Origin of the sequence: Comamonas sp. Z3, assembly GCF_008121565.1 — a bacterium.
GTDB classification, from domain to species: domain Bacteria; phylum Pseudomonadota; class Gammaproteobacteria; order Burkholderiales; family Burkholderiaceae_C; genus Comamonas; species Comamonas brasiliensis.
In genome coordinates, this window is record NZ_VOQU01000003.1 from 567,298 (window position 1) to 678,840 (window position 111,543).

Annotated in this window: 106 protein-coding genes and 7 tRNA genes (2 of these 113 cut by a window edge); 81 read left to right on the forward strand and 32 right to left on the reverse strand. The window is 62.1% G+C overall.

All coding sequences use genetic code 11. The annotated features are described in order from the left end of the window. The 3 genes from FSY59_RS11080 to FSY59_RS11090 all read right to left on the reverse strand — a co-directional run. A protein-coding gene (locus FSY59_RS11080) for a TSUP family transporter (RefSeq protein WP_003059469.1) crosses the window boundary here: on the reverse strand, window positions 1-540 show its 5' portion. 219 nt of this gene lie to the left of the window's left edge; only the first 540 of its 759 coding nucleotides appear in the window; the start codon lies at window positions 538-540; the stop codon falls past the left edge of the window. Window positions 541-1,115: 575 nt separating this feature from the next. Beyond that, a complete protein-coding gene (locus FSY59_RS11085; RefSeq protein ID WP_148728971.1) occupies window positions 1,116-2,783 on the reverse strand; it encodes a GMC family oxidoreductase in 1,668 nt (555 codons plus the stop codon). A 7-nt stretch (window positions 2,784-2,790) separates the two neighbouring features. Continuing rightward, the gene (locus FSY59_RS11090; RefSeq protein WP_003059467.1) at window positions 2,791-2,994 is read right to left on the reverse strand and encodes a hypothetical protein; all 204 of its coding nucleotides are present in this window, start codon (window positions 2,992-2,994) and stop codon (window positions 2,791-2,793) included. A 102-nt stretch (window positions 2,995-3,096) separates the two neighbouring features. On the opposite strand from FSY59_RS11090, the gene FSY59_RS11095 reads away from it, so the two are divergent. The 5 genes from FSY59_RS11095 (at window position 3,097) to FSY59_RS11115 (ending at window position 7,620) form a co-directional block, all read left to right on the forward strand. Beyond that, window positions 3,097-4,224 carry an ABC transporter permease gene (locus tag FSY59_RS11095; RefSeq protein ID WP_003059466.1) on the forward strand — a complete coding sequence of 376 codons (1,128 nt, stop codon included), beginning with the start codon at window positions 3,097-3,099 and terminating at the stop codon, window positions 4,222-4,224. A gap of 126 nt (window positions 4,225-4,350) precedes the next feature. Beyond that, on the forward strand, window positions 4,351-5,211 hold the full coding sequence (locus FSY59_RS11100) for an ABC transporter ATP-binding protein (RefSeq protein WP_370458231.1): 861 nt from the start codon (window positions 4,351-4,353) through the stop codon (window positions 5,209-5,211). Continuing rightward, window positions 5,211-6,158 (forward strand): MlaD family protein, encoded by a 948-nt coding sequence (locus FSY59_RS11105; protein ID WP_003059461.1) that lies wholly within the window; start codon window positions 5,211-5,213, stop codon window positions 6,156-6,158. Before FSY59_RS11100 ends, FSY59_RS11105 begins: the two co-directional genes overlap by 1 nt. Before the next feature lie 110 nt (window positions 6,159-6,268). After that, entirely contained in the window at window positions 6,269-6,952 is a 684-nt protein-coding gene (locus FSY59_RS11110) for an ABC-type transport auxiliary lipoprotein family protein (protein WP_003059459.1), read from the forward strand. 170 nt (window positions 6,953-7,122) lie between these two features. Continuing rightward, entirely contained in the window at window positions 7,123-7,620 is a 498-nt protein-coding gene (locus FSY59_RS11115; RefSeq protein ID WP_003059457.1) for a hemerythrin domain-containing protein, read from the forward strand. Between the two features lie 96 nt (window positions 7,621-7,716). Here the strand turns inward: FSY59_RS11115 and FSY59_RS11120 are convergent, their stop codons facing one another. Next, complete coding sequence (locus FSY59_RS11120) at window positions 7,717-8,364, reverse strand: MarC family protein (protein ID WP_003059455.1); 648 nt, start codon at window positions 8,362-8,364, stop codon at window positions 7,717-7,719. A gap of 182 nt (window positions 8,365-8,546) precedes the next feature. Here FSY59_RS11120 and FSY59_RS11125 point away from each other — a divergent pair, with 182 nt between their 5' ends. Beyond that, entirely contained in the window at window positions 8,547-9,239 is a 693-nt protein-coding gene (locus FSY59_RS11125) for a dienelactone hydrolase family protein (RefSeq protein WP_148728972.1), read from the forward strand. 199 nt (window positions 9,240-9,438) lie between these two features. On the opposite strand, the gene FSY59_RS11130 is transcribed toward FSY59_RS11125, so the two are convergent. Further along, entirely contained in the window at window positions 9,439-10,638 is a 1,200-nt protein-coding gene (locus tag FSY59_RS11130) for a magnesium transporter CorA family protein (RefSeq protein ID WP_148728973.1), read from the reverse strand. 132 nt (window positions 10,639-10,770) lie between these two features. Further along, a complete protein-coding gene (hemB, locus tag FSY59_RS11135; RefSeq protein WP_003059450.1) occupies window positions 10,771-11,781 on the reverse strand; it encodes a porphobilinogen synthase in 1,011 nt (336 codons plus the stop codon). Between the two features lie 132 nt (window positions 11,782-11,913). Here hemB and FSY59_RS11140 point away from each other — a divergent pair, with 132 nt between their 5' ends. From FSY59_RS11140 to FSY59_RS11240, 21 genes are all read left to right on the forward strand, one after another. Continuing rightward, the gene (locus FSY59_RS11140; protein ID WP_148728974.1) at window positions 11,914-12,330 is read left to right on the forward strand and encodes a CopD family protein; all 417 of its coding nucleotides are present in this window, start codon (window positions 11,914-11,916) and stop codon (window positions 12,328-12,330) included. A gap of 57 nt (window positions 12,331-12,387) precedes the next feature. Beyond that, window positions 12,388-13,485: a VanZ family protein gene (locus tag FSY59_RS11145; RefSeq protein ID WP_034400093.1), complete on the forward strand. Its 1,098-nt coding sequence runs from the start codon at window positions 12,388-12,390 to the stop codon at window positions 13,483-13,485. 11 nt (window positions 13,486-13,496) lie between these two features. Next, window positions 13,497-13,853 carry a ferredoxin gene (locus FSY59_RS11150; protein ID WP_003059444.1) on the forward strand — a complete coding sequence of 119 codons (357 nt, stop codon included), beginning with the start codon at window positions 13,497-13,499 and terminating at the stop codon, window positions 13,851-13,853. A gap of 150 nt (window positions 13,854-14,003) precedes the next feature. Further along, a complete protein-coding gene (locus FSY59_RS11155; RefSeq protein ID WP_043370607.1) occupies window positions 14,004-14,642 on the forward strand; it encodes an alpha/beta hydrolase in 639 nt (212 codons plus the stop codon). Window positions 14,643-14,793: 151 nt separating this feature from the next. Then, window positions 14,794-15,966 carry a D-alanyl-D-alanine carboxypeptidase family protein gene (locus FSY59_RS11160; RefSeq protein ID WP_003059442.1) on the forward strand — a complete coding sequence of 391 codons (1,173 nt, stop codon included), beginning with the start codon at window positions 14,794-14,796 and terminating at the stop codon, window positions 15,964-15,966. A 236-nt stretch (window positions 15,967-16,202) separates the two neighbouring features. Then, complete coding sequence (gene rpsL / locus FSY59_RS11165) at window positions 16,203-16,580, forward strand: 30S ribosomal protein S12 (protein WP_003059441.1); 378 nt, start codon at window positions 16,203-16,205, stop codon at window positions 16,578-16,580. A 168-nt stretch (window positions 16,581-16,748) separates the two neighbouring features. Continuing rightward, window positions 16,749-17,222 (forward strand): 30S ribosomal protein S7, encoded by a 474-nt coding sequence (rpsG, locus tag FSY59_RS11170; RefSeq protein ID WP_003059438.1) that lies wholly within the window; start codon window positions 16,749-16,751, stop codon window positions 17,220-17,222. Window positions 17,223-17,367: 145 nt separating this feature from the next. Beyond that, entirely contained in the window at window positions 17,368-19,476 is a 2,109-nt protein-coding gene (fusA, locus tag FSY59_RS11175; protein WP_003059436.1) for an elongation factor G, read from the forward strand. 180 nt (window positions 19,477-19,656) lie between these two features. Then, window positions 19,657-20,847: an elongation factor Tu gene (gene tuf, locus FSY59_RS11180; RefSeq protein WP_003059342.1), complete on the forward strand. Its 1,191-nt coding sequence runs from the start codon at window positions 19,657-19,659 to the stop codon at window positions 20,845-20,847. 25 nt (window positions 20,848-20,872) lie between these two features. Then, window positions 20,873-21,184 (forward strand): 30S ribosomal protein S10, encoded by a 312-nt coding sequence (rpsJ, locus tag FSY59_RS11185; RefSeq protein WP_003059431.1) that lies wholly within the window; start codon window positions 20,873-20,875, stop codon window positions 21,182-21,184. Window positions 21,185-21,384: 200 nt separating this feature from the next. Further along, complete coding sequence (rplC, locus tag FSY59_RS11190) at window positions 21,385-22,059, forward strand: 50S ribosomal protein L3 (RefSeq protein WP_003059417.1); 675 nt, start codon at window positions 21,385-21,387, stop codon at window positions 22,057-22,059. Continuing rightward, window positions 22,059-22,682 carry a 50S ribosomal protein L4 gene (gene rplD / locus FSY59_RS11195; RefSeq protein WP_003059416.1) on the forward strand — a complete coding sequence of 208 codons (624 nt, stop codon included), beginning with the start codon at window positions 22,059-22,061 and terminating at the stop codon, window positions 22,680-22,682. Before rplC ends, rplD begins: the two co-directional genes overlap by 1 nt. Beyond that, complete coding sequence (rplW, locus tag FSY59_RS11200; RefSeq protein ID WP_003059415.1) at window positions 22,679-22,993, forward strand: 50S ribosomal protein L23; 315 nt, start codon at window positions 22,679-22,681, stop codon at window positions 22,991-22,993. Before rplD ends, rplW begins: the two co-directional genes overlap by 4 nt. 2 nt (window positions 22,994-22,995) lie before the next feature. Next, window positions 22,996-23,820, forward strand: a complete 825-nt coding sequence (rplB, locus tag FSY59_RS11205) for a 50S ribosomal protein L2 (protein WP_003059414.1) — start codon at window positions 22,996-22,998, stop codon at window positions 23,818-23,820. Window positions 23,821-23,830: 10 nt separating this feature from the next. Then, window positions 23,831-24,106: a 30S ribosomal protein S19 gene (gene rpsS, locus FSY59_RS11210; RefSeq protein ID WP_003059413.1), complete on the forward strand. Its 276-nt coding sequence runs from the start codon at window positions 23,831-23,833 to the stop codon at window positions 24,104-24,106. Between the two features lie 10 nt (window positions 24,107-24,116). Then, window positions 24,117-24,449 carry a 50S ribosomal protein L22 gene (rplV, locus tag FSY59_RS11215; protein WP_003059408.1) on the forward strand — a complete coding sequence of 111 codons (333 nt, stop codon included), beginning with the start codon at window positions 24,117-24,119 and terminating at the stop codon, window positions 24,447-24,449. Between the two features lie 16 nt (window positions 24,450-24,465). After that, entirely contained in the window at window positions 24,466-25,335 is an 870-nt protein-coding gene (gene rpsC / locus FSY59_RS11220; protein ID WP_003059406.1) for a 30S ribosomal protein S3, read from the forward strand. A gap of 2 nt (window positions 25,336-25,337) precedes the next feature. Then, window positions 25,338-25,754 (forward strand): 50S ribosomal protein L16, encoded by a 417-nt coding sequence (gene rplP / locus FSY59_RS11225; RefSeq protein WP_003059405.1) that lies wholly within the window; start codon window positions 25,338-25,340, stop codon window positions 25,752-25,754. Between the two features lie 10 nt (window positions 25,755-25,764). Further along, on the forward strand, window positions 25,765-25,962 hold the full coding sequence (rpmC, locus tag FSY59_RS11230; RefSeq protein ID WP_003059403.1) for a 50S ribosomal protein L29: 198 nt from the start codon (window positions 25,765-25,767) through the stop codon (window positions 25,960-25,962). Between the two features lie 9 nt (window positions 25,963-25,971). Further along, a complete protein-coding gene (rpsQ, locus tag FSY59_RS11235) occupies window positions 25,972-26,241 on the forward strand; it encodes a 30S ribosomal protein S17 (protein WP_003059401.1) in 270 nt (89 codons plus the stop codon). A 116-nt stretch (window positions 26,242-26,357) separates the two neighbouring features. Beyond that, window positions 26,358-26,864 carry a peroxiredoxin gene (locus FSY59_RS11240; RefSeq protein WP_003059399.1) on the forward strand — a complete coding sequence of 169 codons (507 nt, stop codon included), beginning with the start codon at window positions 26,358-26,360 and terminating at the stop codon, window positions 26,862-26,864. Between the two features lie 116 nt (window positions 26,865-26,980). Here the strand turns inward: FSY59_RS11240 and FSY59_RS11245 are convergent, their stop codons facing one another. Continuing rightward, window positions 26,981-27,469 carry a GNAT family N-acetyltransferase gene (locus FSY59_RS11245; RefSeq protein ID WP_019042017.1) on the reverse strand — a complete coding sequence of 163 codons (489 nt, stop codon included), beginning with the start codon at window positions 27,467-27,469 and terminating at the stop codon, window positions 26,981-26,983. An 82-nt stretch (window positions 27,470-27,551) separates the two neighbouring features. Beyond that, entirely contained in the window at window positions 27,552-28,256 is a 705-nt protein-coding gene (locus tag FSY59_RS11250; RefSeq protein WP_050785884.1) for a cytochrome b/b6 domain-containing protein, read from the reverse strand. 137 nt (window positions 28,257-28,393) lie between these two features. Here FSY59_RS11250 and FSY59_RS11255 point away from each other — a divergent pair, with 137 nt between their 5' ends. Further along, window positions 28,394-28,840 (forward strand): cytochrome c, encoded by a 447-nt coding sequence (locus FSY59_RS11255; RefSeq protein ID WP_003081732.1) that lies wholly within the window; start codon window positions 28,394-28,396, stop codon window positions 28,838-28,840. Between the two features lie 151 nt (window positions 28,841-28,991). Here the strand turns inward: FSY59_RS11255 and FSY59_RS11260 are convergent, their stop codons facing one another. Next, a complete protein-coding gene (locus tag FSY59_RS11260; RefSeq protein WP_003059393.1) occupies window positions 28,992-29,504 on the reverse strand; it encodes a TlpA disulfide reductase family protein in 513 nt (170 codons plus the stop codon). Window positions 29,505-29,655: 151 nt separating this feature from the next. Here FSY59_RS11260 and FSY59_RS11265 point away from each other — a divergent pair, with 151 nt between their 5' ends. The 5 genes from FSY59_RS11265 to FSY59_RS11285 all read left to right on the forward strand — a co-directional run bounded on the left by FSY59_RS11265 (window position 29,656) and on the right by FSY59_RS11285 (window position 34,083). Beyond that, the gene (locus FSY59_RS11265; RefSeq protein WP_148728975.1) at window positions 29,656-30,219 is read left to right on the forward strand and encodes a hypothetical protein; all 564 of its coding nucleotides are present in this window, start codon (window positions 29,656-29,658) and stop codon (window positions 30,217-30,219) included. 97 nt (window positions 30,220-30,316) lie between these two features. Then, complete coding sequence (locus FSY59_RS11270) at window positions 30,317-30,772, forward strand: PTS sugar transporter subunit IIA (protein WP_003059391.1); 456 nt, start codon at window positions 30,317-30,319, stop codon at window positions 30,770-30,772. After that, the gene (locus FSY59_RS11275) at window positions 30,741-31,010 is read left to right on the forward strand and encodes an HPr family phosphocarrier protein (RefSeq protein ID WP_003059390.1); all 270 of its coding nucleotides are present in this window, start codon (window positions 30,741-30,743) and stop codon (window positions 31,008-31,010) included. The genes FSY59_RS11270 and FSY59_RS11275 overlap by 32 nt, the downstream gene beginning before the upstream one ends. Before the next feature lie 205 nt (window positions 31,011-31,215). After that, the gene (gene ptsP, locus FSY59_RS11280; protein ID WP_003059389.1) at window positions 31,216-32,991 is read left to right on the forward strand and encodes a phosphoenolpyruvate--protein phosphotransferase; all 1,776 of its coding nucleotides are present in this window, start codon (window positions 31,216-31,218) and stop codon (window positions 32,989-32,991) included. Between the two features lie 42 nt (window positions 32,992-33,033). Then, window positions 33,034-34,083, forward strand: coding sequence for a YwqG family protein (locus FSY59_RS11285; RefSeq protein WP_003059387.1), 1,050 nt, complete (start codon window positions 33,034-33,036; stop codon window positions 34,081-34,083). Between the two features lie 489 nt (window positions 34,084-34,572). Here the strand turns inward: FSY59_RS11285 and lipA are convergent, their stop codons facing one another. From lipA to FSY59_RS11300, 3 genes are read right to left on the reverse strand one after another with little or no spacing between them, the layout of a single operon-like run. Continuing rightward, entirely contained in the window at window positions 34,573-35,553 is a 981-nt protein-coding gene (gene lipA / locus FSY59_RS11290; RefSeq protein ID WP_003059385.1) for a lipoyl synthase, read from the reverse strand. 10 nt (window positions 35,554-35,563) lie between these two features. Continuing rightward, a complete protein-coding gene (gene lipB, locus FSY59_RS11295) occupies window positions 35,564-36,256 on the reverse strand; it encodes a lipoyl(octanoyl) transferase LipB (protein ID WP_003059382.1) in 693 nt (230 codons plus the stop codon). Between the two features lie 41 nt (window positions 36,257-36,297). After that, complete coding sequence (locus FSY59_RS11300) at window positions 36,298-36,615, reverse strand: YbeD family protein (protein WP_003059380.1); 318 nt, start codon at window positions 36,613-36,615, stop codon at window positions 36,298-36,300. A gap of 378 nt (window positions 36,616-36,993) precedes the next feature. Between FSY59_RS11300 and FSY59_RS11305 the strand changes: the two genes are divergently transcribed. The 9 genes from FSY59_RS11305 to FSY59_RS11345 all read left to right on the forward strand — a co-directional run bounded on the left by FSY59_RS11305 (window position 36,994) and on the right by FSY59_RS11345 (window position 44,196). Then, a complete protein-coding gene (locus tag FSY59_RS11305) occupies window positions 36,994-37,461 on the forward strand; it encodes an ATP synthase subunit I (protein ID WP_019042020.1) in 468 nt (155 codons plus the stop codon). 13 nt (window positions 37,462-37,474) lie between these two features. Further along, window positions 37,475-38,338, forward strand: coding sequence for a F0F1 ATP synthase subunit A (atpB, locus tag FSY59_RS11310; protein ID WP_003059377.1), 864 nt, complete (start codon window positions 37,475-37,477; stop codon window positions 38,336-38,338). 45 nt (window positions 38,339-38,383) lie between these two features. Next, the gene (atpE, locus tag FSY59_RS11315) at window positions 38,384-38,635 is read left to right on the forward strand and encodes a F0F1 ATP synthase subunit C (protein WP_003059376.1); all 252 of its coding nucleotides are present in this window, start codon (window positions 38,384-38,386) and stop codon (window positions 38,633-38,635) included. Window positions 38,636-38,670: 35 nt separating this feature from the next. Continuing rightward, complete coding sequence (locus FSY59_RS11320) at window positions 38,671-39,141, forward strand: F0F1 ATP synthase subunit B (RefSeq protein WP_003059375.1); 471 nt, start codon at window positions 38,671-38,673, stop codon at window positions 39,139-39,141. Window positions 39,142-39,153: 12 nt separating this feature from the next. Then, complete coding sequence (locus FSY59_RS11325) at window positions 39,154-39,693, forward strand: F0F1 ATP synthase subunit delta (RefSeq protein ID WP_043370617.1); 540 nt, start codon at window positions 39,154-39,156, stop codon at window positions 39,691-39,693. 45 nt (window positions 39,694-39,738) lie between these two features. Continuing rightward, window positions 39,739-41,298 (forward strand): F0F1 ATP synthase subunit alpha, encoded by a 1,560-nt coding sequence (gene atpA, locus FSY59_RS11330; protein ID WP_003059371.1) that lies wholly within the window; start codon window positions 39,739-39,741, stop codon window positions 41,296-41,298. A gap of 18 nt (window positions 41,299-41,316) precedes the next feature. After that, complete coding sequence (gene atpG, locus FSY59_RS11335) at window positions 41,317-42,183, forward strand: F0F1 ATP synthase subunit gamma (protein WP_003059369.1); 867 nt, start codon at window positions 41,317-41,319, stop codon at window positions 42,181-42,183. A 34-nt stretch (window positions 42,184-42,217) separates the two neighbouring features. After that, window positions 42,218-43,627, forward strand: coding sequence for a F0F1 ATP synthase subunit beta (gene atpD / locus FSY59_RS11340; protein ID WP_043370619.1), 1,410 nt, complete (start codon window positions 42,218-42,220; stop codon window positions 43,625-43,627). 152 nt (window positions 43,628-43,779) lie between these two features. Further along, window positions 43,780-44,196: a F0F1 ATP synthase subunit epsilon gene (locus FSY59_RS11345; protein WP_003059364.1), complete on the forward strand. Its 417-nt coding sequence runs from the start codon at window positions 43,780-43,782 to the stop codon at window positions 44,194-44,196. Window positions 44,197-44,350: 154 nt separating this feature from the next. Here FSY59_RS11345 and FSY59_RS11350 read toward each other — a convergent pair whose 3' ends face one another. After that, window positions 44,351-44,620: a hypothetical protein gene (locus tag FSY59_RS11350; RefSeq protein WP_148728976.1), complete on the reverse strand. Its 270-nt coding sequence runs from the start codon at window positions 44,618-44,620 to the stop codon at window positions 44,351-44,353. Between the two features lie 141 nt (window positions 44,621-44,761). Between FSY59_RS11350 and FSY59_RS11355 the strand changes: the two genes are divergently transcribed. Next, complete coding sequence (locus FSY59_RS11355; protein WP_148728977.1) at window positions 44,762-45,436, forward strand: cold shock and DUF1294 domain-containing protein; 675 nt, start codon at window positions 44,762-44,764, stop codon at window positions 45,434-45,436. A gap of 44 nt (window positions 45,437-45,480) precedes the next feature. Here the strand turns inward: FSY59_RS11355 and FSY59_RS11360 are convergent, their stop codons facing one another. From FSY59_RS11360 to FSY59_RS11370, 3 genes are all read right to left on the reverse strand, one after another. Further along, window positions 45,481-46,020 (reverse strand): TPM domain-containing protein, encoded by a 540-nt coding sequence (locus FSY59_RS11360; protein ID WP_003059358.1) that lies wholly within the window; start codon window positions 46,018-46,020, stop codon window positions 45,481-45,483. Between the two features lies 1 nt (window position 46,021). Then, entirely contained in the window at window positions 46,022-46,891 is an 870-nt protein-coding gene (locus FSY59_RS11365) for a YgcG family protein (protein ID WP_003059356.1), read from the reverse strand. 84 nt (window positions 46,892-46,975) lie between these two features. Then, window positions 46,976-47,593, reverse strand: coding sequence for a LemA family protein (locus FSY59_RS11370; RefSeq protein WP_003059354.1), 618 nt, complete (start codon window positions 47,591-47,593; stop codon window positions 46,976-46,978). Between the two features lie 115 nt (window positions 47,594-47,708). Between FSY59_RS11370 and FSY59_RS11375 the strand changes: the two genes are divergently transcribed. From FSY59_RS11375 to FSY59_RS11385, 3 genes are read left to right on the forward strand one after another with little or no spacing between them, the layout of a single operon-like run. Next, the gene (locus FSY59_RS11375; RefSeq protein ID WP_003059353.1) at window positions 47,709-48,464 is read left to right on the forward strand and encodes a hypothetical protein; all 756 of its coding nucleotides are present in this window, start codon (window positions 47,709-47,711) and stop codon (window positions 48,462-48,464) included. Then, window positions 48,461-49,432 (forward strand): YheT family hydrolase, encoded by a 972-nt coding sequence (locus tag FSY59_RS11380; RefSeq protein ID WP_003059351.1) that lies wholly within the window; start codon window positions 48,461-48,463, stop codon window positions 49,430-49,432. The genes FSY59_RS11375 and FSY59_RS11380 overlap by 4 nt, the downstream gene beginning before the upstream one ends. Before the next feature lie 29 nt (window positions 49,433-49,461). Continuing rightward, window positions 49,462-50,019 carry a DUF2946 family protein gene (locus tag FSY59_RS11385; RefSeq protein ID WP_003059349.1) on the forward strand — a complete coding sequence of 186 codons (558 nt, stop codon included), beginning with the start codon at window positions 49,462-49,464 and terminating at the stop codon, window positions 50,017-50,019. A gap of 87 nt (window positions 50,020-50,106) precedes the next feature. Here FSY59_RS11385 and FSY59_RS11390 read toward each other — a convergent pair whose 3' ends face one another. The 4 genes from FSY59_RS11390 to FSY59_RS11405 form a co-directional block, all read right to left on the reverse strand. Next, entirely contained in the window at window positions 50,107-50,973 is an 867-nt protein-coding gene (locus tag FSY59_RS11390; RefSeq protein WP_003059347.1) for a cytochrome c5 family protein, read from the reverse strand. Between the two features lie 199 nt (window positions 50,974-51,172). Continuing rightward, entirely contained in the window at window positions 51,173-52,606 is a 1,434-nt protein-coding gene (locus tag FSY59_RS11395; protein WP_003059346.1) for an efflux transporter outer membrane subunit, read from the reverse strand. After that, window positions 52,599-55,778 carry an efflux RND transporter permease subunit gene (locus tag FSY59_RS11400; protein WP_003059345.1) on the reverse strand — a complete coding sequence of 1,060 codons (3,180 nt, stop codon included), beginning with the start codon at window positions 55,776-55,778 and terminating at the stop codon, window positions 52,599-52,601. Before FSY59_RS11400 ends, FSY59_RS11395 begins: the two co-directional genes overlap by 8 nt. A 12-nt stretch (window positions 55,779-55,790) precedes the next feature. Next, on the reverse strand, window positions 55,791-57,098 hold the full coding sequence (locus FSY59_RS11405) for an efflux RND transporter periplasmic adaptor subunit (protein WP_050785798.1): 1,308 nt from the start codon (window positions 57,096-57,098) through the stop codon (window positions 55,791-55,793). A gap of 226 nt (window positions 57,099-57,324) precedes the next feature. Between FSY59_RS11405 and FSY59_RS11410 the strand changes: the two genes are divergently transcribed. From FSY59_RS11410 to recD, 24 genes are all read left to right on the forward strand, one after another. After that, complete coding sequence (locus tag FSY59_RS11410) at window positions 57,325-57,945, forward strand: TetR family transcriptional regulator (protein ID WP_003059343.1); 621 nt, start codon at window positions 57,325-57,327, stop codon at window positions 57,943-57,945. Between the two features lie 74 nt (window positions 57,946-58,019). Continuing rightward, window positions 58,020-58,095: transfer RNA gene (locus tag FSY59_RS11415), tRNA-Arg, on the forward strand. A gap of 80 nt (window positions 58,096-58,175) precedes the next feature. Continuing rightward, window positions 58,176-58,261, forward strand: a tRNA-Tyr gene (locus FSY59_RS11420). Between the two features lie 58 nt (window positions 58,262-58,319). Further along, window positions 58,320-58,393, forward strand: a tRNA-Gly gene (locus tag FSY59_RS11425). 43 nt (window positions 58,394-58,436) lie between these two features. Next, window positions 58,437-58,511 (forward strand) — tRNA-Thr (locus FSY59_RS11430). 75 nt (window positions 58,512-58,586) lie between these two features. Continuing rightward, on the forward strand, window positions 58,587-59,777 hold the full coding sequence (gene tuf, locus FSY59_RS11435; protein ID WP_003059342.1) for an elongation factor Tu: 1,191 nt from the start codon (window positions 58,587-58,589) through the stop codon (window positions 59,775-59,777). Between the two features lie 10 nt (window positions 59,778-59,787). Next, window positions 59,788-59,863 (forward strand) — tRNA-Trp (locus FSY59_RS11440). 87 nt (window positions 59,864-59,950) lie between these two features. After that, on the forward strand, window positions 59,951-60,334 hold the full coding sequence (gene secE / locus FSY59_RS11445) for a preprotein translocase subunit SecE (protein WP_003059341.1): 384 nt from the start codon (window positions 59,951-59,953) through the stop codon (window positions 60,332-60,334). Further along, a complete protein-coding gene (nusG, locus tag FSY59_RS11450; RefSeq protein WP_003059340.1) occupies window positions 60,334-60,921 on the forward strand; it encodes a transcription termination/antitermination protein NusG in 588 nt (195 codons plus the stop codon). Before secE ends, nusG begins: the two co-directional genes overlap by 1 nt. A gap of 125 nt (window positions 60,922-61,046) precedes the next feature. Then, the gene (gene rplK / locus FSY59_RS11455) at window positions 61,047-61,478 is read left to right on the forward strand and encodes a 50S ribosomal protein L11 (RefSeq protein WP_003059339.1); all 432 of its coding nucleotides are present in this window, start codon (window positions 61,047-61,049) and stop codon (window positions 61,476-61,478) included. Continuing rightward, window positions 61,479-62,174: a 50S ribosomal protein L1 gene (rplA, locus tag FSY59_RS11460; protein WP_003059337.1), complete on the forward strand. Its 696-nt coding sequence runs from the start codon at window positions 61,479-61,481 to the stop codon at window positions 62,172-62,174. 226 nt (window positions 62,175-62,400) lie between these two features. Continuing rightward, a complete protein-coding gene (gene rplJ, locus FSY59_RS11465) occupies window positions 62,401-62,925 on the forward strand; it encodes a 50S ribosomal protein L10 (protein WP_003059334.1) in 525 nt (174 codons plus the stop codon). A gap of 36 nt (window positions 62,926-62,961) precedes the next feature. After that, window positions 62,962-63,339 carry a 50S ribosomal protein L7/L12 gene (rplL, locus tag FSY59_RS11470; RefSeq protein ID WP_003059332.1) on the forward strand — a complete coding sequence of 126 codons (378 nt, stop codon included), beginning with the start codon at window positions 62,962-62,964 and terminating at the stop codon, window positions 63,337-63,339. A 274-nt stretch (window positions 63,340-63,613) separates the two neighbouring features. Beyond that, the gene (rpoB, locus tag FSY59_RS11475) at window positions 63,614-67,726 is read left to right on the forward strand and encodes a DNA-directed RNA polymerase subunit beta (RefSeq protein WP_003059330.1); all 4,113 of its coding nucleotides are present in this window, start codon (window positions 63,614-63,616) and stop codon (window positions 67,724-67,726) included. Window positions 67,727-67,847: 121 nt separating this feature from the next. Then, the gene (gene rpoC / locus FSY59_RS11480) at window positions 67,848-72,071 is read left to right on the forward strand and encodes a DNA-directed RNA polymerase subunit beta' (RefSeq protein ID WP_003065685.1); all 4,224 of its coding nucleotides are present in this window, start codon (window positions 67,848-67,850) and stop codon (window positions 72,069-72,071) included. A gap of 207 nt (window positions 72,072-72,278) precedes the next feature. After that, a complete protein-coding gene (rsmB, locus tag FSY59_RS11485) occupies window positions 72,279-73,664 on the forward strand; it encodes a 16S rRNA (cytosine(967)-C(5))-methyltransferase RsmB (RefSeq protein WP_003059326.1) in 1,386 nt (461 codons plus the stop codon). Window positions 73,665-73,707: 43 nt separating this feature from the next. Next, the gene (locus FSY59_RS11490; protein WP_003059325.1) at window positions 73,708-74,277 is read left to right on the forward strand and encodes a DUF4390 domain-containing protein; all 570 of its coding nucleotides are present in this window, start codon (window positions 73,708-73,710) and stop codon (window positions 74,275-74,277) included. Further along, entirely contained in the window at window positions 74,277-76,598 is a 2,322-nt protein-coding gene (locus FSY59_RS11495; protein ID WP_019043329.1) for an ATP-binding protein, read from the forward strand. The genes FSY59_RS11490 and FSY59_RS11495 overlap by 1 nt, the downstream gene beginning before the upstream one ends. A gap of 39 nt (window positions 76,599-76,637) precedes the next feature. Then, window positions 76,638-77,303, forward strand: coding sequence for a response regulator (locus tag FSY59_RS11500; protein ID WP_003059323.1), 666 nt, complete (start codon window positions 76,638-76,640; stop codon window positions 77,301-77,303). An 83-nt stretch (window positions 77,304-77,386) separates the two neighbouring features. Continuing rightward, window positions 77,387-77,462: transfer RNA gene (locus FSY59_RS11505), tRNA-Phe, on the forward strand. A 177-nt stretch (window positions 77,463-77,639) separates the two neighbouring features. Further along, a tRNA-Phe gene (locus FSY59_RS11510) sits at window positions 77,640-77,715 on the forward strand. Window positions 77,716-77,955: 240 nt separating this feature from the next. Beyond that, window positions 77,956-81,543 carry an exodeoxyribonuclease V subunit gamma gene (recC, locus tag FSY59_RS11515; RefSeq protein ID WP_148728978.1) on the forward strand — a complete coding sequence of 1,196 codons (3,588 nt, stop codon included), beginning with the start codon at window positions 77,956-77,958 and terminating at the stop codon, window positions 81,541-81,543. Continuing rightward, window positions 81,540-85,352, forward strand: coding sequence for an exodeoxyribonuclease V subunit beta (recB, locus tag FSY59_RS11520; RefSeq protein WP_148728979.1), 3,813 nt, complete (start codon window positions 81,540-81,542; stop codon window positions 85,350-85,352). Before recC ends, recB begins: the two co-directional genes overlap by 4 nt. Then, window positions 85,349-87,439 (forward strand): exodeoxyribonuclease V subunit alpha, encoded by a 2,091-nt coding sequence (gene recD / locus FSY59_RS11525; RefSeq protein ID WP_148728980.1) that lies wholly within the window; start codon window positions 85,349-85,351, stop codon window positions 87,437-87,439. Before recB ends, recD begins: the two co-directional genes overlap by 4 nt. A gap of 295 nt (window positions 87,440-87,734) precedes the next feature. Here recD and FSY59_RS11530 read toward each other — a convergent pair whose 3' ends face one another. Together FSY59_RS11530 and FSY59_RS11535 are read right to left on the reverse strand one after the other, a co-directional pair. Then, window positions 87,735-88,148, reverse strand: a complete 414-nt coding sequence (locus FSY59_RS11530; protein WP_034352961.1) for a VOC family protein — start codon at window positions 88,146-88,148, stop codon at window positions 87,735-87,737. 57 nt (window positions 88,149-88,205) lie between these two features. Further along, window positions 88,206-88,865, reverse strand: a complete 660-nt coding sequence (locus tag FSY59_RS11535; protein ID WP_043007889.1) for a glutathione S-transferase — start codon at window positions 88,863-88,865, stop codon at window positions 88,206-88,208. Between the two features lie 115 nt (window positions 88,866-88,980). On the opposite strand from FSY59_RS11535, the gene FSY59_RS11540 reads away from it, so the two are divergent. The 4 genes from FSY59_RS11540 to FSY59_RS11555 all read left to right on the forward strand — a co-directional run bounded on the left by FSY59_RS11540 (window position 88,981) and on the right by FSY59_RS11555 (window position 92,358). Next, the gene (locus FSY59_RS11540) at window positions 88,981-89,382 is read left to right on the forward strand and encodes a hypothetical protein (protein WP_255439341.1); all 402 of its coding nucleotides are present in this window, start codon (window positions 88,981-88,983) and stop codon (window positions 89,380-89,382) included. Between the two features lie 140 nt (window positions 89,383-89,522). Next, a complete protein-coding gene (locus FSY59_RS11545; RefSeq protein WP_148728981.1) occupies window positions 89,523-90,038 on the forward strand; it encodes a copper chaperone PCu(A)C in 516 nt (171 codons plus the stop codon). Window positions 90,039-90,165: 127 nt separating this feature from the next. Beyond that, window positions 90,166-91,035 carry a PhaM family polyhydroxyalkanoate granule multifunctional regulatory protein gene (locus FSY59_RS11550; RefSeq protein WP_148728982.1) on the forward strand — a complete coding sequence of 290 codons (870 nt, stop codon included), beginning with the start codon at window positions 90,166-90,168 and terminating at the stop codon, window positions 91,033-91,035. A 72-nt stretch (window positions 91,036-91,107) separates the two neighbouring features. Continuing rightward, window positions 91,108-92,358: an FIST N-terminal domain-containing protein gene (locus tag FSY59_RS11555; RefSeq protein ID WP_148728983.1), complete on the forward strand. Its 1,251-nt coding sequence runs from the start codon at window positions 91,108-91,110 to the stop codon at window positions 92,356-92,358. Window positions 92,359-92,597: 239 nt separating this feature from the next. Here FSY59_RS11555 and FSY59_RS11560 read toward each other — a convergent pair whose 3' ends face one another. The 5 genes from FSY59_RS11560 to FSY59_RS11580 all read right to left on the reverse strand — a co-directional run bounded on the left by FSY59_RS11560 (window position 92,598) and on the right by FSY59_RS11580 (window position 98,071). Then, window positions 92,598-93,752: a peroxidase-related enzyme gene (locus tag FSY59_RS11560; protein WP_148728984.1), complete on the reverse strand. Its 1,155-nt coding sequence runs from the start codon at window positions 93,750-93,752 to the stop codon at window positions 92,598-92,600. 117 nt (window positions 93,753-93,869) lie between these two features. After that, window positions 93,870-95,333, reverse strand: a complete 1,464-nt coding sequence (locus FSY59_RS11565; RefSeq protein ID WP_003059308.1) for an NAD(P)-binding domain-containing protein — start codon at window positions 95,331-95,333, stop codon at window positions 93,870-93,872. Window positions 95,334-95,514: 181 nt separating this feature from the next. Then, a complete protein-coding gene (locus FSY59_RS11570; protein WP_148728985.1) occupies window positions 95,515-96,525 on the reverse strand; it encodes a tripartite tricarboxylate transporter substrate binding protein in 1,011 nt (336 codons plus the stop codon). Window positions 96,526-96,735: 210 nt separating this feature from the next. Next, window positions 96,736-97,140, reverse strand: a complete 405-nt coding sequence (locus tag FSY59_RS11575; protein ID WP_003059306.1) for a YXWGXW repeat-containing protein — start codon at window positions 97,138-97,140, stop codon at window positions 96,736-96,738. A 199-nt stretch (window positions 97,141-97,339) separates the two neighbouring features. Then, a complete protein-coding gene (locus FSY59_RS11580; RefSeq protein WP_003059305.1) occupies window positions 97,340-98,071 on the reverse strand; it encodes a helix-turn-helix transcriptional regulator in 732 nt (243 codons plus the stop codon). Window positions 98,072-98,181: 110 nt separating this feature from the next. Here FSY59_RS11580 and FSY59_RS11585 point away from each other — a divergent pair, with 110 nt between their 5' ends. Beyond that, entirely contained in the window at window positions 98,182-98,982 is an 801-nt protein-coding gene (locus tag FSY59_RS11585; protein WP_148728986.1) for a hypothetical protein, read from the forward strand. A gap of 105 nt (window positions 98,983-99,087) precedes the next feature. Then, entirely contained in the window at window positions 99,088-101,040 is a 1,953-nt protein-coding gene (locus tag FSY59_RS11590) for an MFS transporter (protein ID WP_148728987.1), read from the forward strand. Window positions 101,041-101,050: 10 nt separating this feature from the next. Here the strand turns inward: FSY59_RS11590 and FSY59_RS11595 are convergent, their stop codons facing one another. Next, the gene (locus FSY59_RS11595; RefSeq protein WP_003059302.1) at window positions 101,051-101,824 is read right to left on the reverse strand and encodes a DUF3047 domain-containing protein; all 774 of its coding nucleotides are present in this window, start codon (window positions 101,822-101,824) and stop codon (window positions 101,051-101,053) included. A gap of 187 nt (window positions 101,825-102,011) precedes the next feature. On the opposite strand from FSY59_RS11595, the gene FSY59_RS11600 reads away from it, so the two are divergent. The 3 genes from FSY59_RS11600 (at window position 102,012) to FSY59_RS11610 (ending at window position 104,568) form a co-directional block, all read left to right on the forward strand. After that, entirely contained in the window at window positions 102,012-102,518 is a 507-nt protein-coding gene (locus FSY59_RS11600) for a hypothetical protein (RefSeq protein WP_003059300.1), read from the forward strand. Window positions 102,519-102,539: 21 nt separating this feature from the next. Continuing rightward, window positions 102,540-103,397, forward strand: coding sequence for a DUF2145 domain-containing protein (locus FSY59_RS11605; protein ID WP_003059298.1), 858 nt, complete (start codon window positions 102,540-102,542; stop codon window positions 103,395-103,397). Between the two features lie 70 nt (window positions 103,398-103,467). After that, window positions 103,468-104,568, forward strand: a complete 1,101-nt coding sequence (locus tag FSY59_RS11610) for a hypothetical protein (RefSeq protein WP_003059297.1) — start codon at window positions 103,468-103,470, stop codon at window positions 104,566-104,568. A gap of 48 nt (window positions 104,569-104,616) precedes the next feature. Here FSY59_RS11610 and FSY59_RS11615 read toward each other — a convergent pair whose 3' ends face one another. After that, on the reverse strand, window positions 104,617-106,038 hold the full coding sequence (locus FSY59_RS11615; RefSeq protein WP_003059296.1) for a GGDEF domain-containing protein: 1,422 nt from the start codon (window positions 106,036-106,038) through the stop codon (window positions 104,617-104,619). 268 nt (window positions 106,039-106,306) lie between these two features. Continuing rightward, on the reverse strand, window positions 106,307-107,479 hold the full coding sequence (gene tgt, locus FSY59_RS11620; RefSeq protein ID WP_003059294.1) for a tRNA guanosine(34) transglycosylase Tgt: 1,173 nt from the start codon (window positions 107,477-107,479) through the stop codon (window positions 106,307-106,309). A gap of 121 nt (window positions 107,480-107,600) precedes the next feature. On the opposite strand from tgt, the gene FSY59_RS11625 reads away from it, so the two are divergent. Next, window positions 107,601-108,074, forward strand: a complete 474-nt coding sequence (locus FSY59_RS11625; RefSeq protein WP_003059291.1) for a universal stress protein — start codon at window positions 107,601-107,603, stop codon at window positions 108,072-108,074. 47 nt (window positions 108,075-108,121) lie between these two features. Here the strand turns inward: FSY59_RS11625 and FSY59_RS11630 are convergent, their stop codons facing one another. Continuing rightward, window positions 108,122-108,544: a hypothetical protein gene (locus FSY59_RS11630; RefSeq protein WP_050785796.1), complete on the reverse strand. Its 423-nt coding sequence runs from the start codon at window positions 108,542-108,544 to the stop codon at window positions 108,122-108,124. Between the two features lie 95 nt (window positions 108,545-108,639). After that, the gene (locus FSY59_RS11635) at window positions 108,640-109,155 is read right to left on the reverse strand and encodes a MarR family winged helix-turn-helix transcriptional regulator (RefSeq protein ID WP_003059287.1); all 516 of its coding nucleotides are present in this window, start codon (window positions 109,153-109,155) and stop codon (window positions 108,640-108,642) included. A 140-nt stretch (window positions 109,156-109,295) separates the two neighbouring features. On the opposite strand from FSY59_RS11635, the gene FSY59_RS11640 reads away from it, so the two are divergent. Further along, window positions 109,296-111,543, forward strand: the 5' portion of a protein-coding gene (locus FSY59_RS11640) for a bifunctional salicylyl-CoA 5-hydroxylase/oxidoreductase (RefSeq protein ID WP_003059284.1). 77 nt of this gene lie beyond the right edge of the window; 2,248 of the gene's 2,325 nt are visible here — the first part of the coding sequence; it begins with the start codon at window positions 109,296-109,298; the stop codon falls past the right edge of the window.

Consider the following 111,543-nt stretch of genomic DNA (forward strand, 5'->3'; position numbering starts at 1 on the left):
CAGCTTGGCGTTGGCCGAAGCGTTGAGGAAGTCATAGCCCAGCAGGCGCACGAACAGGAACACGAAAAAGCTGCCCGTGCCCGGGCCGAAGAAGCCGTCGTAGAAACCGATCAGCAGGCCGATGGCGCAGGCGGTCAGCATCTCGGTACGGCCCGCCAGGCGCGGCTCGTGGTCACGGCCCAGCTCTTTTTTGGCCAGGGTGTAGCCCAGCACGCCCAGCAGGATGAAGGGCAGCAGCTTGCGCAGAAAATCGGGAGAGATCAGCGTGACGGCCCAGGCGCCGAGAAAAGCGCCCACCAGCGTCGTGCCGATGGCGGGCAGCAGCGTGGCCCAGGTGATATGCACGCGCTTGCTGAACTGCCAGGCGGAAATGGCCGTGCCCCAGACGGCGGCACTCTTGTTGGTGCCAAACAGCGTGGCGGGCGTGGTGGTGGGGAAGGCCGCAAACATGGCTGGCACCAGGATCAGTCCGCCGCCTCCCACGATGGCGTCAACAAACCCGGCCAGGGCCGAGGCGAGGGAAACAAGAATCCATTCCATGGAGCAAATGCCTGCAATTGGTGCATGCCGTGAACAGCGCGCGTTGCCGCTGGGGCGGCGCTGCAGAAGGCGGGATGAAGAAGCCAGGGGAGAGCGGGCGTGAATGCCCGAAGATGGCGCCGGCATTGTCGCACCGCCGCCTCAAGCTTGTGCGCAGGCATAAAAAAAGCGCCCACTGAGGGGCGCTTTTGAACGCATCTTTGATGCTTTTTATGTGTATTGGTCTGGTTGTGTCGAGTTGTCTCCTCGGCCCTCCATGCTGCTTCGTGGAGCAGCGAGAGTGACGAGAATGTAAGGGCTGCACCTGTGTGGTGCATTGGGGAATTCCCTTGGGTTATATCAAAAACGTCTGACAAATGAATCAGAAAGTTTTGTGACATCCTTATGAGTTTTGAGATTTTTCAAAAACAATAGCGTCATTTGCTTATAAGCAAAAGATCTCAGCAGACTTCGGTGCTTGGGGCAGGAGGCCGGACGGAAACTTCCCGCGCGGATGGACTTTGGGCCGCCGCGACTGCTTTCAGGCCCGGACAGGCTTTTCGGAGTGAATCGCTAGGTTTCTGAGCGGCCGCTTGTCAGGCGGCTGCGCGAATCCACTCCGCAGCCTTCTCGGCCATCATCAGTGTCGGGCTGTTGGTGTTGCCGCTGGTGATGGTGGGCATGGCGCCAGCATCGACCACGCGCAGGCCCTGCACGCCGCGCACCCTGAAGCGGCTATCCAGCACCGCCATCGGGTCGTCGGCACGCCCCATCTTGGTCGTGCCCACGGGATGGAAGATGGTGGTGGCGATATCGCCGGCCAGGCGTGCCAGATCCTCGTCGCTCTGGTATTGCAGTCCGGGCTTGAACTCCTCGGGCTGGAAGGGCGCAAGCGCAGGCTGGCTGACGATGCGGCGCGTGACGCGCAGACTGTCGGCTGCCACCCGCCGGTCTTCGGCCGTGGAGAGGTAGTTGGGCGCGATGGCCGGAGCCTGGCGGAAGTCAGCGCCCTGCAACTGCACCGTGCCGCGGCTGCTGGGGTTGAGATTGCAGACGCTGGCGGTGAAGGCGGCGAAGTCATGCAGCGGCTCGCCGAAGGCGTCCAGCGACAGCGGCTGCACGTGATATTCGAGATTGGGGTGGGCCTGTGCCGGGTCGCTGCGCGTGAAGGCTCCGAGCTGCGAGGGCGCCATGCTCATGGGGCCGCTGCGCCGCAGCGCGTATTCCAGGGCGATGGCCGCCTTGCCCCAGAGACTGCCGGCCATGGTGTTGAGCGTCTTGGCGTTGTGCACCTTGTAGACCGAGCGAATTTGCAGATGGTCCTGCAGATTGGCGCCCACGCCGGGGAGGTTGCGGCGCACGGCCACGCCATGGCGCTGCAGCAGGTCGCCAGGGCCAATGCCCGACAGCTGCAGGATATGCGGGGAGTTCACCGCGCCCGCGCAAAGCAGCACCTCGCACCCGGCCTGCACGGTCACCATCCCATCGCCGGTCCAGACTTCGGCGCCGGTGCAGCGCTGGCTGCCGTCCGGCAGATCTTCCAGAATCAGGCGCCGCACCTGGGCGCGGGTCCACATCTCGAAGTTGGGGCGGCCATAGCAGGTAGGGCGCAGAAAGGCCTTGGCCGTATTCCAGCGCAGGCCTGATTTCTGGTTGACCTCGAAGTAGCCCACGCCTTCGTTGCAGCCGCGGTTGAAATCGTCGGTGGCCGGGATGCCGGCCTGCTGCGCAGCCTGGGCGAAGGCGTCGAGTATGTCCCAGCGCAAGCGCTGCTTCTCCACCCGCCATTCGCCGCTGCCGCCGGTGCTCCTGCTGCCGTGCAGGCGTTTGAACTCCTCGCTGGAGCTGCCTCCGGCGTCGAGACGCCAATGGTCTTCGTGCTGCCGGAAGGCCGGCAGCACCTGTTCCCAGCGCCAGGTGTCGTCGCCGGTCAGCTCGGCCCATTGCTCGTAGTCGCGGGCCTGGCCGCGCATATAGATCATGCCGTTGATGCTGGAGCAGCCGCCCAGGGTCTTGCCGCGCGGGTAGCGCAGGCTGCGGCCGTTGAGGCCGGGGTCGGGTTCGGTCTGATAGAGCCAGTCGGTGCGCGGGTTGCCTATGCAATAGAGATAGCCGACAGGGATATGGATCCAGTGGTAATCATCCTTGCCGCCGGCTTCGATCAGCAGAACCCGGTGATTCTTGTTGCGGGTGAGACGGTTGCACAGCAGCGAACCTGCTGTGCCGCCGCCGATGACGATGTAGTCGAACTGGGTGTCACTCATGGGCAGATCAAAAGGCCGGGTACGGCTTGGCGGGCAGGCCAAACCTTGAGGCAGTCATGGGCAAAAAGGCCAACTCATTAGGTGCGATGACCTTGTCGGTGTCGATAGGGAAAGCGCTCGCATACTCCTGTTTTGGAAGCTGCCGATGCAATGCTGGTTTTGGCTTTGGCGGGTTTTTGATAAAAATTGCAACGCTATCATTGCGTGGCATGCGGCAGTGACCTACGTGCTGCGTTTGGCATGCTCCTCGCTTGGCGCGTTATGCTGGCCCCTGCGGCTAGCCCGTCTCCCTCATGTCCTAGGAAGCTTTTCTTTGCCCAGCTCAGACCAACTACCTCAATGCCCGCTGCAGTCCCGCGATGGTCAGCAATGGGCCGTGCCTGTGGGCCGCTGGAGTGCTGCCGAGCTGGGCGATCGCCATATCTGGCGTCGGCTGGCGCCACAGATCAGGGCGGTTCCCAAGGGCGTGGCCTGGGATTTGCAGCAAATGGTCTGGTTGGACCATATCGGCGCGCAGCTGCTGTGGGAGCAATGGGGCAGGACCTGGCCGGCCCGGCTGCTGACGACCAAGAATCAGCGTTCCATGCTGGAGCGTGTGGCCAGGTTCAGCGAAGTGCCCGAGGCCAAGCCCGAGCCCTCGGGATGGATGTGCGAGGTCAATCGACTGGGTCAGATGGTGATCGACGCCTGCGGGCACTTTTCCAACTTGATTCAACTGGTCGGTCAGTTGCTGCTGGACTGTCTGCGCCTGCTGCGCAATCCGTTTCGTGGCCCCTGGCGCGATATTTCGGGCCACCTCTATGCGACGGGGGCGACAGCCTTGCCGATCACGGCACTGGTCGGCTTTCTGATCGGCGTGGTGCTGGCCTATCTGATGGCGCTGCAGCTGCGCCAGTTCGGGGCCGAGTCCTTTATCGTCAATATTCTGGGCATTTCGCTGATCCGCGAGTTGGGGCCGCTGCTGGCGGCGATTCTGGTGGCAGGACGCAGCGGCTCGGCCATTACGGCACAGATCGGCGTGATGCGCGTGACCGAAGAGCTCGATGCCATGCAGGTCATGGGCATCTCCCAGGGCTACCGGCTGGTGCTGCCGCGTGCGCTGGCGCTGGCCGTGTCCATGCCGCTGGTGGCTTTGTGGACCATTTTGGCGGCACTCGCCGGCGGCATGGTCGCGGCGGACCTGACCATGGACATCACGCCGTCTTACTTCATTCAAAGCCTGCCTGCGGCCGTGAAGATCGGCAATCTGGTGCTGGCCATGGGCAAGTCCGTGGTGTTTGGCGTGCTGATTGCCCTGATCGGCTGCCACTGGGGCCTGAAGGTAGAGCCCAATACCCAGAGCCTGGGGCGCGGCACCACGGCGGCGGTGGTGTCCTCCATCACCATGGTCATCATCGTGGATGCCATCTTTGCCATCCTCTTCAGAAACGTGGGCTTTTAGGATGAACTACCCCCTGTGCGGCTTCGCCGCCTCCCCCCAAGGGAACGACACCTTCGCAGCGGGGCGGCCCTTGCTCGGCGTCTCTGGCTTGGGTTGCGCCAGCCTCGTGGAGCGGGGGGCGCGCAAATGACAGAGGTGATGCACAACCGCCGTATCGAGGGGGCTGTGGGCGACTACGCGCCGCCGCAGGATGTGAAGCCCCTGGTGCAGGCGGTGGACCTGTGGACCGAGTTTGGCGAGGGTGCATCGCGCTTTGCCGTGCACCAGGACTTGAATTTCGATGTCTACCCGGGCGAGATTCTGGCCCTGGTGGGCGGCTCCGGCACGGGCAAGACCGTGCTGCTGCGCCAGATCCTGGGCCTGCTTTCGCCTTCGCGCGGCACGGTGACCGTAGATGGCCGGCCCTCGCGCGAGGTCATCAGCGGTGAGCTGGCGGCGAGTCAGGTGGGCATGCTGTTCCAGCAGGGGGCGCTGTATTCGGCCTTCAATGTGCTGGACAACATCGCGTTTGCATTGCGCGAGCAGGGCACCTTGCCCGATGCCGTGGTGCGCGATGCGGCCATGGTCAAGCTGCAGATGGTGGGTCTCAAGCCGGAACATGCCTCGCGCATGCCCGCAGACCTGTCGGGCGGCATGATCAAGCGTGTGGCGCTGGCGCGTGCGCTGATGATGGATCCGCCGCTGCTGCTGCTGGACGAACCCACCGCCGGACTCGATCCCAAGGGCTCTGACGAGTTCTGCGAACTGCTGCGCGATATCCATGCCGAGCTGGGCCTGACCGTGATCATGGTCACTCACGACCTGGATACGCTGTTTGCGCTGTCCACGCGTGTGGCCGTGCTGGCCGAGAAAAAAGTGCTGTTCACCGGAGCCCCACGCGACGTGGCCCAGATCAAGCACCCGTTTATCGAACATTTCTTCCAGGGAGAGCGTGGCCGCCGTGCCATGGCCCCGGTGCAAGGCGGCGCGGCCGCAGAGGAAAGCTGATGGAAAACAAGTCCCATGCCATGGCTGCCGGCATTTTCGTGCTGGTGGTTGCGGCCCTGCTGGCAGGGCTGGCCGTCTGGCTGACGCGCGACAACCGCGAATACCAGCTCTACGAAATGTCCACCAAGGATGGTGTCAGCGGTCTGCAGCCCCAGGCCACGGTGCGCTACAAGGGCGTACCCGTGGGTAAGGTGGTGCGCATCGGTTTTGACCCGCAGATTCCCGGCAATGTGCTGATTCGCATTGCCGTGGGTGAGGACACGCCGGTCACGCCGGCCACTTATGCACAGCTCGGCTATCAGGGGGTGACGGGGCTGGCCCATATCCAGCTCGACGATGACAGCCGGGCTTCGCAGCCGCTCAAGCCCGGGCCCAGCGGCCTGCCGCGCCTGCCCATGAAGTCCTCGCCGCTGAACATGCTGGCCGACCAGGGCCCGGTGCTGCTGGAGCGGGTTGACGAAATTTCACGCCGTCTCAATGCCATGCTGGGCGAGGACAACCAGAAGCGCGTGAGCGCGGCGCTGGACAATATCGCGGCCGCATCCGGGGGGATCAAGGATCTGGCCGAGACCATGAACAAGACGGCCAAGGACTTTCCTCAGCTCACGGCAGATGCGCACCAGACCCTGCAGTCCCTGACCAAGGCCGGCAATGCCGCCACGGGCGTGGCGACCGATCTGCAGCAGACCGTGCGCAAGGTGAATGCGCCCGACGGCCCGCTGCAGCAGATTGCCGAGGGCACGCAGGCCCTGTCGCAGGCGGCCGAATCGCTGGGGCGCAGCACCTTGCCGCGCATGAACGGCGCGGCCGACGATGTCTCGCGCGCTGCGCGCACCATGGGCGCGGCGGCAGGCCGCTTCAATGACAACCCGCAATCCGTCATCTACGGCCAGGGCCTGGGCCAGCCGGGCCCCGGCGAGCCCGGTTTCGTGGCTCCGGCCAAGTGAAGCGGCAACAAGGACACGACTTGCGAAAATTCGGACCAGGTAGGCGGTTTCTCAATGGAAATGCCTGCTGCTCATCCATCCTGGCTGGCCTAAGTCCCTAAGGAATCAATATGGCAGACACAAAGATTTCATTCACCGGCCGTGGAGCATGGCGATTGCTGGGCACTTCTTCGCTGGTGCTGGCGCTTGCCGCCTGCTCGGGCCTGCCCACGGCACCCACGCAGCCGGTGCGCTATGACCTGGGCGTGGCCGACCTGGCCGCGCCGGCCGCGAATGCAGCCGCGGCTTCGGTGGCGCCGGTGCCGCTGGTGCTGGCCGAAGTCCAGGCTCCGGGTCTGCCCGAGGGCCTGACGGCCATGTTCTACCGCCTGAACTACAGCGACAGCCAGCAGCTGCGTGCCTACCAGAACGCGCGCTGGAGCCTGCCTCCGTCCCAGATGGTGGAGCAGCGCCTGCGCATGCGTCTGGGGCTGGAGCGCCCCGTGCTCTCGGGCAAGGACAATGTCCGCCCCCTGCTGGCCGACAAGCGCTCGATTGCGCAGCTGCGCGTGACGGTGGACGAGTTCAACCAGGTCTTTGACAGTGCCAGCAGCAGCCGTGCGCTGCTGCGTCTGAGCGCCAGCCTGATCGGTGCCGGCGAGAGTGCAGGCAACCAGTTGCTGGGCCAGAAGGTGTTCACGGTCGAAGTGCCATCCAGCTCAGCCGATGCGGCCGGAGGTGCCCAGGCCATGGCGCGCGCCGTGGACGAGGCGGCGGCCCAGCTCAGCCGCTGGCTGCAGGGCTACGGGCGCTAGGTTCTGTCCGGCCCCAAGTAGCGCCGTTCGGAAAGCCCTGCCATGCAAGGCTTTGTTGATTCCGGGCAAGTTCTGGGTCTGGCGGCAGCCGCTTTGCTGATATGGGTCAATGGACGGACCTGGTCTTGTTCTTAAGCTGCCAGTTCCTCAATCTCGCACAAGGAACTGCCATGGCCAGCCTCGAATGGAATGCCGCTCTCATCCTGGATTTTCCCGTCATGGACGCGGTGCATGAGGAGTTCGTCGCCCTGCTGGCCCAGGTGGAGGCAGCCGCCGACGAGCAGCTGTGTGCGCTCTGGGACGAGCTGATTGCCCACACCCAGCAGCACTTCGATCAGGAGGACCGCTGGATGCAGACCACGGGATTTGCCACGGGCAACTGCCACAGCCAGCAGCACAAGGTGGTGCTGGCCGTCCTGCGCGAGGGGGCGGTCAAGGGAGAGCAAGGTGATCTGGCCACCATCCGCCATATGGCGGCCGAGCTGGGTCCTTGGTTCAGCCACCATGCGCAGAACATGGATGCCGCCCTGGCCCTGCATATGCGCCGCGCGGGCTTTGACCCGGTGACCGGCGCGGTGCTGGTGCCCGAGGCTTTGCCTGCAGAGCCGATCACCGGCTGTGGTGGTGCCTGTGGTGAAGCTGAAAAAAGGGAAGTGGTAACTGCCTGAAACTGGCACGCGCTAAGGCGAGAGACAGCGAGCAAGCGCTGCCGGGCAGCGGAGCTGCCGTCCCCCTTGGGGGAAGCGGCGTAGCCGCTCAGGGGGTCAAGGGTATATGGCCGGAGAGGCCAGGATGGGGAAGATCTTGATCAGCCCTCCCGCCATCACCTCGATGGCCAGCGCGGCCAGAATCAGGCCCATGAGCCGGGTCATCACATTGATGCCGGTCTTGCCCAGCACGCGGGCAATCGGGTGGGCCAGCGAAAAGCACACCATGATGGCGGCCGCCACCACCACGCCATAGCCGACCAGCGCCACATGCTGCCAGATGGTGCGCGCCTGATCGGCATAGATCACCACGGTGGACATGGCGGCAGGCCCGGTCAGCAGCGGAATGGTCAGCGGCACGACGGCGATGCTGTTGCCCTCGGCGGCTTTTTCGACGCCGGCTGCCAGCGTGGCATTGTTGGGCCGGTCTTCGGCAGGGCGGGCGTTGAGCATGTTCATTGCACTGATCAGCAGCAGCAGACCGCCGCCGACCTGAAAGCTCTGCAGCGAGATGTTGAAGAACTGCAGAATCTGCAACCCCAGCAGCGCACAGACTGCGATCACGCAGAAGGCAGCAAAGGCGGCGGTGCGAATGGTCTGCCAGCGCTGCTCTGCATCGAAGCCGGCCGTGTAGTGGATGAAGAACGGAACAATGGCCAGCGGGTTGATGATGGCGACCAGGGTGATCAGCGGCTTGATATCCATTACAGCTCGCCTCCGGGCATGGGGGGCTTGTTGCGACTGTCTGCCTTTTGTGGGGCCGGGATAGCTGGCATGAACACTCCTGTGAAAAAATGAGCGAATCGTCGACGCGGCACCAGCCATTACAGCATTGCTGGCGACCGCGTCGCGGATTTCCCTTTTGAACCATGTTAAGGAGCTTCGCAATGGGCAGCTTTGTTGAACTGACAGCCGTGGATGGCGTAAAAACCCCCGCTTATGTGGCCATGCCCGAGGGCCAGGCACGCGGTGCCATCGTGGTGCTGCAGGAGATCTTCGGCGTGAACTCGCATATCCGCTCCGTGGCAGACCGCTATGCTGCCCAGGGCTATGTGGCCGTGGCCCCCGCCATGTTTGACCGCGTCAAGCCCGATGTGGAGCTGGGCTACACCGAAGACGATATGAAGGCCGGCTTTGCTCTCAAGACTGCGGTGGAAGCCCTGCCCGAGCCTGGCGCGCTGCGCGATGTGGAGGCGGCCGTGGCCCATGCCGCGACGCTGGTGCCCGGCGGCAAGATCGGTGTGGTGGGCTTTTGCTGGGGCGGCCTGCTGACCTGGCGCTCGGCCTGCAACCTGGCCAGTGTTTCTGCTGCAGTCTGCTATTACGGCGGCGGCATGACGGGCGAGCTGGAAGCCAGCCGTCAGGCGCTGTGCCCGGTGCTGGCCCACTTCGGCAGCAAGGATCACTACATCTCGCTGGAGTCCGTCGAAGCCTTCAAGAAGGCACAGCCCCAGGCACAAGTGCATGTCTACGACGCCGACCACGGCTTCAACTGCGACCAGCGCGGCTCCTACAACGAAGCCGCTGCAGCGCTGGCAGGTGAGCGCACTCTGGCCTTCTTCAAACAGCACCTAGGCTGATCGAAGTATCAAAACAATAGCTTCTGGCCCTTTATGCACAAGTGCTAGAAGCTAGTTTTATTCAAATTATGGGGTCAAGCCATAAGGCGCGTACTGCCTCAGTGCAGAGACAGTGAGGAAGGGCCTACGCCGGCCGCGCCGCCCCGCACCGAGGCGGTCATCCCCCTCCCGAAGAGACAAGGTGAGGCGGCAGAGCCGCTCAGGGGGAGTCCTTTTCTTCGCTTTCCAGGTAGCGGCGGCGCCAGAAATAGGCCACCAGTACCACGGTGATGATCACCATGGCCGCCAGGGCCCAGATGAAGCCGTCCTTTTTGTGCACGAAGGGGATGAACTCGAAGTTCATGCCGAAGATGCCGGCAATCAGGTTCAGCGGCAGAAAGATGGCCGTCACGGTGGTCAGCGTGCGCATGATGTCGTTGGCTCGGTTGCTCTGTGCCGAAAAGTGCATCTGCACGGCGGTCTCGGCGCTTTGCTCCATGCGGTGAATATGGTGGGTCACGCGCTCTATATGTTCGAGCACGTCGCGTGAGCGCACGCGCAGCAACTCACGCTCATGCTGGCGCGCGGGGGTGTGCTCGGGCGGCCAGCCCTCCAGTGCCTCGGTCCAGTCCTGCACGGCGGCGCGCTGGTCTTCGCAGATTTCATCCAGCTGGTGCAGCGCCAGGCGCACATCGAGCACGCTGGCCCAGTTGCTGAAGCGCTTGTTGGGCTTGAGCAGCGCCATCTGCCAGTGGTCGATCTGGCGCGTCAGCGTGCGGCGCAGGTCCAGATAGCCGTCCACCATGCCGTTGACCATGCGCAGCATCAGGTCCGCAGGCTCCACGGGCATCTTGCTGCTGACCTGGCGACCGTCAGTCTTGGCGGGGCCGGAGATCAGGCGCTGCCAGAAGTTTTCCAGTACAAAGCAGCCGTCGGGATGCACGGACAGCAGGATCTGGTCATACAGCGCAAAGCCCACGGGCTGCGTTTCCACGCGTTGCAGCACCGGCGCTTCGCGCTGGCCGCTGTGGGCCAGGCTGTGGGATGGCGGCGGGGCGCTGGATGCCGCACTGCCGGTGCCGGCCACCAGGGCAGGCGGTGCGGCCACGGCTGGCGCGGGCGAGGCGTGGCTGCCGTTGAGCGGCGGCAGATGGGCGTTGGCCAGACGGCGGAACACCAGCACGTCGTATACCGAGGTGTAGTCGTAGTTGGAAGGGATGGCCGGATTCAGCAGGTCGGAGACATGCAGGTCCACGAGAGCGGAGCCGCCCAGCCTGGTCAGCATGGTCTGAATGGCCGGCAGCTGAGTCTCCAGCTCCGAGCGTGCGCAGGAGACCCAGTAAAACCCCGTCGTCGCAGCCTGCGTTGGCAGTCCGTCAACAGGCTGGGCATAGAGGGGAGAGATATGCAGCACGCGCATGGGAATAGGCAGTCTCGATGTCAGTGCAAAAGCAGATGCAAAAACGGCCCGTGCAAGCTGCCTGGGCCGTCAGATCATGCCTGAAATGCTCTCAGGCGCAAGCATGACCTGCGCTGATAGCTATCAATTTTGTTACAGGCCGCGCAGCTTCTTGGCGGCGTCGATGGCAAAGTAGGTCAGGATACCGTCGGCGCCGGCGCGCTTGAAGGCCAGCAGTGCTTCCATCATCACTGCGTCATGATCGAGCCAGCCGTTGGCGGCCGCGGCCTTGAGCATGGCGTATTCGCCGGACACCTGATAAGCGAATGTCGGCACCTTGAACTCGTCCTTGACGCGGCGCACCACGTCCAGATACGGCATGCCGGGCTTGACCATGACCATGTCCGCGCCCTCGGCGATGTCCTGCGCCACTTCGCGCAGGGCTTCGTCGGTGTTGGCCGGGTCCATCTGGTAGACATTCTTGTCGGCCTTGCCCAGGGCGCCGCGCGTGCCCACGGCATCGCGGAAGGGACCGTAGAAGGCGCTGGCGTACTTGGCGCTGTAGGCCATGATGCGGGTGTGAATGTGGCCTTGCAGCTCAAGCGCCTCGCGGATGGCGCCGATGCGACCGTCCATCATGTCGCTGGGAGCCACCATGTCCACGCCGGCTTCGGCATGGGCCAGGGCCTGGCCGACCAGCACTTCCACGGTGTCATCGTTGATGATGTAGCCGCTCTCGTCCAGGATGCCGTCCTGGCCGTGGCTGGTATAGGGGTCCAGGGCCACATCGGTCATCACGCCCAGCTGGGGAAATTCCTTCTTCAGTGCGCGCACCACGCGCGGAATCAGACCGTCGGGGTTCAGGGCTTCCTTGCCGTCGGGCGTCTTGAGGCTGGATTCAATGGCGGGGAACAGTGCCAGATAGGGAATCTCAAGCTTCACGCACTCCTCGGCCACGGGCAGCAGCAGATCGAGGCTCAGGCGGTCCACGCCGGGCATGGAGGGAACGGCCTCGCGCTTGTTCTGGCCTTCGTGCACGAACACGGGGTAGATGAAGTCGTGCGGCGTCAGCACGCTCTCGCGCACCAGATTGCGGGTGAAAGCATCGCGGCGCAGACGGCGCGGACGATTCTGGGGAAAAGGAGTGGGGCTGGACAGATGCATGGGGAAAATTGTGCCCCATCCGCCGTGGCTTGGCTTGCAGCTGAGTGACTATTCCATGACGGCTGTCTCATTGCGGGGTAAAGACGCGGTGCGCAGCGGCTGTGGCGCGGCGCAGGCCTTTACACTGGCCCCATGCTATGGGTTAAAGCCTTTCACATCATTTTTGTCGCCAGCTGGTTTGCTGGTCTGTTCTATCTGCCGCGTATCTTTGTCAATGTCGCCATGGTCACTCCGGGCTCGGTGGCAGAGCGCGAGCGCCTGCTGCTGATGGCGCGCAAGCTGCTGCGCTTCACCACCATGCTGGCCGTGCCTGCGCTGGGCCTGGGCCTGTGGCTGTGGCTGGGCTGGGGCTTTGCGGGCGGCTGGCTGCATGCCAAGCTGGCCGTGGTGCTGCTGGTCATCGGGTATCACCACAGCTGTGCCGTGCTGCTGCGCAAGCTGGCGGACAACACCTGTCACAAAAGCCATCGCTGGTTCCGTTTCTATAACGAAGTGCCGGTGCTGCTGCTGATCGCTGCCGTGGTTCTGGTGGTGGTCAAGCCCTTCTGAGTCTTGTGCCGAGAGTAGGAGGCGACTGTGTCCGATTCCGCGGTGCCGGTGATTTCCATGCGCCATACCTCGGCCTGGCCGCTGGCGCTGGTCTATGGCCTGCTCATCGTGTTTGCCAGCCTGTTCCCGTTCGACGGCTGGCGCGCACAGGGGATTGATCCCAGCGTGTTTCTGTTTGCCAGGATTCCGCCGCCGTACTGGACCTGGTTCGACGTCAACACCAATATCGTCGGCTATGCGCCGCTGGGCTTTTTCCTGGCACTGGCCCTGATGCGCTCGGGCCAGCCCAGGCTGGCCGTGCCGCTGGCTTTCCTTGCTGGCACGCTGCTGTCCCTGTGCATGGAGTTTCTGCAGATTTATCTGCCGCGCCGCGTGCCGTCCAATCTGGATCTGGTGCTCAATGCCGGCGGTACCCTGATCGGTGCCCTGCTGGCTGCGCTGCTGGAGAGGCTGGGGGCACTGTCGCGCTGGAGCGCTTTTCGCAACCAGTGGCTGGGTGAGGGCGGTGCGGGCGTGCTGGTGCTGCTGGCACTGTGGCCGTTTGCGCTGCTGTTTCCGGCGGCCGTGCCCTTCGGCCTGGGACAGGTGCTGGAACGCATTGACGACACCTTGCAGGACTGGTTGCTGAATACGCCGTTCGAAGACTGGCTGCCGCTGGGCGATTTCGCCCTGACGCCGCTGTCGCTGGTGACGGAGATGCTCTGTGTAATGCTGGGGCTGTGGATACCCTGTCTGCTGGCCTACTGTGCCGTGCGACACATGGGCCGCCGCGCGCTGGCGGGGCTGCTGCTGATTGCGGCAGGTGTGGGCGTGACGGCGCTGTCGGCCGCGCTGAGCTGGGGGCCGGCCCATGCCTGGGAGTGGGTGGATCTGCCGGTGCGTCTGGGCGTCTGGGGAGGGCTGGGTCTGGCCGTGATTGCGCTGCCGGCCTCGCGCCGGGTGTGCACCGTGCTGTTGCTTCTGGTGCTGGTGCTGCATCTGAGCATCCTCAACCAGGCTCCCACCAATGTCTACTTCGCTCAGACCCTGCAGGCCTGGGAGCAGGGGCGCTTCATCCGCTTCTACGGACTGGGTCAGTGGCTCGGCTGGCTCTGGCCTTACGTCACACTGGCGTATGTAGTGATTCGCCTCTCGCGTCGCCAGCAGCCTGCCTAGAATGAGCCACTATGAGCGACACCCAGAATCAAGACCAAGCCGGTGGCTACTACCAGCGCCATATCTTCTTTTGCCTGAACGAGCGCCCCAATGGCGAGGACTGCTGCGCTCTGCACGGTGCCAAGGCGGGCTTTGACCACTGCAAGCGCAAAGTCAAGGAAGAGGGGCTGGCTGGCAAGGGTCAGGTGCGAGTGAACAAGGCCGGTTGCCTGGATCGCTGCGCGGGCGGCCCCGTGGCCGTGGTCTACCCAGAGGCCGTCTGGTACACCTTTATCGACGACAGCGATATCGATGAAATCGTCGAATCCCATCTGAAGAACGGCAAGGTGGTCGAGCGCCTGGTGCTGCCTGACAGCGTAGGCCGATAACCGGGGCTTTCCCCGGGGGCCTTGCCTGGGTGGCGCCGCAGGGATGACACCTTCGGTGCGCGGTGCAGCATGCTCGTTCAGGAACTTTAAGCATTTTTAAGCGTCAGCCTAATAACAGCAAGCGCTGATAGCTATAACTAGGATAGCGTAGTGAATTCTCAGACTGAACGACTGATGCTGACCGGCGCTGCCGGTGTGATCGAAACCCTGCGCGATGCGCCGCAACTGGCCGAAGGGCAGAGCCCCAGGGGGGTGGTCATCATCGCCCATCCTCATCCGCTGTTTGGCGGCACCATGGACAACAAGGTGGTCCAGACGCTGGCGCGTGCCTTTGTGCAGTGCGGCTATACGGCCGTACGCTTCAATTTTCGCGGCGTGGGTGCCAGTGCCGGCGAATATGACGCCGGCAAGGCCGAGCTGCAGGATTTGCTGGCCGTGGTGCAGCAGGTGGCTCCCGAAGGCCCGATCGCCCTGGCCGGCTTTTCCTTTGGCGCCTTTGTCACCAGCCATGCGCTGGCCCAGCTCTGGGATGAGGGGCGGGTGCAGAAGGCCGTGCTGGTCGGTACAGCCGCCAGCCGCTTCGAGGTGGCTCCCGTGCCTGCCGGCGCCCATGACCAGACGCTGGTGGTTCACGGCGAGGCGGACGACACGGTGGCACTGTCCGCCGTGATGGACTGGGCCCGCCCGCAGATACTGCCTGTTACCGTGATTCCGCAGGTCGGTCATTTCTTTCACGGACAATTGCCTCTGCTCAAGAACTTGGTGGTGCGCCACCTGAAGTCCCAATAAGAGCCAGTCCCCACACCCTGACGCACGTGAATTGCTGCCCCGTCTCGGTAACCCCTCTTTTCATAGCGCCAAGCCGAGGTATATCCTTGGTTTTGGCCGTTTTCGACGGTAAATCACCGCGCTTACCTTTGCTTTAGCGAGAACCCTCTTCATGAAGCCCATCTATTCCACACTGCGTGTTCTGGCCGTTGCGGCCGCAGTGGCGCCCGTGTTTGCCATGGCACAGGTGGCGGCCCCTGTCCCTCCCGAAATCGCTGCCCGCAACTATCTGCTGGTGGACGTCACTGCCGGCCAGGTGCTGGGAGCCAAGGATATCGACGCTCCCGTCGAGCAGGCATCGCTGACCAAGCTGATGTCGGCCTATGTCGTGTTCGACGCCCTGCGTGCCAAGAAAATCACGCTGGAGCAACGCATGCCCGTGAGCGAGCGCGCCTGGAAGATGCCCGGCTCGCGCATGTTCATCGACCCCAAGATGCAGGTTCCGGTCAATGACCTGCTCAGCGGCATGATCATCCAGTCCGGCAACGATGCCACCATGGCACTGGCCGAGGCCGTGGGGGGTACGGCCGAGAACTTCGTCAAGATGATGAATGACCAGGCCAAGGCCCTGGGCATGAAGAACACCAGCTACAAGAACCCCGAAGGTCTGACCGAGCCCGGCCACCTGACGACGGCGCGTGATCTGTCCATACTGGCCCAGCGCCTGATGCATGACTTCCCCGAGTACATGCACTACTACTCCACCAAGCAATACAGCTATCCCGGCACCCCCGCGTCCAACGGCAGCAACCGCAATGCTTTGCTGTTCCGTGATCCCACCGTGGACGGCCTGAAGACCGGCCATACCAATGCCGCCGGCTACTGCCTGGTGGCCACGGCCAAGCGCGATCTGCCCAATGTGGGCCAGCGCCGTCTGCTGTCCATCGTGCTGGGGACGGCCAGCGAAAAAGCGCGTGCCAACGAAAGCCAGAAGCTGCTGAACTGGGGTTACACCGCTTTCGATGCCGTCAAGCTGTTCGATGCCGATCAGCCCGTCGCCACTCCTGCTGTCTGGAAGGGTGCTGCCAATGCCGTCAAGATCGGCAAGGCCGACGGCGCTGTGGTGGTGACGGTGCCCTCGGGTACCGGTGGCAAGCTGACCACCGAAGTGGTGCGCCAGGATCCGCTGATCGCTCCTATCGCCAAGGGCCAGTCCATGGGTGTGCTCAAGGTCAAGTCGGGCGCGGATGTGGTGGCCGAGGTGCCGCTGGTGGCGCTTGAGGCCGTCGAGCAGGCCGGCTTCTTCGGCCGTCTGTGGGACACCATCCGCCTCTGGATCAAGTAAGTTCCCGGGCCGGCAGGAGGCTGCTCCTGCCGGTGACAGCCCTTGATCGGTCATGCAAAGCATCTTGCTGCCTGGGGGCTATTGCCCGCTGGTGCTTGTGCTGATTTGCGCAAGCTGGTACATTCGAGGGCTTTTCGGAATTTCCGAAGGGATTCACGTTTCCGCATCAGCATCTGTTTTTGCGGATAAACCTTTTGCTTTCACGAAGCAAATTCACGTTTAGGGACGTTTAATTAATGCCAACCATTAACCAACTCGTGCGTCAGGGCCGCACGGTAGAAGTTGTTAAATCCAAGAGCCCTGCTATGGAAAACTGCCCCCAACGCCGTGGCGTGTGCACCCGTGTGTACACCACCACTCCCAAGAAGCCTAACTCGGCTCTGCGTAAGGTGGCCAAGGTTCGTCTGACCAACGGTTTCGAAGTGATTTCGTACATCGGCGGTGAAGGCCACAACCTGCAAGAGCACAGCGTTGTGCTGGTGCGTGGCGGCCGTGTGAAGGACTTGCCCGGTGTGCGTTACCACATCGTGCGCGGTTCCCTGGACCTGCAAGGCGTCAAGGACCGTAAGCAAGCTCGCTCCAAGTACGGTGCCAAGAAGCCTAAGGCTAAGTAATCAGCCCTGGTTTTTTGAAAACAAACGGTGTTTGATTCGCCTGACTGGCGCGGTCAAACGTAGTGGCCCTGAGCACGAATGTTTTGTGCGGGTCGAGTAAGTGAGAGTTTTGAATAGCTCTCGCGGTATCTGAAAAGATGCCAACTGAAGCAAAGATAGAGGTAAAAAATGCCACGTCGTCGCGAAGTCCCCAAACGTGAAATCCTGCCGGATCCCAAGTTCGGCAATGTAGAGCTGTCCAAATTCATGAACGTGATCATGGAAGGCGGCAAGAAGGCGGTTGCTGAGCGCATCATTTATGGCGCTCTGGACCTGATCGAGAAGAAGCATCCTGGCAAGGACCCTCTGGAAGCTTTCGTTGTTGCCATCAACAACGTCAAGCCCATGGTCGAAGTGAAGTCCCGCCGTGTTGGCGGTGCCAACTACCAGGTGCCCGTGGAAGTGCGCCCCGTCCGTCGTCTGGCTCTGGCCATGCGCTGGATCAAGGAAGCCTCCCGCAAGCGTGGCGAGAAGTCCATGGCTCAACGCCTGGCCAACGAGCTGCTGGAAGCTACGGAAGGCCGTGGCGGCGCTATGAAGCGTCGTGACGAAGTGCACCGTATGGCCGAAGCCAACAAGGCCTTCAGCCACTTCCGCTTCTAATCGGAATCTCGCTCGAGATACAGGGCCGCATGCAAAAACTTGCTGCGGCCTTGTGTCGATTCTGAGCGCCCCCATATAGAGCTGCTGCCTCCTGCGCACAATGCGGGGCCGGCAGTACTCCCATACGATCAAGCAAGGATCCATCATGGCTCGCAAGACCCCCATTGAGCGCTATCGCAACATCGGTATTTCCGCTCACATTGACGCAGGTAAGACAACTACTACAGAACGTATCCTGTTCTATACCGGTGTGACCCACAAGCTGGGCGAAGTGCACGACGGCGCTGCTACCACCGACTGGATGGAGCAAGAGCAAGAGCGTGGTATCACCATCACTTCCGCTGCAGTGACCTGCTTCTGGAAGGGTATGGACCTGTCCTATCCCGAGCACCGCTTCAACATCATCGACACCCCCGGCCACGTGGACTTCACGATTGAAGTCGAGCGTTCCATGCGCGTGCTGGACGGTGCTTGCATGGTCTATTGCGCTGTGGGTGGCGTGCAGCCCCAGTCCGAAACCGTGTGGCGTCAGGCTAACAAGTACAAGGTGCCTCGTCTGGCCTTTGTGAACAAGATGGACCGTACCGGTGCCAACTTCTTCAAGGTCTACGACCAGATGAAGCTGCGCCTGAAGGCCAATCCTGTGCCCGTGGTGATCCCAATCGGTGCCGAAGACAACTTCAAGGGCGTGGTCGATCTGGTCAAGATGAAGGCCATCATCTGGGACGAAGCTTCCCAGGGCATGAAGTTCGAATACCAGGACATCCCCGCCGAGCTGGTGGAGACCGCCAACAAGTGGCGTGAAAACCTGGTGGAAGCCGCTGCCGAAGCTTCGGAAGAGCTGATGAACAAGTACCTGGAAGAAGGTACTCTGACTGAAGAAGAAGTGAAGCTCGGCGTGCGTACTCGTACCCTGGCCACCGAAATTCAGCCCATGCTGTGCGGCACCGCGTTCAAGAACAAGGGTGTGCAGCGCATGCTGGACGCCGTGATCGACTACCTGCCCGCTCCCGTGGACATCCCTGACGTTACCGGTACCGACCCCGATGACGAAGAGAAGAAGCTGAGCCGCAAGGCCGACGACGCCGAGAAGTTCTCGGCTCTGGCCTTCAAGCTGATGACCGACCCCTTCGTGGGCCAGCTGACCTTTGTGCGCGTGTACTCCGGCGTTCTGAGCAAGGGTGAGACCGTTCTGAATGCCGTCAAGGGCAAGAAGGAACGTATCGGCCGTATCGTGCAGATGATGGCCAACGACCGCGTGGAAGTCGAAGAAATCCGTGCCGGCGACATCGCTGCCTGCGTGGGTCTGAAGGACGTGACCACCGGCGAAACCCTGTGCGACATCGCTGCACCTATCGTGCTGGAACGCATGGTGTTCCCCGAGCCCGTGATTGCACAGGCTGTGGAACCCAAGTCCAAGACCGACCAGGAAAAGATGGGTATCGCTCTGTCGCGTCTGGCTGCAGAAGATCCTTCCTTCCGCGTGCGTACCGACGAAGAATCCGGTCAGACCATCATCGCCGGTATGGGCGAGCTGCACCTGGAAATCATCGTTGACCGCATGAAGCGCGAATTCAACGTGGAAGCCAACGTGGGCAAGCCCCAGGTTGCCTACCGCGAAACCATTCGCAGCACGGTCAAGGACGTGGACGGCAAGTTCGTTCGTCAGTCCGGCGGTAAGGGCCAGTACGGTCACGTGGTTCTGACTCTGGAACCCCAGGAAGCCGGCAAGGGCTTCGAGTTCGTCGACGAAATCAAGGGCGGTGTGGTTCCTCGCGAATACATCCCTGCGGTGGAAAAGGGCGTGATCGAAGCGCTGACTTCCGGTGTTCTGGCTGGCTACCCCGTGGTGGACGTCAAGGTGCGCCTGACTTTCGGTTCGTACCACGATGTGGACTCGAACGAAATGGCGTTCAAGATGGCTGCTATCTTCGGTTTCAAGGAAGCTGCTCGCAAGGCCAACCCCGTCATCCTGGAACCCATGATGGCTGTGGAAGTGGAAACACCCGAAGACTACGCCGGTACCGTGATGGGTGACCTGTCTTCCCGCCGCGGCATGGTGCAGGGCATGGACGACATGGTTGGTGGCGGCAAGGCCATCAAGGCTGAAGTGCCCCTGTCCGAAATGTTCGGCTACGCCACTTCGCTGCGTTCCATGACTCAAGGTCGCGCCAGCTACACCATGGAATTCAAGCACTACGCTGAAGCTCCTCGTAACGTGGCCGAAGCCATCGTTGCTGCCCGCGCCAAGTAATTGACGCAGGTTTGACGAATCCGTCATAATCTAAGGCTTCCAATCGCGGCAGTCCCTTGAGGATTGCCGCGATTTTTGCCGGTCTGCGATCCCATGCCGTCCTGTTTCCTGTGCGGGGCGAATCAGCAATGAGGTGCAGACCTTAAACATCACACAGGTTTTTGCTCTTTCGGAGAAATCATGGCAAAAGAAAAGTTCGAACGTACCAAGCCCCACGTGAACGTGGGCACCATCGGTCACGTTGACCACGGCAAGACCACCCTGACTGCTGCTATCGCTACCGTGCTGTCCAAGCACTTCGGCGGTGAAGCCAAGGACTACTCGCAGATCGACAACGCTCCCGAAGAAAAGGCTCGTGGCATCACGATCAACACTTCGCACGTTGAATACGAAACTGCCAACCGCCACTACGCTCACGTGGACTGCCCCGGCCACGCTGACTATGTGAAGAACATGATCACTGGTGCCGCTCAGATGGACGGCGCTATCCTGGTTTGCTCCGCTGCTGACGGCCCCATGCCCCAGACTCGCGAGCACATCCTGCTGTCGCGTCAGGTGGGCGTTCCCTACATCATCGTGTTCCTGAACAAGGCCGACATGGTGGACGACGAAGAACTGCTGGAACTGGTCGAAATGGAAGTGCGCGAGCTGCTGTCCAAGTACGACTTCCCCGGCGACGACACCCCCATCATCCGCGGCTCTGCCAAGCTGGCTCTGGAAGGCGACCAATCCGACAAGGGTGAACCCGCTATCCTGCGTCTGGCCGAAGCTCTGGACACCTACATCCCCACTCCCGAGCGTGCTGTTGACGGCGCCTTCGTGATGCCCGTGGAAGACGTGTTCTCCATCTCCGGTCGCGGTACCGTGGTGACTGGCCGTATCGAGCGCGGTATTGTCAAGGTCGGCGAAGAAATCGAAATCGTCGGTATCAAGGACACCGTCAAGACCACCGTCACCGGCGTGGAAATGTTCCGCAAGCTGCTGGACCAAGGTCAAGCTGGCGACAACGTGGGTCTGCTGCTGCGCGGCACCAAGCGTGAAGACGTGGAACGCGGCCAAGTGCTGTGCAAGCCCGGCTCCATCAAGCCCCACACCAACTTCACTGCTGAAGTTTATGTGCTGTCGAAGGACGAAGGCGGTCGCCACACTCCCTTCTTCAACAACTACCGTCCCCAGTTCTACTTCCGTACAACTGACGTGACCGGCTCCATCGAACTGCCCGAAGGCAAGGAAATGGTGATGCCTGGCGACAACGTGTCGATCACCGTGAAGCTGATCGCTCCCATCGCCATGGAAGAAGGTCTGCGTTTCGCTATCCGCGAAGGTGGTCGTACTGTGGGTGCCGGTGTGGTTGCCACGATCATTGCCTAATTCTTAGAAAAGCTAGGAATTAACAATGTCTAAGCAAAAAATCCGCATCCGTCTGAAGGCTTTCGATTACAAGCTGATCGACCAGTCTGCAGCCGAAATCGTTGATACCGCCAAGCGCACCGGCGCCATCGTCAAGGGGCCCGTGCCCCTGCCGACACGCATGAAGCGCTTCGACATCCTGCGTTCGCCTCACGTCAACAAGACCAGCCGCGACCAGTTCGAAATCCGTACGCACCAGCGTCTGATGGACATCGTGGATCCGACTGACAAGACTGTTGACGCTCTGATGAAGCTGGACCTGCCCGCAGGTGTGGACGTCGAGATCAAACTGCAATAAGAGTTTTGGAAGCCTCGCAAGAGGCTTTTGAGGGTCTTTGTTTAACGCGAACTTGCTTGAAAAAGCAGTTCGCGTTAAAATTTGGAGCTTCGCCTTTGATGCGAAGTTTTATTAACCTTCTTTTGTGTGCTAGGCATGATTGCCGAGGCGCAACGCTGGGCCAATTGCAGTTTCAGCGGCAAAAGTTTTGGAGCAAACAAATGAGTCTGAGCAACTCCCTGGGGTTGCTGGGTCGCAAGGTGGGCATGATGCGTCTGTTCACTGATGATGGGGACGCAGTGCCTGTCACAGTGGTGGATGTTTCTAACAACCGCGTGACTCAGGTCAAAACCCAAGAGAACGATGGCTATGTGGCCCTGCAGGTCACTTTCGGTGCACGCAAGGCTTCTCGCGTGACCAAGCCTCAAGCCGGCCACCTCGCCAAGGCGGGTGTCGAAGCCGGTGAAGTGACCCGTGAATTCCGCGTGACCGATGAAACCGCTGGCAAGTATGCCGCTGGTGCTGTTCTGCCTGTGGCAGAGCTGTTCAGCGTCGGCCAGAAGGTGGACGTGCAAGGCACTTCCATCGGTAAGGGCTACGCCGGCACGATCAAGCGCCACAACTTCAGTTCGCAGCGCGCTTCGCACGGTAACAGCCGTTCGCACAATGTCCCCGGTTCTATCGGTATGGCACAAGACCCCGGTCGCGTGTTCCCCGGTAAGCGTATGACTGGCCACATGGGCGACGAAACCGTCACTACTCAAAACCTCGACGTGGTTCGTATCGACGAAGCACGCCAACTGCTGTTGATCAAGGGTGCCATTCCTGGCGCCAAGGGTGGCTTCGTTTCCGTGCGCCCCGCGATCAAGGCTAAAGCTTCCAAAGGAGCGAACTAATGCAGCTCGAACTCCTGAATGAACAAGGCCAGGCCGCTTCCAAGGTGGAAGCTCCCGAGACTGTGTTCGGTCGTGAATTCAACGAAGACCTGGTCCACCAGCTGGTGACTGCCTACCGTGCCAACGCACGTCAAGGCACTCGCGCCCAGAAGGACCGTGAACAAGTGCGTCACACCACCGCCAAGCCTTTCAAGCAAAAGGGTACAGGCCGTGCACGTGCTGGTATGTCCTCCTCGCCTCTGTGGCGTGGCGGCGGTCGCATCTTCCCCAATCTGCCCGAAGAAAACTTCTCGCAGAAGATCAACAAGAAGATGTACCGTGCCGGTATGACTGCCATCCTGTCTCAGCTGGCCCGCGAAGGCCGTCTGGCAGTTGTGGAGTCCCTGACGCTGGATACACCCAAGACCAAGGTGCTGGCAGACAAGTTCAAGGCTATGAACCTGTCTTCGTCGGTGATGGTGATCGCTGAAGAAATCGACGAGAACCTGTACCTGGCATCCCGCAATCTGAAGAACGTGTTCGTGGTTGAGCCGCGCTATGCAGACCCCGTGTCGCTGGTGCACTACAAGAAAGTGCTCGTCACCAAGGGTGCGATCGACAAACTCAAGGAGATGTTCGCATGAGCACTACCAAGTTTGACGAAGGTCGTCTGATGCAAGTGCTGGTCGCTCCCATCGTGTCCGAAAAGGCCACTCTGGTTGCTGAAAAGTCCAATGCTGTGACATTCAAGGTGCTGCAGAACGCTACCAAGCCCGAAATCAAGGCCGCTGTGGAATTGATGTTCAAGGTTGAAGTGGCAGGCGTGTCTGTGGTGAACACCAAGGGCAAGACCAAGCGCTTTGGCAAGACCGTTGGCCGTCGCGACAATGTGCGCAAGGCTTACGTGATGCTCAAGCCCGGTCAAGAGCTGAACCTGTCTGGGGAGGCTGCGTAATCATGGCTGTTATCAAGCTCAAACCTACGACCCCCGGCCAACGCGGCGCGGTGAAGGTTACTCGCGACCACCTGCACAAGGGTGAGGGCTTTGCCCCCCTGCTGGAAGCTCAATTCCAGAAGGCCGGTCGTAATAACAACGGTCACATCACAACTCGCCACAAGGGCGGTGGTCACAAGCACCACTACCGTGTGGTGGACTTCAAGCGCAACAAGGACGGTATCCCCGCCAAGGTTGAACGCATTGAATACGACCCCAACCGTACTGCCCACATCGCTCTGGTGTGCTATGCAGACGGCGAACGTCGCTACGTCATTGCTCCTCGCAACCTGGAAGTCGGCGCTACCATCATCAGCGGCTCCGAAGCTCCTATCCGCGTGGGCAACACCCTGCCTATCCGCAACATCCCCGTGGGCTCGACTATCCACTGCATCGAACTGAAGATCGGTGCCGGTGCTCAGATCGCTCGCTCGGCTGGTACCTCCGCCACTCTGCTGGCTCGCGAAGGCATCTACGCTCAAGTGCGTATGCGTTCGGGCGAAGTCCGCAAGGTGCACATCGAGTGCCGTGCCACCATCGGTGAAGTTGCCAACGAAGAACACAGCCTGCGCCGTCTGGGCAAGGCCGGTGTGAAGCGTTGGATGGGTATTCGTCCTACCGTCCGCGGTACGGTCATGAACCCTGTCGACCACCCGCACGGTGGTGGTGAAGGTAAGACCGGTGAAGGCCGTCACCCAGTTGACCCATGGGGCAATCTGACGAAGGGCTACCGCACCCGTAACAACAAGCGCACACAGACAATGATCGTGTCGCGCCGTAAGAAGTAAGGGGTAGCAAATGACTCGTTCTCTTAAAAAGGGTCCGTTTGTTGACCATCACTTGCTGGCCAAGGTCGAAAAGGCCATCGCCACCAAGGACAAGAAGCCAGTGAAGACCTGGTCGCGTCGCTCCATGGTCCTGCCCGAGTTCATCGGTCTGACCATCGCCGTGCACAACGGCAAGCAACACGTGCCGGTTTATGTGACTGACCAGATGGTTGGCCACAAGCTGGGTGAATTCGCGCTGACTCGTACCTTCAAGGGTCACCCTGCGGACAAGAAAGCCAAGAAGTAAGGAATAGAACATGTCTGAAACACGTGCTGTTCTCCGTGGCGTCCGCCTGTCTGTTGACAAGGGTCGCCTGGTCGCGGATCTGATCCGCGGCAAGAAGGTGGATCAAGCTCTGAACATTCTCCAGTTCACGCAGAAAAAAGCTGCCGTGATCGTGAAGAAGGTTCTGGAATCCGCTATCGCCAACGCTGAGCACAACGACGGCGCCGATATCGACGAACTGAAGGTCAAGACCATCTACGTCGAGCAAGGCACTACGCTCAAGCGTTTCACTGCTCGCGCCAAGGGCCGCGGCAACCGCATCAGCAAGCCTACCTGCCACATCTATGTGACAGTGGGTAACTGAGGCCTTAAGGAAGAATATGGGACAGAAAATCCATCCTACCGGCTTCCGTCTGGCGGTGAGCCGCAACTGGGCAAGCCGCTGGTACGCTAGCAACCGTGACTTCGCCGGCATGCTGGCCGAAGACATCAAGGTGCGCGAGTACCTGAAGGCCAAGCTGAAGAACGCCGCCGTGGCTCGCGTTCTGATCGAGCGTCCTGCCAAGAACGCCCGCATCACCATTTTCTCGGCTCGTCCGGGCGTGGTGATCGGCAAGAAGGGTGAAGACATCGAGGCCCTGAAGAAGGAACTCGCTGCTCGCCTGGGCGTGCCCGTGGCTGTGAACATCGAAGAAGTGCGCAAGCCCGAAATCGATGCCAAGCTGATCGCTGACTCCATCTGCCAACAGCTGGAAAAGCGCATCATGTTCCGCCGCGCCATGAAGCGTGCCATGCAGAATGCCATGCGTCTGGGTGCTCAAGGCATCAAGATCATGTCTTCCGGTCGTCTGAACGGTATCGAAATTGCTCGTACCGAGTGGTACCGCGAAGGCCGCGTGCCTCTGCACACTCTGCGTGCCGACATCGACTACGGCTTCTCCGAAGCCAAGACGACTTACGGCATCATCGGCGTGAAGGTCTGGGTCTACAAGGGTGACACCCTGGGCCGTAACGATCTGCCCGCCGTGGAAACGCCCCGTCCTGAAGACGAGCGTCGTCCCCGTGGTCCCCGTCGTGACGGTCGCCGTGATGGCCGTGATGGCGCTGGCCGTGGTGGCCGTCGTCCCGCAGGCACCAATGCCGCTCCTGCCGATGGCAGCGACAAGCCTGCTGGCGCTGGTGCTGATTCCGTTAAGCGCGTTCGTAAGGCCGACGCGCCCGCTACAGCAGCGGACGGTAAAGGAGAATAAACATGCTGCAACCTGCACGCCGCAAGTTCCGTAAGGAACAAAAAGGCCGCAACACCGGCATCGCTACCCGTGGCAACTCCGTTGCCTTCGGCGATTTCGGTTTGAAGTCTACTGACCGTGGTCGTCTGACCGCACGCCAGATCGAAGCTGCACGTCGTGCAATTTCCCGTCACGTCAAGCGTGGTGGTCGTATCTGGATCCGCGTGTTCCCGGACAAGCCCATCTCTACCAAGCCCGCCGAAGTGCGTATGGGTAACGGTAAGGGCAACCCCGAGTACTACGTGGCCGAAATCCAGCCCGGCAAGGTGATCTACGAAATCGTGGGTGTGCCTGAAGAGCTGGCCCGTGAAGCGTTCCGCCTGGCTGCTGCAAAGCTGCCTCTGCGCACGACCTTCGTGTCCCGTCACATTGGTGCTTAAGGAGATCAACATGACGAAATCTGCTGAACTCCGCCAAAAAGACGTGGCTGGTCTGGAAGCTGAAGTGAAGTCCCTGCAAAAGGCTCACTTCGGTCTGCGCATGCAAAAGGCCACGCAACAACTGGGCAACACTGCGACCATCAAGGCTACACGCCGTGACATCGCTCGTGCCAAGACCATCCTTGCTGAAAAGCAAGCCGCCAAGTAAGGAGCCGACATGACGGAAGCTAAAACATCCCTCAAGCGCACCTTGATTGGCAAGGTGGTCAGCGACAAGCGTGCCAAGACTGTGACCGTTCTCGTGGAACGCCGCGTCAAGCACCCCATCTACGACAAGATCATGATCAAGTCGAGCAAGTACCACGCTCACGACGAGCAAGGTGAGTACAAGCTGGGTGACGTGGTTGAAATCACCGAGAGCCGTCCTCTCTCCAAGACCAAGAATTGGGTTGCTACCCGCTTGGTTCAAAAGGCTGCCCTGGTGTAAGCCTAACCAGGCCCACCGGCTGCAAAGCCCTTGAAAACGACCCACAATGTTGTGGGTCGTTTTTTTATTTGGGCCGCCAAGAACGCGGTCCTTGCTTTGCAACAAAGGAGATAGTCATGATTAAAGTTGGTGATGCCCTGCCCGCAGTGACCTTGATGGAATATGTGGAAGTGGAAGGCAATGGCTGCAGCCTCGGCCCCAACCCCGTGAAGCTGCCCGAAGCACTGGCCGGCAAGACCGTTGCCGTGTTTGCCGTGCCCGGTGCCTTCACGCCTACCTGCTCCGAAAAGCACCTGCCAGGCTATGTGGCCAAGGCTGAAGAACTCAAGGCTGCCGGCGTGGACGAAATCTGGTGCCTGTCCGTGAACGATGCTTTCGTGATGGGCGCCTGGGGCCGCGACCAGAAGGTGGCTGGCAAGGTGCGCATGATTGCCGACGGCGATGCGGCATTTGCCAAGGCCACCGGCCTGACGCTGGACCTGAACGGCAAGGGCCTGGGTCTGCGCGCCAATCGCTTCTCCATGCTGGTCAAGGACGGCAAGGTTGCGACCCTGAACGTGGAAGCTCCCGGCAAGTTTGAAGTCAGCGACGCCGCCACCATGCTGGCCCAGGCCAAGGCTTGATGGGTGAAGCTCTGAGCCGCTGCGCACGGGAATGATGTTCTCGCCGCAAGGCGGCTTGGTGCGGCGCCATAAAAAAAGGCATTGCCAGCTTGGCAATGCCTTTTTCGCGTCCGCGCTCAGAACAGATCGGCCTTGAGGTAGTGTGCGCCTGGAAGCGGGTTGTGATAGTAGGGCTCGATGGACGCAAAGCCCAGGTCCACATACAGCGCGCGGGCGGATTCCATGTCGTCCAGTGTGTCGAGCAGCACATGGTCGTAGCCGCTCTGGCGTGCCACGTCCAGCATGGCCTCGGCCAGCTGACGGCCCAGGCCGAAGCCGCGGAAGGGCTTGCGCACATACAGGCGCTTCATTTCGGCCGCATTGGGATAGTCGCAGTCATCGAGCGGGCGCAGCGCGCAACAGCCGGCGAGAGCACCGTCCACATGGGCCAGCAGTATCTGGCCGCGGGGCGGGGCATAGTCGCCGGGCAGATCGGCGATTTCGGATTCGAATCCTTGAAATTCCAGGTCGATGTTCAGGCTGTCCGCATACTCCTGGAAGATCTGGCGCACAGCACCCATTTCCTCCAGTCCGGGCGTCAGCAAGTCCACGGCGGGCTTGTCCACGGCAACTAGGCGATGATGAAAGAAGGGTCAGTGTAGCGGCAAGTGCTCTTCATGGTTAAAGCGCAGGCTGCGTCGTCAGAACTCAGAAAGCAGCGCCCTGGCCCAGTTGATGGACCCACCAGGACAGTGCGCTTGCCACCACGGCCAGCAGCGCAGCCAGCATGCGGGTGGCGGCGGTGTCGCGGCTCGCCGTGACCGGTTCTGCCAGGCATTTGTCGCCCGTCACCATGGCGGGCAGCAGCTTGTTGCCTTTGAGGCTGTAGCCGATGAGGGCGAGCAGATGCAGTGCGACCAGTGCATAAATCAGGTACTGGCCCCAGTGAGCATGGTAGTCGGTGGCCTTGGAGATCAGCTCGCCCGAGACAAAGCGCGTCAGGGGACCGCTGAAGGCAATTTCGTCATCGCTCATCAGCCCGCTTGCGATCTGCGCCATCAGCACGGCGAGCATCGCGATGACCGACAGCGAGCCCAGCGGGTTGTGGCCTGCGCGGTCCTGCGTGGTCGAGGCGCCGCTGAGATAACGTCTCATGGCGGCCGCGGAAGGAATGAAGCTGCCAAAGCGCGACCAATACCCGCCGACCAGGCCCCAGAGAAGGCGAAAGACCAGCAGGGCCAGCACCACCTGTCCCAGTATCAGATGCCAGTTCATGGCATTGCCGCCCATCTTGGCGGTGACGACCAGGGCAACGATGCAGGTCGCCAGCAGCCAGTGAAACAGGCGGGTGGGCAGATCCCAGATCCGGATTCTGTGGATTTCCGTGGCGGCTTGTGTGGCGGACTCTGTCATGGCTTTTTCATGGCTGATGGACCCGGACATTGTGCCCTGGCAAGGCGGCAAGCCCAAATCGCGGCCTTTGGGTGACTCTGCCATACTGGTTCTGCAGCCGCCTGTGGTGAGCTGCAGAACCAAGAAAGGATACCCCGATGAAAGCTTTTTCCACTCTGGCATTCGCTGCTGTGGTTGCCACCGTGGCCCTGCCTGCCTCGGCCCAGTTTGCCAAGGCTGAAGATGCCATCAAATACCGCCAGAGCGCGCTGAGTGTGCTGGGCACGCATTTCAGCCGTCTGGGCGCCATGGCCAACGGCAAGATGCCCTTCGATGCCAAGAGCGCGCAGGAAAGCGCCGAGGTCGTGGCCTTCATGTCCAAGCTGCCCTGGGCCGGTTTCGGCGCCGGCACCGAAGGCGGCAAGGCCAAGCCCGAGGTGTGGAAGGAGCAGGCCAAATTCCATGACCTGTCGGGCAAGATGGAAGCAGAAGTCGTCAAGCTCAACGCTGCCGCCAAGACCGGCAATCTGGACAATCTCAAGACGGCTTTCGGCCCGGCCGCCAATAGCTGCAAGAGCTGCCACGACAGCTTCCGCAATAAGTAAGTCAAGACTGTTCTGCATCAAGCAGACGCAAAAAAACCGGCAGTGCCGGTTTTTTTATGAGCGCCTTGCGCATGCTGATAGGTGATTTCAGCTTTATTTCATCTTGAAATCGAACAACAGCGTGCGCTACCAGCTATGTTTTTGAATGAGTTCAGGCGTTCGCAGGCTCGGCCAGCAGCTTCTCGATCAGCTTGTGCAGCTGCTCAAAGTCGGGGGCTCCGATATAGCGCTTCACGATTTCGCCGCGCTTGTTGACGATGAAGGTGGTGGGGGTGAGTTGCACATCGCCCCAGGCCTTGGCCACATTGCCGGTGTTGTCCAGCGCGACCTGGAAGGGCAGCTTGCGCGATTCGACAAAGTTCACGACATAGCTGGGCGGGTCGTAGCTCATGGCCACGGCCAGGGTGTCAAAGCCCTTGCCCTGGTACTTCTGGTAGGTGCTGATGATCTCGGGCATCTCTGCCACGCAGGTGGTGCAGCTGGTGGCCCAGAAGTTCACCAGCGTCACCTTGCCCTTGAGGTCGGCGGTGGTTTTCTGGCTGCCGTCCAGCAGCACAAAGGTGGATTGCGGCGCCGCGGTTTGCCCTGCGCCCGAATACACCCAGGCCCCGACGCCGATGACGGCGGCCGCCACAATGCCTGCGATCCAATGTTTGCTTGCCATAGAGATTGATTGTGCACAAATCTTCAGCATCTTGCTGATCTGTGGTTTGGTGTGCCAAACACGCAGAAAGTTCAGTTCCTACTGCTTGACCCACGGGTCAACCCTAGGCTTGCGTAGCAGGCCGGGCCCATGCCGCTGCCGATAATGGGTCATGAAGAAAACCGGACTCTGGGCTGCGACGCTACTGTTCAGCTGCGCACTGCTGGCCGCCTGCAGCCCGGCGCTGAATTGGCGCACCATCCAGCTCAAGGATGCGCCGCTGCAAGCGCTGCTGCCCTGCGATGCGCAGACGGCCAGCCGCCCTGTCGAGCTGGGCCTGGGCCAGGTGCCGCTGTCGGTGGTGGGCTGCGAGGCCCAGGGGGCGACCTATGCGGTATCGCATTTCGCCGTGGCCGAGCCCGCCCGCGCGGCCGAGGCGCTGACGTTTTGGCAGCAGGCGGTGCTGGCGCAGCTGAAGTCGGCAGACGGCGTCGCGACAAGACTCAATGTCAAGGGAGACGGCCCGTGGGTGCCCAAGGGGGCGCTGAACCTGCCGCAGTCCTTGCGCATCACATTCGAAGGCCTGGGCCCCAGGGGGCAGAAGGTGGTGGGACATGGACTGTGGTTCGCTCGCCTGGAAGGCAGCGGCGCCAGGCTCTACCACGCGGTGATTTACGCTGACAAGGCCATGCCTGCAGAGGCCGAGCTGTTTTTCTCGGGCCTGCAGCTGCAATAAGCCCGGATCCAGATCATGACCCTTGCGCTTCATCCACCTCATTGCCCTTGTTGACGGCGGCGACAAGCCATAATTTGCTATCAAGAACTGTGACTACATGACCACGCGCATTCTTTTGCTCACTCACGCTCCTCTGGCCGCTGCATTGCGCGAATGCGCGCTGCACGTGTTTGCCGATAGCGCTGACGACTTGCTGGCTCTGGACGTGCCTTCCGACGAGGCGCCCGAAGCCACGCTGGAGCGTGCCCTGGCCATGCTGGTGGCGCATGGCGGGCTGGATGCGCCAACACTGGTGCTGACCGACCTGTTCGGCGCCACGCCCTGCAATGTGGCCCAGCGTCTCAGCGGGCTGTTGCAGGCCAGGCTGGTGGCGGGGGTGAACCTGCCCATGCTTTTGCGCTCCATCGGCTATCGACACGAGTCGCTGGACGCCCTGGTCTCGCGGGCCATGGTGGGCGGTAGCCAGGGGGTGATGCAGGTGGCCGGCAGTTCCCGACAAAATCAAAGCGCACGACCTTCCAATGATCAAGACCAATATCACCATCAGCAATAAATTGGGCCTGCATGCCCGCGCATCGGCCAAGCTCACCAAGCTCGCCGGCAGCTTCCCCTGCGAGGTCTGGCTGACCAAGGGCGAGCGCCGCGTCAATGCCAAGAGCATCATGGGCGTGATGATGCTGGCCGCGGGCATAGGCTCCGAGCTGGAGATGGAAACCGATGGCGCGCAGGAGCAGGAAGCCATGGATGCGCTGGTGGCCCTGATCAACGACAAGTTTGGTGAAGGCCAGTAACAGGGGCGCGGCCTGCGTCGTCGCTTGACTGCGTGCAGGCGGCGGCTGGGGCGCTAGCTCCTTTGATAGCAGGGAGCTCCTTGCTGGCAATGAGATAAAGCGTTTTTCGTGCTGCGGCGCAGTGAAGAACTGCGCTGGCTGCTGCAAAAACAAGAGCAAGAAGCAAGCAAAAAGCAATCGCGAAATTCGCGAAAGGGCATTCGCTATGACATTTGCCATCCACGGCCTGGCCGTTTCCCGAGGGATTGCCATTGGGCGCGCGGTCGTTGTGGCCTCCAGTCGCATGGAGGTGGTGCATTACTTCATCCGTCCAGATCAGGTGGAGTCGGAGATCCAGCGTGCCCGCACGGCACGCAATGCGGTGATTGACGAGCTGCGTCGGCTTCAGGAGGAGATGCCCAAGGACGCGCCCGGCGAGCTGGATGCGCTGCTCGATGTGCATCTGATGCTGCTGCAGGACCAGGCGCTGGCCGAGGCCATTCGCAACTGGATCTCCGAGCGTCTTTACAACGCCGAATGGGCGCTGACCACGCAGCTGGAGATCGTCTCGCGCCAGTTCGACGAGATGGACGACGAATACCTGCGCGAGCGCAAGGCCGATCTGGAGCAGGTGGTGGAGCGTATTCTGCGCCACATGAAGGGTGCGGCCAGCCCGATTGCGCAAGCTGCACCGCCGCTGGCACCGACAGGCGCCACACCGGCAGCCAGCGGGCAGCAGCTGCAGCTCGAAGGCGCCACGGAAACCCCGCTGGTGCTGGTGGCGCAGGATCTGTCGCCGGCGGACATGCTGCAGTTCAAGAGCAAGGTCTTTGCGGGCTTCATCACCGCCGTGGGCGGCAAGACCAGCCACACCGCCATCGTCGCGCGCAGCATGGACATTCCGGCCGTGGTCGGTGCGCGGGCTGCAAGCCAGCTGATCCGCCAGGACGACTGGGTCATCATCGACGGCAACGAGGGCGTGGTCATCGTGGACCCCACTCCCATCATTCTGGCGGAGTACAGCTTTCGTCAGCGCCAGACCGAGCTGGAGCGCGAGCGCCTGACCCGTCTGCGCTACACGCCTTCGCTGACCATGGACGGGCAGAAGGTGGAGCTGCTGGCCAATATCGAGCAGCCCAGCGACGGGGCGGCGGCCGTGCGGGCTGGCGCTGTCGGCGTGGGGCTGTTCCGCACCGAGTTCCTGTTCATGGGGCGCAGCGGCAATCTGCCCGGTGAGGAGGAGCAGTACCGCGCCTATCGCGAGGCCATCGACGGCATGCAAGGCATGCCGGTCACCATCCGCACGCTGGACGTGGGGGCCGACAAGCCGCTGGACAAGGCCCAGCCCAAGGACTACTACCTCAACCCGGCGCTGGGCCTGCGCGCCATCCGCTGGAGTCTGGCCGACCCCGTGATGTTCCGCACCCAGCTGCGCGCCATCCTGCGCGCGGCGGCGCACGGGCAGATCAAGCTGCTGTTTCCCATGCTGGCACATCGCAGCGAGATCGAGCAGACCCTGGCCCAGCTGCGCCAGGCACAGCATGAGCTCGATGTGCGCGGCATCGCCTACGGTCCGGTCAAGCTGGGCGCCATGATCGAGATCCCGGCGGCTGCGCTGACGGTGCGCAGCTTTTTGCAGTATTTCGACTTCCTGTCCATAGGCACCAACGACCTGATCCAGTACACGCTGGCCATCGACCGGGCCGACGAAACCGTGGCTCATCTCTACGACCCCATGCATCCTGCCGTGCTGCGGCTGGTGGCCGAGGTGATCGCAGCGGCCAATGCCGCAGGCAAGGAGGTGTGCGTCTGCGGCGAAATGGCGGGCGACCTGAGCATGACGCGGCTGCTGCTGGGTCTGGGGCTGCGCAGTTTTTCCATGCATCCCGCGCAGATCCTGGCCGTCAAGCAGGAGGTGCTGCGCGCGGACGCCAGCAAGCTGGCTCCCTGGGCCGCTGAAGTGCTGGGCAGCGAATGCCCGGCGCAGATGCTGGCGCCCTGAAGAACCTTGGGAACGACCTCAGGGCAGGCAGAAAAGGGATGGATGAATTACGCAAATTCGCAGGAAATCGCCCGTGCGCTTGAGCCGGTGCTGGAAGATGCAGCGCTTGCGCTGCAACTGGCAGCGCAAGCCAGGCCGGCTGTGTGGCTGCAGACCACTGCAGTGGAGGATGAAGCGGAGATTGCGTCCGGCAGCACCAAGTTTGGCGGCTGTCCCGACCTGCCTGCCGGTGTGGCCTGGCCCGAGCGAGGGCGCTATCCGGACCATGAGCAGCGGGTGAAGCCCCATCGCGAAGACAGCGTTGCTCCCGACAGCCGCTGGCGTTGGGCCAGACCGGAGCAAGTAATCCTGTTTCGCGAAGAGGCCTTGCAGCACATTGCAAGACTCGAACGCACTTTTCCGCTGAGCTTTGTGGCGCAGATCAACTTCGCGGAAGCCCGCTCCGCCGGGACCCTGGAGGCAGATTTTCCCGAGTCCGGGCTGTTGTCCGTCTTCTACGACCTGCTGGAGCAGCCCTGGGGTTTCAATCCTGCAGATGCCTGTGCGCTAAAGCTCATCTTCTCCGAAGACGATGCTGTGCTCGAGCGACGTCAGCAGCCGCCGGCGCTGCTAGAACTGCCCGATCACTGCCAGCTCGCACCTATGGCCTGCGAAATGCATGCCTGCGTCACGGCCTTGCCCCTGGAGAGCGCTCAGTGGGGTTCGCAGGGGCTGGAGCTAGACGAAGAGCAGCGTGATCGCTTTGTCGAATGGTGGTTCGATGACGCACAAAACGCTGCCAGCAGCGGTGGAGAGGACAGCGGCTGCCATCGCATCGGCGGCTGGCCCACGCCCATCCAGGGGGATATGCAGACCGAATGCGCGCTGGTGGCTGCGGGGCATTACTGCGGTAATGGCGATGCCTACGCGGACGAGGCCACGCGGGCCGTACGCGATACCGCAACGCAGTGGCTTTTGCTGCTGCAGATCGGCTGCGATGAAAAAGGCGGCATGGGCTGGGGCGATGAAGGTCAGGTCTATCTGTGGATGCGCCGCGACGATCTGCGCGCGCGTCGCTTTGACCGGGCGCGGTTGGTGCTGCAGTGTTGCTGAAACCCGCCTGCGCCGTGGCCTCAGGTACCAACGGTTGCGAAATGGCGGCAAAACAGCTGCTTGGAGATTTCTTTTGGTGGAAAACGAAAATTAATTGATATTGATTCTCATTTGATGTTACTATCCATCCCAGCTTGCAGCACGGGACTCTGGTGGGGTATCCAGCGCTGCATGGCTCAGTTTCATCGTGGGGCGACTCGTCGGGCCTGTTCAGCCTGCAGTCGTTTTTGCCAGCCAGCGGTTTGCCGGTTAGCCAGGCGTTTTTTCGATGCAAACAGTGGGTTATTCAAATTTCATGGCTTTTAGCGCATGATCTGCAGCGATCCTGCTATGAATTGACTATGTAGGCTTTACCAGAAAGCGCAGCAAGCTCCTTATTCAGGAGCTTTATTTTTGGGCAAATCCTGGAGCGTGCAGCACTGCTCGTTGTGTGTGGCCATGAAAAAAGCAGCCCTTGGGCTGCTTGTGGGTGAGCACTTTCTTCGGTGCTCAGACGCCTGCGGCATGTGCCTGCTGGTCGGCGTGATAGCTGGAGCGCACCATGGCACCGACGGCGGCGTGGGTGAAGCCCATCTTGTAGGCCTCCTGCTCGAACATCTTGAAGGTGTCGGGGTGCACATAACGGCGCACGGGCAGGTGGCTGTTGGTGGGCGCCAGATACTGGCCGATGGTCAGCATGTCGATGTTGTGGGCACGCATATCGCGCATCACCTGCAGGATTTCCTCGTCAGTCTCGCCCAGGCCCACCATGATGCCGCTCTTGGTCGGTACATCGGGGTGCAGTTCCTTGAACTTCTTGAGCAGGTTCAGGCTGAACTGGTAGTCGGAGCCGGGGCGCGCTTCCTTGTACAGGCGTGGTGCGGTTTCAAGGTTGTGGTTCATCACATCAGGCGGAGCCGACTTGAGAATCTCCAGCGCGCGGTCGTCACGGCCGCGGAAGTCGGGCACCAGGATTTCGATCTGCGTCTCGGGCGAGAGTTCGCGGATGTTCTTGATGCATTCCACGAAGTGGCCCGAGCCGCCGTCGCGCAGGTCGTCGCGGTCCACGCTGGTGATCACCACGTACTTCAGGCGCAGAGCGGCAATGGTGCGCGCCAGATTCAGCGGCTCGTTCACGTCCAGCGGGTCGGGGCGGCCATGGCCCACATCGCAGAAGGGGCAGCGGCGCGTGCACTTGTCGCCCATGATCATGAAGGTGGCCGTGCCCTTGCCGAAGCATTCGCCGATATTCGGGCAGCTGGCTTCCTCGCAGACCGTGTGCAGATTGTTCTTGCGCAGAATGTCCTTGATTTCGTAAAAGCGCGTGCTTGGGCTGCCGGCCTTGACGCGGATCCACTCGGGTTTCTTCAGGACTTCGGCCTGCTCCACCTTCACGGGGATGCGCGCCAGCTTGGCGGCAGCCTTCTGCTTGGCCAGCGGGTTGTAGTTTTCGGCGGACTGCGCTTCGCGCACGACTTCATTGGTGCTCATGATCTTGCCTTCAGGGAGAGAGACGCGCCTTCAGCTGGCGGCCCAGCACGGATGCGGCCTCGTCCCAGGTTGTCTGTATGCCGATTGTAGAAAGGTCCACCGTCCTCAGCCCTGCGTATCCGCAAGGGTTGATTCGCAAATAAGGTTCCAAATCCATATCGACATTGAGTGCCACTCCGTGGTAGGTGCTGTGGCGGCTGACTTTGATGCCCAGGGCGGCAATCTTGCCCAGGCCCTCGAAATGAGGCTCGGGCGCCGGGCTGCCGGCTTTGCGGTGCTGCGGGCGCTGCTCCAGCATGGCATGGCTGCGCGGATCGTCCAGGCGCACATAAATGCCGGGCGCGCCCGCCACGCGGTGGCCGGTGACGCCGAAATGATCCAGCGTGCGGATCACCGCGTCTTCCAGCCGGTACACGTATTCCTTGACGAAGTAGCCCATGCGCTGCAGATCCAGCAGCGGATAGGCCACCACCTGGCCGGGGCCGTGATAGGTCACCTGGCCGCCACGATTGGTGGCGACCACGGGAATATCGCCGGGGTTCAGAACATTTTCGGTCTTGCCAGCCAGCCCCTGCGTGAAATGCGGTGAGTGCTCACAAATCCAGAGTTCGTCGCGCGTGCTCGCGTTGCGGGTGCGCGTGAACTCCTGCATCGCGACCACCGCTGCCTCATAGCCGGTACGCCCCAGAAAGCGCAGGTCCATGGCTTCGGGCGGCTGCGAAGCAGAAGCAATCGGGCTGTCGCTCACAGCACGACCTTCACCAGGGGGTGAGAGGTCAGTGCGCGGTAGGTGTCGTCCAGCTGCTCGCGGCTGGTGGCCGTGATGGTGATGGTCACGCCCAGGTAGTTGCCACCGGAGCTGGGGCGCAGCTCGACCGTGCTGGCGTCAAAGCTGGGGTCGAATTTTTCGGCGATCTTGGTGATTTCATGTACCAGATGCTCATTCTTGACACCCATGACCTTGATGGGGAACTGGCTCGGGTACTCGATCAGCGAATCCTTGCGCGGGTCTTCTTGCTGACCGTTCTCGTTGGCGGCAGATGTGTTGGGCGTGTCGCTCATGAGGAATCCTTGGCTGAAATGAAAAATTGCCGTTGGTGAAACAGCCTGTCAATGAGTAGCAAAGATTGTGCGCCACGCCGGGCAGCCCTGCGTGTGTGGGCCTAATCGATGGATGACCGGAGCCTGCAAACCCTCAAAGCCCCTGGGTGCAGGCAGACAATTCAGGGCAATCGGGTTTTTCAATTGAGGCACACTCGCGCCGCACCAAAGCTGCGGGTGGCAAATGTTGTCACTCGGCGACAACCCTCAGGTCTTGTCAAAGACGTTTTGCGCATGACAGTATCAACCCCTATCTAACGACGGGGGTTTTTACTTATAATCAGAGGCTTTGTAAAAAAGTCTTGCTTGGTCAGCGGTGCGAAAGAAAACATGACAAACATGCCCGCTGATTTCCAGGATGAGGACGAAGTCGAAGACTTCAAGCCCCTGACTGCACAAGAAGCCTCTGCATGGCGTTCGCGCTTTCCGCAGGTTTCGGTCTGGCGCATCGTCATGGTTCAGACGCTGGTAGGCGTTATCGTGGCTTTGCTGTCGTGGTTGATCACGGGGCGTGCAGCCGCAGGCTGGTCGGCAGCGTATGGAGCGCTGGCGGTCGTGTTGCCCGCGGCGCTGTTTGCAAGAGGCGTGGTTCGTCAGCGGCCGGGAGGTGCCGGTGGCGCCATGGCAGGGATTTTCGGTTGGGAGCTGGTGAAGCTGGTGCTGTGCATTGCCATGTTGGCGGCTGCACCCAAGCTGGTACCTGACCTGAGCTGGCTGGCGCTGCTGGTCGGCTTGATTGTTGTGATGAAAACGTATTGGGTTGCGCTTCTGGTGCGATCCAGTGTCCAAAAACCGATTGATATTTGAGAGAAGTTGACCGATGGCCGCAGAAGCGCACGCACCAACTGCAAGTGAATACATCGTTCACCACTTGCAACACCTCCAGAACATCAAGCAGAAGTCCATCATCGACTTCTCCGTGTTCAATCTGGATTCGATTGCCGTGAGTGTGACTCTGGGCGCTTTGTGCCTGTTCGTCCTCTGGCTGGCTGCCCGCAAGGCGACTTCCGGCGTTCCCGGTCGTTTCCAGGCTGCGGTGGAAATGCTGGTCGAAATGGTGGACAACCAGGCCAAGGCCAATATTCACAACGCTGAATCTCGCAAGTTCATCGCTCCTCTGGCACTGACCGTGTTCGTCTGGATCTTCGCGATGAACGCCATGGACATGCTGCCTGTGGATCTGCTGCCCGTGCTGTGGCAGACCGCCCAGGGCGACTCCCATGCCTACCTGCGTGTCGTGCCTACTGCCGACCTGTCCACCACTCTGGGTCTGTCGACCGGCGTGCTGGTGCTGTGCCTGATCTACTCGGTGAAGATCAAGGGCATGGGCGGCTGGGCTCACGAACTGGTTACCGCTCCGTTCGGTACCTCTAAGAATCCCGTGTTTGCTGTGATCCTGGGCGTTGTGAACCTGGCCATGCAAATCATTGAATACATTGCCAAGACGGTTTCGCACGGTATGCGACTGTTCGGCAATATGTACGCTGGTGAGTTGGTGTTCTGTCTGATCGCCTTGATGGGCGGTGCGGCTGCCATGTCGCTTTCCGGTGTGTTGCTCCCCGTGGGGCACATCATTGCAGGTTCGATCTGGGCGATCTTCCACATCCTGATCATTACCCTGCAAGCCTTCATTTTCATGATGCTGACGCTGATTTACCTCGGCCAGGCACATGAAGCTCACTGAAATCCTTTCTTTCACTCAACCTTTCTTTAATCCCTAGGAGTCATCATGGAAAACGTTCTCGGTCTCGTCGCTCTGGCTTGTGGTCTGATTGTTGGTCTGGGCGCTATCGGCGCTTCGATCGGTATCGCTCTGATGGGTGGCAAGTTCCTGGAATCCTCGGCACGTCAGCCTGAGCTGATCAACGAACTGCAAACCAAGATGTTCATCTTGGCTGGTCTGATCGACGCCGCCTTCCTGATCGGTGTGGCTATCGCTCTGCTGTTCGCCTTCGCCAACCCCTTCCAACTGGTTGCCTAAGCTCCGTTCAACGCCCTAAATAGAAAGGTGTTGCCGTGAGTATTAACGCGACCCTGTTCGTTCAGCTTGGTGTTTTCCTGGTTCTGGCGCTGTTCACGATGAAGTTCGTGTGGCCCCCGATCGCGAAGGCACTGGATGAGCGAGCCCAGAAAATCGCCGATGGCCTCGCTGCTGCCGACAAGGCCAAGACCGAACTGACCGCTGTCAACAAGCGCGTCGAGCAGGAATTGGCCCAGACGCGCAACGAAACAGCTTCGCGGCTTGCGGACGCCGAACGCCGCGCCCAGGCCATCATTGAAGAAGCCAAGGCCCGCGCGACAGAAGAAGGCAACAAGATTGTTGCTGCTGCCCGCGCTGAAGCTGACCAGCAAGCCATTGCTGCCCGTGAAGCCCTGCGTGAGCAAGTGGCAGCGCTGGCCGTCAAGGGTGCCGAGCAGATCCTGAAGAAGGAAGTCAATGCCGGTATCCACGCTGATCTGCTGAACCGCCTGAAGACAGAGCTGTAAGGAAAGCAAAAAATGGCAGAACTCGCCACCATTGCCCGCCCTTACGCCGAAGCATTGTTTAAAGCCTGTGTCGACAAGGGCGCAGACTTGAACAGCACTGTCGCTTGGGTGGAGGAATTGGCGGCGATTGCCGCCAACCCGCAATTGCGCCAACTGGCCGACAACCCGAACGTGAGCGACGCGCAAGTGTTCGATCTCGTCACGGGTGTGGCCAAGTCGGCATTGCCCGAGTCCGCACGCAACTTCCTGCATGTGGTCCTCGAAAACGGCCGTCTGGACGTGCTGCCTGAAGTGGCAGCCCAGTTCCGCAGCCTCGTGAACAGCAAGAGCGGCTCTTCGGATGCCGTGGTGTACAGCGCTTTCCCGATTGAGGATGCAGCGCTGGCCGAGCTTGGCGCCACGCTGCAAAAGCGCTTTGGCCGCAAGCTGAATCTCACCGTGAAGCTCGATGAATCGCTGATCGGTGGCGTTCGCGTCGTGGTGGGCGACGAGGTGCTGGACACCTCCGTCAAGGCCCGTCTGGAACAAATGAAAGCGGCCCTCACCGCGTAATGCGCTTGAGGTCTCGGCTAACACACAAGAAAGAAGGAAAGAGTCATGCAACTCAATCCCGCAGAAATTTCTGAACTGATCAAGAGCCGCATCGAAGGGCTGGCTGCTAGCACTGACGTCCGTAACCAAGGCACCGTGGTGTCGGTGACTGACGGTATCGTGCGCGTGCACGGCCTGTCGGACGTGATGGCTGGCGAAATGCTGGAATTCCCCGCAGGCGCCGACGGTCAACCCACTTACGGCCTGGCTCTGAACCTGGAGCGCGACTCCGTGGGCGCCGTGATTCTGGGTGCTTACGAGCACATCGCAGAAGGCAACACCGTCAAGTGCACCGGCCGTATTCTGGAAGTGCCCGTGGGCCCAGAACTGGTCGGCCGCGTGGTGAACGCCCTGGGTCAGCCTATCGACGGCAAGGGCCCCATCAACGCCAAGATGACGGACGTGATCGAGAAGGTCGCTCCTGGCGTGATCGCACGTCAATCCGTGGATCAGCCTCTGCAGACCGGTATCAAGTCCATCGACTCCATGGTTCCCGTGGGCCGTGGTCAGCGTGAACTGATCATTGGTGACCGTCAGACTGGCAAGACGGCTGTCGCTATCGACGCCATCATCAACCAGAAGGGCCAGGGCGTTACCTGTATCTACGTCGCTATTGGTCAGAAGGCATCTTCGATCAAGAACGTGGTGCGCGCTCTGGAGCAAGCTGGCGCGATGGACTACACCATCGTCGTGGCCGCTACCGCTTCCGAATCGGCAGCCATGCAGTACGTGTCGGCCTACTCCGGCTGCACGATGGGCGAATACTTCCGCGATCGCGGTGAAGATGCTCTGATCGTTTATGACGATCTGTCCAAGCAGGCTGTGGCCTACCGTCAGGTTTCGCTGCTGCTGCGTCGTCCTCCCGGACGTGAAGCTTTCCCCGGCGACGTGTTCTATCTCCACAGCCGCCTGCTGGAGCGTGCCGCTCGCGTGAACGCCGACTACGTCGAAGCCTTCACCAAGGGCGAAGTCAAGGGCAAGACCGGTTCTCTGACCGCTCTGCCTATCATCGAAACACAAGCTGGCGACGTGTCCGCTTTCGTTCCCACGAACGTGATTTCGATTACTGACGGCCAGATCTTCCTGGAAACCAGCCTGTTCAACGCCGGTATCCGTCCCGCTATCAACGCCGGTATCTCGGTGTCCCGCGTGGGTGGTTCCGCTCAGACCAAGGTGGTGAAGGGCCTGTCCGGCGGTATCCGTACCGACCTGGCTCAGTACCGTGAACTGGCTGCCTTCGCGCAGTTCGCTTCCGACCTGGACGAGGCAACCCGCAAGCAGCTGGACCGCGGTGCCCGCGTGACCGAACTGCTCAAGCAGGCTCAGTACTCTCCTCTGTCGACCGCTCTGATGGCTTCTTCGCTGTTCGCAGTGAACAAGGGTTTCATGGACGACATCGAAGTCAAGCAAGTGCTGCCCTTCGAGTCTGGTCTGCACCAGTTCCTGAAGACCAGCCACGGCGCTCTGCTGGACCGTCTGAACGAAAAGCGTGCTTTCGACAAGGAAGGCAAGGACGAAGCTGAACTGACTGCAGCCATTACTGCATTCAAGAAGTCCTTCGCTTAATACCGGCGAGGAGTCATCATGGCAGCAGGTAAGGAAATACGCGGCAAGATCAAATCGGTGGAAAACACCAAGAAGATCACCAAAGCCATGGAAATGGTGGCTGCATCCAAAATGCGCAAGGCGCAGGACCGGATGCTGGCTGCCCGTCCATACAGCGAAAAAATCCGCAACATTGCAGCCCATCTTGGCGAAGCCAACCCTGAATATGTGCATCCGTTCATGCAAGTGAGCGATGCCAAGAAGGTCGGCGTCATCGTGGTGACGACCGACAAGGGTTTGTGCGGCGGCATGAACACCAACGTGTTGCGTGTCGTCACCAACAAGTTGCGCGAACAGCAGGATGCGGGCATTGCGACAGAAGCGGTGGCCATTGGCGGCAAGGGACTGGGTTTTCTGAACCGTGTCGGTGCCAAGGTGGTCTCTCACGCTACAGGCTTGGGCGACACGCCTCACCTCGACAAGCTCATCGGGCCTGTCAAGGTGTTGCTGGACCAATATGCTGAAGGCAAGTTGAGCGCGGTGTACCTGGCGTACACCAAGTTCATCAACACCATGAAGCAGGAATCGGTGGTGGAGCAACTGCTCCCCCTGTCGTCCGAAAAATTGCAAGCCGAGAAGACGGGTGCATCCTGGGAATACATCTACGAGCCCGACGCTCAGAGCGTCATCGACGAACTGCTGGTTCGTTACGTGGAGTCCCTCGTGTACCAGGCAGTTGCGGAAAACATGGCGTCCGAGCAATCGGCGCGCATGGTGGCCATGAAGGCCGCTACCGACAACGCCGGCAACGTCATCAGCGAGTTGAAGCTGGTCTACAACAAGACGCGTCAGGCAGCGATTACGACCGAGTTGTCGGAAATCGTGGCAGGCGCAGCCGCTGTGTAAACGGCTTTAACGAACAAACAGATTGGAGCAAAAAATGGCTCAAGTACAAGGCAAGATTGTTCAATGTATCGGCGCCGTGGTGGACGTGGAGTTTGCCCACGGCCAGGTGCCCAAGGTGTATGACGCCTTGAAGCTGGAAGGTACGGCCCTGACCCTGGAAGTTCAGCAGCAGCTGGGCGACGGCGTGGTGCGTACCATTGCCCTGGGTTCTTCCGACGGCCTCAAGCGTGGTCTGATGGTCACCAACACCGGCAACCCCATCACCGTGCCCGTGGGCAAGGCGACGCTGGGTCGTATCATGGACGTGCTGGGCAACCCCATCGACGAGCGCGGCGATGTGGACCAGACACTGACTGCCCCCATCCACCGCAAGGCTCCTGCATACGACGAACTGTCGCCTTCGCAGGAACTGCTGGAAACCGGCATCAAGGTGATTGACCTGATCTCTCCTTTCGCCAAGGGCGGCAAGGTGGGTCTGTTCGGTGGCGCCGGCGTGGGCAAGACCGTGAACATGATGGAGCTCATCAACAACATCGCCAAGGGCCACGGTGGTCTGTCGGTGTTTGCCGGTGTGGGTGAACGTACCCGCGAAGGCAATGACTTCTATCACGAAATGTCGGATGCCGGCGTTGTGAACCAGGCCAACCTGAACGAATCCAAGGTTGCCATGGTTTACGGTCAGATGAACGAGCCTCCAGGAAACCGTCTGCGCGTTGCGCTGACCGGTCTGACCATGGCCGAAGCTTTCCGTGACGAAGGCAAGGACGTGCTGTTCTTCGTGGACAACATCTACCGCTACACACTGGCCGGTACCGAAGTGTCCGCTCTGCTGGGCCGTATGCCTTCCGCCGTGGGCTACCAGCCTACCCTGGCTGAAGAAATGGGTAAGCTGCAAGAGCGTATCACCTCCACCAAGGTGGGCTCGATCACTTCCATCCAGGCCGTTTACGTGCCAGCCGATGACTTGACCGACCCCTCGCCAGCCACGACCTTTGCTCACTTGGATTCCACCGTGGTGCTGTCCCGTGACATCGCTTCGCTGGGTATCTACCCCGCCGTGGACCCGCTGGACTCCACCAGCCGTCAGCTGGATCCCCAAGTGGTTGGCGAAGAGCACTACAAGGTGGCTCGCCAAGTGCAAGGTACGCTGCAGCGCTACAAGGAACTGCGCGACATCATCGCGATTCTGGGTATGGACGAGCTGGCTCCCGAAGACAAGCTGGTCGTGTCCCGCGCTCGTAAGATGCAGCGTTTCCTGTCGCAGCCTTTCCATGTGGCTGAAGTGTTCACCGGCGCTCCCGGCAAGTACGTTCCCCTGTCTGAAACCATTCGTGGCTTCAAGATGATCGTGAATGGCGAAGCCGACCACCTGCCCGAACAGGCTTTCTACATGGTTGGTACCATCGACGAAGCCTTCGAGAAGGCCAAGAAGCTGGCAGCCTAACGGACTTTCACCCCCTGAGCGGCTAACGCCGCCTCCCCCTCTCTCTTCGGGAGGGGGACGACGCCCTCGCTGCGGGGCGGCCCTTGCTTGGCGTCTATGGCTTGGGGTGTGCAAGTTTCAGGACCAGTTTTAACCTTTTCCAAGGAGCAAAGATGAACACCATCCACGTTGATGTGGTCAGTGCCGAAGAGTCCATCTTCTCCGGTGAAGCGCGCTTTGTCGCCTTGCCCGGCGAAGCGGGCGAGCTGGGCATTTATCCCCGCCACACACCGCTGATCACCCGCATCAAGCCGGGTTCGGTGCGCATCGAAATGCCTGATGGCAGCGAAGAGTTCGTCTTCGTGGCCGGAGGCATTTTGGAAGTGCAACCCAACTGCGTGACCGTGCTGTCCGACACCGCCATCCGCGGCAAGGATCTGGACGATGAAAAGGCGCAAAAGGCCAAGGCTGCCGCTGAGGAAGCCCTGAAGAACGCCAAGGGCGAGCTGGATATCGCTCGTGCACAGTCCGAGCTGGCCGTCATGGCAGCTCAGATTGCCGCTCTGCGCAAGTACCGCCAGAAGCGTTGATGTCTGGTGCCCTGGAGCACCTGCATCAGCAAAGAAAAGCCACCGCATGCGGTGGCTTTTTCATGCCTGTGCATCCTTGAGGTTCAGGCGCATCGCACTTGATACCTCGGAGGGCAAGGCGCGCAATACTCGGTATTTCGGAGTGCTGCAGGGCTTAGCCGTTGCAGGCGGCCTGATAGCCGTAGACCACAGAGTTGCCCTTGGGGTCCACATGGCGCGATTTGCGCACCACGGCCTTGCTGGGGTCTTCGCAGAGAGCGCGAATCTGGGCTTCGCACTTCTTGGGGTCATCTTCCTTGAGCTTGCAGCTGAGTGCGTAGTCGTATTCAGCCGGTGCTTCAGCGCCTCTGGGGCTGATGGAGGAGCAGGCGCTCAGTGCCAGGGCAGAGCTGATGACGGCCAGAGAGAACAGGGATTTCTGCATGCTTGAGTGCTTTCTTAAGAAAATACGGCTGCCCCAAAACTAACACAGCCATGCGAGGGAAAAGGTTTTTTCTGGACGGGACCCGCCTGCTTTTTGCCTCGCCGACCCTTTTCGCGGTGTCAAAAACAACAAAGGACGTAGATGCGCTACAGCGGTACCTTGACGCAATGGAATGACGAACGTGGCTTTGGCTGGATAGAGGCCGATGGCGGTGGCGAGCGCCTGTTTGTCCATATCAGTGCTTTTGAGCCGCGCCCGCCCGCAGAGCAGCGTCCCCAGCCCGGCCTGCGACTGGAGTTTGCCGTCGGCATGGAGCAGGGCAGAAAGCGTGCGCTTCAGGTTGCATGGTGCGCTGGCGGTTCGGCGACTCAGGCCCGGTCATCTCTGGTGCGGCGCAACAGCCCGTCTGCAGGGCGTTTGCAGTCCTCGCGTGCGGCATCTCAGGGCTGGCATGCCTCCAGTGGCTTCAGCTATGGCGTGTTGCTGACCTGGCTGCTGCTGATGCTGGCCGCCGCCGTGATCTGGGGCGTGCCGGGCATCCTCTGGCTGGTCTATGCGGGCCTGAGCATGCTGACCTTCATGGCCTACTGGCAGGACAAATGGGCCGCCCAGAAGGGGCAGTGGCGCACGCCGGAAAAAACGCTGCAGACCATGGCGCTGTCCGGAGGCTGGCCCGGAGCCCTGCTGGCTCAGCAGTGGCTGCGCCACAAAAGCAGCAAGACCAGCTTTCAGCTGCAGTTCTGGCTCATGGTCCTGATCAATGTGGCGGCCGTGCTCTGGCTGTGTTCGCCGTACGGGCGACATGTGCTGGCCTGAGGCTTATGCGGTCTGCAGCCGGCGCATGCGGCTGCAGAACCGGATCAGCGGTTGCGGCCCGGCAGATGCCTTTGGACCACGGGCGCGTCGGACAGGTTGCGCTGCGTGTTGGCCGCGGACTTGCGCGGAAAATGCGCCTGCAGCTGCCGGTTGACACGCTCCAGTGCCGAAACCAGACCCACGCTGAAATGCCCGCCCTGGAAGGCGGATTGCATATCGCTGATCAGCGTTTGCCATTGCTCGGCGTTCATGGTGCGGTCCAGGGCGCGATCGGCCACGATCTCTATGGCATGGTCGGCCAGCAGCAGGTAGATGAGGGCACCGTTGTTGTGCTCCGTGTCCCAGACATGGAGCTTGGCGAACTGCGAGAGCGCGCGCTGGCGCGCAGTGGCATCGCGCCAGATATAGCTCCAGGGCAGGCCGGCCTCGACGCAGATACGGACCTGGCCGGTGTGGCCCAGCTCGCTTTTGGCGATCAGCAATTCCAGCTCCTTGAGCGTGGCAGGCGGCAAGGCCTTGCGCAGATGCCGTTCGGCCCAGCGATGTCGCACCAGGCGTGCCAGGCGTTGGAAGATATTGCTCATTTCACCAGTCCCCCGAGGCGCCACCGCCACCAAAGCTGCCGCCGCCACCGGAGCTGAAACCGCCCCCAGAGCTGAAGCCTCCTCCGCTGCCGCTGCTCCAGCCGCCGCCGCCGGTACTGATATACGGTCCGCCCCCGCCACGCGAGAGGTTGGAGAGCAGGGTGAAGATCAGGCCCACAAAGCCAGCCACGCCTGCGATCAACAGGCTGGTGGTGATCACATAAGCGGCCGTCCCGGCAATGCCTCCAATGATCAGCGAACCCAGCACGCGGCCGAAGATGGCGCGGGCGACGGCAATCCCGATCGGAAAGCCGAAAAACAGCAGCGGAAGCAGAAAGTCCAGATTTTCGGACCAGGATGGGCCCGACTTGCGCGCCCCGGACTGCGGCGCGGGCAGCTTCTCGCCATGAATCAGCAGACTCATCTGCTCGATGGCGGTCGAGAGTCCGCCTGCATAGTCGTCGGCGCGAAAGCGGGGCTTCATGGCGCCATCGATGATGCGTGCGGCCTGGATGTCGGGGATGGCGCCTTCGAGCTTGCGCGCCACCTCGATGCGCATGCGCCTGTCGTTCTTGGCCACGACGATGAGAGAGCCATCGCCTATGTCCTTGCGTCCCAGCCTCCAGCTGCTGGCTACGCGCCAGGCATAGGCTGCAATGTCTTCCGGGGCCGTGGTGGCGACCATGAGCACGGCGACCTGGGCGCCGGTCTCATCCTCCAGCTTCTTGAGCTGCTCGCTCAGGGACTGCAGATCGCCGGGGCTCAGCGTGCCGGTCTGGTCGATGACGCGCGCTGTCAGCTCGGGCACGGGCTGCAGCTGAGCGCCTGCGCCGCCTTGCGCCCTGACCGGCAGCGCCGACAGCAGCAGCATGCTTGCAAAAAAAATAGCTGCAAGCGCTTTGTAGATAAGGGCTTGAGGCGATTCTTGCATGAATTTCAAGAGCGGTGCTCGCCATTACTTGCTGCCGGCAGGCGCTGCGGGTGTGGAGAAGTCAACGGCCGGTGGCTGGGAAATCTGGGCCTCGTTCTGCACCGTGAAGGTCGGTTTGACCTGGTAGCTGAATACCTTGGCCGTGATATTGGTGGGGAAGCTGCGCGCAAGCACGTTGTAGGCCTGCACCGTGCCTATGTATTCGTTGCGTGCCACGGTGATGCGATTTTCCGTGCCCTCCAGCGTCACACGCAGATCGCGGAAGGCCTGGTTGGCCTTGAGCTCGGGATAGCGTTCTGCCACTACCATCAGGCGCGAGAGCGCGCTGGAAATCTCGCCCTGAGCCTGCTGGAACTTGTTGAAGGCTTCGGGGTTGTTGATCAACTCGGGCGTGGCCTGGATCGAGGTGGCCTTGGCGCGTGCTTCGATCACCCTGGTCAGGGTCTCCTGTTCGAAGTTGGCCTCGCCCTTGACCGTGGCGACAATGTTCGGTATCAGGTCCGAGCGGCGCTGGTACTGGTTCAGCACCTCGCTCCAGGCGGCCTTGGATTTTTCATCCAGACGCTGAAAGTCGTTATAGCCGCAGCCCGTGAGGGAGAGCATGGAGGCGGCGGTTGCGATTGCCAGAAGCCAGCGTTTCATGGGTGTTTCCATTCACGAAGTTGAGACGGAAACCATAGCATAAGGGCTTGCCCGGTTCGTGTGCGTGCAAGGCCTGTCACCCTGTCCGCTGTCCAGCAGCGCTAGCATTGCAATCATGTCCACTGTTTCCCCACTCGATGCTCTACGTGGCGCACAGCGTCCCGGCTCGAAAGCTGCGGCCTTGCCGCGCCTGTTGCTGGCCGGGGCCACGGGGCCGCTGGGCAACGAGGTGCTCAGCCGCGTGGTTGGCGCACAGAACTACGCGCTGGTCCAGGTGCTGGCACGCGAGCCTTACGTGCAGGGCCTGCGTGGCATGGAGCTGCTCGCCCAGCAGTATGACGATGTGTGCCAATGGCCTGTGCAGCAGGCCGATGTGGGCCTCATCATGTTCGAGCCACCGCGCCCCTACTACCAGCGCGAGCGCGCCTTGTGGACGCCGCAGCCCGAGCAGCTGCAGGCACTGGCGCAGTGGATGCTGCGCTGTGGTGTGCAGACGCTTGCCGTGGTGCTGCCCCACGATATGGGCAGTCTGCCCCAGGCGCTGAAGCAGGGGCTGGCCAATCTCAATGAGCAAGGCGTGGCCGCGCTGGGTTTTGAGCGGCTGATTTTTGTGCGTTCGGCCAGGGAAGCGCACAAAGCCGCTGCCGGCCATTGGCTGCAGCGCACGGCAAAGACCATGCTGTCGGCGCTCAGCTATATGCTGCCGCAGGCGGAGCGCCCGGTGCGGGCCATGCATGTGGCCCGTCTGGTGGAGGCCGCCTTGCTCAAGGCGCCGCCAGGAATTCATGTGGCACCGCCGGAGCTGGTCTGGCGCGCGGCGCAAAAGGATGGCCTGCAGTCCGAGCTGCGCAGCTGGCTGGGATCTTCATGAATTTCGAGCAGTTTCGTGCGCCCTGGTGGCAGCCGGGCGGTCATATGCAGACCATCTGGGCGGCACTCTGTGCCAGGGAAGCGCAGACTCCGGCATGGCGGCGTGAGCGCTGGGATACGCCCGATGGCGATTTCATCGATATCGATTTTTCAAGTCATCCGGCAAGTGCAAGCGCACCCACACTGGTGCTGTTTCATGGTCTGGAAGGCTCTTCCTCCAGCCACTATGCCAAGGCCCTGGCCCAGGTCTGTGCGCGGCGTGGCTGGCATCTGGCCGTACCGCATTTTCGCGGCTGCAGCGGCGAGCCCAATCGCCTGCTGCGCGCCTACCACTCCGGCGACTCGGACGAGGTGGACTGGATCTTGCGCCGACTGCAGCAAGGCGCGAGCGGCGGGTTGCTGGCCATGGGGGTCTCGCTGGGTGGCAATGCTCTGGCACGCTGGGCCGGAGTCCAGCAGCAGGCTGCGGCAGAGCTCGTCAAAGGCGCTGCGGTGGTCTGTGCGCCGCTGGATCTGGTGGCCGGCGGCGTCAATCTGGGGCGCGGGCTGAACCGCTGGATCTACACCCCCATGTTCATGCGCACCCTGGTGCCCAAGGCGCTGGCCAAATGGCAGCGGTCGCCAGGTGTGTTCGACAGGCGGCGGCTGCAGCGCGCTCGTACCCTGCATGACTTCGACGATGTGTTTACGGGCCCGGTCCACGGCTTCAGGAATGCCGATGATTACTGGATCCGTGCCTCGGCAAAGCCGCTGCTCAAGCAGGTGGCCGTGCCTTTGCTGTTGCTCAATGCGCGCAACGACCCCTTTGTGCCGGAGCACAGCCTGCCCACGCCCAGCGAGGTGAGCGCCTCTGTCCAGCTTTGGCAGCCGCCGCATGGCGGGCATGTGGGTTTTGCCAGCGGTGCCTGGCCGGCCCATGTGCAGGCCATGCCGCTGGCGGTGACCGAATGGCTGGAGCAGTGGCTCTGAGCGGCCGCCGAATAATCAGGAGATGAGTGATGGATGAGATCGTGAAACAGGCCATGCGCAAGTGGCCCAATGTCCCGGCCTGCAGTGGCTGGCTGGGTCTGGATGCGCGCGGCCAGTGGTGGCTAAGGGACGAGCAGGCGCAGGCCTGCGGTGCGTTTGCCAGCGGCAAGCCCGGCTCCAGGGGCAATTTGCTGCAGCACGACAAGCTGGCCGAGTTCATCGGCCGCAACTATCTGGTCGAGGCAGATGGTCGCTGGTATTTTCAGAACGGCCCGCAGCGCGTGTATGTGGAACTGGAGAGTGCGCCGTGGATATGGCGCCTGCGATACGCGGAGCATGGTTTGCAGTTGCACAGTCATACGGGTCAGGAGCTGGCTGCCGAACAGGTGGATCAGGTGCTGCTGGACGAGCAGGGGCGGCTGTTTCTGGCCCTGCCGCAAGGTCTGGGCATGGTGCACAGTCTGGACATGCTGGATGCCGCCAATGCGCTGGATAGCGGTGCGCTGCCCGAGGCGCAGGAGATCGAGAGCACCTTGCTGCCGTTGCAGTTCGGTTTTGTGCCCAGTCCTGAGGGTTATCAAGTTTGATAGCCGCTTGCGCTTGTGTGCAAAGGGTTTGAGGCCAAAAAATAACAAAACCGGCCCCAAGCCGGCTTTTGCGGGGCAGAGGGGTGCCTACTTGGCTGCGTCCACCATGTACTGGATGGCGGCCTTGAAGTCTGCATCCGATGCGGTGGAGCCGCCCTTGGGAGGCATGGCACCTACGCCTTGGGTGGCCTTCTGCACCATATCGTCCATGCCCTTGGCAATGAAAGGCGCCCAGGCAGCCTTGTCGCCAAACTTGGGAGCACCGGCTACGCCGCTGGCGTGGCAGGCCATGCAGGTGGTGTTGTAGAGGTTCTTGCCGGCATCGGAGGCGGCGGCTGCTGCGGGAGCCGGGGCGGCTGCAGGTGTCGGTGCCGCTTCGGCGGCCGGAGCCGCAGCAGGAGCGGCTGCGGGGGCTGCAGCCGTTGCAGCGGGCGCATCGCCTGCGGCGGCGCCACCGGCTGCGGGCTGTGGCTCGGGGAAGCTGCCTCCGGCCGCATTGGCCATATAGACCACGCCACGGGCAATTTCCGTGTCATTGAATTCGCCGCCACCCTGGGCCGCCATCGCCCCCTTGCCTGCCAGGGCAGAGTGCACCAGCGTCTCCAGGCCCTGCTTGATGCGGGGACCCCAGGCCGCTGCATCCTGGAATTTGGGGGCGCCGACGGTGCCGGTCTCATGGCAGGCGGCGCATTGCGACTTGAAGACTTCCGCTCCGCCGCGCAGGGGGCGGTTGGCGTCGCGAATCTCCACGCTTCCCACTTTTTGCAGACGCATGGCCTTGGCCATTTCGGCATTGCCTGTGCCCGCACCCGGGGTGTCGGACGAGGTCACGAACTTGACCAGACCGATGATGACGAAGATGGGAACCACAAACGAGAAGAAGACGGCAAGCAGCAGCTGCTTGGGTTTTTTAATGGGGCCGGTATGGGCTTCTTCGTGGTGTTGCTCGCTCATGAAGTCCTCTGAGATCGTGGGATGGGGATGAACAAACCATTATAGAAGTGAGGGTTAAGAACACCAGTGCACGACGATCCGGGTTGACGGCTGCTGGATAAAGGAGTTGAGTTGGATCAACGTTGTGTTGGCAATTTGTGGCGGGCATGAAAAAAGGCGTCCGAAGACGCCTTGTGCGAGAGCGCAAAAACCGGCCTGTTTACTGGGCCGAGATCGCCGCTGCGGGGCGGTCGTTGGCGCTGGCTTCCGTCCAGCCGCCACCGAGCACCTTGTAGAGGTTGACCTGGTTTTGCAGCTGCGCCAGTCGCACCTGCACCACGGACTGCTCCAGCGCAAACAGCGAACGCTGGGCATCCAGCAGATCCAGATAGCTGGCTACGCCGTTGGTATAGCGCAGATCCGACAGCTTGTAGCGCACCTGCTCCGCCTCCAGCTGACGCGACTGGGCGTCGAGCTGTTCCTTGAGTGAGCGGCGATTCACCAAGGTGTCGGACACTTCGCGGAAAGCCGACTGGATAGAGCCTTCGTACTGCGCCACGGCAATCTTCTGGCTGGTTTCTGCAACCTGCAGATTGGCGCGATTGCGACCGGCATTGAAGATGGGCAGGTACAGCGAAGGCGCAATCGTGAAGGCGGCAGAGTCCGACTTGAGCAGGTCGGAGATGTCGGAGCTTGCGAAACCTGCAGAGGCGGTCAGCGTGATGTTCGGGAAGAACAGCGCGCGTGCCGCGCCAATGCTGGCATTGGCGGCAATCATGCTTTGCTCGGCCTGGCGGATGTCGGGCCGGCGCAGCAGCAGGTCCGAGGGCAGGCCCGAAGGCACATCGGCCAGGGCCGGCAGATCGCGCAGCTGCTTGCCTTGCATGCTGGTCAGCAGATCGCCAGGCAGAGTCTGGCCCACGATCAGCGTCAGGGCGTTGACGTCGCGCTCGCGTTGACCGGCCTGCTGGGCCAGGGTGGCGCGTGCGCTTTCGGTCAGCGACTGGGCCTGGCGGTAGTCCAGCTCGGAAGCCACGCCCGAGTCCAGGCGCAGCTTGGTCAGCTTGATGGACTGCTCGCGCGTGCCCAGGGTACGGCGGGAGATGGCGAGCAGTTCCTCGTCCGCCTGCAGATTCAGCCAGGTGTTGGCGACTGTCGCGATCAGGCTGATCTGGGCAGCCTTGCGGCCTTCCTCGGTCGCCAGATACTGGGCCAGAGCCTGCTGCTTGAGGCTGCCGATGCGCCCCCAGAAGTCAATCTCCCAGCTGGGCATGGACAGGCCCACCATGTACGAGTTGGCATAGCGGCCCGTGGTGGCGCTGGGCTGGCGGCTGGCGCTGCCTGCCACACCGAACTCCGGGAACTGGCCGGCACGCTGGATCTGGTACTGAGCCTGCGCCTTTTCGATGTTGAGCACGGCCACACGCAGGTCGCGGTTGTTTTCCAGCGCGAGCTGGATCACCTGCTGCAGGCGTGGGTCGGTGTAGAACTGCTGCCAGGGGATGTCGGCAGCCGCCGTGGTGCCAGCCTGCTCGTCGGTGGCCAGGTAGTGCTCAGCCACCGGAGCGGCAGGGCGCTCCAGCGTGGGGATGAAGGAGCAGCCGCTGGCCAGCAGCGCGCCGGCCAGTGCTACGGGTAGCAAGGTTTTATTCATGTTGGGAGCCTCCCTGCGCTGCAGAAGTTGCCGCCGGGGGAGTGGCGTTGGAGTCTTGCTTGGATTTCTTGCCAAACAGATTGAACACGGCCACAAAGAACACGGGCACCAGGAACACGGAGATCGGCGTGCCGATCACCATGCCCCAGAACACGCCCGTGCCGATTTCCTTCTGGCTGGCCGCGCTGGCGCCGGAGGCGATGTACAGCGGCACCACGCCCAGAATAAAGGCCAGCGAAGTCATCAGAATGGGACGGAAACGCAGGTGACCGGCCTCCAGCGCGGCCTCCAGCGCACTCTTGCCTTCCGCATGCAGGTCCTTGGCGAACTCCACGATCAGGATGGCGTTCTTGGCCGAGAGACCAATCACCGTGATCAGCGCCACCTGGAAGTAGATGTCGTTGGGCATGCCGCGCATCAGCATGCCGGCCACGGCGCCGAACACACCCAGGGGCACGACCAGCAGCACGGACAGCGGAATGCTCCAGCTTTCATACAGCGCAGCCAGGCACAGGAACACGGCCAGGATGGAGAACGCGTACAGCAGCATGGCCGAGGAGCCTGCCTTCTTCTCGTCCAGGGACTGGCCGGTCCACTCGTAGCCGAAGCCATCGGGCAGTTCCTGGGCCAGCTTTTCCATTTCCTTCATGGCGTCGCCGCTGGTAAAGCCGGGCTTGGCCTGACCGGTGATGCTCATGGAGGGGTAGCCGTTGTAGCGTGTCAGCTGCATGGGGCCGCTGATCCACTTGGCGTTGACCATGGTGGACAGTTCCACCAGCTGGCCTTGCGCGTTGGGGACCGTCAGGCGCATCACGTCTTCGGGCTGCATGCGGCGTGCCGCATCGGCCTGGATGGTGACGCGCTGCATGAAGCCGTTGTTGGGGAAGTCCGTGGAGTTGGACGAGCCCAATGCCGTTGCCAACGTCGTGGCCAGGTCACCCATGCTCACGCGCTGGGCATAGACCGCGTCGCGGTTGATGTCCACCTGCCATTGCGGTGCGTCGTCCACACCGTCAAAGCGCACGCCGGTCAGCACCGGGCTCTGGTTGGCCTTGGCGACCAGCTGATTGCGGGCTTCCAACAGTGCGGCATGGCCCTTGGCGCCGCGGTCTTGCAGGCGGAAGGTGAAACCGTCGCTGTTGCCCAGCTCCGAAATCGAAGGCGGGACCAGCGTGAAGATGAAACCATCGCGCAAGGCGGACATGGCGCCCATGGTGCGTCCGGCAAAGGACTTGGCATCCGAGCCAGCGCCTGTACGCTCGGACCAGTCCTTGAGCGTGGTGAACGCCAGGCCCACGTTCTGGCCCTGGCCCATGAAGCTGAAGCCCAGAATGCTCACGATGTGATCGGTTTCAGGCTGGCTCAGGGCGAACTTCTCCAGCTCCGCCATGGTCTTGCTGGTGCGCTCCAGGCTCGCGCCGGGAGGCAACTGGGCCAGCGAGATGACATAGCCCTGGTCTTCGGTAGGCAGGAAGGCCGTGGGCAGTCGCAGGAACATGAAGACCACGCCGGCGATCACCAGCAGGTAGACGATGAAGGCCTGCACGGAGCGCTTGACCACGCCGGAAAGAGCCGCGGAGTAGCGCCTGGTGCCGGCTTCGAACTTGCGGTTGAACCAGTTGTAGAAGGGGCCGAGCAGGCCGGTCTTCTTGTCGTGCGCATGGCCCTTGGGGATGGGCTTGAGCATGGTGGCGCACAGCGCGGGCGTCAGTGTCAGCGCAAAGAAGCCCGAGAAGAAGATCGAGATCGCCATCACCAGCGAGAACTGGCGATAGATGTTGCCGGTGGCGCCGGAGAACATGGCCAGAGGCAGGAACACGGTCACCAGAATCACGGTGATGCCGACCACGGCGCCCTGGATCTGTCCCATGGCCTTGATGGTGGCTTCCTTGGGCGGCAAGCCTTCCTCGGCCATGATGCGCTCGACGTTCTCCACCACCACGATGGCGTCGTCCACCACGATACCGATCACCAGCACCATGGCGAACATGGCCAGAATATTGATGGTCAGACCGGCGACCAGCATCACGGCAAAGGTGCCGAGCAAGGCGATGGGCACCACGATGGTAGGGATCAGGGTGTAGCGGATGTTCTGCAGGAAGATCAGCATCACGATGAACACCAGCACGATGGCTTCCAGCAGCGTGTGCACCACCTTCTCGATGGAGATCTTCACGAACTTGGAGGTGTCGTAGGGTGAGGACCATTTCACGCCGGCAGGCAGGAAGGGCTCCATCTCCGCCATCTTGGCCTTGACCAGCTTGGCCGTCGCCATGGCGTTGGCGGTCGAGGTCAGCTGCACGGCCATTGCCACGGCGGGCTTGCCGTCCAGGCGCGACTCGAAGGCATAGCTTTCAATGCCCAGTTCGATGCGAGCCACGTCCTTGAGGCGAACGGTGGAGCCGTCGGAGTTGGAGCGCAGCACCACTTCGCCGAATTCCTCGGGCGTGCTCAGCTGACCGGGAACCACAATCGTGGCCGTGGTCGTGGTGCCGGGGGTGCTGGGCAGATTGCCCAGGGCGCCGCCGGAGATCTGCTGGTTCTGCGCGGCAATCGCTGCATTGACGGAGGCAATCGACAGGCCAAAGCCCTGGAGCTTGGCCGGATCCACCCAGACGCGCATGGCACGGCCCGAGGCAAACAGCTGTGCCTTGCCCACGCCGTCCAGACGCTGGATTTCAGGCACCACATTGCGGTTCACATAGTCGGCGATGTCGTCACGCGAGGTCTCCCCGGACTCTGCCTGGAAGGCCAGAATCATCAGGAAGTTGCTCATGGACTTGTCCACGCGCACGCCCAGGGCCTGAACCACCTGGGGCAGGCGAGGCAACACGCGCGAGAGGCGGTTTTGCACGTCCACCTGCGCCAGATCGGGGTTTGTACCGGGTGCAAAGGTGACGGTCAGAGTGCCTTGACCACCCGCAGGGGCGGAGGCTTCCATGTACATCAGACCTTGCGCGCCGTTGATTTCGCGCTCGATCAGTTGCAGGACGGAATCCGTCATGGTCTGTGACGTGGCGCCCGGGTAGGTCGCTGTCACGTTGATGGTGGGAGGTGCCACCGATGGGAACTGTGCCACCGGTAGCTTGGTGATGGAGATCACGCCCGCAATGATCACGAAAATCGCGATCACCCAGGCAAAGATCGGTCTGTGGATGAAAAACTTGGACATGGATCGTGCCTGTTACTTGGCTGCCTTGCCTTCGCCAGCAGCTTCGGCTGGTGCGGCAGCTTTCTCTTGCGCTGGTGCGGCGGGGGCCGCAGCAGAGGGCTGTGCTGGGGCGCCGGCAGCTGCATTGTTGATCTCGACGGGCTTGACCTTCTTGGCTCCCATGCCCACCTTGATCAGGCCGTCCACCATGACTTTTTCTCCGGCCTTCAGGCCAGATGTGACGACCCAGTTGGTGCCACTGGACTGACTGATCTGAACGGGACGCGGCGCCACCGAGCCATCCTCGGCCACGATCATGACGAAGTTGCCCTTTTCGTTGCGGGTCACGGCCTGTTGCGGAATCAGCGCGGCGTTCTCGACCTGTGCCTGCTCCAGGTGCACGCGCACATAGGTGCCGGGCAGCAGCAGTCCATCGGGGTTGGGCAGTTCCGCGCGCACGCTGACCTGGCCGGTAGTCGGGTCCACGGTCAGGTCGGTGAACAGCAGCTTGCCGGTGTGTGCGTATTCCTTGCCATCGTCCAAATAGACGTGGACGCGCGCGGCGTTGTCACCTACCTTTGCCAACTTGCCGGAGCTGAGCGCTTCGCGCATGCGCATGATGTCCGAAGAGGATTGGGTCAGGTTCACATACAGCGGATTGACTTGCTGAATGGTCGCCAGTTGCGTGGCTTCGCCCTGGCCGACCAGTGCACCTTCCGTCACCAGAGCGCGGCCGATGCGCCCGGAGATGGGGGCCGTCACGCTGGCATAGCCTAGGTTGACGTTGGCATTGGTGACTGCCGCCTTACCTGCGGCAACCTGTGCCAGGGCCGCTTTTTCGTTGGCGATGGCGGTGTCGTATTCCTGCTTGCTGATGGCATTGGCCTCCACCAGCGGCTTGTAGCGGCGGGCGGTGGCAGATGCCTGAGCCAGGTTGGCTTCGGCCTGTGCCAAGGTCGCCTGGGCGCTTTGCAGATTGGCCTTGTAGGGGGTGTTGTCGATCTCGAACAAGGCCTGGCCGGCCTTGACATCCGAGCCTTCGCGGAACAGGCGCTTTTGCACAATGCCGGCCGCGCGGGCTCGCACCTGGGCAATGCGCGATGGCTCCAGGCGACCGGGCAGATCGGAGATCAGGGGCACGTTTTGCATGGATACCGTCACCACACCCACTTCGGGGGGCTGTGCCTGTGCGGCGGCCTGTGCCTTTTGGGCTTCCGCGTTTTTGTCACTGCATGCGACTAGGCCCAGTGCAGCAGCCAGGCTCAGGCCGATGACCATGGAGCGGGTGCCGGATGCGGCTGAATTGGACTGGTTGTCGGGAGCCTGGTGTGCTTCATACATCGGGTGCATGAACGTCCTTCCGGTTGACATTGTGAAAACGAAAAAGAGCGCAGTCCTCAGGGGTGCGCTCGTTTGGGTGGAAACCCTAGATGGCTTCCTGCGTATCGGTGCTAGAGAAATTATACATACATGCATAAATGTATAATTGAAAACGTTGCGTAAAGCAGCTGTGAAAAGTTTTTTCCCGCGGCGAACTATCGCTGTCGGGTGAGGAAGAAGGTGAGTGATGGCTCGAAGAACCAAGGCTGAGGCGGATGAGACGCGCACCAAGCTGCTGGATGCGGCCGAAGAGGTGTTTTTCGAGAAGGGCGTGTCTCGTACATCTCTGGGCGATATTGCGCAGCGTGCAGGGGCTACACGCGGAGCGGTGTACTGGCACTTCAAGGACAAGATGGATGTCTTTGTTTCCATGCTTGGGCGCATATGCCTGCCTTTCGAGGAAATCTGTGACGACAGGTACGGCGACCTGTTGCCGTTAGAGCGTATTCGTCACTCCATCCTGTGTGTGTTCGAGAGTCTGGATGAGGATGAGCGCCGGCGCAAAGTGTTTGAAACAGCGCTCTTCAAGATGGAGTACGTGGGCGAACTTGCTGATGTGCGCTTGCAGCATATCGAAAGTTCAGGCTTTGCCCGGGAAAAATTTGCGCGTGATCTCGCGGCTGCTGCGGAGGGGCAGTCCCTGCGGTTGTCGGTATCCCCGGAAGAGGCAGCCCTTGGTTTGCACTCTCTTTTTGTCGGACTCATACATGGCTGGGTGTTGACCGAAGGAAGTTTCTCACTGGTCAAGGTTGGCTCGATGTCGGTGGATGTCTACTTGTCTGGTTTGGGATTTCGGGTGAATTTGTGATTTGGGTGTCCAAAGCCGTGCAATAATTGCGGCTGTTGAATTGTTGTTGGCCGTGCAAGCGGCCTGCCGGATTCGCGGCTGTAGCTCAGTGGATAGAGTATTGGCCTCCGAAGCCAAGGGTCGTGGGTTCGATCCCCGCCAGCCGCGCCAGCATCGATCTTCGGTAAGAAAAAAGAAATTTCGAAATTTCTTTTTAAGCTGAAAATAGATGCTACAATTCGAGTCTCTTCGGAGGGGTGGCCGAGTGGTTAAAGGCAGCAGACTGTAAATCTGCCCGCTAACGCGTACACAGGTTCGAATCCTGTCCCCTCCACCAGCAATGGTTGAGAAGAGCGATTGCTAGAAATAGCAGTCACGTGCAGTAGTAAATCTGTGCGGGAGTAGTTCAATGGTAGAACCCTAGCCTTCCAAGCTAATGACGCGGGTTCGATTCCCGTCTCCCGCTCCAGTTTGCGAGCAAAGATTTTAGAAGTTGTTTTTGCAGCTTCTTTGCCCATGTGGCTCAGTGGTAGAGCACTCCCTTGGTAAGGGAGAGGTCGCGGGTCCGATTCCCGCCATGGGCACCATTTTCTGGTGCGCTCGCTTGATAGGGTTGCGCCGAAATCCTCTTGCAGTGAATTAATTTTTTCGGAGTCGGAAAAATGGCAAAAGAAAAATTCGAGCGCACCAAGCCCCACGTGAACGTGGGCACCATCGGTCACGTTGACCACGGCAAGACCACCCTGACTGCTGCTATCGCTACCGTGCTGTCCAAGCACTTCGGCGGTGAAGCCAAGGACTACTCGCAGATCGACAACGCTCCCGAAGAAAAGGCTCGTGGCATCACGATCAACACTTCGCACGTTGAATACGAAACTGCCAACCGCCACTACGCTCACGTGGACTGCCCCGGCCACGCTGACTATGTGAAGAACATGATCACTGGTGCCGCTCAGATGGACGGCGCTATCCTGGTTTGCTCCGCTGCTGACGGCCCCATGCCCCAGACTCGCGAGCACATCCTGCTGTCGCGTCAGGTGGGCGTTCCCTACATCATCGTGTTCCTGAACAAGGCCGACATGGTGGACGACGAAGAACTGCTGGAACTGGTCGAAATGGAAGTGCGCGAGCTGCTGTCCAAGTACGACTTCCCCGGCGACGACACCCCCATCATCCGCGGCTCTGCCAAGCTGGCTCTGGAAGGCGACCAATCCGACAAGGGTGAACCCGCTATCCTGCGTCTGGCCGAAGCTCTGGACACCTACATCCCCACTCCCGAGCGTGCTGTTGACGGCGCCTTCGTGATGCCCGTGGAAGACGTGTTCTCCATCTCCGGTCGCGGTACCGTGGTGACTGGCCGTATCGAGCGCGGTATTGTCAAGGTCGGCGAAGAAATCGAAATCGTCGGTATCAAGGACACCGTCAAGACCACCGTCACCGGCGTGGAAATGTTCCGCAAGCTGCTGGACCAAGGTCAAGCTGGCGACAACGTGGGTCTGCTGCTGCGCGGCACCAAGCGTGAAGACGTGGAACGCGGCCAAGTGCTGTGCAAGCCCGGCTCCATCAAGCCCCACACCAACTTCACTGCTGAAGTTTATGTGCTGTCGAAGGACGAAGGCGGTCGCCACACTCCCTTCTTCAACAACTACCGTCCCCAGTTCTACTTCCGTACAACTGACGTGACCGGCTCCATCGAACTGCCCGAAGGCAAGGAAATGGTGATGCCTGGCGACAACGTGTCGATCACCGTGAAGCTGATCGCTCCCATCGCCATGGAAGAAGGTCTGCGTTTCGCTATCCGCGAAGGTGGTCGTACTGTGGGTGCCGGTGTGGTTGCCACGATCATTGCATAATTGATTTTGTAGGGGTATAGCTCAATTGGCAGAGCGTCGGTCTCCAAAACCGAAGGTTGTAGGTTCGATTCCTACTGCCCCTGCCACCTCTTAATGGTGGAATCAACAAGAGCCCGCCTTTGGCGGGCTTTTGTGTCTTGAAATTGCACCTTTTTGTGCATTTGAAACAAAATATGGCCACTACTCAGGTTGAAACAGTCAGCTCTGCAGCTGACAAAGCAAAAATAGCCGCTGTTGCGGCTTTAGTTGTTGCTTCTATTGCTGGCTTTTATCTGTTGAGCAAGCAAGGCGCACTGGTGCAGTGGGCGACTTTGATTGTCGGCCTGGCTCTGGCTGCTGGCGTGTTTCTGATCTCTGAGCCGGGTAAGCGCTTCATTGGCTTTGCCCGTGATGCTTGGCGTGAGGTGAAGAAGGTGGTCTGGCCCACCCGCAAGGAAACCATGCAGATGACTCTGTATGTCTTTGCTTTCGTGGTGGTGATGGCCTTGTTCTTGTGGTTCACCGATAAGACGCTTGAATGGGTCTTGTACGACTTGATTTTGGGCTGGAGGAAGTAATGGCTGATGCAGTCGAAACAGATGTGAATGGTGGAACGGCGGGACCCGCCAACCCCGATCTGCGCTGGTATATCGTCCATGCCTATTCGGGTATGGAGAAGGCTGTCGAGCGCAATATTGCCGAGCGTATTGCGCGCTCGGACATGCAGTCCAAGTTTGGCCGCATCCTGGTGCCTTCCGAAGAAGTTGTGGAAATGCGCAACGGCACCCGTCGCACGACAGAGCGCCGCCTGTTCCCCGGTTATGTGTTCGTTGAAATGGTGATGGATGACGATACATGGCACCTGGTGAAGCACACCAGCAAGGTGACCGGTTTCGTCGGTGGCGCCAAAAATCGTCCTGCTCCCATCTCCGAGGAAGAAGTTCGCAAGATCGTCGACCAGATGCAGGAAGGCACCGAGAAGCCTCGCCACAAGGTCGAGTTCATGGTTGGCGAAATGGTTCGTGTCAAGGAAGGTCCTTTCGCAGACTTCAATGGCTCCGTGGAAGAAGTCAACTACGAAAAGAACCGTCTGCGTGTGTCGGTCACCATCTTTGGCCGTGCGACTCCTGTGGAATTGGAATTCTCTCAAGTTGAGAAAACTTGAGATTCGCAATAGAATCTAGGGCTTCGCATTTTTTGACTCGATGCGGAGCTTTTTTGTAGAGTCAGCAACCTCGGGGAGCTGCTTGCACGCATTGCAAGTGGCGCTATACCCGTAAGGAGCTCAACATGGCGAAAAAAATCGTCGGCTTCATCAAGCTGCAAGTGCCAGCTGGTAAGGCCAATCCTTCTCCTCCCATCGGTCCTGCGCTGGGTCAGCGCGGCCTCAACATCATGGAATTCTGCAAGGCGTTCAACGCCCAGACCCAAGGTGTCGAGCCCGGCCTGCCTCTGCCCGTGGTGATCACGGCTTTTGCTGACAAGAGCTTCACGTTCGTCATCAAGACCCCTCCCGCAACCGTTCTGATCAAGAAGGCTGTGAAGCTGGACAAGGGTTCTTCCAATCCTCTGAAGAACAAGGTCGGCAAGATCACACGTGCTCAGCTGGAAGAAATCGCCAAGACCAAGCTGAAGGACATGAACGCCGCTGACGTTGACGCTGCTGTGCGTACGCTGGCTGGTTCTGCCCGTTCGATGGGCGTGATCGTGGAGGGTGTGTAAATGGCCAAGTTGACCAAGAAGCAAAAAGCTCTCCAGGGCAAGGTTGATTCCAACAAGCTGTACGCTTTCGCTGACGCCGTGGCGCTGGTGAAGGAAGCTGCAACTGCCAAGTTCGATGAATCCATCGACGTGGCCGTGCAACTGGGCGTGGATGCCAAGAAGTCGGACCAAGTGGTGCGTGGCGCCGTGGTTCTGCCTCACGGTACCGGCAAGACTGCTCGCGTGGCTGTGTTCGCACAAGGCGCCAAGGCTGAAGAAGCCAAGGCCGCCGGCGCTGACGTGGTCGGTATGGACGACCTGGCTGCTCAAGTCAAGGCCGGTGACATGCCCTTCGACGTGGTGATCGCTGCTCCCGACGCCATGCGCGTTGTGGGTCAGCTGGGCCAGATCCTGGGCCCCCGCGGCCTGATGCCTAACCCCAAGGTTGGCACCGTGACTCCTGACGTCGCTACGGCCGTGAAGAACGCCAAGGCTGGTCAAGTGCAGTTCCGCGTGGACAAGGCCGGTATCGTGCACGGCACGATCGGTCGCCGCTCGTTCGACGCCGACAAGCTGCAGGGTAACCTGGCTGCTCTGATCGATGCGCTGAACAAGGCCAAGCCTGCTTCCAGCAAGGGTCAGTACCTGCGCAAGGTGGCGGTGTCGTCGACCATGGGTGTGGGCGTTCGCGTCGATACACAATCCATCTCGGCGTAATTGCTAGAAATCGTCAGATGAGCCTGGCTCATCTGGTGTGGTGGGCTGCGGGAGTTGTTGCTCCTGCAGGTCATCCAAGACCGTTGGTGTGATTTGATCACTTAATCACGAAGGCCAACGCAGATGGCGATCCCGCTGCAGATGGAATTTTTCCTAAACAGTTGGTCGCTGCAACAAGAGCGTGTATGCAGGGCTTGCCTTGTATATGCATTTGAAGGAGTAGACCTTGAGTCTGAATCGCAGTGAGAAAGAAGCGGTCATTTCCGAAGTGACCAGCCTCGCCGCTAAAGCTCAAACGCTTGTGATCGCGGAATACCGTGGCATCACGGTCGCCGACATGACCAAACTGCGTGCCGATGCTCGCAGCAAGGGTGTGAGCCTGAGCGTGTTGAAGAACACCCTGGCCCGCCGTGCTGTTGCCGGTAGCGCGTTTGACGTGGTGGTTGACCAGATGACTGGTCCCCTGATCTATGGCTTCTCTGAAGACGCAGTGGCTGCCGCCAAGGTGGTGGCCGACTTCGCGAAGACCAACGACAAGTTGGTGATTCGCGGTGGTGCGTTTGCAGGTAAGGCCCTGGACGTCGACGGCGTTAAGCAACTGGCAAACATCCCCTCTAAGGAAGTACTGCTCGCACAACTGTGCGGCTTGCTCATGTCGCCTATCTCGCGTACAGCCGTTGTGCTGGGCGCTCTGGCGACCAAGAAGGGCGAAGGCTCTGCCGAAGCGGCAGCCGAACCAGCCGCAGCCTGAGTGCTCGGCAAAACCAACCAATTTTAGGAAATCAAAATGGCATTCGATAAAGACGCATTCCTGACCGCCCTGGACAGCATGACTGTTCTGGAACTGAACGACCTGGTCAAGGCTATTGAAGAGAAGTTTGGCGTGTCCGCCGCTGCTATGGCTGCTCCCGCTGCTGGCGGCGCTGCTGGTGGCGCTGCTGCTGCTGAAGAAAAGACCGAATTCAACGTTGTGCTGACCGAAGCTGGCGCCAACAAGGTGTCCGTGATCAAGGCTGTGCGCGAAATCACCGGCCTGGGTCTGAAGGAAGCCAAGGATCTGGTCGACGGCGCTCCCAAGACCGTGAAGGAAGCCGCTCCCAAGGCTGACGCTGAAGCCGCTGTGAAGAAGCTGGTTGAAGCCGGTGCTAAGGCTGAACTGAAGTAATTCAGTGAAATCAAGGGCTGGAGACTCGTAAAAGGGTCTCCAGCCTTTGGCGCTTGTGGAACGCGCTGAAAGAACACACCAGAAAGCAGGTTTCCTAGGGAGTCTGCTTTTTAGTGTCTTCTGACAATCCGACAGCAGAAGATGCCTTGGTTCGGGCGATGTGCAACGCATCGCCGTCAGCCATGGTTGGTAGTGGCCAACCGCCAAGCCCGCAGGAGACCCCTGTGGGGCAGTCGTCGCAGACCCAGGACTCATGTCTTTGCCCGGAGATCTCATGGCCTATTCTTATACCGAACGCAAGCGAATCCGCAAAAGCTTCGGGAGCCGCGATAGCGTGCTCGAAGTGCCTTATCTGCTGCAGATGCAAAAAGATGCCTATACAGCATTCCTGCAGGCAGATGTAGCCCCCAAAAAACGTACCATTGATGGCCTGCAAGCGGCCTTCAATTCCGCCTTCCCCATCGTCTCCCACAATGGTTTTGTGGAGATGAAGTTTGTCGAGTACAACCTCGCCAAGCCCGCTTTCGACGTGCGTGAATGCCAGACCCGTGGTCTGACCTTCGCCTCCGCTGTCCGCGCCAAGGTTCAACTGATCATCTATGACCGCGAGTCCTCCACGGCTCAGTCGAAGGTGGTCAAGGAAGTGAAGGAACAAGAGGTCTACATGGGCGAAGTGCCCCTGATGACCGACAAGGGTTCTTTCATCATCAACGGTACCGAGCGCGTGATCGTGTCTCAGCTGCACCGTTCGCCTGGCGTGTTCTTCGAGCACGACAAGGGCAAGACCCATAGCTCGGGCAAGCTGCTGTTCTCGGCTCGTATCATTCCTTACCGCGGCTCCTGGCTGGACTTCGAGTTCGACCCCAAGGACCTGCTGTACTTCCGCGTGGACCGTCGCCGCAAGATGCCGGTGTCGATCCTGCTGAAGGCCATCGGCATGACGCCCGAGACCATCCTGGCAACGTTCTTCGTGAACGACAACTTCCGCCTGATGGACAGCGGTGCCCAGATGGAATTCGTGGCCGATCGCCTGAAGGGCGAAGTCGCGCGTTTCGACATCACCGACAAGTCCGGCAAGGTCGTGGTCGCCAAGGACAAGCGCATCACCGCTCGCCACACCCGCGAGCTGGAGCAGTCCGGCACCAAGTTCGTCAGCGTGCCTGAAGACTTCCTGCTGGGTCGTGTGCTGGCCAAGAACATCGTTGATCCCGACACCGGTGAAATCATCGCCAAGGCCAACGAAGAACTGACCGAAGCCCTGCTCAAGAAGCTGCGCAGCGCCGGTGTGCAGGACGTTCAGTGCATCTACACCAACGAACTGGACCAAGGCGCCTACATCTCGCAGACCCTGCGCACCGATGAAACCGTGGACGAGTTCGCTGCCCGCGTTGCCATCTACCGCATGATGCGCCCTGGCGAGCCTCCTACCGAGGACGCCGTGCAGGCCCTGTTCCAGCGCCTGTTCTACAACGCCGACACCTATGATCTGTCGCGCGTGGGCCGTATGAAGTTCAACGCCAAGATCGGCCGCGAAGGCGCGACCGGTCCCATGGTGCTGTCCAACGAAGACATCCTGGCCGTGGTCAAGATCCTGGTGGACCTGCGCAATGGCCGTGGCGAAGTCGACGATATCGACCACCTGGGCAACCGCCGCGTGCGTTGCGTGGGCGAACTGGCCGAAAACCAGTACCGCACCGGTCTGGCTCGTATCGAAAAGGCTGTGAAGGAACGTCTGGGTCAGGCCGAGCAAGAGCCTCTGATGCCTCACGACCTGATCAACTCCAAGCCCATCTCCGCGGCCCTGAAGGAGTTCTTCGGTGCCTCGCAGCTGTCGCAGTTCATGGACCAGACCAACCCTCTGGCAGAAATCACGCACAAGCGTCGTGTTTCCGCCCTGGGCCCAGGCGGTCTGACCCGCGAACGTGCCGGCTTTGAAGTGCGTGACGTGCACGTGACCCACTACGGTCGCGTCTGCCCTATCGAAACGCCTGAAGGTCCCAACATCGGTCTGATCAACTCGCTGGCTCTGTACGCCCGCCTGAACGAGTACGGTTTCATCGAAACCCCGTACCGTCGCGTGGTGGACGGCAAGGTGACGATGGACATCGACTACCTGTCGGCCATCGAAGAAGGCAAGTACGTGATCGCCCAGGCCAACGCCGATCTGGATGCCGCAGGCAATCTGGTGGGCGAGCTGGTGTCGGCGCGTGAAGCCGGTGAATCGACCCTGGTGTCGGCCGAGCGCGTGCAGTACATGGACGTGTCGCCTGCGCAGATCGTGTCCGTGGCCGCCTCGCTGATTCCCTTCCTGGAACACGACGACGCCAACCGTGCCTTGATGGGTGCCAACATGTCGCGTCAGGCCGTGCCTGTGCTGCGCCCTGAAAAGCCCATGGTCGGTACCGGCATCGAGCGCGTTGCCGCCGTGGACTCCGGCACCGTGGTCACTGCCAAGCGCGGCGGTATCGTGGACTATGTCGACGCGACCCGCATCGTGATCCGTGTGAACGACGACGAAGCCGTGGCCGGTGAAGTCGGCGTGGACATCTACAACCTGATCAAGTATCAGCGTTCCAACCAGAACACCAACATCCACCAGCGCCCCATCGTCAGCCGTGGCGACAAGCTGGCCAAGGGTGATGTGCTGGCGGACGGCGCTTCGACCGACCTCGGCGAAATCGCCATCGGCCAGAACATGCTGATCGCGTTCATGCCCTGGAACGGCTACAACTACGAAGACTCGGTGATGATCAACGAGCGCATCGTGGCTGACGATCGCTACACCTCGATCCACATCGAAGAGCTGGTGGTGATGGCTCGCGACACCAAGCTGGGTGCCGAAGAAATCACGCGCGACATCCCCAACCTGTCCGAGCAGCAACTGAACCGCCTGGACGAGTCCGGCATCATCTACGTGGGCGCCGAAGTGCAACCCGGCGACGTGCTGGTGGGCAAGGTCACCCCCAAGGGCGAGACCACGCTGACGCCTGAAGAGAAGCTGCTGCGCGCCATCTTCGGCGAGAAGGCTTCCGACGTGAAGGACACTTCTCTGCGTGTGGATCAGGGCTCGCAAGGCACCGTGATCGACGTGCAGGTGTTCACGCGTGAAGGCATCCAGCGCGACAAGCGCGCCCAGCAGATCATCGACGATGAACTCAAGCGCTTCCGCCTCGACCTGAACGACCAGCTGCGCATTGTGGAAGCCGACGCTTTCGACCGTATCGAGAAGCTGCTGACCGGTCGCGTGGCCAACGGTGGTCCTCAGAAACTGTCCAAGGGCGCCAAGATCGACAAGGCCTACCTGGACGGCGTGGAGAAGTTCCACTGGTTCGACATTCGTCCTGCCGAAGACGATGTGGCCGCTCAGCTGGAGTCCATCAAGAACTCCATCGAGCAGCAGCGTCACACCTTCGACCTGGCGTTCGAGGAAAAGCGCAAGAAGCTCACCCAGGGCGACGAGCTGCCTGCCGGCGTGCTGAAGATGGTCAAGGTCTACCTGGCCGTCAAGCGTCGTTTGCAGCCCGGTGACAAGATGGCCGGCCGTCACGGTAACAAGGGCGTGGTCTCGAAGATCACTCCTGTGGAAGACATGCCTTTCCTGGCTGATGGCTCCACTGCCGACATCGTGCTGAACCCGCTGGGCGTGCCTTCGCGTATGAACATCGGTCAGGTGCTGGAAGTGCACTTGGGCTGGGCCGGCAAGGGTCTGGGCCAGCGCATCGGCGACATGCTGCAAAAGGAAGCCCGTGCTGCTGAAGTGCGCGCCTTCCTGGAAGAGATCTACAACCGCAGCGGTCGCAAGGAAGAGCTGTCTCAGCTGGACGACGGCGAAGTCATGTCCATGGCCAAGGAACTGACCACAGGCGTGCCATTCGCAACGCCGGTGTTCGACGGTGCTTCCGAAGCCGAAATCAAGGACATGCTGAAGCTGGCCTACCCTGACGACATCGCTGCCGCCAAGGGTCTGACCGAGACACGCACTCAGGCTTATCTGTATGACGGCCGCACCGGCGAGCGCTTCGAGCGTCCGACCACCGTGGGCTATATGCACTACCTGAAGCTGCACCACTTGGTCGACGACAAGATGCATGCCCGCTCCACCGGTCCTTACTCGCTGGTGACGCAACAGCCTCTGGGCGGTAAGGCCCAGTTCGGTGGTCAGCGTTTCGGTGAAATGGAAGTGTGGGCGCTGGAAGCTTACGGCGCCGCCTACGTGCTGCAGGAAATGCTGACCGTGAAGTCCGACGACGTGGTCGGTCGTACCAAGGTGTACGAGTCCATCGTCAAGGGCGAGCACTCGATCGAAGCGGGCATGCCCGAATCGTTCAACGTGCTGGTCAAGGAAATCCGCTCTCTGGGCTTGGACATCGAGCTCGAACGTTCTTAAGCCCTATTAAACAGAGAGCTGCAACCGCTTTAAAACAAAGGATTTGCGCTTGGTTCGTTGCTGAAACCAAGGCAAATCCAGCGGTGGCTGCAATGATTTTTGACGAAAAGGAAAGAGTTACATGAAATCGCTACTCGACCTGTTCAAGCAATTTACGCCTGATGAGCATTTCGATGCCATCAAGATCGGCCTGGCCTCGCCCGAGAAGATCCGTTCCTGGTCTTTCGGTGAAGTGAAGAAGCCTGAAACGATCAACTACCGTACTTTCAAGCCCGAGCGTGATGGTCTGTTCTGCGCCAAGATCTTTGGCCCGATCAAGGACTACGAATGCCTGTGCGGCAAGTACAAGCGCCTCAAGCACCGCGGTGTGATCTGCGAGAAGTGCGGCGTTGAAGTCACACAGACCAAGGTGCGTCGCGAACGCATGGGTCACATCGACCTGGCCGCGCCCTGCGCCCATATCTGGTTCCTGAAGTCCCTGCCTTCGCGCCTGGGCCTGGTGCTGGACATGACGCTGCGCGACATCGAGCGCGTGCTGTACTTCGAAGCCTATGTGGTGACCGACCCCGGCATGACTCCGCTGAAGAAGTTCAGCATCATGACCGAGGACGACTACGACGCCAAGCAACTCGAGTACGGCTACGATGAGTTCACCGCCAAGATGGGCGCTGAAGGCATCAAGGACCTGCTCGAAGGCATCGACATCGACGTCGAGATCGAGCGCCTGCGCAACGATCTGACCGGCTCCGAAGTCAAGGTCAAGAAGAACGCCAAGCGCCTGAAGCTGCTGGAAGCGTTCAAGAAGTCCGGCATCAAGCCCGAGTGGATGGTGATGGAAGTGCTGCCCGTGCTGCCTCCCGATCTGCGTCCTCTGGTGCCTCTGGACGGTGGCCGTTTCGCCACTTCCGACCTGAACGACCTGTACCGCCGCGTCATCAACCGCAACTCGCGTCTGCGTCGTCTGCTCGAGCTCAAGGCTCCTGAAATCATCGCGCGCAACGAAAAGCGCATGCTGCAGGAAGCGGTGGACTCGCTGCTGGACAACGGTCGTCGCGGCAAGGCCATGACGGGCGCCAACAAGCGTGCCCTGAAGTCTCTGGCCGACATGATCAAGGGCAAGAGCGGTCGTTTCCGTCAGAACTTGCTGGGCAAGCGCGTGGACTACTCCGGTCGTTCCGTGATTACCGTGGGTCCTTACCTCAAGCTGCACCAGTGCGGTCTGCCCAAGCTGATGGCGCTGGAGCTGTTCAAGCCCTTCATCTTCGCGCAGCTCGAGCAGCGCGGCATCGCCACGACCATCAAGGCGGCCAAGAAGGAAGTGGAAGCCGGTACGCCCGTGGTGTGGGACATCCTTGAAGAAGTCATCAAGGAACACCCCATCATGCTCAACCGTGCGCCTACGCTGCACCGTCTGGGTATCCAGGCGTTCGAGCCCATCCTGATCGAAGGCAAGGCCCTGCAACTGCACCCGCTGGTCTGCGCGGCCTTCAACGCCGACTTCGACGGTGACCAGATGGCTGTTCACGTGCCCCTGTCTGTCGAAGCGCAGATGGAAGCCCGCGTGCTGATGCTGGCCTCGAACAACGTGCTGTTCCCCGCTTCGGGCGAACCCTCCATCGTTCCTTCCCAGGACGTGGTGCTGGGTCTGTATCACGCCACGCGTGAAAAGATCAACGGCAAGGGTGAAGGCATGGTGTTTGCCGACCTGATGGAGCTGCAACGCGCTCTGGATGCCGGCGAGACCGAACTGCACGCCAAGATCAGCGTGCGCCTGACCGAGTGGAACAAGAACAAGGAAACCGGCGAATTCGAGCCCGTGACCTCGCTCGTGGAAACCACCGTGGGCCGTGCCCTGCTGTCTGAAATCCTGCCCAAGGGCCTGGCTTTCAGCAACATGAACAAGGCGCTGAAGAAGAAGGAAATCTCCAAGCTGATCAACGCCTCCTTCCGCAAGTGCGGTCTGAAGGCCACGGTCGTGTTTGCCGACAAGCTGCTGCAAAACGGCTTCCGTCTGTCCACGCACGCTGGTATCTCGATCTCCATCGACGACATGCTGGTGCCTCCGCAAAAGGCCGACATCCTGGCCCGCGCAGAGTCCGAAGTGAAGGAGATCGAGCAGCAGTACGTCTCGGGTCTGGTGACCTCCGGCGAGCGCTACAACAAGGTGGTGGACATCTGGGGCAAGGCCGGCGACGACGTGTCCAAGGTGATGATGGACCAGCTCAAGGTCCAGAAGACCACAGACCGTCACGGCAACGAAGTCGATCAGGAATCGTTCAACGCGATTTACATGATGGCCGACTCCGGCGCCCGCGGCTCCGCAGCGCAGATTCGTCAGCTGGCCGGTATGCGTGGTCTGATGGCCAAGCCTGACGGCTCGATCATTGAGACGCCTATCACCGCGAACTTCCGCGAAGGCCTCAACGTGCTGCAGTACTTCATCTCGACCCACGGTGCTCGTAAGGGTCTGGCCGACACGGCGCTGAAGACGGCTAACTCCGGTTACCTGACTCGTCGTCTGGTGGACGTGACGCAGGATCTGGTCGTGAACGAACAGGATTGCGGTACCTCCAACGGCTATCTGATGCGCGCCATCGTCGAAGGCGGTGAAGTGATCGAATCCCTGCGCGACCGCGTGCTGGGCCGCTCGACCGCCGAAGAAGTGCTGCACCCCGAAACCCGTGCCGTGCTGGTGCCTGCCGGTACCCTGCTTAACGAAGACACCATCGAAGAGCTGGAAGCTCAGGGCGTGGACGAAATCAAGGTGCGTACGGCTCTGACCTGCGAAACCCGTTTCGGCCTGTGCGCCACCTGCTACGGTCGCGACCTGGGTCGTGGCGGCCTGATCAACCTCGGCGAAGCCGTGGGTGTGATCGCTGCCCAGTCCATCGGTGAACCCGGCACGCAGCTGACCATGCGTACCTTCCACATCGGTGGTGCCGCTTCGCGTGCTGCCATCGCTTCGAGCGTGGAAGCCAAGTCCAATGGTGTCATCGGCTTCAACAGCACGATGCGCTATGTGTCCAACACCAAGGGCGAGCTGGTGGTGATTTCGCGTTCCGGCGAGATCGTGATCAGCGAAAACGGCCGTGAGCGCGAGCGTCACAAGGTGCCTTATGGCGCCGTACTGACCATCAAGCCCGATGAAGCCATCAAGGCCGGCAAGATCCTGGCGAACTGGGACCCGCTGACCCGACCCATCATTACCGAATACGCCGGTCAAGTGCGTTTCGAGAATGTGGAAGAAGGTCTGACGGTGGCCAAGCAGGTCGACGAAGTGACCGGTCTGTCCACTCTGGTGGTGATCGACCCCAAGCGTCGTGGCTCCGCCAAGGTAGTGCGTCCCCAGGTCAAGCTGATCGACGCCAACAACCAGGAAGTCAAGATCCCTGGTACCGACCATGCCGTGACGATCGGCTTCCAGGTCGGCGCCCTGATTCAGGTGCGCGACGGCCAGGACGTGGGCCCCGGCGAAGTGCTGGCCCGTATCCCTGTGGAAGGTCAGAAGACCCGCGACATTACCGGCGGTCTGCCCCGTGTGGCCGAACTGTTCGAAGCCCGTACGCCCAAGGACAAGGGCACTCTGGCCGAGATGACCGGTACTGTGTCCTTCGGTAAGGAAACCAAGGGCAAGATCCGACTGCAGATCACCGATCTGGAAGGCAAGGTCTGGGAAGAACTGGTGCCCAAGGAGCGCAACATTCTGGTCCACGAGGGCCAGGTGGTGAACAAGGGCGAGTCCATCGTTGACGGTCCTGCCGATCCTCAAGACATCCTGCGTCTGCTGGGTATCGAAGAGCTGTCGCGCTACATCGTGGACGAGGTGCAGGACGTTTACCGCCTGCAGGGTGTGAAGATCAACGACAAGCACATCGAAGTGATCGTGCGTCAGATGCTGCGTCGCGTGATCATCGAGAACTCTGGCGATACCACCTACATCCAGGGTGAACAGGTCGAGCGTTCCGAGGTGCTCAACACCAACGAACAGATGCAGAAGGAAGGCAAGCTGCCTGCCACGTACTCCAACGTGCTGCTGGGTATCACCAAGGCTTCGCTGTCGACCGACTCGTTCATCTCTGCGGCTTCCTTCCAGGAAACCACCCGTGTTCTGACCGAAGCTGCCATCATGGGCAAGCGCGACGAACTGCGTGGCCTGAAGGAAAACGTGATCGTGGGTCGTCTGATCCCCGCCGGTACCGGTCTGGCCTATCACCAGGCTCGCAAGGCCAAGGACGAAATGGACGATGCCGAGCGTCGTGCCATCGCCGAAGCCGAAGAAGCCGAGCTGGCCGGTGTGCTGGCTGATGACGTCGAAGCACCTGCTGGCGACGCCTCTGCCGACTAAGCATGGCATTGGGCCGCGGCCGGCAACGGCTGCGGTTCGCTGCTGATGCACCGCGCTCCCGCTCTGCCTTGTGCAGACGGGAGCGTTTTTCATTGATCAAGACACGATTTGCGCAAGTTCGGATCAGGCATGGCGCTTTTTCGATGAACATGCCCACTGCGCCTTCCTGTCTGCCTCAGTTTCCCAAGTTTTTCAGGTCTGCTCTTCATGACTTCCAAGCCTTCCCAACCCAAGAACGCCGCGGCTGGTGCTGCTGTGCCCAATGCTCCTGCCCTGTGGCAACAGCTGGATGCAGTGGCCAAGGCCTTGCACGGCATCCTGGGTGGCCAGTCCAGCAAGGCTGTGCTGGCACAGGTGCCGCAGCGCTTGCGTCCGGGAGTGCAGGCCTTGCTGTTCCAGGTGCTGCGCAATCTGGGGCGTGCCCAGGCGCTGCAAAGGCAGCTGGTGTCGCGGGCTCCCGCGCCCAAGGTCAGCGCCCTGCTGAGCACGGCGCTGGCTCTGGCCTGGGATGAGGCGCAAGCCCCTTACCCGCCCTTCACCCTGGTCAACCAGGCCGTGGAAGCCGCCAAGAACGGTGCGGCACGCGCGCAGTCCGGCTTCATCAATGCCTGCCTGCGCCGCTTTCTGCGCGAGCGCGATGCCCTGGTGAGCGCCACTGACAACGATCCCGTGGCTGTCTGGAATCACCCTGCCTGGTGGATTGCACGGCTCAAGAAAGACCATCCCCAGGACTGGCAGACCATTCTGGCGGCCAACAATGCCCAGCCGCCCATGACGCTGCGCGTGAATGCACAGAAAAGCACGGCAGCCCAGTATCAGGATGCGCTGCAGGCGATGGGCCTGAAGGCGACGGCCGTCGCCGAGTGCGGTCTGCAGCTGGAGCAGGCCGTGCCCGTGCAGGAGCTGCCGCATTTCGACGAGGGCTGGACCTCGGTGCAGGATGCTGCGGCGCAGGCTGCGGCACCGCTGCTGCTGGCCGGCTTGCCCCAGCCCCAGGGGCGCCCGCTGCGCGTGCTGGATGCCTGTGCCGCGCCCGGCGGCAAGACCGCCCATCTGATCGAACGTGCCGTGCCCGGCAGCATCGAAGTCACGGCCCTGGAGATCGATCCCGAGCGGGCTCGTCGCATCGATGAAACCCTGTCGCGCCTGGGCTTGAAGGCCAAGGTGCTGGTGGCCGATGCCTCCGCCCCAAAGGACTGGTTCGAATCTCAATGCGGCGCCCAGCCCTTCGATGCCATCTTGCTTGATGCGCCCTGCACGGCATCGGGCATTGTGCGTCGCCAGCCCGATGTGCGCTGGCTGCGCCGTGAAAGCGATGTGGCCCAGCTGGCAGACATACAGTCCAGGCTGCTGGACACCTTGTGGCCGCTGCTGCAGCCCGGCGGGCGCATGGTCTATTGCACCTGCTCGGTCTTCAAGGCCGAGGGCGATGCCCAGATGCAAGCGTTTCTTGCACGCAACACTACGGCGGCCAGCTTGCCTGCTCCGGGCCATTTAATTCCCGGCAAAGCCGCCAAACACGATTCCGTGTCCGACAATCCCCTGGGTGACCACGACGGCTTTTTTTACGCTCTGCTGGAAAAATTGCGCTAACGCTGTAGCGGGGGCCTTTCGGCGTGCGGCCCGTGCAGCCTCGATGGTGCTGGCGCTATCCCTGGTCTTCGTGCTGGCCCGGGCCGATACCGTGCCGCCGGACATCAGCTCCATGCAGCTCACGCGCACCGAGGACGGCGTGTTTCTCTCGGCCAATCTGCAGTTCGAGCTGCCCGGTCAGGTGGAAGACGCCCTGCGCCAGGGCATTCCCATGTATTTCATTGCCGAAGCCCAGGTACAGCGCGAGCGCTGGTACTGGTCCGATCAGCAATTGGGTATTGCCACCCGTTATTACCGCATCACGCACCAGCCGCTCACCAAACGCTGGCGTCTGCATATCTCCAACTCCGCCTTCACCGGCGGCAGCGGCACCGGGCTGGCGCTGGGCCAGACCTACGAGCAGCTCGAGGATGCCATCGCGGCCATTCAGCGCATCTACCGCTGGAAGATTCTGGAGCCCGCCCAGCTCGGCTCCACCTCGGGCGTTTCGGTGCAGCTGCGCTTTCGCGTGGATCTGTCGTCCCTGCCCAGGCCTTTGCAGATCGGTGCGCTGGGGCGCTCGGGCTGGAATCTGCAGATGTCGCGCACGCAGACCCTGGAGGCGACTCCCTGATGGCAGACTTCAAGCTCCCGGACGGCGAGGCCGGCGGCTCCTCGGCCGCACGCTGGTCGCGCGCCACGCGCTGGGCCGTCGGTACGGGCGTGGTGCTGATGGTGGTGGTGGGGGTGCTGCTGCTGTTCCTGCTGACCCTGGCCACCAACAACCGGCTGGCCTACGAGCGCAACTACAACTGGCTGTTTGCGGCCAATGTGGTGGTGGCCGGATTGCTGCTGCTGGTGCTGTTCTGGGGCGGGGTGCGCCTGGCGCTGAGGCTCAGGCGCGGGCGTTTCGGCAGCAAGCTGCTGCTCAAGCTGGCCGGCATCTTCACCCTGGTGGGCTTGCTGCCGGGCTTGCTGATCTATGTGGTGTCCTACCAGTTCGTTTCACGCTCCATCGAGAGCTGGTTCGACGTCAAGGTCGAAGGGGCGCTGTCCGCCGGCGTGAGCCTGGCCAGCGCCACGCTGGATACGGTGGCCAACGACATGGCCAACAACACGCGCACCGCAGGCCTGCAGCTGTCCCAGACCTCGGATGCCGGGGCCGCGCTGATGCTGGAGCGCATCCGCGATCAGATCGGCGCCACCGATGTGGTGCTCTGGAACGCCTCGGGCAAGGCCATCGCCAGCGCCGGCCAGTCTCTGTTCAGCCTCGCACCCGAGCGGCCCAATACCCAGCTGCTGCGCAGCCTGAGGGAGCAGGGCGGGCAGCGCGCCGTGGCCAGCATCGAAGGTCTGGATGATGCCGGCGATGTGCCTGCCGAGCAGGCCGCCGCCAATGCCAAGGTGCGCACGCTGGCGCTGGTACCCAGCTCGGCCGTGAATCTGCTCGAAGAAGCGCGCTATCTGCAGGCCACGATCCCCTTGCCTCAGGCCCTGGTCATCAATGCCCTGGCCGTACAGGAGGCCAATCGCGAGTACCAGGAGCGAGCGCTTGCTCGCGGTGGTTTGCAGCGCATGTACATCGGCACATTGACGCTGGCGTTGTTTCTGGCCGTGTTTGGCGCCGTGGTGCTGGCCGTGGTGCTGGGCAACCAGCTGGCCAAGCCGCTGCTGCTGCTGGCCCAGGGCATGCGTGATGTGGCGCGTGGCGATCTGCGCCCCAAGCCCGCGTTGCAGAGCAAGGACGAGATCGGCGGGCTGACGCGCTCCTTTGCCGTCATGACCCAGCAACTGGCCGATGCGCGCTCCGATGCCAATCGCAATCTGCTGCAGCTCGATGCAGCGCGCAGCAATCTGCAGACCATTCTGGACAACCTCACATCGGGCGTCATCGTGCTCGATCGTGCCGGGCGCATCGTGCTCAGCAACCCCGGCGCGACACGTATTCTGCGTGCGCCCATGGCGGTATTCCAGGGCAAGCGACTGCGCGATGTCTCGGGCCTGCAGGACTTTGCCCGTGTGGTGCAGGAGCAGTTCGAGATCTTCCTGGGCGATGCTTCGGCCCAGCAGGGGCGGGACCGCTGGCAGCAGGTCTATGAGCTGGACGCCGGCAACGGCAACGGTGATGTGGTGCACAACACCACCAGTCTGGTCATGCGTGGTGCGGAACTGCCCGAGGACCAGCGCCTGCTGGTGTTCGATGATATTTCGGAGATCGTCTCGGCCCAGCGTGCACAGGCCTGGGGCGAGGTGGCGCGCCGCGTGGCGCATGAAATCAAGAATCCGCTGACGCCGATTCAGCTGTCTGCCGAGCGTCTGGCCATGAAGCTGACCGACAAGCTGCAGCCTGTGGACCAGGCGCTGCTGGCCAAGTCGGTGAAGACCATTGTCGATCAGGTGGCTGCGATGAAACGCCTGGTCGATGAGTTCCGCGAGTACGCACGCTTGCCGGCGGCCAATCTGCAGCCGCTGGATCTGAATGCTCTGATCGCCGAGGTGCTGCAGCTCTATGGCGAGGAAAATGCGACGGTGCGCGTGGAGGCATCCCTGGACGAAGCCTGCCCGCCCATCCAGGGCGATAGCCAGCAATTGCGCCAGGTCATCCACAATCTTTTGCAAAATGCGCAAGATTCCACGGCGCAAAGAGCGCAGGAAACAGGGCAGACTCCGGGCTCCGTCACCATCGAAACCCGCTGGATGGACACGGCCCAGCGTGTGCGCCTGAGCATCAGCGACAGTGGCACAGGTTTTGCTCCCAATATTCTGCAAAGAGCTTTCGAGCCCTATGTGACCACCAAGTCCCGCGGCACCGGCCTGGGCCTGGCGGTGGTCAAGAAAATCGCCGACGAACATGGCGCAAGAGTGGACCTGGGTAATCGAGAGGAAGACGGGGTAGTTCAAGGCGCGCGAGTGTCGCTATCATTTGTACCTAACGACCGTGCAGGGACGGCTTGATCCCGTTCAGCACAAGGCATAGCAACAGGCTTTAGACACATGGCAAACATACTAGTGGTCGACGACGAACTGGGGATCCGGGATTTGTTGTCGGAAATCCTCAACGACGAAGGTCATAGTGTGGACGTGGCAGAGAACGCCACGCAGGCACGCGTATCCAGGGCCACCAACAACTACGATCTGGTGCTGCTGGACATCTGGATGCCGGACACCGACGGCGTCACCTTGCTCAAGGAATGGGCCACGGCCGGTCAGCTCACCATGCCCGTCATCATGATGAGCGGTCATGCGACCATCGAGACGGCCGTCGAGGCAACGCGCATCGGCGCGCTGTCCTTCCTCGAAAAGCCCATCACCATGCAGAAGCTGCTCAAGGCAGTGGAGCAGGGGCTGGCGCGCAGCACGGCCAGCCAGGGCTCGGAAGCCGCCTCGCATGCCAGCAATGGCACCGCGCCATCGGCCGTGGTCAGCATCACGGCGCAGGCGGCAGAAGACAATCTGCCCAATTCGCACCAGGGCTTCGATCTCGACCGCCCCTTGCGCGAGGCGCGCGACGGCTTTGAAAAAGCCTATTTCGAATTCCACCTGGCCCGCGAAGGCGGCTCCATGACGCGCGTAGCCGAGAAGACCGGCCTGGAGCGCACCCATCTGTACCGCAAGCTGCGTCAGCTGGGCGTGGATCTCGGACGCAATCGCCGCGGATAATTTCCAAAAAAATCGCAGTTTTCGATTTGGGCTCGAAAAGTGTGCCTATAATCGTGGCTTGGGCACTGAAGAGTGTTGATGAAGGCCCGGTAGCTCAGTCGGTAGAGCAGAGGATTGAAAATCCTTGTGTCGGCGGTTCGATTCCGTCCCAGGCCACCAGATTCCAAGCCCTGGATCATTAATGATTCAGGGCTTTTCTGCATCTGGATCTGATCCGTGTCCGGAGGCATTCGCAGACCGGCGAGTGCTGCGATCTGGAATGCCCAGGCGGGGCGGGATGCGGAAAAATATGCCTATAATTGCTGCTTCAGCACATTCAAGTTGCTGGACAGCAAAGGCCCGGTAGCTCAGTCGGTAGAGCAGAGGATTGAAAATCCTTGTGTCGGCGGTTCGATTCCGTCCCAGGCCACCAGATTGAAAGCCCTGAATCAGCAATGATCCAGGGCTTTTCTCATTGCCGCCTTGAATGTCTGCAACGGGCTGTGGGCAGCAAAAAAGCAGAGCGGCTTGCGCTTGCTTTGGCTCGATTTCAAGGCGTTTCAGCTCCAGCTCGCTTTGTAGGTATGCGCAACCAGCTTTTCATTTGATAGCGCCTGCATGCTGCCGTTAAGCTTGCAGCTTTCATCGTGCACAGACAGGCACAGGAGCGCGTGTGACAGCAGAGCAGCAACCAAGGGCGTCGCAACCGGCCGCGAACTGGCAGCCGGGCCTGATCGCCATCCACGGCAACCAGACCGAGGCGCTGGCCGACACCGTGCTGGCCTGGCTGGCGGCGCATCCCTTGCAGGCGCTGGAGCCCGAGATCGTGCTGGTGCAAAGCAACGGCATGGCCGAGTGGTTCAAGATGCGCATGGCCGAGCAGCAGGGCGTGTGCGCCGCAGCACAGGTCGAGTTGCCGGCGCGCTTTGTCTGGCGCAGCTACCGGCAGATTCTGGGCAGGCACGAGGTACCGCGCGAATCGCCGCTGGACAAGACGCCCATGATCTGGCGCCTGATGCGTCTGCTGCCGCAGTGTCTGGGCGAGCCAGCGTTTGCGCCCATTGCCAGCTTTCTGCGCCCCGCAGAGCCGCAGCGCCTGCTGCAGCTGGCCGAAAAGCTGGCCGACCTGTTCGACCAGTACCAGATCTACCGCGCCGACTGGCTGGCCGCCTGGGAGCAGGGCGAGGATGTGCTGCGCACGGCGGGCCGCCCCGACGCGCCCGTGCCTGAAGGGCAGCTCTGGCAGCCCCAGCTATGGCGCAAGGTGCTGGCCGAGCTTGATGAGCAGGAGCGTGCCGCCACCCGCCCGGCCCTGCTGGCACGGATTCTGGGCGCGCTGCAAAGCGGTCAGCCGCCGGTCACGCCGCTGGCGCGCCGCGTGGTGGTGTTCGGCATGAGCCAGATGCCTCTGTCGCTGATGCAGTTTCTGAGCGGCATTGCCCAGCACAGCCAGGTGCTGATTGCCGTTCCCAACCCCTGCCGCTTTCACTGGGCCGATGCCATCGACGGGCGCGAGCTGCTGCGCCAGCAGCGCCGCCGCCATGCCGACAAGGGCGGCAAGGACCTGGCGCAGATTCCCCTGGCCGCCATGCACGCCCATGCCCATCCGCTGCTGGCGGCCTGGGGACGACAGAGCCGCGACTATGTGCGCCAGCTCGATGCCTTCGACACCACGGGCGACACTGCCGTTCAATGGGGCTGGCCGCGTGTGGATGTGTATGACGAGGCCGATGCGAGTGAGCTGATCGACGCACCGCTGCTGACCCAGGTGCAGCAGCGCATTCGCGATCTGGTGCCCATGTCGGAGCACCCAGCGGTCGAGATCGCGGCGGCCGACCAGTCCATTGTCTTTCACAAGGCCCATGGCCTGGTGCGCGAGCTTGAGGTGCTGCACGACCAGTTGCTGCAATGGCTGGCCGAGCCTGCCGCTGCGGGCCGCGCCGCGCTGGCGCCGCGCGAGGTGGTGGTCATGCTGCCGTCGATCGAAGAGGCTGCACCCGCCATCCGCGCCGTGTTCGGCCAGTACGGCCGCCACGATGCGCGCCATATTCCGTTTGATATCGCCGACGTGGGCGCGCGCGCCAGCAGCCCGCTGGTGACCGCGCTGCAATGGCTGCTCAAGCTGCCGCAGCAGCGCTGCCGCCTGAGCGAGTTGTGCGATCTGCTCGATGTGCCCGCCGTGGCGGCGCGCGTGGGGCTGGCGGCCGACGATCTGCCCCAGCTCACGCACTGGATGGCCGGTGCGGGCATTCGCTGGGGGCTCAACCATGCGCAGCGCGCCCAGTTGGGTCTGGCAGCCTGCGGTGATCCCAACAGCGCCTGGTTCGGCCTGCGCCGCATGCTGCTGGGCTATGCCAGCGGGCCGGCGCTGGAGGCCACCTTCGACGAGGCACAGGCTTTTGCCGGCATGGAGCCCTATGACGAAGTGGGGGGCCTGGCGGCCGAGCTGGCCGGATCGCTGGCCAGCTTGCTGGGGCGCATGCTGCAGTGGTGGCAAACGGCTTCAACGACCGCGGCTGCCGAGGTCTGGGCCCAGCGTTTTCGCAGTCTGATGGACGACTTCTTTGTCGCGCAGGGCGATGAGGACCAGGCCCTGTGCGCCGCACTCGACACGGCCCTGGTCGGCTGGCAGGCCGCCTGCGAGCAAGCGGGCTTCGATGCCCTGATTCCGCTGGAGGTGGCGCAGGAGGCCTGGCTGCAGGCCCTGTCGGAGCCTGCGCTCAATCAGCGCTTTCGCGCCGGCGGCGTGACTTTCTGCACGCTGATGCCGATGCGTGCCATCCCCTTCGAAGTGGTGTGTCTGCTGGGCATGAACGATGGCGACTACCCGCGCCGCGCCACGCGAGTGGACTTCGATCTGATGGCTCTGCCCGGCCAGCAGCGCCCCGGCGATCGCGCGCGCCGCGACGATGACCGTCAGCTGATGCTGGATGCCTTGCTGTCGGCCCGCAGCAAGCTCTATATCAGCTGGGCCGGCCGCCATGTGCGCGACAACAGCGAACAGCCCCCCTCGGTGCTGGTCTCGCAGCTGCGCGACTATCTGCGCCAAGGCTGGCAGGGCGAGGGCAGCTCAGGCCTTTGCGCCAGCGAGCGCGGAGATCTGCTGCTGGCCCAGCGTACCCGCCAGCATCCTTTGCAGCCCTTCAGCCGCCGCTATTTCGAACAGGCTTCAGGGCTGTCGACCTTCGCGCGCGAATGGTATGGCGCGCATGAGCAGCGGGCAGCGCAGGCGCTGCCGGTCGTGGCCGCCTTCGAGCCCGACCCCGAGGTGCCGCTGACGCTGGCGCGACTGACGGAATTTCTGCGCCATCCCGCACGCAGCTTTTTGCGCAACCGCCTGCAGGTGCGCTTTGAGCAGGACGAGGAACTGCTGGAGGACGATGAGCTTTTCAGCGTCGATGGCCTGACCGCCTACGGCCTGATTCAGCAGCTGCAGCAGGGCGTGCGCACGCAGCTGGCGCACGATGCGGCGCTGGACGTGGGCCTGCAGGTGCAGCGCCAGGTGCAGCGTCTGGGGCGTGCCGGCGTGCTGCCGCTGGCAGGTCTCGGCAGGCGCGAGGCCGAGGCCTTGCAGGCCCAGGCCACGCCGTCGCTGCTGGCCTGGCAGCAGCAGATGCGGCAGTGGCCCCATGCGGCGCCGCGCGAGCGGCTGTTGCTGCACTCCGGCGCGGTCACGCTGGACGACTGGATGGATGGCTTGCGGGAGCGCGAAGAGCCGTCCTCGGATGCGGGCTACAGCCGCTGCTGGTTCGCGCTGGAGCCGCGCACGCTGCTGAACAAAAAAGGCGAGCTGCAGGCCCATAAGCTGCTGCCCATTTATGTGCGCAGTCTGGCGCTTTCAAGCACGGGCACCGACACGCTGATGGGGGTGATCGCACGCGACACCCTGGTCTGGGTGCAGCCGCTGGAGCCTGAGGCGGCCACGCAGCGCTTGCAAGCCTTGATGCAGCTGTGGCTGGCGGGCCAGAACGAGCCCTTGCCGCTGCCTCTCAAGGCCGCCATCGCAGCCGGCCTGGACGATCTGAGCGCCGCCGCACAGGCCTACGAGGGCGGCTACATGCTGGGCGGCGAATGCGAAGACCCCAGCTGGGCGCGCTGCTACCCAGACTGGGAGGCGCTGACGGCTGATCTGCGCTTTCATGCCCTGGCCAAACAGGTCTATGGCCCGTTGCATGACTGGCTGGCCGCGCAGGTGCAGATCGAGGGCCTGCCCCTGATGCAGCGTGCAGACCAGGACGAACAACCAGGAGAGCCGGCATGAGCGCGCCCGCCAACCCGATGAAGCCCGGCAGCCAGGCGCTGAAGCCCCTGCAATTCCCGCTCTGGGGTTCGCGCCTGATCGAAGCCAGTGCGGGCACAGGCAAGACCTGGACCATTGCAGCACTCTATCTGCGGCTGGTACTGGGCCACGGCGCCGAGAACGGCTTTGCCCGGGCATTGATGCCGCCCGATATTCTGGTCATGACCTTCACGCGGGCCGCCACACGCGAGCTGTCGGATCGCATTCGTGACCGCCTGATCGAGGCCGTGCAATGCTTTCGCGGCGAGGCTGAACCGGCGGCGCACGACAGCTTCTTGCGCGATCTGCGCGATGCCTATGCCGAAGGCACAGAGCGCGACACTGCGGCCTGGCGGCTGGACATGGCTGCGCAGTGCATGGACGATGCTGCTATCCACACCATAGATGGCTGGTGCCAGCGCATGCTGCGCGAGCATGCGTTCGACAGTGGCAACCTGTTTGATGAAACGCTGGAGGCCGATGAAAGCCAGCGTCAGACCGAGGCTGCACAGGATTACTGGCGCCAGCAGTGCTACCCGCTGTCGGGCGAGGTGCTGGAGACGGCGCTGCAGGTCTGGCCCGATGTGCATGTGCTGGTCAAAGACATGCAAGCGCTGCTGCGCGAAAACGTGCCCGCTGTGGCAGGTGTCGGGTCGTTGGGCGAATGCATTACGCAGACGCATGCAGAGCGTGCGCAGCGACTGCAAGCGCTGGCCGATGGCTGGGAAGCCAAGGCCGAGCGCATGTTGCGCTGGATTGAGGGTGAACTAGACGGCCGCGCCGCGCTGTGGGACAAGCGAAAGCTGCAGGCTCGCTACTACACAGGCTGGTTTGCGGCGCTGACCGCTTGGGCGCAAGACCCGCTGAACCAGCCTCTGGAGCTCAGCGATTCCGCCCGCAAGCGCCTGTGCCCAGAGGGGATGGCCGAGGCCTTTAAGGGCTCGACCATGGACTTGCTGCTGCCCACCGAATTTTCCGAGCTGGAGCAATTGCTGAAAGCGTTGACCGGGCTGCCGTCGATCAAGGTGGCGCTGCGCCTGCATGCTGCAGTCCATGTCCAGCAGCGCCTGCTGTGGCTCAAGCGCCAGGCCGGCACCTTTGGCTTTGCCGATATGTTGCAGCGCCTGGATACCGCCTTGGCCGGCGATAACGGCCCCGCGCTGCAGGCCGGCATTCTGGCCCAGTACCCGGTGGCGCTGATTGACGAGTTCCAGGACACCTCGCCGCTGCAATACCGGCTGTTCGACCAGATCTACCGCACGGCAGACAACAGCACGGACAGCGCACTGCTGCTGATCGGCGACCCCAAGCAGTCCATCTACGGCTTTCGTGGTGCGGACATCTACAGCTATCTGCAGGCCAGGCAGGCGACCGAGGGCCGCCACTATGTGCTGGACACCAACTTCCGCTCCACGCAGGCGCTGGTCGATGCGGTCAACCAATGGTTTGTGCAGGCTGAAGTGCGCGAAGGCGAGGGCGCGTTCCTGTTCCGCGCCGGACAGAGCAATCCGCTGCCGTTCGAGAGCGTCAAGTCAAATGGCCGCAAGGAGCGGTTGATGCAGGGCAGCCAGCGCATGGCAGCGCTGACCATTGCCTGGGATGGCAGCAGCGATGAGCCGCTGAGCAATGACGACATCCGCCGCCGTGGGGCGGAGTTCTGTGCCAGCCAGATCGTGCAGTGGCTGATGGACGGTGCCACGGGCTTTGCCGAGGACGGTCAGCCGCTGCAGCGCCTGAGCCCGGCCGATGTCGCAGTGCTGGTGCGCACGGGCAAGGAAGCTACTGCCGTGCGCCGCGCGCTGGCGCGGCGCAATGTGGCCTCGGTCTATCTCTCCGATCAGGACTCGGTCTTCGCCAGCGGCGAGGCGCAGGATCTGCTGCTGTGGCTGCGTGCCGTGGCAGCCCCCCTGGACGCACTTGCCGTGCGCGCCGGTCTGGCCACGCCCATGATGGGTCTGTCGTTTGACGAGCTGGCCTGGCTGGCCAGCGATGACGAGGCCTTCGATGCGCGCAGCGAGCTGCTCAAGGAGCTGCACAGTCTCTGGCTGCGCCTGGGCGTGCTGGCCATGCTGCGCCAGACGCTGTACCGCTTTGAATTGCCGGCGCGCTGGCTGCAGGACATGGGCGGCGAGCGCCGTCTGACCAATTATCTGCACCTGGCAGAGCTGCTGCAGGGCGCGAGCGCCCAGCTGGAGGGCGAGCAGGCGTTGATCCGCTGGCTGGCCACCCAGATCGAGAGCCCGGGCGCGGCCGGCGATGCGCAGATCGTGCGGCTGGAATCGGACGCCGATCTGGTCAAGGTCGTCACCGTGCACAAGAGCAAGGGGCTGGAGTATCCGCTGGTCTGCCTGCCGTTTGGCGGCAGCTTCCGGCCTGTGGATGGCAAGGCGGCCTATCTTTCGCTGCCGGTGCAGATCGATGGCGCACCCGCACGCGAGCTGGTTCTGGACTACGACGATGCGCAGCTGGCGCAGGCCGACAAGGAGCGCCTGCGCGAGGATCTGCGCCTGCTCTATGTGGCGCTGACCCGTCCGCGCCATGCGCTGTGGATGGGGCTGGCCCCCATGAAGCGCGGCAGCAGCAAAAACTGTGCGAACGAACAGGGGGCGGCGGGCTATCTGCTGGCCGGAGCTGTTTCGCAGTCAGCAGCGGGCTGGCGCGCCAGCATCGAGGCCCTGAGCGAGCGTTGCACGGAGATCGCCGTGGTGGATCTGCCGGCCGAGCTACCCGTGGCCTCGCGCTATGTGGCCGCTCAGGCATTGCCAGCCCTGGCCGCCGCGCCGGTGTACGAGGCGCAGTTCGACCGCCGCTGGGGCATTGGCAGTTTTTCGTCGCTGACCCGCGCCATGGCCGCACCCAGCCTGCCGGTCCTGCCGGTGGCGGCACAAAGCCCTGCCGAGGACGAGCGTGCGCTGCAGGCCCAGGAGGCCGGCGAAGCTGCGCTGGACCTGGGCGTCATCAACGACGTCATGACCGCCCTGCCCACCTTGAGCAGATTCGCCGCAGGCGCGCGCAGCGATGCTGCGGTCTGGCACCGCTTCATGCGCGGCCCGGTGGTGGGCAATTTCTTGCACGACCAGCTGGAATGGCTGGCCGCAGAGGACTTTGCGCTGCAGGCTCAGGATGATCCCGACAACAGCGAGCCGCTGGCGGCCCGTCTGCTGCGCCGCTGCGAGCGCGCGGGCCGCAAGGAGCAGGCCGCCGATGTGCTGCAGTGGCTGCGCGCCGTGGTGCATCAGCCGCTGGCGCCGCTCGGTGTCTCGCTGGCCCAGCTGGGCGAAGGTGATGCGCTGTTGCCCGAGATGGAGTTCTGGCTGCCGGCGCGGCGCCTGTCGGCACCGCACATCGATGCGCTGTGCCGCCGGCATATCCTGCCCGGTCAGCCGCGCCCGGCGCTGCCAGAGCGCGAGCTGCACGGCATGCTGATGGGCTTTGCCGACCTGGTGTTTCACCATGCCGGCCGTTACTGGGTGCTGGACTACAAGACCAATCATCTGGGCCAGGACGCTGCGGCCTATGGCCCCGGGGCGCTGGAGCAGGCCATGCTCGAGCACCGCTATGACGTGCAGGCGGCGCTGTATTTGCTGGCTCTGCACCGTCTGCTGCAAAGCCGGCTGGGCGCGGCCTACGACCCCCGGGAACAACTGGGCGGCGCGCTCTATTTCTTCCTGCGCGGTCTCGATGGCGAGGCTGCCGGCATGCATGTCCTGAAGCCGCCACTGGCGCTGCTGCACGGGCTAGAGGCGCTGCTTGGCGACTGTGAGCAAGCATCGAAGGAGGAGCAGCCATGAAGGGCCGCCGCAAAGCCGATCTGCAGACGCTGGACCTGTTTGCAGCCCTCGCGGATGGGGACACGATTGCGCCGGGCACCACGGACTGGCTGGCCGCTCTGGAGCGCCTGGCCGATGCCGGCCTGCTGCGCCGCCTGGACAGCGCGCTGGCGGCTTTTGTGGCCGCGCAGGACGCCGAGGCCGGGCCCGCGCTGCTGGTGGCCACTGCCGTGCTGGCGCAGATGGAAGGGCGCGGTCACAGCTGTCTACCCCTGCAGGCGCTGGCTGGCGATCCCCATCAGATTCTCGCCTGGCCCAAGGAGGCCGAGCGACTGCAGCAATCGCTATGGGAGCAATTGCCCGGCCGGCTGGCTGACTGGCTGCAGGCCCTGCGTCGCAGCCCCGTGGTGCGTGTCGTGCAGCCGGGCGTGGTAGCGGCTGACCGAGGCCAGCCGCTGGTGCTGCTGGACGGCGCTGCGCCCTTGCTGTATCTGCGCCGCTACTGGGACTACGAGCGCAGTGTCGCCGCCCATATTGCCCAGCGCACGGCGGCCGATGCGGTGGCGCTTGACGAGCCCAAGGTCCGCGACTGGCTGGCGCGGCTTTTCACGGCCTCGGCCGATGCCGCGACGGCGCCGGACTGGCAGAAACTGGCTTGCGCGCTGGCGCTGCGCGGGCGCATGTCCGTCATCACCGGCGGGCCGGGCACGGGCAAGACCTATACGGCCGCCCGCCTGCTGGCGCTGCTGTTTGCCACGGCGCCGGATGCCGCCCAGCTGCGCGTCGCGCTGGCTGCGCCAACCGGCAAGGCGGCGGCGCGGCTCAAGCAGTCCATCGACAGCTCGCTGCTGGAGCTCAAGGAGGCCGTGGGCCGTGAACTGGATCTGGAAGCGCTGGTCAAGCGCATGGGGGCGGCACGCACCCTGCATTCGCTGCTGGGCGCCAGGCCCGATACGCGGCGCTTTGCCCACCATGCGGGCAATCCGCTGGATGTCGACGTGCTCATCGTCGATGAGGCCTCCATGATCCACCTCGAGATGATGGCCGCGCTGCTGCAGGCCCTGCCGCCCACGGCGCGCCTGATTCTGCTGGGCGACAAGGATCAGCTCGCCTCGGTGGAGGCCGGTGCCGTGCTGGGCGATCTGTGCCGCGACGCGCAGCGGGGCAATTACGCACCGGACACCGCGGCCTATGCCGGGCGCGTGACGGGCCAGCTCCTGCCAGCGCAGTACCTGGCGCCAGCCAGGGCCTTGCCGCTGGCCCAGCATACCGTCATGCTGCGCGAGAGCCGCCGCTTTGGCGGCCCGATCGGTCAACTTGCACAGGCCGTGAATGCCGGCGATGCACCGGCTGCGATGGCGCTGCTGCGCACGCAAACCCAGGCTGGCCTGCATGCCGAACTCTGGGCACGTGAAGGCGGTGACGTCGAGTCAGTGGTGCGCAGCGCCGTGCAAGGCCGCGGCGGCATGGCCAGCTATGCCGCCTATGCCGAGGTGCTGGCTCAACATGGACAGGGCAAGGGGCGCGGCTTTGCCACCGAGGCCGAGCACCAGCAATGGGTGAGGGCCGTGCTGGCCGCCTTCGACCGCTACCGCCTGCTGTGCGCCGTGCGCGACGGCAACTGGGGCGTGGCGGGCCTGAACCGCGCGGTGGAGCAGGCCCTGCAGGCCATGGGCGCCATACGCAAGGAGGGCGAGTGGTATTTGGGCCGTCCGGTGATGGTCACCCGCAACGATGCGCAACTGGGCGTGTTCAACGGCGACATCGGCATGGCCCTGCCCAGCTTTGCCGACCCGGCGCGGCTGCGCGTGTACTTCATGCAGGGCGAGCATCTGCACCATGTCAGCACGGCGCGCCTGGCCCATGTGGAGACCGCATTTGCCATGACGGTGCACAAGAGCCAGGGGTCGGAGTTCGAGCACACGGCGCTGGTGCTGGCCGCGCAGGGCGGTAACGTGCTCAGCCGCGAGCTGGTCTATACCGGCATCACGCGGGCGCGCAAGGCGTTTTCGCTGTGGGCCGAAGTGCCCGGCCTGCTGGTGTCGGCGATGGGCAGTCCCACGCAGCGCAGCAGCGGTTTGCTGGGATTCATGGAGAGTGCTCGGTAGCCTATGGGTGAGGTCCTGTTTTGATCGCTGCTGGCGCAATCCAGGTAGGAGCTGGAGGCTGATCTCGATCAGCCTTTATGGGACTTGCGCAAACAAGAATGCAACAACGGCCTGCCTGCTGAGGCAGTCATGCTGCCTGAACCCGTTTTGCGTGAGTCCTGCGATACAGGTAACCCATCTGGCCCGGCTCGAAGTGATGAGCCTGTGACACTGGCGCAGTCCAGGCGCGAGACGGCCAGCCAGGGCCACCCCGCAGTCCCTCTTCAGCAGAAGATGCGAAGCGGCTCAGTGGAGATCAGTGTTCGTAAACCGCTTCCCAGTTGGCAAATCCCTTGACCTCGATCGGGTTGCCACAAGGGTCGGTGAAGAACATCGTCCACTGCTCTCCGGGCTCGCCTTCGAAGCGCACCTGCGGCTCCAGAATGAAGGCCGTGCCAGCGGCTTTGAGACGTTCGGCCAGGGCCAGCCAGTCGGGCTTGAGCAGGATCACGCCCAGGTGGGGCATGGGCACCATATGGTTGCCGACCTTGCCGGTATTGCTCACGGCAAAGGGTTGGCCCAGGTGCAGGGAGATCTGGTGGCCGAAAAAGTCGAAATCGACCCAGGTGTCGGTGCTGCGACCCTCGCGGCAGCCCAGCACGCCGCCGTAGAAACGGCGGGCCTGGTCGAGATCGGTCACGTGATAGGCGAGATGAAAAGCGCTTTGCATGATGGTCTCAAGCGTAGCATCAGCGGGCCCGGACAGGCTAGACCAGGCCCTGCCGCATCAGCGCGCAGCCTTGGCCTGCATGCGTGCCATCAGCTCTTCGGTATTGCTCTTGCGATCGGCGTTGACCTTCTGCACCGTGGGACGCTCGCTCATGCGCGCCAGATAGTCGCGCACCGGCAGCTCGGCCAGCAGATCGCTGCCGCCCAGGATCTTGCTGGCGCTGCTGACCAGGGGCAGATGCACGATGGCGCTGCAGTCGGCCAGCGTGAAGCTGTCGCCCGCGATGAACGGGGTGTCGAAGCGGGCCAGCTTGGCAAAGGCCGCAATGTTCTTTTTCAGCTGCTCCAGGGTCTTGTCGCGCGTGGAGTCGCTGATCTTGCCGCCGAAGAAGGCCTGGGGATAGAGGTTGCGCGCCACCAGCTCCAGGTGCAGGTTCAGATAGACGCAAAGCTCACGCACCTTGGCGGCAGCAAAGGGGTCTGCGGGCAGCAGCGGCACCTTGCTGGACAGCGCTTCCACATATTCGATGATGGCGTCGGACTCGCTGATGGCGCCATGCTGGGTGCGCAGATACGGCACCTTGCCCAGCGGCGATTCCTCGGGATTGGTGCTGCCCAGCCAGGCCAGCTCCTCGGCGAAGGGAATCTGCTTTTCCATCAAGGCCAGCTTGACCTTGTTGTAGTAGTTGCTGGCCGAAAATCCGCACAAAGTCAGCATGCTTGTCTCCTGATCGGTGGTTGTGAATAGGTATCCGTGGCCAGCCATCGTAGAGGCAAGTGGTGCAAGCCCTGCGTCGCCAACCGGATAGCGGTCCGGCTCCTACAATCGCCTCATGCATTGGCGCGCGCACCCTCCTCGGCACCAACCGGCAGCCCTTGTGGCGCGCTGGGCGCTGGGTGCGTGGTTTTGCATTTTGCTGGTCAGCATACTCACGCCCTGGGCGCGCGCCACGCCGCCTGCCGGCTGGGAGGCGGTGTGCACGGCCAGCGGCAGCACCCACTGGGTGCCCAGCCCCGCCAGCGACGATGCGGCCACCCCGCATGGACTCGATTGCGCGCTGTGCCTGCCGATGCTGGCGCCGCCGCCCGCGCAGCAGCCAGGCCCGGGCAGTCACCGCGCCGTTCTCGATGCCCGGCCCTGGGCCGAAGTCGCACACAGAGCTTTTGTCTCCACCCTGCCGCCCGTACGTGCGCCGCCCTTTGAAACCCTGAAAAACATAGCTGAAGGCGCTTGATGGTCAAGCGCTTCAGTTCGATTTGAGATTGACACGACTTGCACAAATCAGGCCCAGGCAAGGGCTTGGTTTCAAGGAGATGCATCCTGATGCACCCTTGTTTGCGTAAGTCCAGACTGAATTTGAATGGAGATGGTTTCATGAATACGCGTCGTTTTACCCTGATGGCCCTGGGTTCGCTGGTCGCTTCGTTGCTGGTTTCGGGGGGCGCCTGGGCCCATGCCGATGCCGCCCATGTCAAGGTCGAGAACGCCTGGGCCCGCGCCAGCGTGGCGGGTCAGCAGGCCTCGGGGGCCTTCATGCGCCTGACGGCCCAGGAGCCGCTCAAGCTCGTGGGCGTGGAAACCCCGGCCGCTGCCGTGGCCGAGGTGCACGAGATGAAGATGCAGGGCGATGTGATGCGCATGCGCGCCATCGAGGCCCTGGAGCTGCCCCAGGGCGTGGCGGTGGATCTCAAGCCCGGCGGCTATCACCTGATGCTGCAGCAGCTCAAGGCCCCGCTGGTCAAGGACAGCCAGGTGCCCGTGACCCTGGTGTTCAAGGATGCCAAGGGCGCCCTCTCGCGCCTGAGCCTGCAGCTGCCGGTGCGCGCGACGGCCCCAGCGGCTGCCGGTGCCGGGCACCAGCACATGGGCCAGGGCGGGCATCAGCATTGAGGCCCTGAGCCAGGGTTGCTGCCTGCTCCCTTGTTTGCAGCAAACATCACAAGTGCAGTAAGCTAGTTCCGCATCCGGCCCTGTCCGGATGCGGATTCTGGTATCCATCCCTGCAGCGGAGAGCACTATGAGCGGTGACGCATCGGCATTTGGTTTCGGCAAGTTCATTCCCGGCTTTGACTTTTTGCAGGGGCTGGCGCAGAGCGCTGGCGCTGCGGCCAATCCCATGGGCCGCGTGCCCCAATGGGTGGCCCCCACGGTGAGCGTGGAGGAGGTGGACAAGCGCATTGCCGAGCTCAAGGCCGTGCAGTTCTGGCTGGAGCAAAACAGCCGCGCCCTGGCTGCCACCATCCAGGCGCTGGAAGTGCAGCGCATGACGCTGTCCACGCTCAAGGACATGAATGTCAGCATGAGCGAGCTGGCCAAGTCCTTTCCTTTCCCCGGTGCAGCGCCGGCCGAGCCCGCTGCGACCGGCAATACCGGCTGGCCCATGGGCAGCGCCTCGGCCAGGACGGCAGCCGCAGAGCCATCAGCGGCGCCAGTGCCGGAGCCCGAGGCAGAACCCGCAACGACCGAGGCGGATGCCAAGGCCCAGGCCGAGCCGCCTTCTCAGGCCGGCTTGAGCCAGGCCATGCAATGGTGGGGCGCGCTGACCCAGCAGTTCCAGCAGATTGCCGCCAAGGCCATGGCCGAGCCCGTTCCTCCCGAGACCCTGGCCGCAGCCCAGCGCGCGACCGAGATGGCCAGCGGTTTTGCCAAGTCCACCATGGAAAAGGTGATGGCACAGGCCGGCGGCCTTGGCGCTGCAGCTGCAGCAAAAAGTGCGGCAAAGAGCGCTGCGGCAGCCGAGCCCAGGCCTGCACGCAAGGCGGCGGCCAAGACCGTTCAACCCAAAACGGCAGCCAGCAAGACGGCAGCTGCTAAAAAAACTGCTTCCAAGCAGCCTGCCGCCAAAAAGACGGCAGCCAAAACCTCTGCTACCTCGCGCAAGCCCTGAGCAATCCCTTCCCGCCAAGGTGGAAAATCGTGCTTGCAAGGCATCCACGCCCCAGCAAGAACAGGAGGGCTTATGTCATTGTTTCCCGTCGCTCATGCCGCTCATGAAGACTGGCGCACTGCGGCAGAGCAAGTCGTGCTGCAACTGCGCGAGCAACTGCTGCGCCAGTCGCTGCAGCCGCACCGCCTGGGTCTGATCTATATCGCCCAGGGACTGGTGCCCCATGCGCAGCAACTGCTGGCGCTGCTGGCGCGCGAGCTGCCCCAGGTCACCGACTGGGTGGGCAGCTCCGGCCATGCCGTGCTGGCCATGGAGCATGAGTATTCCGAAAGCTCCTCGCTGGCGGTGATGCTGCTGGACCTGCCCGCCGCCCATTACCGCGTCTACTCCGGTGTGGCGCCGCTGGCGCAAAGCGGCGCCGAAGCCGGATTCGAAGCCCATTCGGCCCTGGTGCACTCCAGCATCGACCAGCCCGATCTGGCAGAGCTGCTGCTGGAGCTGTCCGAGCGCATCAGCTCGGGAAACCTGTTTGGGGCGCTCAGCAGCGAGCAGGGTGTGCAGTTCGCCTGCCGCGCCGAAGATCTGCCCCGGCTGCGCGCCCAGGCCAGCGTCGGCATTTTTCATGCCGGCTTTTCGGGGGTGGCCTTCGATGCCGACGTGGCCTGCACCTCCAGGTTGGCCCAGGGCTGTGCGCCTTTGGACACGGGGCTTGCGATTACCGAGGCCAGGGGCCCGGTGGTGCTGGAGCTGGAAGGCGAGCCCGCCTTGCCCCGACTGCTGCAGATGCTGGATGTGGAAGCCAGCCCCAGCGCCGGCGGCGGCTGGCAGGCTGCGCTGTCCCAGCTGCGCAAGACCCAGGCGGCGATCGCACCGCTGGGCCGGGGTCTGGAGCGTGGCGCGCTGACCGACGAGGCCCAGGTGCTGCATATCGTGGGGCTGGACCCGGTGCGCCAGGGCATTGCGCTGTCGTCGCCCGTGGAGGCCGAGCATACGGTGATCTTCTGCCAGCGCCAGAGCAGCGCGGCACGCCATGAGCTGATGCAGATGGGCGCGGCCCTCAAGGATGCGCTGCAGCCCGACTTTGCCGATGCCGGCCTCGAAACCATGGCCGAGGCGGCCGTGCCGCAGCATGTACGCGGTGCCATCTATGTGAGCAGCAAGGGGCGGGGCAGCGAGCTGTTTGGCGGCGTCGATGCCGAGCTCAAGCTGCTGCGCCATGCGCTGGGGCCGGTGCCCCTGATCGGTCTGGTGGCCGAGGCACAGCTGATGGATGCGCATGTGCATCAGCTGGCCGGCGTGCTGACGGTGTTTACCGGCAAATAGTATGAAATTTGATAGCTTCTATCGCTTTATTTAAAAGGATTTCAGAATCAATTGATGCTGAAATCATTAGCTGGAAAGCACAAGCAGCTATAAAAAAATATGGGGTGCCCCGAAACCGGCGCAGCCCAACAAAGACATGGCAAGCAAGCGCTGCCGCGCAGCGAAGCTGTCGTCCCCCTCCCGTAGCGCGCAGCGCGTAGAGAAAGGGGGAAGCGGCGGGGCCGCCCCGGCAAAGCCGCTCAGGGGGTTGAATACAGCTCCACACCCAGATTCAGCATCAGGCGATTGGCCCAGCCGAACAGTGCGGCCGAGTGCAGCATGTCCAGGATTTCCAGATCGGACAGGCCTGCATCACGCAGCGGCTGCAGCTGCTGCGGGCCAAAGCTGCCCGGCGCACGCGTCAGCGTCAGCGAAGCCTGGATGATGGCGCGCTCGCGGGCATTGGTGCCGGCAGTGTCAGGCTCGTCAAACAGCTGGGCCATCACATCGTTGCGCTTGGCCAGTTGCTCGAAGCGCTGAGCGTGCACCGATGCGCAGTACACGCAGCGGTTGGAGCGAGAGACGGCAGTGGCTGCCACTTCACGCTCGGCGCGGGAAAGGCCGCCGGGCGCATACATGATGGCGTTGAAGGCCTGGGAGCGCTCCAGCAGCACCTGGGGCTGGCGGGCCAGCAGCAGGTAGAAGTCCATGCTCTTGGCCTTGGGGTGGCTGACCTCCAGCACCTGCTGCTGCTCGGGCGTGGCGGTGCCGGGGTCCAGCACCTGCAGCCAGGCCTTCCAGTCCAGCGTCTCGCTGGTGAAGCCGTTGCGGCGCAGCGGCTCGCCGGGCGGCGGCAGGTTGGCGGGGTGGACAAAGGGTGCTGCATCGACAGGCTGGGTGGCAGGCGCTTCGGTCACGCCGCCCAGCTCGCCCATGGCCTTCACACCCGCCAGCAGGCGGGCCTGATAGGCCACAAAGCCGATCAGCTGGGCCAGCAGCACGGTGTCGTTGAGCGACAGGCCAGCGGCCGGAATGGCCAGCAGCGCGGCCTGATCGCTCTGGGCCGGGTTCAGGGCCAGCGTGCGCACAAAGTGCAGCATGGCGTCCAGGCGCGCATTGCCGGTCTGGGCGCCGGGCTGATCGAGGATGGCACGCAGCTCGGGCGTGATGGCTTGGCCCAGGGCCTCGGCGCGGCTGCGGTATTCGGCTTCCAGCGTGCTCACGCCGCTGACGCGGGCCTGCTCGGCGGCCAGCACCAGGCGCTCGGCCTGGGTCAGCGCGCTGTCCAGTTGATTGCCCAGCAGCAGGTCTTCGCAGGCCTGGGTGGCCAGAGCGACTTTTTCGCGCTCGTGACGGGTGGTGAATGTGGGGCTGCCCTGTTCGAGGCCGGCCAGTCGGTCTATGGTGTCTGTCATGCGAAGTCTCTTGATTGAATGCCGCCAACACAAGCCTTGATACATCGTAGCGAAGCCTGGTCGTACTTCCGTACTGCCTGCGGCTTCGGGTCTTGTCTCAAGTCGTGTTTGCTGGTTTCAGGGTTGCAGCTGGCGGATGCGCGCAGCGCTGTCGGCGGCGGTCCATTCCGTGCCGTCCAGTTCGGGCTCGGCATAGGCCTTGAGCTTGTCGAAGTGCTGCTCGATATCGTTCAGATAGAACAGCGAGGCCAGACCTTGCGCGAGTTTGCGCGCTCCGTCACTGATGGCGGGAATATCGCCCGACACCGTGCCGTGCGAGAGCGCAGCGGGGTAGCAGAAGCAGTGGATCCGGTCGAGACCGGGTAGCTCGCCCTGGAACTCGAACAGCGGCCCCAGATCGGGCGATGCCGACAGCTCGGCATCCTCATCGGCGGCCTCGGGCGTGAAGCGGCTGTTCCACAGCTTCACGTGCGGCGCTATGTCGGCAAACTCGGGACGCAGGCTCCAGTCGATGGCAAAGCCCGTGGAGACGATGAGAAAGTCCAGCACGAACACGCCGGCCGAGGTCCGCACCTGCAGCTTGTCGCCCGCTTTTTCCACGCTCTGAACTGCGCAGCCCAGGTGGAAGAAGGCGTTGTCATGGCGCGAGACGCGCAGCGTGCTGCCGTGTGGGGGCGGCACCTGCTGGGCGTTGATGTAGTGGCGGATGCGCCATTTCCACGCATCGGGCAGCAGATACTGGCCGTGGGTCAGACCGGGCACGCCCGAGCCCTTGGACTTGTTGATCAGCGGCAGCTGCGGGCGGCGGATCAGCATGTCCACGCTGGCTGCGCCGTTTTCGAGAGCCGTCGCTGCGCTGTCCATGGCCGAGGCGCCGGCACCGACCACGCCCACATGCTTGCCGGCCAGCGTGGCGTAGTCCATTGCGTCGGAGGAATGGGCCCAGAACTTCCTGTCCACGCCCCGCATGAAGGCGGGAACCGTTGCGCCGCCCAGACCGTCACGGCCCGTGGCCAGCACCAGGCGGCGGGTTTGCCAGGTGGCGATCACGCCATTGGCCTTGACATCGACTTCCACCACGCCATCGGCCTGCGGGCGCACGGCAACGACTTCATGGCCGTTGCGCACATCAGCGTTGGTCACGCGGCGGTACCAGCGCAGATAGTCCATCCACTGCAGGCGCGGGATCTTGTCCAGCGCCGTCCAGGCATCCGGACCGAACTGGGCGATGAACCAGGCGCGGAAGGACAGGGCTGCAATTCCCATGGCGGGGCCGGTCAGCTCCTTGGGCGAGCGCAGGGTTTCCATGCGCGCCGTGGTGGCCCACGGGCCTTCGAAGTCCGGCGCGGACCTGTCCAGCAGCACAGGCTTGATGCCGACCTGCTGCAGCGCCATGCTGAGCGCGAGACCGGCCTGGCCGGCGCCGATGACGAGCACCTCATGCACCGGCAGTTCCTTGCGCGTGGAAGGGGGAATCCAGGCCTTGGCAGGCCAGCCCAGAGTGACGAAGTCGTCACGCAGGCGTTCTTCCAGCGTTGCCAGTCCCGATGTGGCGGCTGTCGTAGAAGGTGAAATTGACATAGCTAAAACCCAAAAGCGCCTGAGGCTGGAGCCGCAGACGCATCAAACAAACACCGATAACGCAATACTGGCACGATACAAGCCAGGGCTCCGAGCAAGAGCCGCCTCGCGGCGAAGGAGCCGTCCCCTCTCGATGCAACGCATCGAGAGAGGGGGAAGCCGCGCAGCGGCTCAGAGGGTGTCAATCAATACTTATCTTGGCATCCTTGACCACCTTGGCCCATTTGATGCGATCTTCATGCACGGTCTTCTTGAACTGCTCGGGTGTCTCTTCGCGGATGGCGTTGCCCTGGGAGACAAAGCGCTCGCGCACCTCGGGCTGCTTGAGCACGTCGTTGACCGCCAGGTTGAGTTTCTTGATGATCACCGGGTCCGTGCCCTTGGGCGCGAAGATGCCGAACCAGATGGAGCTGTTGAAGCCCTTGGTGCCTGGCAGGCCGCTGGCTGCAATGGTGGGCACTTCCTTGACGGCTTCCACGGGCTTGGCCGTGGTCACGCCCAGCAGGCGCACCTTGCCGGCCTTGTAGTGGCTCAGCACGGTCTGCACCTGGTTCATGATGCAGCAGGTCTCGCCGCGCAGCACCGAGGTGATGGCTTCGGGGCCGCCCTTGTAGGGCACATGCACCATGTCCAGGCCCAGACGCGAGTTGAACTCGGCAAACGCCATATGGGTGCCTGCGCCATTGCCGGTGGAGGCATAGTTGTACTTGCCGGGATGGGCCTTGACCTCGTCAACGAACTCCTTGAGGTTCTTGACGTTGATCACATTGGGATTGATGGTCAGCACATTGGCCACGTCCACCAGTGGAGCGACGGGCACGAAGTCGGCTTCCACGTCGAACGGCAGTTTCTTGTAGAGCGCGGCATTGCTGCCATGGGTGGCGGCGGTGCCGAAGTAGATGGTGTAGCCATCGGGCTTGGCACGGGCCACGAACTCGCTGCCGATATTGCCGGCGGCGCCGCTCTTGTAGTCAATGATCACGGGCTGGCCCAGGGTCTTGCCCAGCGGCTCCTGCGCCACGCGGCCGATCACATCCACTCCCGATCCTGCGTTGAAGCCCATGATCATGGTGATGGGCTGATGAGGATAGCTGGCGGCGCCCGGGTCGGCCGCCTGGCTGGCCAGGGGAAACAGGGCGGTGGCCGCTGCTGTGGCAACAAGACCGGAGATGAAACGGGGCAGCAAACGCATGATGGGACTTGTCCAGAGGAACCTTGAATGCTGTGAATTGTGTCCGTAATTTAATGATTTGCTTCTATATGCTTATGCAGCATTAAGCTCGTGGGGTTAATGCAAAAAAGCCCGTATCTCTTGCGAAACACGGGCTGAAATCCGCTGGAAAGTGATGACTCGGAGGGGCCAGCGGAGGGAGCGATCAAGGCTTAAAGCTTTAACAGGCGCTTAGCGGCGATAGGGGTTGTGGGGGTTGCGGTCATGGCGGTTGGGCACGCCGTCACCATCCCTGTCCCAGCGGCTGGCGCGGTAGTCCCAGCGGTTGCCGTGCTGCACCCAGACGGGCTGGCGGTACACATAGCCGGGGCGGTTCTGCACCCAGTGGCCGGCGCGCCAGACATGGCGGTGGCCGCGCGGCTCCCAGTAGCCAGGAGCCCAGACATAGCCACGGCGCGGAGCGGGCACGGCTTCATAGCGGACCGGGGGCGGTGCGTTGAACTGCACGTTCACATAGGCGCCCTGGCTGGCACCCGCCCAGTAAGCGCTTTGGGCCTGTGCACTACCGGCAAAGCCCAGCAAGGCGAGTGCGCCTGCGGCAGCGACGGTATGGATGGTGTTGCGGATTGTCAGCATATACGCCTCCTTCATGGGTAGCGGGTTGCCGGTGGTTCAGGCATCCCTTGGGCTCCATGTTGGAAGGCCAGCGTCAACCGTGGGTTGCCGCTGTGCGAAGTCTTGCAATCTTGTGTGTCTGCTTGGTGAAGAATGTATATAACAGGCGGATGATGCAGATGCAGCAAGCGCATTTAGCTACATATTTGGGAGTGATGGTCTACCGGCGCAAGGCCGCAAAGGCGGGCAGCTCCCATTTGCGCATGCCCAGCACCAGGGTGTAGCCCTCGATCTTGTTGGGCCCCAGGCGCTGATCCTGCAGATGCTGCTGCGAAAAGTCCTGACCGATGCGCTGGATGCGCTCCACGAAGCTGGGCGCCAGGCTGGGGGCGATGGAGCCATGCACCAGCAGCATGGTCTCGTCCTCGCCGGCAAAAGTGCCGCCAAAGTAGTCCAGCACGGCGTTCTCGCGGAAGAAGTCCATCACCGGGCCGTTGGTCTGCCAGCGGAAGGTCTTGGCCAAGCGCAGCTTGTAGCGGTTGCCGGGACGCAGCTCGATGATGCCGATGCGGTCCAGCTGTGCCAGATAGCCGATGCCCTCGGGCTCGCTGATGCGGTAGGTGGCGACGATCTGCTCCAGCGTCCACAGGCTGAGCACGCAGATGGCCGTGAGCAGCAGCTTGCGGTCGGCAACCACGGCAATCTCCTGCTCGCGCGTGATCTGCTGCAGCAGAGGCCGGCTGTCGGCCACATTGCGCGCCAGATCGGCAAAGTCCAGGTGCAGGGCGCGGCAGATCTCGTCGATGCGCGACAGCGGCATGTCGCCCTTGGCCAGCATGCGCTTGACGCTGGATTCGGCCATGCCTATGGACTGGGCCAGGTCGGCATAGGTCATCTGCGCGGCCTTGAGTTCTTTCTTGATGGCGGTGACGAGGTCGGCGGTCGTGCTCATGGTATCGGTTGGTAGTACTGGCAGTGCAGCGATATGGCGCAAGTTTAGAAGATCGATGCCGCTGCTTGGGCTGATTTCCATACTGCGCAGCAATCACACAAGGAAGCGCCATGCAACTGCATACCTCATCGATCACGAACGTGGAAATGACGAGCCCCGAGACCTCGGGCACGCTGGAGCAGCGCTTTGCCTTGTTCGGGGGCATGGCCTTGCTGTTCACGCTGGCGCTGCTGATGCCCGGCATGGCCCAGCCCGAGCACTATCACGCCTTTGCCGACCGGCGCGGCTGGCTGGGTCTGCCGCATGCGGCCGATGTGCTGAGCAATCTGGGGTTTGTGCTGGCCGGACTGGCGGGCGGGCATGCGCTGCGGCGTGCCGACTATCAGAAGCTCAATGGTACGGCGCGTGCCCTGTGCGCCCTGTTCTTTGCGGGCCTGCTGTGCTCGGGGGCGGGCTCGGCCTGGTATCACTGGGCGCCGCAGGATTCGAGTCTGGTCTGGGACCGGCTGGGCATGAGCCTGGCTTTCGCCGGCTTGCTGGGTCTGGCGGTGCAGACGCGCATTGACGACATCAGCGCCCGCATCACTGCCGGGGTATTGCTGGTGGCGGCACCCGCCAGCGTGGCGGTCTGGGCGCAGACCAGCAATGTGCTGCCCTGGGTGCTGGTGCAGGGCGGCGGCATGCTCGTTCTCCTGTGGCTGGCCTTTGTGGCGCCGCGTCGTCACGCGCTGCCCGTGGAGCTGGGCTGGGTGATCGGTCTGTACCTCGTGGCCAAGCTGCTGGAGCTGTCGGATGGCGATGTGTTCGATGTGACCGCGCACGCAATCTCCGGCCACAGCCTCAAGCACTGGGTGGCCGCCGCCGCCGCGTGGCCTGTGCTGCGTGCCTTGCAGCAGTGGCGTGAATCGTAATATTCATAGCGGCTGGCGCATGTTCAACAAGCGTCAGCCGCATAAAACCTACAAAAAAATCCGGGCAAGTTGGCACAATGCCAGCAGCGCCACAGGGAGAGATCCATGAATTCCACGCCGACCGTGCATACGGCCGCCGCTGCACAGCAGCATGCCCACCCCAACCAGTTTGCCCTGCTGGGCCAGCGCCGCTTTGCGCCGTTTTTCTGGACGCAGTTTGCCGGTGCGGGCAATGACAATCTCTTCAAGTTCGCCTTCACGGTGATGGTCACCTATCAGCTCAGCGTTTCGTGGCTGCCGCCTTCCATGGCGGGTCTGGTGATCGGTGCGCTGTTCACCCTGCCTTATCTGCTGTTTTCGGCCACTTCGGGTCAGCTGACCGACAAGTGGGACAAGACCCGCATGTTCCGCCTGGTCAAGAATCTTGAAATCGGCATCATGCTGATCGCTGCCTGGGGCTTTATCCAGGCCAATGTGCCGGTGCTGTTGCTGTGCGTGTTCCTCATGGGGCTGCACTCCACGCTGTTCGGTCCCGTCAAGTTCGCCTATCTGCCCCAGGTGCTCAACGACCGCGAACTCACGGGCGGCAATGGCATGGTGGAGATGGGCACCTTTGTCGCCATCCTGCTGGGTCAGGTCGCTGGCGGCCTGCTGATCGCCGTGCCGCAGGTCGGCCATATGCAGGTCGCCATGGCCTGCGTGGCCGTCGCGGTCGTGGGCCGCATCTGCGCGCAGTTCATTCCTCACGCGCCGGCCACCGATCCGGGCCTGGTCATCAACTGGAACCCGTTCACCGAAACCTGGCGCAACCTGCAGCTGGCGCGCCAGCAGCCCGTGGTGTTCCGCTCGCTGCTGGGCATCAGCTGGATGTGGTTCTTCGGCGCGGTGTTTCTCTCGCAGTTTCCCAGCTTTGCCAAGGAGGTGCTGCATGGCGACGAGCATGTGGCATCGCTGCTGCTGGTGATCTTCTCGGTGGGCATCGGCATTGGCTCGCTGCTGTGCGAAGTGTTCAGCCGTCGCCAGGTGGAGATCGGCCTGGTGCCGCTGGGTGCGATTGGCATGAGCGTGTTTGCGATTGATCTGTTCTTCGCCACGCGCGCGCTGCCGCCGTCCGAGCTGATGGGCGTGAACGCCTTTTTTGGAGAGGCCAAGCACTGGCGTGTGATGCTGGATCTGGGCCTGCTGGCACTGTCGGCGGGCATTTACAGTGTGCCGATGTATGCGCTGATCCAGATGCGCAGCCAGCCCACGCACCGTGCGCGCATCATCGCGGCCAATAATATTTTGAACGCGCTGTTCATGATTGCCTCGGCCGTGCTGGCCGGCGCCCTGCTGGCCGCAGGTTGCAGCATTCCCCAGGTGTTTCTGATCACCGGCATCGCCAACGCCATCGTGGCGCTCTATGTGTTCCTGCTGGTGCCCGAATATCTGCTGCGCTTTGTGGCCTGGGTCATCACCCACTTTGTCTACCGCTTCAAGGTGCGTGGCGACGAGCATATTCCGCGCGATGGCGCGGCCGTGCTGGTCTGCAACCATGTGAGCTTTGTCGACGCCATCTTGCTCATGGCGGCCAGCCCGCGCCCCATTCACTTTGTGATGGATCACCGCATCTTCCAGGCGCCGGTGCTGGGCTGGTTGTTCAAGCTGGCCAAGGCGATTCCGATCGCGCCGCACAAGGAGGATCCTGCGACCTATGAAGCGGCGTTTGCTCGGGCGGCAGAGGTGCTGCGCGAGGGCAATCTGCTGGCCATCTTCCCCGAGGGCGGCATCACCTCTGACGGCCAGCTGCAGTCCTTCAAGGGCGGCATCATGAAGATTCTCGACCATGCGCGAGACGACGGCCTGCAGGTTCCCGTCATTCCCATGGCGCTGACCAATCTCTGGGGCTCCTACTTCAGCCGAATCGAGTGGCGCGGCGGCAGGAATGTGGCCATGGTCAAGCCGCTGCGCCGCGGCCTGTTCAACCGCGTGGGGCTGGAAGTGGGCGAGCCCGTGGCGGCTGCTGCGGTCACGCCGGCCCTGCTGCAGCAGAACGTGGCGGATTTGCTCCGGCGTTGAGGCCGGATGGTCAGGGCGCGAGCCGGATATCACCCAGGTAGGCAAGTCCTTCGCCATGGGTGTTGTCCGAGTCCGCCGAGACGGTGACGCCGATGATGGTGGGCATGGCCTGGGATTCGTCGCCAAAGGCCTGCCGGTAGTCGGAGGAGAGATGGCGCTGCTCCGTCACCCACTGGCCTTTGTGTGCGTCACCGCTTTGCAGCACGATGTAACGCATGCGATGCGTGAACGCGTTGTGCATGACCGTGCCCACGGGCTGCTTGTTGTCCCAGACATAGCACAGCGTCTCGGCCGGGATGTCCTCTCCGGTGCTGATTCTGCCCAGGCGCAGCTTGGCCCGTTCGCCAAAGCTCAGCTGCGACTTGTCAAAGTCGAAGGACACGCAGAGCTTGAGCGCCGCATCGTCGCCGGCCCTGGTTTTGATATCGGCCTTGTCGATCAGCTGATCCACGCGCCAGCGCCATTGCAGCTGCAGATCGGGCGCGGCAGCCTGTTGCAGGCTGTGCACCATATTGCCGTAAGCATCATGTGTGCTCACGCGCAGCACATGCCCGCCATCCTGGTCCACCACATTGAAGGCCGTCGGGTTCTTGTTTGGCAGGGTGGCAAAGTGCCAGGGCCCGCCCAGCGGGCCCGGCGGCATTTGCGAAAAAGCAGGAATGCCGCTGCCCTGTGCCAGGCCAGGGACAGCCAGGGTGGAGATGATGGTGGCGAGCGCTGCTGCAAGCCAGGTCCGCGAAGGCGAAGGTTTGCGCTGGGCAGAGGTCTGAGAGTGAAACCGCATGGATTGCCTGATGATTTTTAAAAGTTGTGGGCGCGGAAATCGGACAGCATGCATACACTGCCACCGGTTCGGGGGCAGCAGCGGACTGAAAGTATCGGGTTGAGATACTGAAAGATCTGCCAAGTGCCAATTTTGACAAAACACAGGGCCAAAGTTTCGGGTGCGTGGATGATTCGTTTGTCGCCGCATGGAAATAGCGGTTCATTTCAACAACCATCGGGAGCCATTTGTGATCAACGTCTTGACCTTTATCCGTCCTCTTCGCAACAGCCTGTGCGCCCTGGGCGCGGCCTTTGCCTTGCTGGGCGGCAGCGCAGTCCACGCCCAGAGCGAAGCCTCTCTGGTGCTGTCGGCCCTGCCTGTGGCATCGGTGGTTGCAGCGGTATCGGGTGGCGCTTCGGAGGAAGTCGTGGCAATACCCCTGTTTCTGTCGGCCGCCGGCGCATCCGTGATCGTTGAGGCCGTGGAGAGCAGTGCCACAGGCGTGACCTATGTGCTCAAGAATGTGGCCGACGGCACCTCGGCCGTGGTCAAGGTCTCTGGCCAGGCCGCTGGCGCCCTGTCGGTCGGCGTGGGCACAGTGGTGCAGACCAGCGCCACGGCAGCCGGCGTGATTCTGTCCACGGCAGGCAAGGTGCTGGCCTTTATCCCCAACGAAATCGGCAAGGCGCTGATGCACAACGAGCGTCTGTAACTCAAGAAGCTGGAGGCTCGCATGATCAAGGAACCGACAAGCGTTGTACAAGCCATGGCGCCTGCTCAACGCGCAGGCATGCCTATTCGCGGCCCTGTGGTGCTGGCGCTGGGCGCTGCGCTGATTGCCTGGGCAGGCTCGGCCCAGGCCGGCCGCAGCTGTGAGGACCGGCCGCTGACTGCCGATGTCATGGCCAAGGGGCTGAATCTGGCTGCGCGTACCGCCAAGGCGCTGGATGCCGAGTTTCAGAAGAACGGCACCCAGGTCGTGCTGCTGGCGCGGCAAGGACAGGACTTGAGCAAATACGATCTCAAGTATTCCCACTATGGCTGGGCTTACAGAACACCCGCCGGCCCCTGGCGCGTGGCGCACAAGCTCAATGAGTGCGGCACTGCATCTGGCCATATCTACCGCCAGGGCCTGGGCGAGTTCTTTCTTGACGATATGTGGCGCTACGAAGCCGCCATTCAGATCCCGACGCCGGCGGTGCAGCAGGCCTTGCTCAAGTTCCTGAGCGCTCCCACGGTGCTGCGCCTGCAAAACGAACCCTACAGCATGGTCAGCTATGTCTGGAGCAGCAAGTACCAGCAGTCGAACCAATGGGCCACCGAGACGCTGGCCGCGGCCATGGAGCCGGCGGCGATTCAGAATCGCGCACAGGCTCAGGCCTGGCTGCAGGCCAAGGGTTACGAGCCCAGCGCGCTCATCATTCGCGCGTTCTCGCGATTGGGCGGGCGCATGACGGCAGCCAATATCGCGTTTGACGATCATCCGAATGAAAAGCGATTTGCCAGCCGCATCGAGACGGTGACCGTGGACTCCGTGACCCAGTGGTTGCAGCGCACGCAACTCGCATCGGCCGTGCGCACTGTGCAATGAGCTTGAGCCTTGTTGGCTTCAAGACCTTGCTGAATATGCGCATTGCGCTACGTTTTTGGAGTAATTGAAAATGAGCAAGTCACTGCGTTTGCCCGAAAAATGGTTTCGCCGCGGCCTCTGGCTGGTGGCGCTGGTGTTTGCCTTTTTCCTGATCGGTCTGGGTGGACTGGTGGTGGGCAATCTGCCGCAGCCCGATCGCTCGTTGGAGGTGGAATCCTTTATTCCGCAGGCCGATGTACAGCGCGTGCAGGCCGAAATCGACCAGGCCCGGAAGACGGCCGGCGTGACCCAGAAGGCTTTGGACAGGGCGCAGCTCAAGTTCGATGCCGAGCGCGCGCGTTACCAGTCGGCGCGGGATACCTTTGACAACTGGGTGGCGACCCGTCGGGCGACGGAGCGCCCGGAGCAGGATGCCGAGCTGGTAGCGCGCAGCAAGGCGCTGGATGCACTCAAGCAGGCCGAAGACATGGCCCGCCAGGAGCGCGAGAAGGAGGCTCAGACCCATCTGGAAGCCAACCAGGCCGTCTCCAACGCCGAGGCTGAGATGAGCAGTCTGCGCGAGCAGGCCTATCCCCAGTATGAAGCCGCCATGCGCGCCAGCGAGCTGCGCGTGTTTCTGTTCCGTCTGGCCATCACCTTGCCCCTGCTGGGCGTGGCGGGCTGGCTGTTCGCCAAGAAGCGCAAGAGCACCTGGTGGCCTTTTGTCTGGGGCTTCATCTTTTTCGCGCTGTTTGCCTTCTTTGTCGAGCTGGTGCCCTATCTGCCTGACTACGGCGGCTATGTGCGCTACATCGTTGGCATCGTGGTGACGGTTCTGCTGGGACGCTATGCCATTCTTGCGCTCAACCGCTATCTGGAAAAGCAGAAGCTGCAGGAGTCTCTGCCCGAAGAGCAGCGCCGTGAAGAGCTGAGCTATGACGTGGCGCTGGAGCGGCTTTCCAAGAATGTATGCCCGGGCTGCGAGCGCCCGGTGGACCTCAAGAACACCGAGATCGACTTCTGCCCCCACTGCGGTATCGGCCTGTTCGATCATTGCGGCAGCTGCGATACCCGCAAGAGCGCGTTCTCACGCTTTTGCCATAGCTGCGGCACTGCGGCAGGCAAGATCTTGCCGCGCCTGGATGCGGCACCCGCAGCTGGGCCGGCATCCGGGGCGAACGAGATCGGGTGAACGCTGGCCGGGCAGTCCAGCGGCTGGACGCAGGGCTGCGGGTCGCGCTCAGCAAAGCTGTGAACTGACGCGGTCGCGCCCGGCCGCCTTGGCCTCATACAAAGCCTGGTCGGCATCCTGCAGCAGCAGATCGAGGCTTTGATGCGCTTGCAGCCGGTCGGTATGGATCAGGCCTATGCTGACCGTGGCGCTCATCAACTGGTCATCCATGGGAACGCGCAGCTCCCGGATGGCGCGGTTGATACGCTTGGCAATCTCCTGCGCTGCGGCGGCATTCACCTTGGGTAGAGCCACGGCGAATTCCTCGCCTCCCATGCGGCCCACGATGTCCTGAGCGCGCAGCACCTGGGTCAGCGTCTGGCAGAAGCTGCGCAGCAATTGGTCGCCGCCGGCATGGCCGAAGCTGTCGTTGATCTGCTTGAAATGGTCCAGATCCAGCATGAGGATGGCAAAAGGCTGGCCATCCTGGCGGCATCGCTCCAGTATTCTTTGTCCCTGCTTCAAAAAGGCGCCGCGTGCCAGCGCATCGGTCAGAAAGTCGTGGTTGACGGCATGGCTGAGCTTTTGCATCAGCTCGTTGCGGGCCATGTGCGATCCTGCCACCGCAAGCGGGCCCAGCACCAGCATGCAAAGACCCATGCGAAATGACAAAGCCTCCAGAAAATGAGCGGGTGTGAATTCAAGCGTGCCCAGCGAAATGAAAATGATGCTGCTCAGGCAAAGTGCTGCCGTGATCAGCGTCAGGCTGAAGATGCGATAGCTCAGCGCGCACCATATGAGAGCCGGCAGCGAGAACGCCAGCGAACCGGGGCCTTTGATCCAGTAGCTGATGGTTTCCAGTGCAATGACAGACAGCAAAGGCAGGACGCGGCGCATGGGGGTGGGCTCGGTCCAGTTCGGTGCAGGCTGCTTGCGTGTCGGCCAGGCCAGAACAACGGGCAAAAATGTCATGTAGTTCAGCCATTCGCTGCTCAACCACATGGAGAAAGCCTGCCAGTGCGGTGTTCCGAACACGGCCGTCACCACCGGCCCGCCGAGTATTGCCGCTGCCAGTGCGCCCATGCCGCTGCCGACAAAGAGCAGCAAGGCGGAAGACTGGCGCTGCATGAACAAGGTGGCGCGGCTTTGCCTGTGCATCAGCGCCCAGGCCGTACCGACACCCGCCATATTCGCCATGCTCAGCAGGACTGCGACATCCAGCCGGCTGCCTGTCAGCAGATCCGCAGCGATATAGCCTGCCGAGACCGCCAGGATCGAGCCAGGACGCAGCCAGCCAGGCTTGTGCAGAAGCACCCCCAGCAAGAGCGCGTTGGCCGGCCAGATCGCCGAGAAAAATCCCAGAGGACGTCCCAGGATACCGAGCAAGGCCGCCACGAACACCATGCACCCCAGGGCGAGCGCGACCGTCCATGCCTGGGGGGCGGTGGTCTGCAACGAAGGCGTTTGCTTGGGTGAGGAAGCTTCGGTCATGGAGGGAGATGCCGCGAGCGTGTCGTGTCGTGCTTTTCAGTGGTTATTGGTGGATTTCGATGTCAATCGCCAAAGATGTCGGTGGTTGCCGTCCAATGCGCTGATGTTTTAACAAAAACATACAGAAAATCGGCCTCCTATGCCGCATTGCAATGGGCAATTGACGAAATTTTTCAATTGAAGGTTTCAATGGTGAAATCGGAAACGAAAAAGCCAGAGACTGGCTCTGGCTTTTTTGTGTTCTGCTGCAGCAGATGGAGTCGAAGGCTTAGACCCCGCGTGCGCGATCGGCCTTGAAGCGGGCGCGGAACTCGGTAAACGTGCCCGCGTCGAGCGCATTGCGGATTTCCTGCATCAGGTTCAGGTAATAGTGCAGGTTGTGGATGGTGGTCAGCATGGGGCCCAGCATTTCGCCGCAGCGGTCCAGGTGGTGCAGATAGGCGCGGCTGAAGCCGTCGCGACCACCATCGTCCCAGCTCACGCCGCTCTTGCCGGCACAGGCATGGCAGGTGCAGGTGGTGTCTATGGGCTGGTGATCCACCTTGTGACGGGCGTTGCGGATCTTCAGATCGCCGTAGCGCGTGAAGATGGTGCCGTTGCGTGCATTGCGGGTAGGCATCACGCAGTCAAACATGTCCACGCCGTCGGCAACGCCTTGCACCAGGTCTTCGGGCGTACCCACGCCCATCAGGTAGCGCGGCTTGTTGGCGGGCAGCAGATGCGGCGTGTGGGCCATGATCTCCAGCATCTCGTCCTTGGGCTCGCCCACGGAGACGCCGCCCACGGCATAGCCGGGGAAATCGATTTCCAGCAGACCCTGCAGCGATTCCTCGCGCAGATTGGTGTACATGCCGCCTTGCACAATGCCGAACAGGGCATTGGGGTTCTCCAGGCGCTGGAACTCCTCCTTGGAGCGCTTGGCCCAGCGACGGCTCATCTCCATGGACTTGCGTGCTTCGGCCTCGGTGGTCTTCTTGCCGTTGGTCTCGTAGGGCGTGCACTCGTCGAGCTGCATGACGATGTCCGAATTCAGAATCGTCTGGATCTGCATGCTGACCTCGGGCGACATGAACAGCTTGTCGCCATTCACGGGGCTCTGGAAATGCACGCCTTCTTCGGTGATCTTGCGCATGGCGCCCAGCGACCAGACCTGGAAGCCCCCCGAGTCGGTCAGGATGGGCTTGTCCCACTTCTCGAAGTCGTGCAGACCGCCGAAGGACTTCATGATGTCCAGGCCGGGACGCATCCACAGATGGAAGGTATTGCCCAGGATGATCTGTGCGCCCATTTCTTCGAGGCTGCGCGGCATTACGCCCTTGACGGTGCCATAGGTGCCCACGGGCATGAAGATGGGGGTCTGAACCTTGCCGTGGTTAAGCGTCAAGGTGCCACGGCGCGCGTGGCTGTTCGGGTCGGTCTTGAGAAGGTCAAACTGCAGCATAGTCCGCTATTTTCCCAGATGCTTGCAAGCACTGCTGCAATAGCCGATGCTTGGCCCAGATTCGTAACCCGTCTTTGCTGCCTGGCCCTACACTGGTGCACAAGACGAACAGGAGGTTGCCATGCTCAAGATCATGCTTGCGGTGGATGGATCGGATGTCGCGCTTGAGGCCGTACGCCACGGCATCAAGCTTTTGCGGAGCGGACTGGATGCTCACTTTGTGATAGCTCATGTGCAGAAGGAGGCATCGCTGCTGGAGCTTGCAACCACAGATTCCGACCTGATCGCCAACGCGAGCATCGAAGCCGGCATGGATCTGGTGGCACCGGCTCAGGATCTGCTCAAGGAAGCCGGAGCTTCCTACGAGGTGGAGATCAGCCTGGGCGAAGAGGCGAATACCTTGATCGATATTGCCGAGAGCAATGAATGCGATCAGATCATCATCGGCGCCACGGGCCAGAGCGGACTGGGCAGTATTCTGATCGGCTCGGTTTCACGCGAGGTGGCCAGGCACAGCCGTCTGCCGGTGACGATCGTGAAAATGCCGGAAGTCGCTGAGTTGGATGAAAGCTCCGACGAGGAAGCGGACGACTGAGGGGATGACCCTGCGCAACACGTCGCAGGGGGCGCTTGGGGGCGAAGTCAGGCCGCGCGGCGCTGCTGGCCGGATTCACGCCTTTGCCAGCTGCTGCGGCTGCCTGCGCGGTGGGCGGAAAATTTGCCATGCGGCATGCTGGCCAGACGCATCAGCATCCAGCGGCAATAGCCCTGAACGCTCAGGCATTTGTTGATTTCCTCTTCGGGCAAGGGACCGGAGACCACGATCAGCCGGTCCGCGCCCTCCCAGTCTCCTGCCATGCGCAGCCGGCGCTGCGCACCCATGGCCCAGGAGTGGATGCGAGTGGGGTGACCATGCTGGTGCACGCGGCCGGTGATGCGATCGAACGCGATGGCGACCAGCTCGGTCTTGAGGCGATAGGGGCGCTCTCCCGTGATGGCATTGAGCGCATCACGCATGTCGTAGAGGTAGTAATACCCGGACCTGAGCCGATATCGCAGATGCATTAAATCCATGAACCATGCCCCCAAAGCCTGTGTCACGCAGGACTGCGTGCAGGGCATTCTCCATGAAATTGTCACTAAGCGGTGGTTTTTCGGGCTCAGGCACCTTCTGACAAGCTCAGTACCTGTCTGAGCTTGCCCAGCTGTTTGTAGAGATCGCTGGCACTTTCGCTGTCCAGCGGTGCCAGCAACTGCTGCAGCCACTGCTCATGGGCGGTGGCCATGGCCTTGAACTGCTTTCTGCCCATGCGCGTCAGCCGAACGATCATGGCGCGTCGATCTTCTTCGTCGGCCACGCGCTCCACCCAGCCTTCGGCGACCAGCTGATCGGTCAGCCCCGTCACATTGCCTCCGGTCACCATCAGATATTCCGACAAGGTCTTCATGCGCAGCCCCTTCGGAAAGCGGCTGAGCTGGGCCAGATAGTCGAAGCGAGGCAGGGTGGTGCTGAATTCCGTGCGCAGCTGGCTGCGTATGACTTGCTCGATCTGCGTGCTGCAGGTCAGCAGGCGCAGCCACAGGCGAACGGCCTGATGGTCGGAGTCAGACAGACCAGCCTCGCGGCCAGGGGTGTCCGGCATATCGATGGAAGAGTCCAGATGGTGTTTGTCCATGGTCTACATAGTGTTTCAAGCGCCTGAGCTTGGCTTCAGGGTTTGGCCTGATTTTAGTGAAAAGTTCATGCGTTAATAATTTAGACATAAAGTAATTTTCAGTGCGCCATTTCTCGACGCGCCAGGAAGGGATTGCTGTCATGAAGATCGTCTGCATAGGTGGCGGCCCCGCCGGCCTGTATTTCGCGCTGCTGATGAAGCAGATGAACTCTGCGCACGAGGTGACGGTGGTGGAGCGCAACCTGCCCTATGACACCTTCGGCTGGGGCGTGGTGTTCTCCGATGCCACCATGGACAATATGCGCGTCTGGGACCCGGTGACGGCGACGCAGGTCGAGCAGGCCTTCAACCATTGGGACGATATCGAACTGCTGTTCAAGGGACGCAGGATTCGCTCCGGCGGCCATGGCTTTGTGGGGATTGGCCGCAAGCACCTGCTCAACATCCTGCAGGCGCGCTGCGAGCAGCTGGGTGTCAACCTGGTGTTCGAGACCGATGTGCAGAGCGACGAGGAGTATCCGGATGCCGACCTCATCATTGCCTGCGACGGCGTGAACTCCCGCATCCGCAGCAAGTACGAGAACACTTTCAAGCCCGATATCGTCACCCGTCCCAATCGCTACATCTGGCTGGGCACGAACAAGGTCTACGAGGCCTTCACCTTTGATTTCGTGCGCACCGAGCATGGCTGGTTCCAGGCGCATATCTACAAGTTCGACGACCAGACTTCGACTTTCATCGTCGAGACCACGGAGGAATGCTGGAAGGCCAGCGGCCTCGATGGCGCCGACCAGGAGCAGTCCATTGCCTTCTGCGAAAAGCTGTTTGCGGACAATCTGCAGGGCGAGAAGCTGATGACCAATGCGCGACATCTGCGCGGTTCGGCCTGGATCAATTTTCAGCGCGTGGTCTGCGACCAATGGTGGTTGCGCAATGCCAGGGGCAGCCATGTGGTGCTGATGGGCGATGCCGTGCATACGGCGCATTTTGCAATCGGCTCGGGGACCAAGCTGGCGATTGAGGATGCCATTGAGCTGGCGCGCCAGTTCAAGCAGATCGGCGATGCGGTGGTGCATATTCCCGAGGTGCTGACCGCCTACCAGGAGGCGCGTCGTGTGGAGACGCTGCGCCTGCAGAACGCGGCCTGGAATGCGATGGAGTGGTTCGAGGTCTGCGGACAGCGCTACTGCGATCAGCTCGAGCCCGAGCAGTTCATGTACTCCATGCTGACGCGCAGCCAGCGCATCAGTCACGAGAATCTGCGCCTGCGCGATGCCGCCTGGCTGGACGGCTATGAGCGCTGGCTGGCCGAAAGAAATGGCGTGACCACGGATGGCAAGGCGCCGCCGCCCATGTTCCTGCCCTACAGGCTGCGCGGGCTCACGCTCAAGAACCGCATCGTGGTGTCGCCCATGGCCCAGTACTCGGCCGTGGACGGTGTGCCCGGAGACTATCACCTCATGCATCTGGGCGCGCGCGCCATGGGCGGGGCGGGGCTGGTGTTTGCCGAGATGGCCTGTGTCAGCCCCGAGGGGCGCATCACGCCGGGCTGCCCCGGGACTTACTCGGCGCAGCAGAAGCAGGCCTGGAAGCGCATTGCGGACTGGATTCATGCCAATACCGATGCCAAGTTCGCCATGCAGATCGGCCATGCGGGCGCCAAGGCCTCGACGCGGCTGGCCTGGGAAGGTACGGATCTGCCGCTGGAGCAGGGCAACTGGCCCATCATGGCCGCGTCGGAGCAGCAATATCTGCAGGGCGTGAGCCAGATATCCAGGGCCATGACACGCGCCGATATGGATCAGGTGCTGCAGCAGTTCGTGCAGGCCGCGCAGATGGCGGCCGACATCGGCGTGGATTGGCTGGAGCTGCACTGCGCCCATGGCTATCTGTTATCCAGCTTTATCTCGCCGCTGACCAATCACCGCAGTGATGAATATGGCGGCAGTCTGGAAAACCGTCTGCGCTACCCGCTGCAAGTCTTCAAGGCCATGCGTGCCGTCTGGCCTCAGGACCGGCCTATGTCCGTGCGCATCTCGGCCCATGACTGGGTGCCCGGCGGCATCACCCCCGAAGATGCGGTGGAGATCGCCAAGGCGTTCAAGGCTGCGGGTGCGGACCTGATCGACTGCTCCTCGGGTCAGGTCAGCAAGGCAGAAAAGCCTGTGTTTGGCCGCATGTTTCAGACCCCGTTTGCCGACCGCATTCGCCAGGAGGCCGGTGTTGCGACGATGGCCGTGGGCGCGATCAGCGAGGCCGACCATGCCAACAGCATCATTGCCGCAGGACGTGCCGATCTGTGCGCGATTGCCAGACCGCATCTGGCCAACCCGGCCTGGACGCTGACCGAGGCTGCCAAGATCGGCTACACGCCCATCGTCTGGCCCA

What these genes read in the sequence shown, in the direction of transcription:
- rplD (WP_003059416.1), top strand. Translation starts at nt 22,059, where the DNA reads ATGCAGCTCGAACTCCTGAATGAACAAGGCCAGGCCGCTTCCAAGGTG.
- tuf (WP_003059342.1), top strand. Translation starts at nt 19,657, where the DNA reads ATGGCAAAAGAAAAGTTCGAACGTACCAAGCCCCACGTGAACGTGGGC.
- FSY59_RS11305 (WP_019042020.1), top strand. Translation starts at nt 36,994, where the DNA reads ATGCCCGCTGATTTCCAGGATGAGGACGAAGTCGAAGACTTCAAGCCC.
- FSY59_RS11250 (WP_050785884.1), bottom strand. Translation starts at nt 28,256, where the DNA reads ATGACAGAGTCCGCCACACAAGCCGCCACGGAAATCCACAGAATCCGG.
- FSY59_RS11395 (WP_003059346.1), bottom strand. Translation starts at nt 52,606, where the DNA reads ATGAATAAAACCTTGCTACCCGTAGCACTGGCCGGCGCGCTGCTGGCC.
- rplV (WP_003059408.1), top strand. Translation starts at nt 24,117, where the DNA reads ATGTCTGAAACACGTGCTGTTCTCCGTGGCGTCCGCCTGTCTGTTGAC.
- rpoB (WP_003059330.1), top strand. Translation starts at nt 63,614, where the DNA reads ATGGCCTATTCTTATACCGAACGCAAGCGAATCCGCAAAAGCTTCGGG.
- rpsC (WP_003059406.1), top strand. Translation starts at nt 24,466, where the DNA reads ATGGGACAGAAAATCCATCCTACCGGCTTCCGTCTGGCGGTGAGCCGC.
- recB (WP_148728979.1), top strand. Translation starts at nt 81,540, where the DNA reads ATGAGCGCGCCCGCCAACCCGATGAAGCCCGGCAGCCAGGCGCTGAAG.
- FSY59_RS11355 (WP_148728977.1), top strand. Translation starts at nt 44,762, where the DNA reads ATGCGCTACAGCGGTACCTTGACGCAATGGAATGACGAACGTGGCTTT.
- FSY59_RS11535 (WP_043007889.1), bottom strand. Translation starts at nt 88,865, where the DNA reads ATGCTGACTTTGTGCGGATTTTCGGCCAGCAACTACTACAACAAGGTC.
- hemB (WP_003059450.1), bottom strand. Translation starts at nt 11,781, where the DNA reads ATGCATCTGTCCAGCCCCACTCCTTTTCCCCAGAATCGTCCGCGCCGT.
- FSY59_RS11350 (WP_148728976.1), bottom strand. Translation starts at nt 44,620, where the DNA reads ATGCAGAAATCCCTGTTCTCTCTGGCCGTCATCAGCTCTGCCCTGGCA.
- FSY59_RS11630 (WP_050785796.1), bottom strand. Translation starts at nt 108,544, where the DNA reads ATGCATCTGCGATATCGGCTCAGGTCCGGGTATTACTACCTCTACGAC.
- rplW (WP_003059415.1), top strand. Translation starts at nt 22,679, where the DNA reads ATGAGCACTACCAAGTTTGACGAAGGTCGTCTGATGCAAGTGCTGGTC.
- FSY59_RS11555 (WP_148728983.1), top strand. Translation starts at nt 91,108, where the DNA reads ATGTCATTGTTTCCCGTCGCTCATGCCGCTCATGAAGACTGGCGCACT.
- FSY59_RS11160 (WP_003059442.1), top strand. Translation starts at nt 14,794, where the DNA reads ATGAAGCCCATCTATTCCACACTGCGTGTTCTGGCCGTTGCGGCCGCA.
- rplA (WP_003059337.1), top strand. Translation starts at nt 61,479, where the DNA reads ATGGCCAAGTTGACCAAGAAGCAAAAAGCTCTCCAGGGCAAGGTTGAT.
- FSY59_RS11580 (WP_003059305.1), bottom strand. Translation starts at nt 98,071, where the DNA reads ATGAGCACGACCGCCGACCTCGTCACCGCCATCAAGAAAGAACTCAAG.
- FSY59_RS11090 (WP_003059467.1), bottom strand. Translation starts at nt 2,994, where the DNA reads ATGCCACGCAATGATAGCGTTGCAATTTTTATCAAAAACCCGCCAAAG.
- FSY59_RS11550 (WP_148728982.1), top strand. Translation starts at nt 90,166, where the DNA reads ATGAGCGGTGACGCATCGGCATTTGGTTTCGGCAAGTTCATTCCCGGC.
- FSY59_RS11385 (WP_003059349.1), top strand. Translation starts at nt 49,462, where the DNA reads ATGGATGAGATCGTGAAACAGGCCATGCGCAAGTGGCCCAATGTCCCG.
- FSY59_RS11285 (WP_003059387.1), top strand. Translation starts at nt 33,034, where the DNA reads ATGAATTACGCAAATTCGCAGGAAATCGCCCGTGCGCTTGAGCCGGTG.
- FSY59_RS11085 (WP_148728971.1), bottom strand. Translation starts at nt 2,783, where the DNA reads ATGAGTGACACCCAGTTCGACTACATCGTCATCGGCGGCGGCACAGCA.
- FSY59_RS11270 (WP_003059391.1), top strand. Translation starts at nt 30,317, where the DNA reads ATGACCACGCGCATTCTTTTGCTCACTCACGCTCCTCTGGCCGCTGCA.
- FSY59_RS11605 (WP_003059298.1), top strand. Translation starts at nt 102,540, where the DNA reads ATGATCAAGGAACCGACAAGCGTTGTACAAGCCATGGCGCCTGCTCAA.
- FSY59_RS11545 (WP_148728981.1), top strand. Translation starts at nt 89,523, where the DNA reads ATGAATACGCGTCGTTTTACCCTGATGGCCCTGGGTTCGCTGGTCGCT.
- FSY59_RS11540 (WP_255439341.1), top strand. Translation starts at nt 88,981, where the DNA reads ATGCATTGGCGCGCGCACCCTCCTCGGCACCAACCGGCAGCCCTTGTG.
- rpmC (WP_003059403.1), top strand. Translation starts at nt 25,765, where the DNA reads ATGACGAAATCTGCTGAACTCCGCCAAAAAGACGTGGCTGGTCTGGAA.
- recD (WP_148728980.1), top strand. Translation starts at nt 85,349, where the DNA reads ATGAAGGGCCGCCGCAAAGCCGATCTGCAGACGCTGGACCTGTTTGCA.
- FSY59_RS11105 (WP_003059461.1), top strand. Translation starts at nt 5,211, where the DNA reads ATGGAAAACAAGTCCCATGCCATGGCTGCCGGCATTTTCGTGCTGGTG.
- FSY59_RS11610 (WP_003059297.1), top strand. Translation starts at nt 103,468, where the DNA reads ATGAGCAAGTCACTGCGTTTGCCCGAAAAATGGTTTCGCCGCGGCCTC.
- FSY59_RS11275 (WP_003059390.1), top strand. Translation starts at nt 30,741, where the DNA reads ATGATCAAGACCAATATCACCATCAGCAATAAATTGGGCCTGCATGCC.
- rpoC (WP_003065685.1), top strand. Translation starts at nt 67,848, where the DNA reads ATGAAATCGCTACTCGACCTGTTCAAGCAATTTACGCCTGATGAGCAT.
- FSY59_RS11110 (WP_003059459.1), top strand. Translation starts at nt 6,269, where the DNA reads ATGGCAGACACAAAGATTTCATTCACCGGCCGTGGAGCATGGCGATTG.
- FSY59_RS11370 (WP_003059354.1), bottom strand. Translation starts at nt 47,593, where the DNA reads ATGAAACGCTGGCTTCTGGCAATCGCAACCGCCGCCTCCATGCTCTCC.
- FSY59_RS11115 (WP_003059457.1), top strand. Translation starts at nt 7,123, where the DNA reads ATGGCCAGCCTCGAATGGAATGCCGCTCTCATCCTGGATTTTCCCGTC.
- FSY59_RS11260 (WP_003059393.1), bottom strand. Translation starts at nt 29,504, where the DNA reads ATGGCAAGCAAACATTGGATCGCAGGCATTGTGGCGGCCGCCGTCATC.
- FSY59_RS11400 (WP_003059345.1), bottom strand. Translation starts at nt 55,778, where the DNA reads ATGTCCAAGTTTTTCATCCACAGACCGATCTTTGCCTGGGTGATCGCG.
- FSY59_RS11360 (WP_003059358.1), bottom strand. Translation starts at nt 46,020, where the DNA reads ATGAGCAATATCTTCCAACGCCTGGCACGCCTGGTGCGACATCGCTGG.
- FSY59_RS11130 (WP_148728973.1), bottom strand. Translation starts at nt 10,638, where the DNA reads ATGCGCGTGCTGCATATCTCTCCCCTCTATGCCCAGCCTGTTGACGGA.
- FSY59_RS11125 (WP_148728972.1), top strand. Translation starts at nt 8,547, where the DNA reads ATGGGCAGCTTTGTTGAACTGACAGCCGTGGATGGCGTAAAAACCCCC.
- FSY59_RS11565 (WP_003059308.1), bottom strand. Translation starts at nt 95,333, where the DNA reads ATGTCAATTTCACCTTCTACGACAGCCGCCACATCGGGACTGGCAACG.
- FSY59_RS11405 (WP_050785798.1), bottom strand. Translation starts at nt 57,098, where the DNA reads ATGTATGAAGCACACCAGGCTCCCGACAACCAGTCCAATTCAGCCGCA.
- rpsJ (WP_003059431.1), top strand. Translation starts at nt 20,873, where the DNA reads ATGTCTAAGCAAAAAATCCGCATCCGTCTGAAGGCTTTCGATTACAAG.
- FSY59_RS11325 (WP_043370617.1), top strand. Translation starts at nt 39,154, where the DNA reads ATGGCAGAACTCGCCACCATTGCCCGCCCTTACGCCGAAGCATTGTTT.
- tuf (WP_003059342.1), top strand. Translation starts at nt 58,587, where the DNA reads ATGGCAAAAGAAAAATTCGAGCGCACCAAGCCCCACGTGAACGTGGGC.
- rplL (WP_003059332.1), top strand. Translation starts at nt 62,962, where the DNA reads ATGGCATTCGATAAAGACGCATTCCTGACCGCCCTGGACAGCATGACT.
- atpG (WP_003059369.1), top strand. Translation starts at nt 41,317, where the DNA reads ATGGCAGCAGGTAAGGAAATACGCGGCAAGATCAAATCGGTGGAAAAC.
- rplK (WP_003059339.1), top strand. Translation starts at nt 61,047, where the DNA reads ATGGCGAAAAAAATCGTCGGCTTCATCAAGCTGCAAGTGCCAGCTGGT.
- rpsS (WP_003059413.1), top strand. Translation starts at nt 23,831, where the DNA reads ATGACTCGTTCTCTTAAAAAGGGTCCGTTTGTTGACCATCACTTGCTG.
- FSY59_RS11255 (WP_003081732.1), top strand. Translation starts at nt 28,394, where the DNA reads ATGAAAGCTTTTTCCACTCTGGCATTCGCTGCTGTGGTTGCCACCGTG.
- FSY59_RS11560 (WP_148728984.1), bottom strand. Translation starts at nt 93,752, where the DNA reads ATGACAGACACCATAGACCGACTGGCCGGCCTCGAACAGGGCAGCCCC.
- FSY59_RS11120 (WP_003059455.1), bottom strand. Translation starts at nt 8,364, where the DNA reads ATGGATATCAAGCCGCTGATCACCCTGGTCGCCATCATCAACCCGCTG.
- rplC (WP_003059417.1), top strand. Translation starts at nt 21,385, where the DNA reads ATGAGTCTGAGCAACTCCCTGGGGTTGCTGGGTCGCAAGGTGGGCATG.
- rplB (WP_003059414.1), top strand. Translation starts at nt 22,996, where the DNA reads ATGGCTGTTATCAAGCTCAAACCTACGACCCCCGGCCAACGCGGCGCG.
- rpsG (WP_003059438.1), top strand. Translation starts at nt 16,749, where the DNA reads ATGCCACGTCGTCGCGAAGTCCCCAAACGTGAAATCCTGCCGGATCCC.
- nusG (WP_003059340.1), top strand. Translation starts at nt 60,334, where the DNA reads ATGGCTGATGCAGTCGAAACAGATGTGAATGGTGGAACGGCGGGACCC.
- FSY59_RS11495 (WP_019043329.1), top strand. Translation starts at nt 74,277, where the DNA reads ATGGCAGACTTCAAGCTCCCGGACGGCGAGGCCGGCGGCTCCTCGGCC.
- FSY59_RS11600 (WP_003059300.1), top strand. Translation starts at nt 102,012, where the DNA reads ATGGAAATAGCGGTTCATTTCAACAACCATCGGGAGCCATTTGTGATC.
- FSY59_RS11375 (WP_003059353.1), top strand. Translation starts at nt 47,709, where the DNA reads ATGTCCACTGTTTCCCCACTCGATGCTCTACGTGGCGCACAGCGTCCC.
- FSY59_RS11365 (WP_003059356.1), bottom strand. Translation starts at nt 46,891, where the DNA reads ATGCTGCTGCTGTCGGCGCTGCCGGTCAGGGCGCAAGGCGGCGCAGGC.
- FSY59_RS11100 (WP_370458231.1), top strand. Translation starts at nt 4,351, where the DNA reads ATGACAGAGGTGATGCACAACCGCCGTATCGAGGGGGCTGTGGGCGAC.
- lipA (WP_003059385.1), bottom strand. Translation starts at nt 35,553, where the DNA reads ATGAGCACCAATGAAGTCGTGCGCGAAGCGCAGTCCGCCGAAAACTAC.
- FSY59_RS11490 (WP_003059325.1), top strand. Translation starts at nt 73,708, where the DNA reads ATGGTGCTGGCGCTATCCCTGGTCTTCGTGCTGGCCCGGGCCGATACC.
- FSY59_RS11380 (WP_003059351.1), top strand. Translation starts at nt 48,461, where the DNA reads ATGAATTTCGAGCAGTTTCGTGCGCCCTGGTGGCAGCCGGGCGGTCAT.
- atpA (WP_003059371.1), top strand. Translation starts at nt 39,739, where the DNA reads ATGCAACTCAATCCCGCAGAAATTTCTGAACTGATCAAGAGCCGCATC.
- rpsL (WP_003059441.1), top strand. Translation starts at nt 16,203, where the DNA reads ATGCCAACCATTAACCAACTCGTGCGTCAGGGCCGCACGGTAGAAGTT.
- rpsQ (WP_003059401.1), top strand. Translation starts at nt 25,972, where the DNA reads ATGACGGAAGCTAAAACATCCCTCAAGCGCACCTTGATTGGCAAGGTG.
- FSY59_RS11615 (WP_003059296.1), bottom strand. Translation starts at nt 106,038, where the DNA reads ATGACCGAAGCTTCCTCACCCAAGCAAACGCCTTCGTTGCAGACCACC.
- FSY59_RS11240 (WP_003059399.1), top strand. Translation starts at nt 26,358, where the DNA reads ATGATTAAAGTTGGTGATGCCCTGCCCGCAGTGACCTTGATGGAATAT.
- rsmB (WP_003059326.1), top strand. Translation starts at nt 72,279, where the DNA reads ATGACTTCCAAGCCTTCCCAACCCAAGAACGCCGCGGCTGGTGCTGCT.
- fusA (WP_003059436.1), top strand. Translation starts at nt 17,368, where the DNA reads ATGGCTCGCAAGACCCCCATTGAGCGCTATCGCAACATCGGTATTTCC.
- FSY59_RS11265 (WP_148728975.1), top strand. Translation starts at nt 29,656, where the DNA reads ATGAAGAAAACCGGACTCTGGGCTGCGACGCTACTGTTCAGCTGCGCA.
- FSY59_RS11300 (WP_003059380.1), bottom strand. Translation starts at nt 36,615, where the DNA reads ATGAGCGACACGCCCAACACATCTGCCGCCAACGAGAACGGTCAGCAA.
- lipB (WP_003059382.1), bottom strand. Translation starts at nt 36,256, where the DNA reads ATGGACCTGCGCTTTCTGGGGCGTACCGGCTATGAGGCAGCGGTGGTC.
- FSY59_RS11150 (WP_003059444.1), top strand. Translation starts at nt 13,497, where the DNA reads ATGAGCGACACCCAGAATCAAGACCAAGCCGGTGGCTACTACCAGCGC.
- atpD (WP_043370619.1), top strand. Translation starts at nt 42,218, where the DNA reads ATGGCTCAAGTACAAGGCAAGATTGTTCAATGTATCGGCGCCGTGGTG.
- FSY59_RS11345 (WP_003059364.1), top strand. Translation starts at nt 43,780, where the DNA reads ATGAACACCATCCACGTTGATGTGGTCAGTGCCGAAGAGTCCATCTTC.
- FSY59_RS11145 (WP_034400093.1), top strand. Translation starts at nt 12,388, where the DNA reads ATGCGCCATACCTCGGCCTGGCCGCTGGCGCTGGTCTATGGCCTGCTC.
- ptsP (WP_003059389.1), top strand. Translation starts at nt 31,216, where the DNA reads ATGACATTTGCCATCCACGGCCTGGCCGTTTCCCGAGGGATTGCCATT.
- rplP (WP_003059405.1), top strand. Translation starts at nt 25,338, where the DNA reads ATGCTGCAACCTGCACGCCGCAAGTTCCGTAAGGAACAAAAAGGCCGC.
- atpE (WP_003059376.1), top strand. Translation starts at nt 38,384, where the DNA reads ATGGAAAACGTTCTCGGTCTCGTCGCTCTGGCTTGTGGTCTGATTGTT.
- FSY59_RS11140 (WP_148728974.1), top strand. Translation starts at nt 11,914, where the DNA reads ATGCTATGGGTTAAAGCCTTTCACATCATTTTTGTCGCCAGCTGGTTT.
- FSY59_RS11625 (WP_003059291.1), top strand. Translation starts at nt 107,601, where the DNA reads ATGCTCAAGATCATGCTTGCGGTGGATGGATCGGATGTCGCGCTTGAG.
- secE (WP_003059341.1), top strand. Translation starts at nt 59,951, where the DNA reads ATGGCCACTACTCAGGTTGAAACAGTCAGCTCTGCAGCTGACAAAGCA.
- FSY59_RS11410 (WP_003059343.1), top strand. Translation starts at nt 57,325, where the DNA reads ATGGCTCGAAGAACCAAGGCTGAGGCGGATGAGACGCGCACCAAGCTG.
- FSY59_RS11590 (WP_148728987.1), top strand. Translation starts at nt 99,088, where the DNA reads ATGAATTCCACGCCGACCGTGCATACGGCCGCCGCTGCACAGCAGCAT.
- FSY59_RS11595 (WP_003059302.1), bottom strand. Translation starts at nt 101,824, where the DNA reads ATGCGGTTTCACTCTCAGACCTCTGCCCAGCGCAAACCTTCGCCTTCG.
- FSY59_RS11530 (WP_034352961.1), bottom strand. Translation starts at nt 88,148, where the DNA reads ATGCAAAGCGCTTTTCATCTCGCCTATCACGTGACCGATCTCGACCAG.
- atpB (WP_003059377.1), top strand. Translation starts at nt 37,475, where the DNA reads ATGGCCGCAGAAGCGCACGCACCAACTGCAAGTGAATACATCGTTCAC.
- FSY59_RS11570 (WP_148728985.1), bottom strand. Translation starts at nt 96,525, where the DNA reads ATGCGTTTGCTGCCCCGTTTCATCTCCGGTCTTGTTGCCACAGCAGCG.
- FSY59_RS11390 (WP_003059347.1), bottom strand. Translation starts at nt 50,973, where the DNA reads ATGAGCGAGCAACACCACGAAGAAGCCCATACCGGCCCCATTAAAAAA.
- FSY59_RS11585 (WP_148728986.1), top strand. Translation starts at nt 98,182, where the DNA reads ATGCAACTGCATACCTCATCGATCACGAACGTGGAAATGACGAGCCCC.
- FSY59_RS11575 (WP_003059306.1), bottom strand. Translation starts at nt 97,140, where the DNA reads ATGCTGACAATCCGCAACACCATCCATACCGTCGCTGCCGCAGGCGCA.
- FSY59_RS11635 (WP_003059287.1), bottom strand. Translation starts at nt 109,155, where the DNA reads ATGGACAAACACCATCTGGACTCTTCCATCGATATGCCGGACACCCCT.
- FSY59_RS11500 (WP_003059323.1), top strand. Translation starts at nt 76,638, where the DNA reads ATGGCAAACATACTAGTGGTCGACGACGAACTGGGGATCCGGGATTTG.
- tgt (WP_003059294.1), bottom strand. Translation starts at nt 107,479, where the DNA reads ATGCTGCAGTTTGACCTTCTCAAGACCGACCCGAACAGCCACGCGCGC.